Genomic DNA, 113,182 nt, shown 5'->3' with positions numbered 1-113,182 from the left:
GAGTTCTGCGGCACCACCCCAGGACCGAGCATCGCAGGTTGCCCCCGTCGCCCACCGGGCGATGGGGGACGCAGACTGGGGGTCGCCTTTTCTTTGGTGACTTTCTTTTGGCGAAGCAAAAGAAAGTTACTGCGCCGCCGGGCGCACACCCCGGCCCCCGCCCCAACAACAAGCACGCCGCAACCACGACAAGAACATGAAAGAAACCAAATCCACCTGCCCCTACTGCGGCGTAGGCTGCGGCGTGATCATCGAATCCGAAGGCCCGCAGATCACCGGCGTGCGCGGCGACCCCACCCACCCCGCCAACTTCGGCCGCCTGTGCACCAAGGGCTCCACGCTGCACCTCACCGCAGCCAGCCCCGTCACCCTGCAAACCCGCCTGCTCCACCCCCTGCACCGCACACAGCGCGGCCAACAAGCACTGCCCGTCACCTGGGATGCCGCGCTGGACATGGCGAGCCAGAAATTCGCCGACACCATCGAGCAGCACGGCCCCGACGCCGTCGGCTTCTACGTCAGCGGCCAGTTGCTCACCGAGGACTACTACGTCTTCAACAAGCTCGCCAAGGGCCTCATCGGCACCAACAACATCGACACCAACTCGCGCCTGTGCATGAGCAGCGCCGTGGCCGGCTACAAGGCCACGCTGGGGGCCGATGCGCCGCCCGCCTGCTACGAAGACGTGAAGCACGCGCAATGCCTGTTCTTCGTGGGCAGCAACGCGGCCTGGGCGCACCCCATCCTGTTTCGCCGCATCGAGGACGCGCGCGCGGCCAACCCGGGCATGAAGGTCATCGTGGCCGATCCGCGCCGCACCGACACCGCCGGCATGGCCGACCTGTTCCTGCCGATACAGCCGGGCAGCGACGTGATGCTGTTCAACGGCATGCTGCACCTCATGCTGCGCGAAGGCTGGGTGGATGCTGCCTACATCGGCGCGCACACCACGGGCTTCGAGGCGCTCCAGGCGCTGGTGGCCGATTGCACGCCCGAGCGCGTGAGCGCGGTGTGCGGCATTCCCGAGGCCGACCTGGCCACGGCCGCGCAGTGGTTCGCCACCTCCAAGGCCACCCTCAGCCTGTACTGCCAGGGCCTGAACCAGAGCACCAGCGGCACGGCCAAGAACGCCGCGCTGATCAACCTGCACCTGGCCACGGCGCAGATCGGCAAGCCGGGCGCGGGCCCGTTCTCGCTGACCGGGCAGCCCAATGCGATGGGCGGGCGCGAGGTGGGCGGCCTGGCCAACCTGCTGAGCGCGCACCGCGACCTGGCCAACCCCGCGCACCGCGCCGAGGTGGCGGCGATGTGGGGCGTGGCCGATGTGCCTTCGCGCCCCGGCAAGACGGCCGTGGAGATGTTCCAGGCTGCTGCCGACGGCGAGATCCGCACACTGTGGATCGCCTGCACCAACCCCGCCCAGAGCATGCCCGACCAGGCCACCGTGCGCCGTGCGCTGGAGCGCGCCGAGTTCGTCGTGGTGCAGGAGGCCTTTGCCACCACCGCCACCGCGCAGTACGCCGACCTGCTGCTGCCCGCCACCACCTGGGGCGAGAAGACCGGCACCGTGACCAACAGCGAACGCCGCATCTCGCGCGTGCGCACTGCGGTGCCGGCACCCGGCCAGACGCGCCACGACTGGGCCATTGCGGTGCATTTCGCGCACCAGCTGGAGGCGCGGCTGCGCCCCAGCGCACCCAGCCTGTTCCCCTACACCACCAGCGACGCCGATGCCGGGGCCGAGGCGGTGTGGAACGAACACCGCGAAACCACGCGCGGCCGCGACCTGGACATCACCGGCCTCTCCTGGCCCCTGCTCGAAGCGCAAGGCCCGCAGCAGTGGCCGCTGCCCGAGGGTGCTGCCAGCGGCAAGGTGCGCCTGTACGAAGACGGCATCTACCCCACGCCCGACGGCCGTGCGCGCTTTGCAGCCCATGCCTGGCAGCCCGTGGCCGAGCCGCGCGAGTCACGCTACCCCTTCGGCCTGACCACCGGCCGCCTGCGCGACCAGTGGCACGGCATGAGCCGCACCGGCACGCTGGGCCGGCTGTTCGGCCATGTGGCCGAGCCCTCGGTGCAGATGCACCCGGACGACATGGCGCAGCGCAAGCTGCACAGCGGCGACCTGGTGCATGTCACCAGCAAGCGCGGCTCCATCGTGGTGCCGGTGCTGGCCGATGCCAACCTGGGCCTGTCGCAGGCCTTCATGGCCATGCATTGGGGCAGCGAGTACCTCAGCGGCCAGTCGTCCACCGGCGAGCGGCTGTCGGGCGTGAACGCACTGACCACCTCCGCCTACTGCCCCACCTCCAAGCAGCCCGAGCTCAAGCACGCGGCCGTGAAGATCCTCAAGGCCGAGATGCCGTGGACCCTGCTGGCCATGGCCTGGCTGCCGGGCGACAAGGCCCTGGCCGCACGTGAATCGCTGTCGGCCTTGTTGGATGCCTTCCCGTTTGCCAGCTGCGTTCCCTTCAGCAACAACACCCCGCTGTCGGAGCCAGGCCGCGAGCGCACCGGCGTACTGCTGCGCGCCGCAGGCCACGAGGCGCCACCCGACGCCCTGATCGAGCGCATCGAGGCCCTGCTGGGCCTGGCCACCGCAGACACCCTGCGCTATGCCGACAGGAAACGCGGCCAGCGCCGCGCCGCGCGCCTGGCCCGGCGGGACGACAGCAGCAGCACGCTCGAAGCCATCGTGCTGGCCGGCGACACCAGCGCCCAGGGCTGGATCAAGACCCTGCTGCAGGAAGAACTGCCCGCGCAGAGCTACGGCCGCCTGCTGCTCGTGCCCAGTGCCAAGGCCCCGGTGGCGGTGCAGTCGCGCGGCAAGACGGTGTGCACCTGCTTCAACGTGACCGACGTGGCCATCACCGGCCAACTGGCGCACTGCCACGGCACCGACGACGAGCGCCTGGCCCAGCTGCAGGGCACGCTGCGCTGCGGCACCAACTGCGGCTCCTGCCTGCCCGAGCTCAAGCGCATGGTGCGCGCCACCGGGCCGCTCGCCAAAGCGGCCATCGCAATCGCCGCCATATAACCAAAAGTTCGCTGGGTTGCGAGAAAATACCCAGCCCCACTTCAAAGAGCCATTCACCCACCATGGGCATCAGCCAGTACATCAAGGAAATCGGCCGCGGCCCGCGCGGGGCCAAGCCGCTCACGCGCGAGCAGGCCACGGACCTGTTCGGCCAGGTGCTGGACGGCACGGTGACCGACCTGGAGATCGGCGCCTTCTGCCTGGCCATGCGCATCAAGGGCGAGACGGCCGAGGAGATGTGCGGATTTCTGGACGCCACGCATGCCCGCATGGCCCTGCTGCCCGCCAGCGACCGCCCGCTGGTGGTGCTGCCCAGCTACAACGGTGCACGCAAGCTGCCCGTGCTCACCCCGCTGCTGGCCCTGCTGCTGGCGCGCGAGGGCCTGCCGGTGCTGCTGCACGGCATGCGCACCGAGGCGCGGCGCATCCTCGCCTCCGATGTGCTCGAAGCGCTGGGCGTGCCCGCACTCACCGCACCGCGCAAGGTGGCCGATGGCGCGGTGGCGCACATCGCCACCGGCCTGCTGCACCCCGGGCTGGCCCGCCTGCTGGCCGTGCGCCAGACCGTGGGCCTGCGCAACGCGGGGCACAGCGCCGTCAAGCTCATGAACCCCTGCGCCGGAGCGGCCGTGGTGGTTACCAGCTACACGCACCCCGAATACTTCGAGATGCTGCAAAACACCTTCAGCGCCATGGGCATGAACGCTTTGCTCTCGCGCGGGCTCGAAGGCGAAGTGGCGGCCGACCCCCGCCGCACACCCCGTTACGACGCCTTCGTGGGCGGGGCGCACCATGTGCTGCAGGAGCAGGAGCCCGGCACCGCGAGCGAGGTGCCCGGCCTGCCGACCGAGATCGACTTGCCCACCACGGCCGACTACACCCGCCGTGTGCTCGCAGGCGAGTTGCCGACACCGCCTGCCCTCACGCGGCAGGTGGAACATATCTTGCACATCACCGGTCAAACAGCCACCGCCGCAATGCCGGAGACACAGCCATGAACCGCCCCACGAATCCATCCGCCCCCTCGCCCCAGCACGACCGCCCGCACCTGGGCACCGGCGGCTCCTGCACCCTGGTGGGTGCCGGCCCCGGTGATCCGGAGCTGCTCACGATCAAGGCGCTCAAGGCCATCCAGGCGGCCACCGTGCTGCTGGTGGACGACCTGGTCAGCGATGCCATCGTGGCCTACGCCTCGCCCACGGCGCGCATCGTGCATGTGGGCAAGCGCGGCGGCTGCAAGAGCACGCCGCAGGCCTTCATCGAAAAGCTGATGCTCATGGCCGTGAACGAGGGTGAGAACGTGGTGCGCCTGAAAGGTGGCGACCCGTTCATCTTCGGCCGCGGCGGCGAGGAGGTGGAGCACCTGCGCGCCGCAGGCGTGCCGGTTACGGTGGTCAACGGCATCACCGCCGGCCTGGCGGGGCTGACCTCGCTGGGCGCGCCCCTCACGCACCGGGAGCACGCGCACGGCGTGGTCTTCGTCACCGGCCATGCCAAGCCCGACGACGCCGGAACCGACTGGCGCCAGCTGGCCGCCACCGCACGCGACGCCAAGCTGACGCTGGTGATCTACATGGGCGTGAGCGGTGCCGCCACCATCGAGCAGGAGCTGCTCACCGGCCTGCCCGCCGCCACGCCCGTGGCCATCATCCAGCATGCCAGCCTGCCGCAGCAACGCCATGCCGTGACCACACTGGGCGAGCTGCACGCCACCATTGCCCGCGAGGGGCTGGCCAGCCCCTCGGTGATCGTGGTGGGCGACGTGGTGCAGGGCATTGCCGCAGCGGCCGTGCCGCAGCCGGCGAGCAAGCTGCGCTTCGCCTGATCGCGCCGCACCTTTTCACCCGCCCTTTCGCCCGCTCAGCAGGCCCTGCGATCCCATCGCCGGGCCTGTTTTTTTTGCCTGCGCGCAGCCTGTTGCGTGCACGCTCCAAGGGCAGGTCCACAGGCATGCATTGGCCCGGGTATTGCTAGTTGTGTACCGACAACCCGATGGCACACCACACAGGATCACACCATGGCAGCCTACCCCCTCTCCGCCCGCAGCAGCCACGGCAATCTGCCCGCGCCCACCACCCCAGCGCCGCGCGATGGCGAGATGTCGCTGGTCAACCTGGCCGCGCGCCAGCGCATGCTGTCGCAGCGCATGGTGCTGCAGACCGTGCTGGCCACGCGCGGCAGCGACCTGCACCTGAAGGCGGCTCGCGGCTCGCTGGCGCTGTTCAGTGAAAGCCATGCCAGGCTGGTGGACACGCCGCGCCACCTCGATGCGGCCATGGGCGAGCGCATCCGCACGACCTACCAGGGCCCTGCCGGTGTGGGCCCCACCATCGACGCCTTCATGCAGCAGGTGGAGCGCACGCTGGAGCTGGCCGAGCGGCAAAGCCCGCGCGTGGAAGAAGCCCTGGCGCGCCTGGTGGAGATCACCGACGGCGCGCTGGATGCGCTGAACACGGCCACCACCGCATTTGACCAGTTGGGCAAGGCCAGGTCCGAGACGCTGATGAAGGAGCTGGCGGGCATCGTCGCCTCCATCCAGACCGTGGCGCGCGAGGCCAAGGTGGTGAGCTTCAACGCCCAGGTGATGGCCGCGCGCGCAGGCCAGCATGGCCGCGAGTTTGCGGTGGTGGCCAACGTGCTCTCGGGCATCACCAACGAGATCGACGGGCTCTCGCTGCAGGCCGTGTCGCTGGCGGGGCGCAACCGCTGAACGTGGCGCCGCAGCCCTGCCGATTGCCGGTCAGGCGGCCAGCGGTGCAGGCACGGGTGCCGAGCGGGCCTGCTCGAAGCGTGCGGCCAGTTCCTTGCGCAGGGTCTTGCGCATCACGGCGGCATCCCAGCGGCGGCGCTCTTCGGCGGTGGAGGGCGACAGCGCAGGCACCGGCACGGGCTTGCGCGCCTCGTCCACCGCCACCATGGTGAAAAAGCAGCTGTTCACATGCCGCACCACCTGCGAGCGGATGTCCTCGGCCACCACCTTGATGCCGATCTCCATCGACGAGGAGCCGGTGTAGTTGACGCTGGCCAGAAAGGTCACGAGCTCGCCCACATGGATGGGCTGCAGGAACATCACCTGGTCCACGCTGAGCGTGACCACGTAGCAGGCCGAGTAGCGGCTGGCGCAGGAGTAGGCCACCTGGTCGAGCAGCTTGAGGACAGCGCCGCCATGGACGTTGCCGGAAAAGTTGGCCATGTCCGGGGACATGAGCACGGTCATGCTCAACTGGTGCGAGGGGATGTTCATGGACTCTGATTTTACGTGCGATGACGGTTACAACACCGTCTTCGGGCGCCCGCTACACTCGCGACACACAGCCACGGGCAACCATCCACGACCTGGGCGCAGAGGGGTAAAACATGCTCGAAATCGACAAACTCAATGAATTCACCGAAAGCCATGGCGCGCTGCGCACCGGGCGCGGGCTCGTGTCAGGGGTCATCGCCCTCACACTGGCGATCCTTTGCTTCCTGGGGGTGCTGGCCTTCCACTTCCCCGAGTACCTGACCACGCCGCAGTTGCGCAAGAGCTACGACGTGAATGTGATCCGTTACATCATGCTGGCGGCCATGGCCGTAGCGGGCGGCATCTCGCTGGTCAACATCCTGTTCAACCGCTCGCGCTGGCTGGCCACGTTCGCCTTCACCACCGTGGCGCTGGCGGCCTTCCTGGGTGGCCACAAGGTGGAGGTGAACCCGAACTTCCCCGACAACACGCCCTACATCGGCCTGGACTGGTTCATCCTCGATCTGCTGGGCAGCTCGCTGATCTTCATCTTCATCGAAAAGCTGTTCGCGCTGCGCAAGGACCAGCCCATCTTCCGCGCCGAGTGGCAGACCGACTTCCACCACTTCATCGTGAACCACATGGTGGTGGGCTTCGTGCTGCTGGCCACCAACCTGGTCGTGCACAAGTTCTTCGGCTGGGCCGCCAGCGACGGCATCCGCGGCTGGGTGCAGGGCCTGAACTTCTGGGTGGCGCTGTTCCTCATCGTGCTGGTGGCCGACCTGGTGCAGTACTGGACCCACCGCGCCTACCATGAGGTGCCCGTGCTGTGGCGCCTGCACGCCGTGCACCACAGCGTCAAAAGCATGGACTGGATGGCCGGCTCGCGCCAGCACATCCTGGAGCTGTTGATCACACGCACGCTGGTGCTGGCCCCGATCTACGTGTTCGGTTTTTCCAAGGAAGTGATCGACGCCTACATCGTCGTGGTGGGCTTCCAGGCCGTGTTCAACCACGCCAACGTGAGCGTGCGCCTGGGGCCGCTGCGCTACGTGCTGGTCACGCCCAACTTCCACCACTGGCACCACAGCCAGGATCAGGAGGCGCTGGACAAGAACTATGCGGCCCACTTCGCCTTCCTCGACCACCTGTTCGGCACCGCCGTGAAGAGCACCAAGCTGTGGCCCGAGCACTACGGCGTGCTGGGTGACTACGTGCCCAACGGCTTTGTGAAGCAGTTCAAGTTTCCGTTCACCTGGAAGGGCTGAGCAGCCGCCCAAAGGCGCGCCCGGTTGCGAATGAGGCGCAAAAGCAACGCGCCTGATCGAGGCCGTGCCTATTCCCATCATTCTTATTAAGAATGATTGTTATTTAAAAGTTACAATTGGAGCCATAAACCAGCCACGCCGTGCTCTTCTTGTTGTTGCGCAGCCAGCCAGTTGCCAGATTCAACAACTCGAGGATTGCTCCATGCCCATTTCCCGTAGGCAGCCCGTCTGCCGTCTGCACCCGCTGGCGCTGGCCGCCATCGCCACCATCCTGGCTGGCGCAGCCCATGCCCAGGATGCTGCCCCAGCCGCTGCATCCCCCACCGACCAGATCGTGGCCCCCAAGGCGCTGGACGGCGTCACTGTCTCGGGCTCGCGCGAGAGCGCCTCCACCCGCCTGCAGCTGACTGCACGCGAAACGCCCCAATCGACCACCACGGTGACCCGCGAGCAGATCGAGCGCCAGTCGCTGACCAGCATCGATTCGGTGCTGCGCAACGTGAACGGCATCGCCGTGAGCTTCTACGATACGCAGCGCCCGCTGTACTACGCGCGCGGTTTCCAGGTCACTGACTTCCAGATCGACGGCCTGCCCTCGTACAGCAGCAGCACCAACCAGGAGTTCGACACCGCGCTGTACGAGCGCATCGAGGTCGTGCGCGGCGCCAACGGCATCCTGACCGGCGTGGGCGTGCCCTCGGCCACGATCAACATGATCCGCAAGCGCCCGCAGCGCGAGTTCGCGGCCTCGGTCGCGCTCACCGCAGGCTCTTGGAACCTGTACCGTGGCGAGCTCGACATCAACGCCCCGCTGAACAGCGACGGCAGCGTGCGCAGCCGCCTGGTGGTCGCCCCGCAGAAGAAGGACAGCTTCCGCGACCGCTACTCCGAGGACAAGACTGCCCTGCTCGCCGCCATTGAGGCCGACCTGGGCCGCTCCACCGTGGTGGCCCTGGGCTACCAGCGGCAGTCCAACGACCCCAAGGCGCCGATCTGGGGCACCATTCCGCGCTTTGCCATCGATGGCTCGCCCATCGACCTGCCCACGTCCGTGAGCTTCTCGCCGCCCTGGACGCGCTGGGAGCGCACCTCGGGCACGTTGTACGCGACGCTGGAGCACCAGATCAACGATGACTGGAACCTCAAAGCGGCGCTGAACCACACCGAGGGCGATACCTTCAGCCTGCGCACCTACGGCTATGGCAGGACCACCTCGCTGGCGCCCTTCATCAACCCCGCAACGGGCGCCGGCACCACGCTGTACGCCGCCGTGGGCGGCGGCAGCGAAAAGCAGGAGACGGTGGATGCCTACCTGTCGGGCAAGTTCGAGCTCGGCGGCCGCAAGCACGACATGATGGTGGGCATGAGCTCCACGCGCATCGCCACGCGCACCGATGGCTACAGCTCGGTGGCCAACTGGAGCTATGTGGTCCCCAACATCTACACCTGGGACGGCAGTGCGCCCGCGCCCGTGTACTCCAAGACCGGCGCCTGGCGCACGCAGATCACGCAGCAGACGGGGCTGTTCGCCTCGGCGCGCTGGCGCCTGGCCGACCCGCTGTCGCTGCTCACCGGCGTGCGCCTGACCGACTGGCACCGCCACAGCGACAGCTACGGCACCACCGGCACCTATGCCGGCAAGAGCGCCATCCAGGACGAGAACCGCAAGGTCACCCCCTACATCGGCGCGGTGTACGACATCACGCCCACGCTGTCGGCCTACGCCAGCTACACGCGCATCTTCAACCCGCAGAACTACAAGGACCGCAACAACAACCCGCTCTCGCCCGTGATCGGCAGCAATGCCGAGGCCGGCCTCAAGGCCGAGCTGCTGGATCGCCGCATCCAGGCGCACTTCGCGGTGTTCCAGACCAAGCAGGACAACTACGGTGTGCGCGATGGCGCCATCACCACGCCGCTGCCCGATGGCACGCTGCCCTATGTGGCGGTCAACGGCACCAAGTCGACCGGCTTCGAACTGGAGTTCGCGGGCATGGTTACCAGGCAATGGCGCGTGAGCGCAGGCCTGACGCGCGCCAGGGTCACGCGCGCCCCCACGGACCTGATCTACGCCAACCTGCCCGACTACCTGCTGCAGCTGGGCACGGACTACCAGCTGTCGGGTGCGCTCGCCCCCCTGTCGGTGGGCGGCAACCTGGTGTGGCAAAGCTCGGTTGAAGGCTTCAACATCCCGCACCCCACCGGTACGGTGACGGTCAAGCAGTCGCCCACGGCAGTCCTGGGCCTGCGTGCCTCGTGGCAGTTCAACCCCAAGCTCAGCGCCACCCTGGCCGTCAACAATGTGACGAACAAGAAGTACTGGGCCAACCTGGACTATGGCAACTACAGCGACCCGCGCAACGTCAGCCTGACGATGCGCGCTGCATTTTGATTCGGTACATCCCCCTGAGGCGCTGCGCGCCTTCACCCCTTCTCTCGAATGGCTGCGCCACTCGGGAAGGGGGACACCGCCAGCGCGGCGGGGCGGCCCTTGCGCGGCGGTCCTGGCTTTTAGGCAGCGCGCTCTCAACGGGCCGCGGGAAACTGAGCCATACCGCCGCAAGATGCGGCAGTCCAGACCGACTGCGGCATCCCGTTGCTTGATGGCTGCACTGCGATGAACCCACCTTCCGCCCACCCCGCCGGCCGCTGGTATGCCAGCCACCATGCGTGGCTGGTGGTCTGGCTGCAGCGCAAGATGGGGTGCCCGCACGGTGCCGCCGATCTGGCGCAGGACACCTTCGTGCGCGTGCTCGCCGCGCGGGAGATCGAGCAGGTGGTCGAGCCCCGCGCCTTTCTGACCACGCTGGCCAAGCGGGTGCTGTTCAGCCACTGGCGCCGGCGCGAGCTGGAGCAGGCCTACCTGCAAGCGCTGGCCGAGTCGCCGCAGGCCACGGCACCGTCGCCGGAAGATCTGGCCGTGCTGCACGAGGCGCTGCAGGCCATCGACCAGCGCCTGAACGGCCTGCCTGCCAAGGTCAAACAGGCCTTTTTGCTGCACCGGCTCGATGGGCTGACGCATGTGCAGATCGCCTGCGAGATGGGGATCTCGGTGGCCAGTGTGGAGCGCTACATGAAGCAGGCCTACCTGCACTGCTGCAGGCAGGATACCGGCGTGGGCCAGCCATGAGCAGCGGCCCTTGCGGGTTGGCGCAAGATGCACTGGCCACCGCCGTGGACTGGCAGGTTCGGCTGACCTCCGGCAGCGCCAGCGCAGGCGAGCACGCAGATTTTGCGCGCTGGCTGTCGGCCGATGCGCGCCACCAGGCCGCATGGCAGCGTGTGCAGGGCGTGCTCGCAGAGCCCGTGGGGCAGATCCACCACATCGACCAGCGCCACCCAGGCCAGTTGCCGGCCGTGCGCCGCAGCCTGACCGCAGCGGCAGCGCCGGTCTCGCGCCAGCGCAGGGGCATTGTGGGCGGATCGGCCCTGATGCTGCTCGCCAGCGTGGGCGCCGGGACCCTCGCCCACCGCAGCCAGCCGCTGGGCGGGCTGCTGGCCGACCTGCACACCGGTACCGGCGAGACACGCCACACCCTGCTGCCCGATGGCAGCGGGCTGGACCTGAACGCCCGCAGCGCAGCCGATGTGCACTTTGACCACGGGCGCCGTCTGGTACGGCTACGCGCAGGCGAGTTGCTGGTGCAGGTGGCCCGCGATGCCCTGACCGATCGGTCATCGGGCCTGCCTGCACGCCCCTTCGTCGTTCAGACCCGGCATGGCACCGCCCAGGCCATGGGCACCCGCTACCTCGTGCGCCAGGAAGCGGATCGCAGCCTGGTGGTGGTGCTGGAGCACAGCGTGGCCCTGCAGACCGGCGATGGCGCGCAGCGCATCCTGCGCGAAGGCCAGGCTGCCTGGATGGATGGCCAGCGCATCGAGATGGCGCAGCAGCGCATGGCACACCAGGCCAGTTGGACCGAAGGCGTGCTGGATGTGCGCGATGAACCGCTGGGCGATGTGGTCGCCGCACTGGGCGCCTGGCGCAAGGGGTTGGTGCGCATCAGCCCGGCAGCGGCCCGGCTCCGGGTCTTTGGCGTTTTCCGCCTGAACGACACCGGGCAGGCGCTGCAGGCCCTGGTGGACACCCAGCCCATCACCGTCACCCACTACGGGCCGATGCTGACCTTGATCGACGTGCAGTAACCCGAAGCCGCCTGCCGCAAATTATTTTGCACCGCGTGAGGGGTTTTGCGGTGCCCGCTCGACAAGTACGGGGTAAGCCTTGTCCAACGTTCAGCACAGGAACACTATCCCATGTCCAGCCCCTCCTTTCGCCCCCGCCTGCTCGTGGCGGCCTTGACCGCTGCCTTCTGCGGCGCCAGCTTTGCGCAAACCCTTCCCACCCCCGGCGACACGCTGGTGGCCCAGGCCGGTGCCGTACAGAACTGGGACCTGCCCGCAGGCCCCCTGGACGACACCCTGGCCCGCATGGCCCGCCAGGGCGGCAAGATCCTCACCGCAGACCCGGCACTGCTGCGCGGCAAGACCGCCCCTGCCGTGCGCGGCAGCTTTGCGGTGGAGGAAGCGGTGCAGCGTGCGCTCGCAGGCTCGGGGCTGGCGCTGGTGCGCCTGGGCAACGACACCTTGACCGTGCGGCCGGTAGCGCCGCCGGCACCGGCACCGGCCGCCCAGGCACCCGCTGCGGCGGAGCGCAGCCTGGCGGCCGTGACGGTAGAGGGCTCGCGTGACCCCAACCAGCTGTACCAGCCCTTTGCAGGTGGCCAGGTCGCCAAGGGCGCACGCCTGGGGGCCCTGGGCAACACCTCCCTGCTCGATGCGCCCTTCGCCATCAGTGGTTACACCGAGCAGGCAGCGCGCGATACTCAAGCCCGGCGGCTGATCGACGTGCTGGCCGCGGACCCGGCCGTGCGTACCACCAACTCCGAGAGCAACGCGGTGGACGTGTTCTTCCTGCGCGGCCTGCCCATGCTGAGCCAGGACATCTCGTTCAACGAGACCTTCGCGGTGGTGGACACGCGGCGCATCGCGGTGGAGCAGTTCGAACGCATCGAAGTGCTCAAGGGCCCGAGCGCGCTGCTCAACGGCATCGGTCCGAACAGCACCACCACGGGCGGCACCATCAACCTCGTGCCCAAGCGCGGCACCGATGTGCCGCTGACCCGCCTGACCCTGTCCGCCTCATCCCACGGCCAGGCCGGCGCGCACCTGGACGCGGGGCGCCGCTTCGGCACCGACAACCAGTGGGGTGTGCGCGTCAACGCCGCCACGCGCGGCGGCGGATCCACCGGCGTGCCGAATGAAAAAGTGGGCATCGACCATCTGTCGGCCGCGCTGGATTTCGCGGGCGAGAAGCTGCGCGCCAGCTTGGACGTGGCACAGAACCAGCGCCAGTTCGACGGCTTTCCCCAGTTCCACCGCTTCAACGAAGGCTTTGCCCTGCCCGCACCGCCATCGACGGCGCAGGCCTTCAGCCAGCCCTGGGACCGCAGCGACACCAAGAGCTCTTCGGTGGTCTCGCGGGTGGAGTACGACATCACACCCGACTCCACCGTCTTCGGCGTGCTCGGCGGCGTGGACTACGAGGAATTGAACGTCAACGCGGGCAGCACCCGCATTACCACGGCCAGCGGCAACTTCACCGCCCAGCCCAGCATCTTCCAGACCAACTCGGCCCTGCGTTCGGGCGAGCTGGGCTGGCGCGTGCGCTTTGCCACCGGCCCGGTCAAGCACCGGGTGGTGGTCGGCTATTCGCGCTTCACGGGGGACGGCTCCAGCCTGAGCCAGACCATGGGCAGTGCGTTCACCAGCAACCTGTACAACCCGGTCTTCATCGCCCAGCCCGCATTGCCCACCGGCGGCCGCCTGGCGCGCTTTCAGGACACCGCCTCCGACAGCCTGGCCGTGGTGGACTCCATGCACCTGCTGGACGACCGCCTGCACCTGATCGCCGGCGTGCGCTACCAGAAGCTGGACATCGGTGAATTCGCGGGCGGCGTGGAGCAGCGCCGCTACGAGCAGACGGCCACCGCCCCGTCGCTGGCCGCAAGCTACAAGCTGGCACCGACCTTGTCGGTGTATGCCAACTATGCCGAAGGCCTGTCGCAAGGGCCCGTGGCGGGTGGCAGCACCGCCAATGCGGGCAAGGTGTTCCCCCCGTTCAAGGGCAAGCAGATCGAAGCCGGCGTGAAGTACGACGGCGGCTCCTTCGGTGCCAGCGCGTCCCTGTTCCAGATCCGGCAGCCGGTGTCCTTCGTCAACGGGGCGAACTTCCTCGTGGTCGACGGCGAGCAGCGCAACCGCGGCCTGGAGCTGTCGCTCTACGGCGAGGTGGCCAAGAACCTGCGCCTGAACGCCGGCCTGGCGCTGTCCGATGCCGTGCAATCGAAAACCCTGAACGGCGCCAACGACGGCAAGAAGGCCATCGGCATCCCCGACCACACGCTGGTGGTGCACGGCGAATGGGACATCGCCGCCCTGCCGGGCCTCACCGCGACCGGCCGCCTCACCAAGGTGTCGCGCCAGGTCGCCAGCGCCAACAACGCGCAGAGCATCCCGGGCTTTGACAGCTACGACCTGGGCCTGCGCTACAGCACCCGCCTTGCGGGGCGTCCCACGGTGTTCCGCCTGACCGTGGAAAACGTGGCGGACTCCTCCCATTGGCTCGCAGTGCGTACCGGCTTCCTGACGCGCAGCACGCCCAGAACTGCGCTGTTCTCGGTCAGCACCGATTTCTGACGCACCTGCGCGCCCTGGCGTCTTTTTGCACGGCCAAGCTTGCAAGCCCGCTTGCGACAGAGGTCTGGACAGGTGTTCCAGGAGCGCGCCATTGTCGCTCAGGCGCAGGACTACGGGGCGCCAAGCTGTTCTTCCAGCGTTTTCAATTGCTTGCGCAGCTCCTCGCTGCGGGCCTCGCACGCGGCTTTGCCCTGGCCGGCTGCGGCCGCCCGCTCCTGCGCGAACTGGGTGCCCGATGCCAGGGTGCTGCGCAGCGGACCCGCGCTGGCCGCGGCCTCCAGGGGTTGCGCTGCACATTCCTTCTGGTTGCGCTCCAGGGCCATGCGTGCCTGGGGAACGCCCTGGTTCTGCAGGTGGTTCTTGCGCTGCCATGTGGGGCCGAACGCCCCCTCCCTGGAGGTGGAGGGCGGGGGCGGGATCGGCGTGGCGCCCTCCAGGGCGGGGCGCACCTCGATCTTCTCGCCCTGGCCCGGGCAGGATGCGTCCTGGAAGGACACCTTGCCATCGGCATCCGTGCACTTGTTGATGGCCCAGGCCGGGGCCAGAAAGCCCAGCGCCAGGGTGCAGGCGGCGTAGCGGATCATGGTCATGAGCAGTCCTTGCAGGATGGATGGCCCATGTTAGTCCACTGAAACCGGGAAATCGGCTGTGCATGAGGGTCTGGCAGCGGGCGCATCGCCGCGTTGCAGGCTTTGCCAAGGCGGCCAGCCTTGGCCGCAGCCCGCGCCTTGCGCTGCACCCGCTGCCACCCCGGCGCACAGCCGATTTCCCGGTTTCAGTGGACTCGCCCCCCTACAATCCGCGGCATCCATGACCATCCCTTTCTTTGACGCCATCATCATCGGCGCCGGCGCAGCCGGCCTGTTCTGCGCCGGCCAGGCAGGCCAACGGGGCCTGAAGGTCCTGCTCATAGACCACGCCGAGAAGGTGGCCGAAAAGATCCGCATCTCGGGCGGCGGGCGCTGCAACTTCACCAACCGCGACCTGGACCCGGCTGCGCCGCACAAGCACTTCGTGGGGCAGAACCCGCAGTTCTGCCGCTCGGCGCTGTCGCGCTACACGCCGCAAGACTTCATTGCGCTGGTGCAAAAGCACGGCATTCCCCACCACGAAAAGCACAAGGGCCAGCTGTTTGCCGATCGCTCGGCCGAGGACATCATCGCCATGCTGCTGGCCGAATGCGCTGCGGGCGGCGTCATGCACTGGCAGCCCTGCGGTGTGAAGAAGATCGATTTCCAGACCGGCACCAACGGCCAGGGCGGCAGCTACCTGGTGGACACCGACCGGGGCCCGGTGCAGGCGCGCAGCCTGGTGGTGGCCACGGGCGGGCTGTCCATCCCCAAGATCGGCGCCACCGATTTCGGCTACCGGCTGGCGCGACAGTTCAACGTTCCGCTCATCGAACAACGCCCAGGCCTGGTGCCCATGACCTTCGACGGGGACGCCTGGGCGCCCTATGCGCAGCTCTCGGGCCTGGCGCTGCCGGTGCAGATCAGCACCGGCGCCAAGAAGGCGCGCATGGTGTTCGACGAGGACCTGCTGTTCACGCACCGGGGCCTGTCGGGCCCGGCGGTGCTGCAGATATCGAGCTACTGGCAGGAGGGCACGCCCCTGGCCATCAACCTCGCGCCCACGGTGGACCTGCCCGCTGCACTGGCGCAGGCCAAGCTGCGCTCGCGCAAGCTCATCGCCAATGAGCTGGCCACCCTGGTGCCGAGCCGCCTGGCCGATGCCTGGGCCCAGCGCGAGGCGGACTGGCAGCGCCCCATCGCCGAAGCCTCGGACAAGGCATTGGCGCGCCTGGCCGAGCAGTTGGCGCGCTGGGAGCTCACCCCCACGGGCACCGAGGGCTACAAGAAGGCCGAGGTGACGCTGGGCGGCGTGGACACGCGCGTGCTCTCGCAGCAGAGCATGGAATGCAAGACCCAGCCCGGCCTGTACTTCATCGGCGAGGTGGTGGATGTGACCGGCTGGCTGGGTGGCTACAACTTCCAGTGGGCCTGGGCCAGTGCCCACGCCTGCGCCGGGGCGCTCCCCGCCAGCACAGCTCAGTGATCGGCCACCTGGCCCCAGCGCGCATGCCCTAGCCAGTTGCGCAGCGCCACGGCGCCGCCGGGGGTGATCTCCAGGGCCCGGGTATCGCTGCGGCGCAGCAGCCAGCCCTGGTCCAGGCAGTGGCTGCAGATCATGGCGCCCAGGCGGCCCGCCACGTGCATGCGCCGCTCGCTCCAGTCCAGGCAGGGGCGGCAGTGCGGGCGCTTGCCGCTGCCCGCCGCGCCCTGGCTGGCCTCTCCATCCAGGCCCAGGCGCTGCAACACCGGTGCGGCCTGCGCCGTGACATGGCCGCCCGCATCGCCGTCGAAGGCCATGGCGCCCTCGTCCAGCAGGTGCTCGGTGATGGCCACGCCCAGGCGGCCGGCAATGTGGTCGTAGCAGGTGCGCGCGGTGCGCAGGGCCGCATCGCGCGGGCCGACCACCACCGGCCGGGGGGCGGCGGGTGCGGGTTGCTGCACGGCCAGCTGCATCAGGCCTTCGAGCACGCGCGCCACGTCGGCCGAGGCCAGGCGGTGGTAGCGGTGGCGACCCTGGCGCTCCAGCCGCAGCAGGCCGGCCTCGACCAGCAAGGCGAGGTGGCGGCTCGCCGTCTGGGCGGTGATATGGCCGGCATCGGCCAGCTCGCGCGCCGTGAGCGCGCGCCCGTCCATCAGCGCCACCAGCATGGCCGTGCGCGCGGGCTCGCCGACGAGCGCGGCGATGTGGGCGATCTGGTTGGTGTTCATGCCAACAGTGTGCACCGCGCGAGGGCTGGAACACTTCGCACGCCGACGAAGTGAGCCTGCCCCCGTGAATGGCTCAGGGAATGCTGACCAGCTCGCCAAAGCGCGAATCGCCCAGCGCGGGGCGGCTGGCGTGCTGCAGCACCCATTCCTGCAACTGCTCCACGGGCAACGGCCGGGTGAAGTGAAAGCCCTGCAGTTCCTCGCAGTCGAGCGCATCCAGCACCTGGGCGGTGGCCAGGTCCTCCACCCCTTCGGCGACGATCTTCAGGCCCAGCGTGTGCCCGAGCGCGATGATGGCGCGGGTGATGGCCATGTCGGCCGGGTTGGTGAGCATGTCGTGGATAAAGGACTTGTCCACCTTGAGCCGGTCGATGTCGAAGCGCTTGAGGTAGGCCAGGCTCGAATAGCCGGTACCGAAGTCGTCGATGGACAGCTGCACCCCCAGCGCCTTGAGCGCGGCCAGTTGGCGCTCGGCCGAGTTGGCATGGTCCATGAGCTGCGACTCGGTGATCTCCAGCTCCAGCCGATGGGCCGGCATGCCGCTCTTGGCCAGCAGCGCCTCGATGTCGGGCACGAGCTGCGGGTCGGCAAGCTGTGCCGCCGACAGGTTGACCGAGACCGATACCTGCGACAGCGGATGCGGCGCTCGGCCCAGCGGGCCCTCGTACTCCAGCGACTGCCAGGCCAGCCACTGCGCGCTGGCCTGCTGCAGCACCCAGGCGCCGATGGGGCGGATCATGCCGGTCTCTTCTGCGATGGGGATGAACTCGCTGGGCGGCACCATGCCCAGCACCGGGTTGTTCCAGCGCAGCAGCGCCTCCACACCCTGCAGGCGCCCTCCCCGGGCGCTCAGCCGCGGCTGGTAGTGCAGGCTGAACTCGCCGCGCCCCAGGGCCCGGCGCAGGTGCTGCTCCATGGACTGGCGGGCCAGCGCGCGCTGGTCGGTCTCGGCCGAGTAGAACAGGGCCATGTCGCGGCCTGTGGTCTTGGCCTCGTACATGGCCGCATCGGCGCGGCGCATGAGCTCGTCGATGTCGCCGCCGTCCTCGGGGTAGACCGCGATGCCCACGCTGCAGCTCACGTTGAGCTCGTGGCCCTCCACGGGGTGCGGCTGGCGGATCAGCGGGATCAGCCGGTTCTCGACCAGTTGCTGCACGTCCTCGGGCCCTGCCACGTCGCGCATGATGACCACGAACTCGTCACCGCCCAGGCGGCTCACGGTGTCGCGGCTGCGCACGGCCTGCGTCAGGCGCTGCGCCACCGAGCGCAGCAGGCCGTCGCCGATGTGGTGGCCCAGCGTGTCATTGATGGCCTTGAAGCGGTCCAGGTCGATGAACAGCACGGCCACGCGCTCGTTGCAAGCCTGGGCGTGCGCCAGCGCCAGCTGCAGGCGCTGCACGCACAGCGAGCGGTTGGGCAGCTCGGTGAGCACATCGTGGTGGGCCAGGAACTGGATGCGCTCCTCGTTGAGCTTGCGGTCGGTGATGTCGATGGCGATGCCGATGTGGTTGACCACCGCCCCCGCCTTGCCCTCGCGCACGGCCGAGACCATGAGCCAGGCCGGGTAGGTCTCGCCCGAGCGGCGGCGAAAGCGCACCTCGCCCTGCCAGGACTCCTTGTCCTGCATGGCGCGCGCGATCTGGGCCGACAGCGGCTCCTGCCCTGCGGTGTCCTCCTGCAGGAACCCCAGGCCCTCGCCGATCACCTCGTAGAAGTCGTAGTGCGTGCTGCGGCAGAAGGCCTTGTTCACGCTGATGATCTGCTGGTCGGCGTTCATGATGATGATGCCCTCGGACGAGGCCTCGAACACCTTGGCCCACAGCTCCAGGCGCTGCTCCATGACCTTGAGCACGTTGATCGGCGTGAAGGCCGTGAGCACCGCGTCGCGCCCCTGGAACACCAGGCGCCGCGCCGACAGCACGGCCCACGACGGTTCGGGCCCACCCTTCCAGCGCACCTCGAACTCGTCCACCGAGCCCTGGTCGGCCAGGCGCTGGAAGAAGCGCGCGCGCACGCCCGGCTCCAGCCCCGCCACCCAGGGGTCGACGGTGCGGCCGTTGAGCCACTGCCCGGCCGGCGCGTTGGAGTGCAGCACCTCGTGCTCGGGGATGGAGGTCACCATCAGCGGGATGGGGAAGGCCTCCACCAGCTCGCGCTGGGCCTCGGCCGCACGGGCGCTGGCGGCCAGCTCCTGCTGCAGCAGGCGCTCGCGGTCGAGCTGGGCCAGCATGCCATTGAAGGCGGTGACCAGGCGGCCGATTTCGTCGCTGCTGTTCCAGTGGGCGCGCAGCGTGTGGTCGCCGCTCTTCCTCACCTCGTCGGCCACGCGGGCCAGTTGCTGCAGCGGCTTGGCGATCTGGCGCGCCACCAGCGTCACCAGAGACAGGATGCAGCCCAGCAGCACCAGTGCCGTGCCCAGGTGCAGCCACATGCGCGAGTACAGGCTGTCCACGCGCTGGTGCAGCAGGCGATCGAGGTCGTTGATGCCCGAACCCCAGGCCGCCTGCAAGGCGCCCAGCAGCTTGGCCTCCTGCTCGGTCAGCTGCGCCATGGTCAGGCGCGATTCGCCGCTGGCGACAGCCTGCAGGTGCGACTGGAATTCGAGCAGCGTGGCGTTGAGCGCCTCGCGGTCATGTACCAGCGCGGTCCTCAGTTCAGGCGTGCCGGCGATGAAGGCCTGGTTGTAGTCCGACTCGATGCCCAGGGTGACAGCTTCGAGCCGCCCCACCAGCGTGAGCAGCTCGGACGACCACTGCGGCCCGCGCGCGGTGCGCGGGGAGTTCAAAAAGCTCACCGTGTCGTGCACGGCCTGCAGCAGCTCGGGAAAGCGCAACACCGACAGCGACATCTCGTAGTAGCTGTCGAGGTCGGGGTCCAGGATCAGGTTGGACTGGTTGCCCACGGTGGTGAGCAGCTCGCGCCCATCGCGCAGCAACTGGCTGCGCAGCCGTGTGAGGGCCTGCGGGTCGGCCTGCGCGGCGGCATCGGTGCCCAGGCGTTCCAGTGCATCCTTGAAGCGCTGGCCGGCCTCCTGGGTGTGCAAGGCCTCGTCGTGCTCGGCGCGCACCGTGTCCAGGCGCGCCAGCGTGTCGGCCACCGACAGGGCTGGCTGGCCGGGCTGCAAGAAGCGGCCGAGCAGGCCGTCGCGCACCACGGTGGCGTAGCTGGTGCCGACGATCTCCTTGCGCGTGAAATCGATGGCCTGGTTCTTCTCGTGGATCAGGATGCTGGAGACATAGATCACCGCCGTGAGGTCCAGCAGATAGATGAGCATGAGCTTGCGGCCCACACTGAGCCGGCCTAGCCAACCTGATACGCGGTGCATGATTGCCATGGGTGCCCAGTTTCCCGTTCCTGCAAGATGCGCCCGGCGTGGGCGCCGGACAGTAAGTCGTGCCCCGAACCGCTCAAACAGGCGGAATGGAAACACTCTGTAAGTACACATGCAATTTCCGCGCCACACGCACCACCTTGGGGCGCACGGAATGCACTTGCACATTTCCCGCATCCGACTGCTATAATGCTCGGCTTCGCTGGCATGCCCCGTCGGCCAATACTAGTTACAGACGGGGACAACCGCCACGCATGGTCTTGAGGCCCGATCTCCCCAAGACCCTCTGCGCGGCAAAAAAATTTGGAACACATTAGCTAATGACTACGATCCGCGTAAAAGAAAACGAACCCTTTGACGTTGCACTGCGCCGCTTCAAGCGCACCATTGAAAAGCTCGGCCTGCTGACCGACCTGCGCGCCCGCGAGTTCTACGAAAAGCCAACGGCCGAGCGCAAGCGCAAGAAGGCTGCCGCCGTCAAGCGCCACTACAAGCGCGTGCGCAGCATGCAGCTGCCCAAGAAGCTGTACTGATCGCTGGCCCTCACAGGCCGCATCAACCCGCGCTCGGGACGCCAGGCGCGGGTTTTTTGCTTTTTGCGCTCTCTTTTTTGCAGATTCAACGACAAGACCCCAGGAGAAATGCCATGTCCCTCAAGGACCAGATCACCGAAGACATGAAGACCGCCATGCGCGCCAAGGACAGCGAGCGCCTGGGCACCATCCGCCTGCTGCTGGCCGCGCTGAAGCAAAAGGAAGTTGACGAGCGCATCGAGCTCGACGATGTGGCCGTCATCGCCATCGTGGACAAGCTGATCAAGCAGCGCAAGGACTCCATCGCCGCGTTCGAGCAGGCTGCGCGCCAGGACCTGGCCGACAAGGAAAAGTCCGAGCTGGTGGTGCTGCAGGCCTACCTGCCCGCGCGCATGTCGGCAGAAGAGACCCTGGCCGCCGTCAAGGCCATCGTGGCCGAACTGGGCGCCTCGGGCCCTGGTGACATGGGCAAGGTGATGGGCGCGGTCAAGACGCGCCTGGCCGGCAAGGCCGACATGGGCCAGGTGTCGGCAGCGGTGAAGACCGCGCTGGCCGGCGGCTGATCGCCTCTAGTCCACTGAAACCGAGAAATCGGCTGTGCGTGAGGGTCTGGCAGGGCCGCAATCTAGGCGACGGGCGCAGCCGGGTTGCACACCCGGCGAGCACGGCAACGACGAGTGCGGCCCTGCCAGACCCTCACCCTTCGGGCCGGGGTGGCAGCGGGCGCATCGCCGCGTTGCGGGCTTTGCCAAGGCGGCCAGCCTTGGCCGCAGCCCGCGCCTTGCGCTGCATCCCGCTGCCACCCCGGCGCACAGCCGATTTCTCGGTTTCAGTGGACTAGCCGATCCCGGACCACTCCTTTTTGAAGTGGTCCTGCAGAAACTCCACGCACACGCGCACCTTGGCCGACAGGTGCAGCCGCGTGGGGTACACGGCCCAGACATTCGCGTCCTGGCGCCATTCGGGCAGCACCTGCACCAGGTGCCCGGCCTTCAGGTGGGGCTGCACGTCCCACAGCGAGCGCAGCGCAATGCCGCGCCCGTCCACGGCCCACTGCACCACCATCTCGCCGTTGTTGGCCGACAGCGGGCCACGCACCTTGACCATGTCCTCCACAGCGCCGCTGCGCAGGCGCCACACGCCAAAGGGATGGTCGCGCTCCTTGATCACCAGGCAGTCGTGGCTGGACAGCTCCGAGAGCGTGCGCGGCGTGCCGTGGCGTGCCAGGTAGGCCGGCGCGGCGCACAGCACGCGGTGGTTGTCGGCCAGGCGCCGCGCGATCAGGTGCGGGGCGATCTCGTCGCCCACGCGCACATCGAGATCGAAGCCCTCACCGGCCACGTCCACCAGCCGGTCGAACACCTCCAGGCGCACCTGCAGGCCCGGGTGCCGCTCCACCAGGCGCGACAGCGCGGGCGCGACGATGCGCCGGCCAAAGCCGAAGCTGCTGCTCACGCGCAGCAGGCCGCGCGGCTCGCGGCGCGTGACCGCCACCTCCTGAAGCAGTTGGTCAACGTCATCGAGGATGCGCTGCGCCCAGTGGAACACCCGCTCGCCCTCCTCCGTGACGGCCACGCGCCGCGTGGTGCGGTGCAGCAGTTTCACGGCCAGGTCTTCTTCCAGCAGGCGGATGCGCTTGCTCACGTAGGCGGGCGAGGCACCGAGCTCGGTGGCGGCGTCCGCAAAGCTCGATTTGCGCACGACCACGGTGAAGACACGCAGGTCCTCGGTCGATGGGCTTTTATGCACGATGTGTGAAGAATGGATGCACAGGCGGCCGATTGTATTTTGCGCGGCCCTGTCCAACAATGCAGGCCACGCACCCTTCACCCTCCAAGGAAGACATCTGATGAGCAGCAACAACACCCAGTACACGATCGCCGTGATCCCCGGCGACGGCATCGGCAAGGAAGTCATGCCCGAAGGCCTGCGCGCCGTGAAGGCCGCGGCCGAGCGCTTCGGCATCGCCCTCACCTGCCGCACCATCGATTGGGCCAGCTGCGACTACTACGCCGAGCACGGCCAGATGATGCCCGACGACTGGAAGGCGCAGCTCGCGGACGTGGACGCGATCTTCTTCGGCGCCGTGGGCTGGCCCGCCACGGTGCCCGACCATGTCTCGCTGTGGGGTTCGCTGCTCAAGTTCCGCCGCGAGTTCGACCAGTACATCAACCTGCGCCCCGTGCGCCTGTTCGAGGGCGTGCCCTGCCCGCTGGCGGGCAGGAAGCCCGGCGACATCGACTACTTCGTGGTGCGCGAGAACACCGAGGGCGAATACACGTCGCTCGGCGGCATCATGTACGAGGGCACGGACCGCGAGATCGTGATCCAGGAGTCGGTCTACTCGCGCAAGGGCACCGACCGCCTGCTGCGCTTCGCCTTCGATCTGGCGCAGAGCCGCCCGCGCAAGCACGTGACGCTGGCCACCAAGAGCAACGGCATCGCCATCAGCATGCCCTGGTGGGACAAGCGTGCCGACGAGGTGGCCAAGGACTACCCCGAGATCACGCTGGACAAGCAGCACATCGACATCCTGACCGCGCGCTTCGTGCTGCAGCCCGGCCGCTTTGACGTGGTGGCCGCGACCAACCTGTTCGGTGACATCCTCTCGGACCTGGGCCCCGCGACCACCGGCACCATCGGCCTGGCCCCTTCGGCCAACCTGAACCCCGAGCGCACGTTCCCCTCGCTGTTCGAGCCCGTGCATGGCTCGGCGCCCGACATCTACGGCAAGAACATCGCCAACCCCATCGCCATGATCTGGTCGGGTGCGCTGATGCTGGACTTTTTGACCAACGGCCAGGGCGCCGGCCGTGCCGCGCACGACGCCATCGTGGCGGCCATCGAGGCGGCCTTGAAGGAAGGCCCGCTCACCCCCGACCTGGGCGGCCAGGCCAGCACCACGGAGCTGGGCCAGGCCATCGCGGCACGCATCGCCAAGGCATGAGGCAGTGCGGGGCTTTCAGCCCCGCTTCCACCACAGATGGCCGAACTGGTTGACGAGCATGCCCAACAGCACTGCCGCAGTACCCGCCCACTGTGCGGCGGTCGGTTGCTCGCCCAGCACCAGCATGGCGGCCAGCAAGCCCACCACCGGGATCAGCAGCGAGAACGGCGCCACCCGCCCGGCCGGGTGGCGCTGCAGCAGCCGCGTCCACAGGCTGTAGGCCAGCAGGGTGGCCAGCAGCGCCAGGTAGAACACGGCGAACAGCGCGCGGCCGTTCAGGCCCGCGAGCTGCGCGGCCACCGAGGCCGGGCCGTCGAGCCACAGCGCCAGACCGAAGAACGGCACGATGGGCACGGTACTGCTCCAGACGATGAACGGGAACGGCGCGTAGTCGCCACCCGCGCGTGCCGCAAAGCGCACCACCAGGTTCGAGGTGGCCCACATGAAGGCCGCGCCCAACGTGAGCACGAAGCCCGCCAGGCTCATCTGCAGCGCACCCTCGCCATGGGCGCTGGCGATCACCAACAGCCCCCCGAACGCCACCGCCAGGCCCAGCCACTGCGCGGGCCGCGCGCGCTCGTGCAGCAGCGTGACCGCGAGGATCAGCGTGAAGAAAGCCTGGGTCTGCATGACCACCGAGGCCATGCCCGCCGTCATGCCCAGGCGCAGGCCCAGGAACAGCAGGCCGAACTGCCCCAGGCCCTGCGCCAGGCCATAGGCCACGACGAAGCGCCAGGGCAGTACCGGCCGGCGCACGAAGAGCAAAAAGGGCAGCGAGGCCGCGATGAAGCGCAGCGTGCCCAGCAGCATGGGGCTGAGCGTCTGCAGGCCCATTTTCATGACCACGAAGTTCGAGCCCCAGATGACGATGACGGCCAGCGCGCAGGCCAGGTCGCCATGCGACAACGCGCGGGCCGGTACTGCCCCCAATGCCGTCGCCGTGTTCATGCGCGGCTGCCTGCCAGCGCACCGGCGACGGGCCGCCCCTGCCGCTGGCGCGCCGCCACGAAGGCATCGAAGGCCTGGGCGCTGGTCTTGCGCGGCACGTAGCCCAGTTGCTCCTTGAGCGCGGTGTTGAGCAGCACCGGCCGGTAGCGCAGAAAATCGAGCTGCTCGGGGCCATAGCGGCTCACGCCCAGGCGCGAGCCCAGGAACAGGGCCGCCTGCAGCAACCAGGCCGGCAGGTCAAGCGTGCGCTTGCCCAGGCGCGCCGCGATCTGGTGGATGGTCAGGGCCCCGTCGCCCGCCAGGTTGTAGCAGCCCGGGGGCGCACCATCGAGCGCATGCAGCAGCGCGCCGGTCACGTCCTCGTCCCAGATGAAGACGAAGGGGCTGTCGCTGCCGCGAATGGCCAGGAGGCGCGGCTTTTCGAACAGTGCGGTGATCTGGTTGTCCACACGTTCACCCAGGATGGTGCCGATGCGAAAGACCGTCTGCGCCAAGCCCGGATGGCTCTGGCGCCATGCGCCCAGCATCTCTTCGACCAGGCGCTTGTGGTGCGCATAGGCAAAGCTCTCGTTGCCGCGCAGCGGGTGCGACTCGGTGAGCCAGGGCGCGTTATCGGCGTGGTAGCCATAGGCCGCGCCGCTGGAGGACACGAGCACATGCCGCACGCCCTGGGCCGCGCAGGCTTCGAGCACGTTGCGTGTGCCGTTCACGTCCACGTCGTACTCGAAGGCCCGGTTCGAGTCGCGGCCCGGCGTGACGATGGAGGCCAGGTGCACCACGGTGTCGATGGCATGGCGCTGCAGCGTGGCGGCCAGGGCCTTGTCGCGCACGTCCTGGGCCTGGTAGGTGACGCCCGGCTGGCGGCGCTCGGGCGGCACCTCGCGCACGTCGAGGGCCACCACGCTGCCGGTGTCCGGCCGCCGGGCCAGCGCCGCCACCACGCCCCGGCCCAGGAAGCCATCAGCCCCGGTGACGAGGACATTGCGGGCGCGCGGGGCCGGCGCGCTCATGCGCCCTCCCCTTGCAAGGCCACAGGCGCGCCCACGGGGTCCTTGCGGCCCCACCAGCTGGCCAGCGCCAGGCCGGCGATGATGTCCCAGAAGCCCCAGACACCCGCCACCACGGCCATGCCGCCCAGGCCACCGAAGAAGCTGAAGATCACCACCAGGCCCAGGCCCGCATTGCGGATGCCGACCTCGATGGCGACGGCGCGCCGGTCATAGTCCTGCAGGCCGGTGAAGCGCGCGCACAGGTAGCCGGTGCCGAAGGCCAGCGCATCGTGCAGGGCCACGGCCAGCAGCACCATGCCCACATAGTCGAGGAAAAAGCGCCAGTTGCCGGCGATGGCGCCCAGAATGAAGCCGATGAGCGCCAGGAAGCTGATGATGCGCACGGGCTTCTTCACGCGCAGCGTGAGGCGCGGCAGTTGGTGCGCGCACAAGAGGCCGAGCACGAAGGGCACGCCGATGATGGCGACGATGTGGCCCACCATCTCCAGCGGGTCGAGCGCGATGGTCTTGAGCAGCGGCGCGGCCGTGGGGTGCATGCCGCCCCAGAACGCGAAGTTCAGCGGCATGACCACGATGGCGATGGCGTTGGAAATCGCCGTCATGGACACCGACAGCGCAACGTTGCCGCGTGCGCGGTGCGTAAGGATATTGGACACGTTGCCCGGCGGGCAGCAGGCCACCAGGATCATGCCCAGCGCGATGCTCGGCCCCACGCCAAGCAGCAGCGTGAGCACATAGATCACTGCCGGCAGCACGATGAACTGCGCGGCAATGCCCACGGCCATGGCCCAGGGCATCTTGGCCACGCGGCGGAAGTCGTCCGCCCGCGTGTCGAGCGCGATGCCGAACATCAGAAAGGCCAGCACCGCATTGAGCAGCATCAGCGACGCGGGGTTGAAGTTCAGGCGGATCTCGTCGACGGGCAGCATGGTATTTGTCTCCTCTGTGGGCTCGGTGGCCCTTTTCTTGTGGTGCGGTCAGCCCAGGGCGGCTGCGGCGTTGCGCACGGCGGCGCGGTAGGTATCCTTGTGCACGTAGTAAGCCATGCGTTCGAGCTGCAGGTACTTGAAGCCACCCGACAGGTCCGGCGGCGGGCCCTGCACTGCGGCCGTGAAAGCCTTGGCGGCGGGCGTGCCGGCATCGAGCGCCTTGAAGTAGCGTGCCACCAGCTCGGCCTGCTCGTAGCGGCCCTGCCAGCCGATGCCGCTGGCCTCGATCATGCCCAGCACGGCCAGGCGGCGCCGGCCGGGAGCGAAGATGTTCAGGTGCAGGCGCGGTGCCATGCCCTGCCAGTTGAGCAGCTCGCGCGCGATGAAGGGGTAGTGCAGCGTATAGCCCGTGGCCGCCAGCACCATGTCGTAGTCCTGCTGGGTGCCGTCCTTGAAGTGCACGGTGGCGCCATCGAAGCGCGCGATGTCGGCCTTGACGTGGATGTCGCCATGGCCCAGGTGGTGCAGGATCAGCGAATTCACGATGGGATGCGACTCGTACATCTTGTAGGTGGGCTTGGGGAAGCCGAAGCGTGTGGGGTCGCCCGTGAACCATTTGAGCACCGTGCTGTCCACCTTCTGCTTGAGCCAGGGCGGCAGCGGCCGCTTGCCGCCCAGTGTGTCGGCGGGCTTGCCGAACACGTACTTGGGCACGAAGTAGTAGCCGCGCCGCACAGAGATGTCGACGCTCTCGGCGTAGTGCACGGCATCGACCGCGATGTCGCAGCCCGAGTTGCCCGCGCCCACGATGAGCACGCGCTTGCCCTTGAACTGCTCGGCATGCTTGTAGGCCGAGGTGTGCAGCAGCTCGCCGCTGAAATGCCCTTCGAAGCGCGGCATGCTCGGCTCGGCCAGCGTGCCGTTGGCGATCACCACGCCCTTGTACTCGGCCGCTTCGGTGCCCCCGTCCGCCGTGGCGATGGTCACGCGCCACAGCGTGTCCTCGCTGTCGCTGACCGGCTCCACCTTGAGCACGCGCACGCCGAAACGAAAGTGCCGGCGCAGGTCGAAATGCTCGGCAAAGTCGCTGAAGTAGCGGCACAGCTCGCGGTGGCTGGGGTAGTCGGCCACGCTGTCGGCCATTGGGAATTCGCTGAACTCGGTGGTGCGCTTGCTCGAGATCAGGTGGGCCGAGGCATACACCGTAGAGCGCGGGTTGGCGATGTTCCACAGCCCACCCACGTCGGTATACGCCTCGAAGCCCTGGAACGGGATGCCGAGCTTTTGCAGATTGCGCGCACCGGCCAGGCCCGAAGGGCCGGCACCGATGAGTGCAATCGAGCCGCGCGTGGCAGGGGTAGTGGTGTCTACGCAGGCCTGCAGGTCGGCAGATGCGTTGCGAAGGTCGTCTTGCATGAGGGGCTTGGCTCGCAGGTGAAATTCAGCGGGGTTCGGCAGGCGCGCCATCGCTGGCGCCGGGCAGCCCGGGGATGGCGGTGGCCCCCGCCTCGCCCACGCGCGGCTTGCGCGGCTGGCCGCGCAGCAGGCGGTCGTAGGTGGCGGCGGGCAGGCAGGCCAGCAGGCGCGAGAGCCAGCCGATGTGCCGCGGCAGCATGATGTGCTCACGCCCGCGCGCTACGCCCGCCAGCAGGGCCTTGGCAGCGGCATCGGGCTCCATGAGCCCTGGCATGGCGAAACGGTTGCCAGCGGTAAGTGCCGTGCGCAGGTAGCCCGGGCTCACCGTGTGTACGGACAGCCGCGTGCCCCGGCACTCGGCGCGCAGGCTTTCGAGGTAGCGGATCAGCCCGCCCTTGCTCGCGCAGTAGGCGCCATTGCCGGGCATGCCGCGCCAGCCGGCGATGCTGGCCACGCCGACCAGGGCGCAGCGCGGGCCCTGTACGGCATGCGCGCGCAGTGCTTGCACAAAGGGCTGGAAGGTGGTGGCAGGGCCGAGCAGGTTGATCTCCAGCATGCGGCGCATCACGGCCAGGTCACCGGCCTCCGCGGTGTCGAAGCCACCCGCTACACCCGCGTTGGCGATCACCAGGTCGGGCAGGCCGGCACGCGCCATCCAGTCGGCAGCGACCTGCGCCATGGCCGCGGCATCGGCCACATCGGGCGCGTACACCGCGCAGCGGCCGGGCGCGGTGGCGGCCAGCGCATCGAGCACCGGGCGCTGCAGGCCCACCAGCGCCACCTGTGTGCCCTGGGCCAGCAACTCACGCGCCAGTGCCTGGCCCAGGCCGCCACAAGCACCTGTGACGACGGCATTGCGAAAGGGTGCGGGGGTCAGGGACATGGGTGGGAGCGGTTGTTTACAGAACGCAGACGGATGTCTACGATGCGCCCACTGTAGGCCAGGCCTCACAAATCCCGGAATATTTTCTTATTTCGTCTCGAAATCAGAGATTCATGACCGAAAACACTGCTCCATCACCCGGCCTGCGCCTGTTCGACCTGCTCGAACTGCTGGTGCGCGAGGCCCGCCCACTCACACTGGCCGAGGCCGTGGCCGCCAGCGGCTGGCCCAAGCCCAGCGTGCACCGGCTGCTGGTGCAGCTGGAGGCCGGCGGCCTGCTGGCGCGCGAGCCCGACGGCCGGCGCTACGCACCCGCGCCGCGCTTGCTGCGCCTGGCCGAGGCCACGCTGGCTGGCAGCACGCAGCAGGGGGTGCGCCACGCCGTGCTGCGCCAGTTGGTGGCAGAGGTGGGCGAGAGCTGCAACTTCACGGCCCTGTCGGGCGCCGAGGTGGTGTACCTGGACCGCATCGAGTCGGCCTTTCCGCTGCAGATGAACCTGCGCCCCGGCACGCGCGTGCCCGTGCACTGCTCGGCCAGCGGCAAGCTGTTGCTGGCGCACATGGCCGCGGGCCAGCGCAACAAGCTGCTGGATGGGCTTGCGCTCACGCGCCACACCGCGACCACGCTGACCACGCGTGCCGCGCTCGATGCCGAGTTCAAGCGCATCCGCAAGGAGGACTACGCAGTGGACGCCGAGGAGTTCGTCGAAGGCCTGGTGTGCGTGGCCGTGCCGGTGCGCGGAGCGGACGGCAAAAGCATCCGCTGCGCCGTGGCGCTGCAGGCCCCGGTGGCGCGCATGTCGCTGGCGCAGGCGCTGGAGAAGTTGCCGCGGCTGCAGGTGGCGGCTGCAGCGCTGGCGCGCACCTGGAGCTGAAAGCTCAGCGCTTTGCGCGCGGCTTCTTGCGCATGCCGCCAGCCACCTGGCGCAGGCAGTCGATCAACTGCTCGGTGCTGGGCGTGGGCCGCTGGCCGCGCAGGGTGATCAGGCCCACAGGCGGCAGATCGATGGGCACGGCCAAGGGCAGCACCGCCACCTGCCCCTGCGCCGCAAAGTGCTGCGCCACCGAGCGCGCCATGAAGGCCACGGCACCACGCTGGTGGATGAAGCTCAGCTGCGTGAGGAAGGAGGCCGACTCCACAATGTCGGCCGGCGGGTGCAGGTCGTGCGCAAAGAACATCTGGTCCAGCTTGACGCGCAGCGAGGCCCAGGGCGGCGGCATCACGCAGGGCAGCGCGGCCAGGTCGGCCCACTGTGGTTTGCGCTTTCGCGCCAGCACATGGCCGGGCTGCACGACCACGGCCATGGGCTCGGCATACAGGGCCTCGGTCTCCAGGTCGGGCGAGGCGTAGCCGGGCTCCAGGCGGCCCACGAAGAGGTCGAGTTCGCCCAGGCGCAGCTTGGGCAGCAGGCGCGTGAGGTCGCCCTCCTCGACCAGCACCGTGGTGTGGATGGAGCGCGCCTTGAGCCGCTCTACGGCCTGGGCCAACAGCACCGGCGTGGCCACCACCATGGCGCCCACGCTGGTGCGGCCGCTGGCACCGCTGGCCTCGGCCGCGATCTCGGCGCGCGTGCGGTCGTAGCCGGCCAGCACCGAGCGCGCAAAACGCACCACACTCAGGCCTGCGGCCGTGGGCTCGGTGCCGCGCGTGGAGCGGTCGAATAGCGGCAGGCCGAACATGCGCTCGATCTCGGCCAGCGTCTTGGAGACAGCAGGCTGCGTGACCGACAGGAACTCGGCCGCACGGCCCAGGTGGCGGAACTGGTCCAGCGCCACCAGCATCTGCAGGTGGCGCAGCTTGAGGTTGGAGCGCAGGACGCGGTCGATGCGGGTCATGGGGTTTCTCCTGATTCATGTCTTGCAGGCTATGAAGAGAGTCCATAGTTTCATTGGATTGTTATGCATCGCCTGAGAACAATCGCGGCTCCCGATCAAAAAAATGGAGACAGACATGAACGACACCCCACGCCAGGACCGGCGGCAGCTCATCCTTGGCGCCCTCGGGGCCACTGCGCTCGCAGCCACGCATGGCAAGCTGTTCGCGCAGGCCTACCCCGAACGCCCCATCACCTTCATTTGCCCCTGGCCCGCAGGCGGCACGGCCGACCAGTCGATGCGCACCCTGTGCACCGTCGCCGGCCGCATCCTGGGCCAGGCCATCGCGGTGGAGAACCGCGCCGGCGCCTCGGGCATGATCGGCTCCAAGGCCCTGGCCGCGGCCAAGGCCGACGGCTACACCATCGGCCAGATCCCCATCTCGGTCACGCGCTTTGCGCAGTTGGGCACCTTGCAGGCCGACCCGCGCAAGGATTTCACCTACCTGGCACGCACCTCAGGCCAGACCTTCGGCATCGCCGTGCCGGCGGACTCGCGCTTCAAGACCCTGAAGGACTTCGTCGACCATGCCAAGGCCAACCCCGGCAAGGTGACGTACGCCCACGCCGGCGTGGGCGGCGCCACGCACGTGGGCATGGAGGAGTTCGCGGCAGTGGCCGGCATTCAGCTCAACCACGTGCCCTACAAGGGTGGCGCCGAGGCCCTGCAGGGCGTGTTGGGCGGCCATGTGGATGCACTGGCCGACTCGAGCTCCTGGGCGCCGCATGTGGAGGCCGGCAAGCTGCGCCTTTTGGCCACCTGGGGCGAACAGCGCACCGCGCGCTTCAAGGACACGCCCACCCTGCGCGAGCTCGGGTACGACGTGGTGGTGGATGCCCCCAACGGTATCGGCGCGCCCAAGGGCCTGGACCCGGCCGTGGCCGCCAAGCTGCGCGACGCCTTCCGCCAGGCCGTGGCCAGCCCCGAGTTCAAGGCGGTGGCCGACAAGCTCGATGCGCCGCTGTTGTACCTGGACGGCCCCGACTACGAAAAGTACGTGAATGCGGTCTACCTGAAGGAGACCGTGCTCATCGACAGGCTCAAGCTGCGCGAGCTGATGCGCAGCTGAGTCCCTGCATCCCCAGAAGCAAAAGGTCCCGATGACTACCCCTGCGGCCTCTACCGACCTGTCCAGCCCTTTGCTGCACCTGCATCCCAACGACAACGTGCTGGTGGCCAAGACGGCCCTGGCGCTGGGCCAGTCCATCCCCGAACTGGGTGTGCGCACACGCGCCCAGGTGCCTGCCGGCCACAAGATCGCCGCGCGCCGCATCGCTGAGGGCGAGCAAGTGCGCAAGTACGACACCGTGATCGGCGTGGCCACGCGCGACCTGGAGCCCGGCGACTACGTACACAGCCACAACCTCAGGATCGTGGACTACTACCGCGACCCGGCCTTCGGCGCCGACGTGCGGCCCGTAGACTACCTGCCCGAGGCCGGGCGCGCCAGCTTCCAGGGCTTCGTGCGCGCCGACGGCAGCGTGGGCACGCGCAACTTCATCGGCATCCTGTCGTCGGTGAACTGCTCGGCCACCGTCATCAAACGCATCGCCGCACACTTCACGCCCGAGCGGCTGGCGGCCTTCCCGCATGTCGACGGGGTGGCCGCCTTCGCGCAGACCAGCGGCTGCGGCATGTCCTCGCCGAGCGAGCATTTCGACGTGCTGCGCCGCACCCTGGCCGGCTATGCGCGCCACCCCAACCTGGCGGGCGTGCTCATCGTGGGCCTGGGCTGCGAGCGCAACCAGGTCGATGCGCTGGTGGATTCGCAGGGCCTGAAGGCCGGCCGGCTGATGCGCACCCTGGTGATGCAGGAGGTGGGCGGCACGCGCGCCACCATCGAGGCCGGCATTGCCGCCATCGAGGCCATGCTGCCCGAGGCGAACGCCGCACGGCGCCAGCCGGTGAGCGCGGCCCACCTCAAGATCGGGCTGGAATGCGGGGGCTCGGACGGCTTCTCGGGCATCACCGCCAACCCTGCCCTGGGTGCGGCCATGGACATCCTGGTGCGCCACGGCGGCACGGCCATCCTGTCGGAAACACCCGAGATCCATGGCGTGGAATTCATGCTCACGCGCCGCGCCGTGAGCCCCGCAGTGGGCCAGAAGCTGCTGGACCGCCTGGCCTGGTGGGAGCGCTATGCCGCCGGCCAGAACGCCCAGTTCAACGGCGTGGTGGGCCATGGCAACCAGGCCGGCGGACTGGCCAACATCTTCGAAAAATCGCTGGGCTCGGCCATGAAGGGCGGCACCACACCGCTCCAGGCGGTGTACGAATACGCAGAGCCCATCACCCAGAGCGGCTTCGTCTTCATGGACTCGCCCGGCTACGACCCCGTGGCCTGCACCGGCCAGATCGCCAGCGGCGCGCAGCTGATCTGCTTTACCACCGGGCGTGGTTCCATGTTCGGCAGCAAGCCGGCGCCCACCATCAAGCTGGCGAGCAACACGCCCATGTACACCCGGCTCGAGGAAGACATGGACATCAACTGCGGCGTGGTCATCGACGAGGGTGTGTCCGTGCCCGCGATGGGCCAGCGCATCTTCGAGCAGATCCTGCGCCATGCCAGCGGCGAGGCCACCAAGAGCGAGGCCCTGGGCCTGGGCGACCATGAGTTCGTCCCTTGGCACCTCGGCATCGTGAGCTGAACCCGCACCGACCACAACATAGACACCCATGCCCCTGACCTTCACCCGCACCGACCTGGTACGCAGTGCCAACTTCATCGCTGGCCAATGGACACCTGGCCCCGGCGCCACGCTGGCCGTGACCGACCCGGCCACCGGCGCTGTCATCGCCCACGTGCCCGACAGCGGCGCCCCCGAAGCCCTGGCTGCGCTGGACGCCGCACACGCGGCCTTCCCCGCCTGGAAGAAGGTCCCCGCCAAGCAGCGCGCCCAGATCATCAAACGCTGGAACGACCTCGTGCTGGCCCACCAGGACGACCTGGGCAGGCTCATCTCGCGCGAGCAGGGCAAGCCCCTGGCCGAGGGCAAGGGCGAGGTGGCCTATGCGGCCAGCTACATCGAATGGTTTGCCGAGGAGGCCACGCGCATGAACGGCGAAGTGATCCCCGCGCCGGTGCCGGGCCGGCGCATGTTTGCGCTGAAGGAACCTGTGGGCGTGGTGGCGGCCATCACGCCCTGGAACTTTCCGGCGGCGATGATCGCGCGCAAGATCGCCCCGGCCCTGGCTGCCGGCTGCACGGTGGTCTGCAAGCCGGCGGAGGACACGCCGCTGACCTCGCTGGCCCTGGTGCTGCTGGCGCACGAGGCGGGTGTGCCCGCTGGCGTGCTCAACATCGTGACCGCTTCACGCGAGAAGACGCCCGAGGTGGTGGACCTGTGGCTCGATGACGCCCGCGTGCGCAAGATCACCTTCACCGGATCGACGCCCGTGGGCAAGCACCTGGCGCGGCGCAGCGCCGACACGCTCAAGAAGCTGTCGCTGGAGTTGGGCGGCAACGCGCCCTTCATCGTCTTCGAGGATGCCGATGTGGATGCGGCCGTGGACGGATTCATGGCCGCCAAGTTCCGAAACGGCGGCCAGACCTGTGTCTGCCCGAACCGGGTGTTCGTGCACGACCGCGTCCACGACGAATTCGCCAGCAAGCTCAGCGCCCGCGTGGCCGCGCTCAAGGTGGGTCCTGCCAGCGACCTGGCCTCGCAGATCGGCCCCATGATCAATGACCGGGCCGTGGAAAAGATAGCGCGCCACGTGCAGGACGCAGTGGCGCGGGGGGCGAAAGTGCTGACCGGTGGCCAGCGCCTGCCCGGGCTGGGCCCCACCTACTACGCGCCCACGGTGCTGGTGGGCGCCGACGCCTCCATGGCCTGCTCCTGCGAGGAAACCTTCGGCCCCGTGGCACCGCTCACGCGCTTCGCCACCGAGGCCGAGGTGATCGCCGCAGCCAACGACACACCCTTTGGCCTGGCGGCGTATTTCTACAGCAACGACGTGCGGCGCATCTGGCGCGTGGCGGACGCGCTGGAGACCGGCATCGTGGGCATCAACGAAGGCGTGATCGCGGCCGAGGCGGCTCCGTTTGGTGGTGTCAAGGAGTCGGGTTACGGGCGCGAGGGATCGACCCACGGCCTGGACGACTACCTGCACACCAAGTACCTCTGCCAGGGACAACTCGACTGAAAGACCCCACCCATGCCCGCCCACAACCCCTTCAAGACCGCCCTTGCCGAGCGCCGCCCCCAGGTCGGCCTGTGGCTCTCCATGGCCGACCCCTACCTCGCCGAAGCGGCCGCCACCTGTGGCTACGACTGGCTGCTGGTCGACGGCGAGCACGCCCCCAACGACGTGCGCAGCACCCTGGCGGCGCTGCAGTCGGTGGCGCCCCACAGCGCCCAGCCCGTGGTGCGCGTGGTCGAGGGCAGCACGGCCCTCATCAAGCAGATGCTGGACATCGGTGCCCGCACCCTGCTCGTGCCCATGGTGGATACGGCCGAGCAGGCGCGCGCCATCGTCTCGGCCACGCGCTACCCGCCCCTGGGAATCCGCGGTGTGGGCAGCGCCGTGGGGCGTGCCTCCGAGTGGAGTGCGCGCAGCGACTACCTGAACGTGGCCGATGACGAGGTCTGCCTGCTGGTGCAGGCCGAGACGGTGGCGGCCCTGAACAACCTCACGGCCATCTGCGCGGTGGACGGCGTGCATGGCGTGTTCATCGGCCCGGCCGACCTGGCGGCATCCATGGGCCACCGCGGCAACCCTGGCCACCCGGAGGTGCAGGCGGCCATCGAGGGGGCGATGAGGACCATCATCGCCAGTGGCAAGGCGGCGGGGACGCTCACTTCGGACCCGGTGTTGGCGCAGCGCTATCTGGATCTGGGATGCACCTTTGTCGCCGTGGGCGTGGATGTGCTGATGTTTGTGAATGCGGCGCGCAAGTTGCGGGGGCAGTTTGGGGGGCGGGGCGCGGTTGCCGATGTGCCTGACAAGGCGAGCGCGGCCTATTGACCTCATGGGACGATGGCGGCTTCCTGCCCGTGTTGAGGGCGGAGGCCGGGTCTCGGCCCGGCGGCCGAGGTACTTGTTCTTTGCTTCGCCAAAGAAAAGTACCCAAAAGAAAGGCGACCCCGCTGCCCGTGTCCCCCTCGCACTGCGTACGAGGGGGCAGCCTGCGATGCTCGGTCCTGGGGTGTGCCGCAGAACTCGCTGCGTTCTTCGAACTCCGCTCAAACAGCTGCGGCGAGCCAGACAACGATGCGCGTGTCCTTCGGCACGCGCTCACCCCAGGCCCTGCGCTTCTCGGCACGGTCAGAAGGGGGTGGGAACGGGCTCCACTCGGGCCATTGCTTCGCTCGGCCTGTGGTCCTTCGCTGCGCTCGGCTAGCCAGAGCGAGCGCGCCCAACCTGTCGGCAGCGCGCATCGCGCACGTCACCGACCCAAGGCGCAGCTGCGAAGCAGCAGCCGTCTTTGTCCCCGCTCCCCACCCCTGCTGGCTGCGCCGAGAAGCGCAGGGCCTGGGGTGGGTGCGTGTGCCGAAGGACACACGCACTTCGTGCTCTAGCTTGCCGATGCTGTTTGAGCGGAGTTCGAAGAACGCAGCGAGTTCATCGGCACCACCCCAGGCCCGAGCATCGCAGGTTGCCCCCGTTCGCCCGACAGGGCGAACGGGGGACGCAGACTGGGGGTCGCCTTTTCTTGGCCCACCTTCTTTTGGCGACGCAAAAGAAGGTGGGTGCGCCGCCGGGCGCACACCCCGGCCTCAGCCTTTAAAACAGGCATGCAGCAACCACAGCACACGATCCGTGAAATCCGTCGCAGCGCACGCCATGTCTCGACAACACACGCCAGCAACCGCTGCCACAAAGGCACCCCAAGCCGTGAACAATTTCACCACCCCGCCCCCCCAGTGCAGCGCAGGGCCCTGGCTTCAATCGGACTGCGTGGAATGATCGCGCCCAGGTTCCAGAAACCACCGCCACCAACCCACCACGCTAATCCCCATGAAGCGCCGCCTCATCCTCGGAGCCACCGGCTCCCGTGGCCGCCACGTGCTCGAACAGGCGATCACCGCCGGCCACCAAGTCTGCGTGCTCGTACGCAACCCGGCCAAGCTACCCACCGAGACACGTGCACTGGTCACCTTACACCAGGCCGACCTCGGCCAGATCGCCACGGAGGACCTGGCGGCAATCGTCCGGGGACACGATGCACTCATCAACTGCGCCAGCATGGTCACCGAGGGTCAGGCCTTCGTGGACCTGGTGGCGCGCATCGTCGAAGCGTCGAATCGCTGCCCGCCTCCGAGCGGCCTATCTGCTGGTTTTTTGGGGGCGCTGCGGCGCTGGACATCGGCCAGACGGGCCGCAAGGGCGCTACCCTGCCCAAGGTGCGCGACACCTACTGGCCGCACCTGAAAAACTACGAACGCATCTGCGCGTCGCCCCTGGACTGGCGCATGCTGTGCCCCGGCCCCATGGTGGAGAAGGCCGCGCTCGGCATGGCCCGGATGCGGGTGGCCACGGAGCAGTTGCCGGTGCGCATTGCGGGCTTCGCCAACGCGCTGCCTGCCCCACTGCTCCTGCTGCTGTTCGCCTCCAAGGTGCCCGAGATAATCATCCCCTATGCCGACGCCGTAGCCCTGATGCTGGCCCACCTGGAGCCTGCCGGCACCCTGTCGCGCAACCGCGTGGGGATGGCGCTGCCAGTGGGCATGAGGGGCAGGAAGGACACCTGGGCGGCGCAGTCCCGCGCCACGGCCTGATGGCTCAGCTGCCCGCCACCTTCATCTTGTTCACGAGAATCGAACCCACGGTCTTGGCACCGTAGTTGTAGGTGTCCGCACCCACGGCCTCGATGCCCTGCAGCATGTCCTTCAAGTTGCCGGCGATGGTGATCTCATGCACCGGGTAGGCGATGCGGCCATTCTCGACCCAGAAGCCGCTGGCGCCGCGCGAATAATCGCCCGTCACGTAGTTCACGCCCTGGCCCATGAGTTCGATCACGAACAGGCCGGTGCCCAGCTTTTGCAGCATGGCGTCGAGGTCGTCGCCGGGCTGGGTCAGGCGTGAAGTCATGGTCAGGTTGTGCGAGCCGCCGGCGTTGCCGGTGGTCTTCATGCCCAGCTTGCGTGCCGAGTAAGTGGACAGGAAATAGCCCTCCAGGCGCCCGCCCTTGACGACCTGGCGCGGAGCCACGCGCACGCCTTCATCGTCGAACGGCGAACTGCCCTTGCCGCGCAGCACGAAGGGGTCTTCGCGCACGTCGATGTGCTTGGGCAGCACGCGCTTGCCCAGCGAGTCGAGCAAAAAGCTGCTCTTGCGGTACAGCGCGCCACCGCTCACGGCCTGCACCAGGCCGCCCAGCAGGCCGGCGGCCAGGGTGGACTCGAACAGCACGGGGCACTGCGTGGTGGGAATCTTGCGGCTGCCCAGGCGCGACAGCGCGCGCTCGGCGGCGTAGCGGCCCACGGCCTGCGGCGAGGCCAGCTCGGCCGCATCGCGCATGGAGCTGTACCAAGCGTCGCGCTGCATCTCGGCATTGCGGCCGGGCAGCGAGGCAATCGGCGCCACCGAGAAGCTGTGGCGCGACGACGCGTAGCCACCGCGGAAGCCGCGCGTGTGGGCGCTGAAGAAGTGGCTCTGCTGGGCCGACACGCCTGCGCCTTCGCTGTTGGTGATGCGGCGGCTGGCCTTCAGGGCGGCGGCCTCGCATTCCATGGCCATCTTCGCGGCCTGCTCGCTGTCGATGGACCAGGGGTGAAACAGGTCCAGGTCGCGGTGCGTGTCGATGGGCGCGATGTCGTCGGCATCGGGCAGGCCGGCCATGGGGTCTTCGGCCGTGAAGCGGGCGATGTCGTAGGCGGCCTGCGCCGTCTGCTCGATGGCCTTGCTGGAAAAATCGGAGGTGCTGGCATTGCCCCGGCGGTTGCCGATGTAGACGGTGATGCCCAGCGACTTGTCGCGGTTGCGCTCCACCGTTTCGAGCTCGCCCTTGCGCACGCTGACCGACAGGCCGCAGCCCTCGGAGGCCTCGGCGCCGGCGTCGGTGGCGCCGAGCTTTTTGGCATGCGCGAGGGCGCGGTCCACCAGTTCTTCGAAGAACGGACGGCTGTAGCTGAAGCCGTTGTCGGGGGTGCCGGATGCGGTGGCGGCCGGGGCGCTGGAGGCGCGCGGCGTGCGGATGGAGGGTTTATTCATAGCGGCAGCTATGATACTTGCCGCTGTGGCGCGCGCTGCGCCACCTCCCCATTTGCCCCCACCCATGTCACGCAAACCCAAAAAAGGCTACTTTGTGAAGGGCCAGTTCGTTGCCGAAGGCAGCGAAATGGACATTCAGCTCAAAGCCGAACTCAAAGGCACGCCCGATGCCAGCCGAACCGATCTCAAGCGCGAAAGCGATGCCCTGCAGGACCTGGGCAAGGAGCTTCTGACCCTGCGCGCCGACCTGTTCGAGAAGGTGGGCCTGCCCGAGAAGCTGGTGGATGCGCTGGCCGAGGCCAAGCGCATCACCAATTTCGAAGGCAAGCGCCGCCAGATGCAGTACGTGGGCAAGATCATGCGCAAGCTCGACCCAGAGCTGGTACAGGCTGCGCGCCAGGCGCTCGAAGAGCAGCACAAGGGCTCGGCCGACGTGAAACTCACGCTGCACCTGGCCGAGCAGTGGCGCGACCGCCTGATCGCCGACGACGAGGCCCTGGCCCCATGGATGGCCGAGCACCCCGACACCGACACGCAGCAATTGCGCGCCCTGATCCGCCAGGCGCGCAAGGATGCGCCGCCCGCCGACAAGGCCGCCGTGTCGCAGGGCCTGGCGCCGCGCAAGGGCCGCGCTTACCGCGACCTGTTCCGGCTGGTGCGCGAGCACATGGGCGACGTGCCTGAGAACGACGAAGACGGCGACGAGGACGGGGACCATGCCTGAAGCTGAGCACGGCGCCGTCCACGACCCTGTCCGGGTAGGCATTGTCTCCATCAGCGACCGCGCCAGCAGCGGCGTCTATGAAGACAAGGGCCTGCCGGCGCTGCAGGACTGGCTCACCCGCGCACTGCACAACCCCATCACCTTCGACGCGCGCCTGATCCCCGACGAGCAGGCAGGCATCAGCGCCGCGCTGATTGCTTTGGTGGACGCGGGCTGCAGCCTGGTGCTGACCACCGGCGGCACGGGCCCCGCGCTGCGCGACGTGACGCCCGAGGCCACGCTGGCCGTGGCGCACAAGGAAATGCCGGGCTTTGGCGAGCAGATGCGCCAGATCAGCCTGAAGTTCGTGCCCACGGCCATCCTCTCGCGCCAGGTGGCGGTGGTGCGCGGGCAGAGCCTGATCATCAACCTGCCCGGCCAGCCCAAGGCGATTGCCGAGACGCTGGAAGGCCTGCGCGCGGCCGATGGCGGCCAGATCGTGCCCGGCATCTTCGCAGCAGTGCCCTATTGCATCGACCTGATCGGCGGGCCCTACCTCGAAACCCGCGACGAGGTCTGCAAGGCCTTTCGGCCCAAGAGCGCGGTGCGCAGCCGCTGAATGCAGGCTTGGCGAGGTGCGCCGGGCTTGCATTTTGTAACCAGTGATGCGGCTCGTGACCCATGTGGGTGCGCCGGATCACACGAAAGTGCGTTGTGCTGCCCCTAGACTGGCCGCTACATTCACTTTCACCGACACATGATGAAGAAAAGACTTCTTCTGCAGCTCACCCTGGTTGGCCTGCTCGCTGCCTGCGGCGGTGGCGGCGGCAGCAGCGATGGGCCCACGCCAACGCCCCAGCGCCTGGTGGGCGAGATCTTCGGCACGCCCGAACAGGTGGCTACCTCGGACCTGGTGACCAATGCCGGCTACGGCGGCTATGGCGGCGCACTGGAGACCTCACGTGCGATACAGAAGGCCGGCAAGACCAACATGCTGGACTTTCTGTTCCTGTTCAACATCTCCGACAAAGGCGCCGCCCGCCTGGTGAGCGACGCCCCCGCCGTGCTGGAGGCCTACATCGCGAAGAACGCCGACCTGCTGCAGCCCGGCGTCTACGTGTACCTGCTGGATGAGATGTACCTCAAGGCGTCGCTGGTGGAGGACGACCCGGCGGAATACCAGGCGCAGCTCGACGACCTCAAGCGTGCCGCCGCGCTGGTGCGCCAGCGCCTGCCGCAGGTGAAGCTGGGGCTGTCGTTCAGCCCGCACGCCACCTTTGGCCACCCCAAGGTGATGCCCTTCATAGCGCCGGCCATCGCGCAGGTGGACTGGGTGGGCACAACCACCTACTGGCTGGGTGACAAGACCACCACCAGCGCGCTGCACGACTGGTCGCGCGCCCTGCCGGGCCTCGCACGGGCCGCCCAGCCCAAGGTGGAGACCTGGTACATCGCCCAGGCCTTCCGCGAGCCCGCGTGGGACAAGCAGGCTTTCCGCGAGTTCATGCAGACCGAGCTGCAGATCTCGGACAGCTACGACGCGATCATCTTCTTTGGCTGGCAGGAGACCTCGGAATTGTCCAGGCAGACCGCCGGGCGCTACTTCGAGGCCGAGACACGGGCTGTCTACAGCCGGTTTCTCAAGAAATGACCTGCCGGGTGGGAGAGAACCCTGGAAAGGGTTCTACTTGCCCACCAGCTCGTTGAGCTTGCCCGCCTCGAACTGCTCGGTGGTGGCCGCATCGCAGGGCACGCAGTCCCGGGTGGCCGGGGCCGCCGTCGAGAGCTTCTCGATGGCCTGCCACAGCAGCATGATCTGGTGCTCCTGCGAGGAGGCGTTGTCGATCAGGCCGCGCATGGCCTGCGACAGCGGGTCGTCCTCCTGCGTGATGCCGTAGGCCGTGAACTTGCGCGGCTGTGGCTCGGTCACGTCGGCGCTCTGGCCGGCCTTGGAGGGGATGATGCGCGCCGGGATGCCGACGGCCGTGGCCCCTGCGGGCACGGGCTTGATGACCACGGCGTTGCTGCCGATCTTGGCGCCATCGCCGACCTCGAAGCCACCGAGCACCTTGGCACCCGCACTCACCACCACATCCTTGCCCAGAGTGGGGTGGCGCTTGGCGCCCTTGTAGAGCGAGGTTCCGCCCAAGGTCACACCCTGGTAGATGGTGCAGCCGTCGCCGATCTCGGCGGTCTCGCCGACCACCACGCCCATGGCGTGGTCGAAGAACACGCGCTCGCCGATCTTGGCGCCCGGGTGGATCTCGATGCCCGTGAACCAGCGCGCAATGTGCGAGATGAAACGCCCCAGCCACTTGAAGCCATGGCCCCAGCACCAGTGTGCGGGCCGGTGCAGCCAGATGGCGTGCAGGCCGGGGTAGCAGGTGATCACCTCCCAGGTGCTGCGCGCAGCAGGGTCGCGGTCGAGGATGCACTGGATGTCGGAACGCAGGCGTGCAAACATGGCTATGGTTGTTTTTGGAATATGGAAATGCAGTCTAGCGCTTTGCCTGCGCCGTTTCGATCATGGCTTTAGCGACACCACGCAGGATGTGGATTTCCTCGGACCCCAGTTGCGCGCGGTTGAAAAGCTGGTTCAGGCGCGGCATGAGCTTCTTGGGCGCCTCGGGGTCCAGGAAGCCGATGTCCACCAGCGCACGCTCCCAGTGCGCCAGCATGCCGGCCACCTGGGCGGCATCGGCCAGCTCACGCTCCTGGGCGGCATCGGCCACCTCGCGGTCCGGCACGGGCACCGCCGCTGGCGCACCGAAGCCCCCCAGGGCCATGCGCCATTCGTAGGCGATCACCTGGATGGCCGCGCCCAGGTTGAGCGAGCCGAAGCCGGGATTGGTGGGAATCGACAGCGCCACATGGCAGCGGTACACGTCCTCGTTGGCCATGCCGAAGCGCTCGGAGCCGAACAGGAAGGCCACACCCGACTCCACAGCGGCGTCTGCCGCCCTAGGGGCGACCAACTGCGCAAAATGCTCGCGCGGCGAGCGGGTCGGCGGCCCGAAGTCCCTGGGCGTCATGGCCGTGGCGCACAGGTGGCTCATGCCGTCGAGCGCCTCGTCCAGCGTGGCGACGATGCGCGCGTTCTGCAGCACGTCGAGGGCGCCGCTGGCGCGCTGGATGGTCTCTTCACGCCGCAGCACGTTGGCCCAGCGTGGCTCGACCAGCACGAGGTCGTCGAACCCCATCGTCTTCAGGGCCCGCGCGGCGGCACCGACGTTGCCGGCATGGCTGGTGTTGATCAGGACGAAACGGGTTTTCATGGGGTCGAAAGGGCTCTGTGCGGACCTGGATAGGCCCTTGCATTGGGACGGAAACGGCAAAACAGGTAAAATCCAGCCCCTATTGTCGCCGCCCGCATCGCCTGGCTGCGTTCCACGCTCCTCTTTCGCAAGGCGCGCCCCCTGCCGGCGCCCTGCCAGAAACCACAATTTATGTCGTCCAACCTGCACCCCATGCTCAACGTGGCCATCAAGGCCGCACGCGCCGCCGGCGCCATCATCAACCGCGCGGCCCTTGACGTGGAGGCCGTGCGCATTTCGCAAAAGCAGGTGAACGACTTTGTGACCGAGGTGGACCACGCGGCCGAGAAGATCATCATCGAAACCCTGCTGACGGCCTACCCCGGCCACGGCATCCTGGCCGAAGAGTCGGGTTCGGAATACGGCGCCAAGGATTCGGAATTCGTCTGGATCATCGACCCGCTGGACGGCACCACCAACTTCATCCACGGCTTTCCCGTGTACTGCGTGAGCATCGCCTTGTCCGTCAAGGGCAAGATCGAGCAGGCCGTCATCTACGACCCCTCGCGCAACGACCTGTTCACCGCAACCAAGGGCCGTGGCGCGTACATGAACGACCGCCGCATCCGCGTGAGCAAGCGCACCCAGCTCAAGGACTGCCTGATCTCCACGGGCTTCCCCTTCCGCCCGGGCGACAACTTCAAGAGCTACATGAACATGATGGCCGACGTGATGCAGCGCACGGCCGGCCTGCGCCGCCCCGGCTCCGCAGCACTCGACCTGGCGTACGTGGCCGCCGGCTTCACCGATGGCTTCTTCGAAACCGGCCTGTCCATCTGGGACATCGCCGCCGGCTCGCTGCTGGTGACCGAGGCCGGCGGCCTGGTGGGCAACTTCACGGGCGAGGCCGAGTTCCTGGAGCAGCGCGAATGCCTGGCCGGCACCCCCCGCATCTACGGCCAGCTGGTGCCCATCCTGGGCAAGTACAGCAAGTTCGCCAGTGCCGGCGACAAGGCTGCCGTGCGCCAGGCGGCCGATGCCGGTGAGCCGGATGCGGCCCCAGCGGCGGACGCCGCTCCCGACGCACAGGACGGCGCAGCCAAGGACGAGAGCGCCCCGCTCTGATAGCCTGCAGGGTGGTCCATCGCCACCCTCCCCCAGCCCATCAACCCGGGTCGGGGTACTTCTGCGCGATGACGCGAAAATCCTCGGCGATGTCCACGAAGGCATCCACCATGTCGGGGTCGAAATGCGTGCCCCGGCCACGCACGATGGTGCTGCAGGCCTGGTCGTGCGAGAACGCAGGCTTGTAGACGCGCTTGCTGATCAGCGCGTCGTACACGTCGGCCACCGCCATGAGCCGGGCCGACACGGGGATGGCGTCGCCCGCCAACCCCTCGGGGTAGCCCGAGCCGTCCCACTTTTCCTGGTGGCTGTAGGCGATTTCCTTGGACACGCTGAGGAACGCCACGCGCATGCCCAGGCGCTTCTCGGCGTCCTCGATGGCGGCACGGCCCAGCGTGGTGTGGGTCTTCATGACTTCGAACTCTTCCACCGTGAGCTTGCCGGGCTTGAGCAGGATGCTGTCCGGGATACCGATCTTGCCGATGTCGTGCAGCGGCGCCGACTTGTACAACAGGTCGATCATGCGGTCATTGAGCGCGTGCTCGAAACGCGGGTGGTGGCGCAGCCGTTCGGCCAGCGCCTTCACGTACAGCTGGGTACGGCGGATGTGGTTGCCGGTCTCGTTGTCGCGAGTCTCGGCCAGCGAGGTCATGGCCATGATGGTCACGTCCTGGATGGCCTGTACCTCCAGCGTGCGCAGGGCCACCTCGCGCTCCAGGTAGGAGCTCTTGTCACGCAGGAAGTCGGCCGTGGCCTTGAGCGCCAGGTGCGTGTTCACGCGCGCCAGCAAAATGGGCGGGCTGATGGGCTTGGTGATGTAATCCACCGCGCCCAGGGCCAGGCCCATGCGCTCGTCATCCGGGTCGGAGCGGGCGGTAAGGAAGATCACCGGGATGTCGCGCGTAGCGGGCGAGGCCTTCAAGCGCCGGCAGACCTCGTAGCCGTCCACCTCGGGCATCATGATGTCCAGCAGGATGAGGTCGGGCCTGGTGTCCGACTGGGCGATCTTGAGTGCCTTTTCCCCATGGTTGGCCACCTTCACCAGGTAGTGCTCGCGCAGCAGGCTGCCCATCAGCGTGAGATTGTCGGGCGTATCGTCCACCACCAGTACTGTGGCGATCGGCTTGTCCACAAGGGTCGGCTGGTGCGAAGCGAAGGGCGCGTTGTCCATGGGCTTTCCTGCGAATTGGGACCGTTCAGGGGGCTATGGCGGAATCAGGGGGTGGCGGCTCGGGCACCACAGAGGCGATGGTATCCAGCGCCTGTTCGAAATCAAAGTTCCGAATGTGCACATCCACCGCCTTAAACACCGGGTCCAGGAATCCCTCCAACACCATTGCATTGTGTTGCAAAAACTCGGCGGCTGCCGGGTCGTCCTGTAACAGCAGCGTGCGCAGCTGGTGCAGCAGTTCGGCCGGGGGCCTGGTCGGCACCAGGCCGGCTGCATCGGCCAGTGCCGGCGCGCCTGCGGCCCACCGCTTGAGCGCATCGATCAGGGGCAGGAGCACCCCACCCAGCGCCGCGAGCAGGGGTGCGGTGGCCTCTGGTGGCGGCGGGCCCTTGCGCAGCAGGTCTTCGAGCTGGTAGGCGCGGTCTGCCACGGGCTGCGCACCTATGTTGGCGGCCACCGAGCGCAGCGTGTGCGCCAGGCGCTCGGCAAGACCCAGGTCCCCGTTGGCGAGCGCAACCTCCATCTCCGGCACGGCGCCAGCCTGCCCCTCGACAAACCGGCGCAGCATGTCGCCATAAAGGGCGGGTTTGCCCAGGGCGCGCTGCAGCCCCAGCGCCGTATCCAGCCCGGCCACCAGGGGCCAGTCCACAGGATGCGGGGGCCTGGGTGGCATGGCGCCAGCGTGGTGCGGCTGCGGGGGCAGGCCCTGGGGCACGCCCAGCCCGGGGCGCGGCTGTATCCAGCGCGCCAGGGCCTTCCAAAGGGCCGCAGGGTCGATGGGCTTGGCCACGTGGTCGTTCATGCCGGCATCAAAGCAGCGCTGGCGGTCGGCGTCCATGGCATTGGCTGTCATGGCCACGATGGGCAGGCGCGCAAAGCGCGGGTCCGCGCGCAGGTGGCGCGTGGCGGTCTCCCCATCCATCACCGGCATCTGCATGTCCATCAGCACCAGGTCGTAGCTGTCCTCGTGCAGCCGGTGGATGGCCACTTGCCCGTTGCCCGCCACGTCCACGTCGAAACCCGCGTCGCGCAGCAGTTCCACGGCCACCATCTGGTTGAGTTCGTTGTCCTCCACCAGCAGCACCCGCGCGCCCCGGATGGCCAGGGGCAGCTCCTCGGACACGGGCGGCGGCACATACTGGCGCTGCAGCGCCGGCAGGGCATGCTCCAGAGGCTGCATCAGCGTCTCCAGCAGCAGGGAGGCATTCACGGGCTTGATCAGCACCGTCTCGATGCCCTGCGCGCGCGCAGCGCGCATCACGTCCTCGCGCCCGTAGGCCGTGACCATCAGCATCTGCGGCACCTGGGGCATGCCCAGACTGCGGATGTGGCCCGCCAGCTCGACACCGTCCATGCCCGGCATGTGCCAGTCGAGCAGCAGCAGGCCGAAGAAGCGGTTCTTCGCCATGGACTCGCGCAGGATATCGAGCGCCTGCAAGCCGGAGTAGGCCTGCTCCACCTCGAAGCCCATGGCCTGCAGCATGTCCGACAGCACGGTGGCCGCCGTGTGGTTGTCGTCCACCACCAGCACCCGGCGGCCCACCAGGTCCGGCGGCGGCAACAGCACCCGGGCCGGGGCACCACGCTCCAGCGGCAGGCTGACCCAGAAGGTCGAGCCCTGGCCGAACTCGCTGATCACCCCGACTTCGCCGCCCATCAGCTCGGCCAGGCTCTTGCAGATGGCCAGGCCCAGGCCGGTGCCGCCATAGCGGCGCGTGGTCGAGGTATCGGCCTGCTGGAAACTGGCGAACAGCCGCCCCATCTGCTCGGGCGTGAGGCCGATGCCCGTGTCGCGCACCTCGAAGCGCAGGCTCACCCGCGTTTCGCTCTCTTCGAGCAGCCGCACGGCAATGCTGATCTCACCCTGGTCGGTGAACTTGATGGCGTTGTTGGCAAAGTTGATGAGGATCTGTCCCAGGCGCAGCGAATCGCCCAGCAGGTTGGGCGGCACGTTGGCGGCGACATCGCAGACCAGCTCCAGCCCCTTGGCGCCGGCCTTGTAGCCCACCACGTCGGTCACGCTCTCAAGCATGCGGTCCAGCACGAAGGGCTGCTTTTCGACCGTGAGCTTGCCCGCCTCGATCTTGGAGAAATCCAGGATGTCGTTGATCACGCCCAAAAGGTGCTGCCCGGCCTGCTGGATCTTGCTCACGTAGTCGTGCTGGCGCGCGTTCAGCCCCGACTTGAGCGCCAGGTGCGACATGCCGATGATGGCGTTCATCGGCGTGCGGATCTCGTGGCTCATGTTGGCCAGGAAATTGGACTTGAGCGCGGTGGACTCCTCGGCCAGCTCCTTGGCGCGGCGCAGGTCCTCTTCGGCGCGCTGGCGGTCGGTGATGTCCACGAAAGTGCCGATGGCGCCGCCCGGCGAGCCGTCGGCCCGCGCGAAGGCATGCAGCCAGAACAGGGTGTGGTGCACCTGCCCGTCGGCGTACGACAGGTCCACCTCCTTGTGCACCGAATGCAGGCCATTCATCGCCTGCAGGTTGTCGCCCTGGAAGCGCATGCGCTGCTCGGGCGGCAGGAAGTCGAGGTCGAGCACGGTCTTGCCCACCAACTGGTCTCGGCGCACGCCGAAGGCCTGTTCATATGCGCGGTTGAAGCCGATGTAGCGCCCGTCGGCCCCCTTGTAGAACAGGGGCACAGGAATCGCGTCGATCAGCGCCTGCTGGAAGCCCAGTTGCTCCTCCACCTGCTCCTCCAGCTGCTTCTGGTCGTGGATGTCCACGCTCACGCCCACCACGCGCACCGCACGGCCCGCGCCGTCGCGCAGGATGCGCGCAGCCATCAGGAACCAGCGCACCTCGCCGTCCGGGCGCACGATGCGCCAGGAATTGCGCAGGTCGGTATCGACCCCATCCAGGCTGGCCCTGAAATTCGCACTCGCTTCCTCGCGGTCATCCGGGTGCAGGCGGTCAAGCCAGTAGCCAAGGCCCGCAGGCTGCGTGCCCGCAGGCAGGCCCAGCATGGACACGAGCTTGTCGGACCAGACCACCGTATCGGCCACCAGATCGATGTCGAACACGCCCACCTTGCCGGCTTCCTGGGCGATCTCCAGCCGCTCATTGGCCTGCTGGATGGCAATCTCGCCCTTGCGGGCCTCGGTCACGTCCTCGATGACCCAGATGGAGGCAGAGCGGTAGCCCTCCATGTTGATGCTGCGCCCGGCCAGCCGGGCCTCGAAGCTGCTGCCATCCAGCCGGCGCAGCGTGGCACGCTCGCGCAAGGCCTGGCCCGAGGCGAGCCGTTGCGCGATGAGGGCCGCAAAGCTGTCCGATTGCACCTTGTCGCCGAACAGCGCCGTCACCTCGCCGCCCAGCAACTGCGAGGCCGTGCCCCGCATGAGCTCCACGAAGGCCGGGTTGAACTGGCGGAACTGCCCTTCGCAGACCAGCAGGATGGGTGGCGCATTGTCGAAGATGGCGGTCTGCTGCTCCAGCAGCTCGTTGAGCAGGCGCTCGCGCCGCTCCAGCTCGGACTGCGCGCGCATGCGCTCCGAGACATCCTCGTGCAGCCCGACGATGGCAATGCGCTTGCCGCGCCCATCGAACACGGGCGACAGCGTGGCCTCGTCGTGGTAGATGCTGGCGTCGCGGCGCCGGTTCACAAAGGTGCCGCGCCAGGACCGCCCCGACAGCAGGGTGGCCCACATGTCCTTGTAAGTCTGCGGCGGCGTCTGGTCGGTGGAAACGATGGACGGCTTCTTGCCGCGCACCTCGTCCAGGGCATAGCCGGTGTTGCGCTCGTACTGCGGATTGACCCAGTCGATGCGGCCCTCGCCATCGGTGATGACCACGGCCACGGGGCTGCTCTCCAGCGCCGCGCCGAGCACCCGGAAACGCTCCAGCGCGGCCGCCATGCGTGCGCGGCTGCGCAGCAGGTCCAGCAGCAGCAGCCCCAGCAAGGCCAGCAACACAAAGGCTGCTGCCCCCACCTGCCAGCGCAGCAGGGCGGGGACCAGGGCGCTCACATCGTCGAGCACCACCAGTTGCCACTGGCCTCCAGGGTCGTTCCATTCGATGCCCCGGCTCGCCACCGCATAGGTCACGCCATTGAGCAGCACCTCGCCGGCATCGGGCGCAAACGGCAGCGCGGAGGCCACGCCGTTCTCGAAGTGGCGCCCGAACTGGCGCGACGCACGGATCGCATCGATGCGGGCCTGCGTGAGCGGCGGCGCCACGGCAAACTGCCATTCGGGCCGGGTGGACGAGAACGCCACGCCCTGCGGGGACATGAGCAGCGCGGGGATGCCGGTGCTTGCCACCAGCGCATCGACCACCTCAAAGCCCACCTTGAACATCACCACGCCGATGATGGAGCTGGAGGGAGAGTCCGTCTCGTACAGGGGCGCCGCGTAGTACAGGCCGCGCTCCTGGCTGTTCACGCCAATGGCTGCATAGACGCTGATGGCCCCCTTCATGGCCTGCCGAAAATAGGGGCGAAACGCCAGGTTGGAGCCGGTCGCCTTCTCGCCTGCCGTCTCGTGCGCAACCACGGTGCCATCGGCCGACATCACATACACACCGCTGATCAGAAAGCGCCCGCGCGCCACCGCCAGCCGCGCCAGCGATCCCGGGTCATCCGGCGGTGTGTAGCCGCGCGCCATGTCCTTGAGCTGGGGCTCGCTCAGGCCCATGAGCGAGACGGCGCCGATCAGGCCGCCCCCGGTGGTCTGCGTGATCAGCGCATCGGCCGCCTGCTGCACGATGCGCGTGCGCTCCACCGCCCGCTCCTGGCCGCGCCAGTACACCACTGCCTGCACGACCAGCCAGGCCCCCAGCAGCGACAGCACCACCACCAGTGCCATGCCCCGCGTCCAGGCGGGATCGCGTTCGAGCACGCGATCCAGAAATCTGCCCTCTTTGTCGTTCCTCTTCACCTGTGCCATGCACAGCCCCCGGTGGGCGCAAGGCCCGTCCACGGATCACCTGCGTCAGCGCGTCGGGTCCAGCATTGCATCGATTTCCTCCACCGGCACAGGCCTGCCAAACAGATAGCCCTGGAACCCCTCGCAGCCATGCAGCCTGAGGAACCCCAGTTGCCCCGTCGTCTCCACCCCCTCGGCCACCACCTGCAAGTCCAGGCTCTTGGCCAGCGCCAAAATGGTGCGCACGATGGCCGCGTCGTTGGGGTCGCTCAGCACATCGCGCACAAAGCTCTGGTCGATCTTGATCTGGTCCAGCGGCAGCCGCTTGAGGTAGCTCAATGAGGAGTAGCCGGTGCCGAAGTCGTCCAGCGCGAACCCGACCCCTTCGCTCTTGAGCTGTTCCATGCGCACGATGGTGTCTTCGATGTCCCCCAGCAGCAGGCTTTCGGTGAGTTCGAGCTTGAGCAGTTGGGGTTTGGCCTGGCAGTCCTTCAAGGTACCGAGGACTTCGGCGACGAAGCCCGGTTGCCGGAACTGGCGGGCGCTGACGTTCACGGAGATGCTCAGGTGGGCGGTGGTGGGCGATTGGCTCCAGCGGTGCAGTTGCCTGCAGGCGGTCTCCAGCACGTATTGGCCCAGGGGGAGGATGAGGCCGGTCTGCTCTGCCAGGGGGATGAAGTCGCCGGGGCTGATCATGCCGCGCTGGGGGTGGCGCCAGCGCACCAGGGCTTCGGCTCCGACCAGGCGGGCCTGGTGGTCGACGACGGGCTGGTAGTGCACGAGGAGTTCGTTTCGGGCCAGGCCCTGGCGCAGGTCGGCTTCCAGGTTGGAGCGGGCGTTGACGGCGGCCTGCATGTCGGGGTCGAAGAAGCGCTGGGTGTTGCGCCCTGCGGCCTTGGCCTGGTACATGGCCAGGTCGGCGCGCTTCAAGAGTTCGTCGACCGACAGGCGTTCGTCGCCGAACAGGGTGATGCCGATGCTGGGGGTGCTGTAGTGCTGCTGGCCGCCGAGGGCAAAGGGCAGGTTCAGGCTGGCCAGGAGTTTTTCAGCGACGGTTTCGGCCTGGGCGGCGGCTTCGGCCAGTTCGGGGTTCAGGTTGTCCAGCATGACGACGAATTCGTCGCCGCCAAAGCGCGCAACGGTGTCGGCTTCGCGCACGCTGCCCACCAGGCGGGTGGCGACCTGGGACAGGAGTTGGTCGCCCATGTCGTGGCCCAGGGTGTCGTTCAGGTCCTTGAAGTTGTCCAGGTCGATGAACAAGAGGGCGCCCAGGTTCTTGCTGCGCTGGCAGGCGGCCAGGGAGCGTTGCAGGCGGTCGAGCAGCAGGCGCCGGTTGGGCAGGCCGGTGAGGGCGTCGTAGAACGCCAGGCGTTCGATCTCCTGCTCTGCGCGCTTGCGGTCGGTGATGTCCATGGTGAAGCCATGGGAGATCACCGAACCATCGGCCTCGCGGTGCGGGATGGCGTTCGTCATGTGCCAGCGGATGCTGCCGTCGGGCATGCGGACCCGGTACTCGCACTGCCAGGGCACGAGCTTGCGCACCGACTGCAGGGCCGAGCGCTGCAGGGCCTGCAGGTCCTCGGCCAGCACCCAGTTGGAGAGCACGCCATGGTCGGCTGTCACCTCGTGTGGCTCCACCCCCATGAAGTCGCGCACCGCATCGCTGATGTACTGCACGCTGGTGACGCCATCCAGGTGCAGGCGGTACTGGTAGATGAAGCCCGGGATGCGGCTGGCAATGCGCTGGATGAACAGCAGTTGCTCGCGCAGTTGCTCGGCGGCACGGCGCTCGTCGGTCACGTCCTGCACCACGCCCATGTCCACCCGCATGCCGTCCTTGGCAATGAGCCGGCGCACGCGCGAGCGCATCCAGCGGACCTCGCCATCGGGGCGCTTCCAGCGGTACTCGACATCGGCACCGGTGCCGCGCTCGCGCGCGGTCTCGAACACATGGCGGTCTTCGGCCAGGATGCCGCTGACGGCACGCTCGGGGCTCACCCATTCCTGCCGCTCCACGCCCGCAATGTCGCACAGGCCGGGGGACCACAGCAGCACCGTCTCGCCCGGGTCCTCGATGCGCCGCCAGTGCCCGGTCTGGGCCAGGCTTTCCATGGTGTTGAAGACGTCGGTCTGCTCGCGCAGCTCACGCCGCACATCCTGCAGCGCGTGCTCGGAAGCCGCCAGCGCAGCGCGCAGGCTCTCGGCCTCGCTCGCATCGCGCACCGTGACGACGATGGAGCCGTTGTCGAGCCGGCGCGCCGACACGTCCCAGGCCACCAGCAGCCGCCCCGGCTCGCGCGCCACCTGGCGGCATTCCAGCAGCATGCCGGTGCGCGCCACGGTCTGCAGTTGGTCCACCAGGTTGGTGCTGGCCAGCAGGTCGAAGACATCGACCGCATCGGCGCCGCTGGCGCGCACGCCCCCCATGCCCGGCATGCGCCGTGCGGCGGCATTGGCCGCGCGCAGCAGCAGCCTTCCATCCTGCGGACGGAATTCCATCAGCGCCACGGGCACGGCATCGAGCAGGGCTTGCAGGCGCGCCTGCGCCGAAGACTCCACGAAGTCTTCACTGGCACCCGCAAACAGATCGGTCAGGAGTTCGGCAGAAATCACAGTCGCTCTGAAACCTCTCGCAAACGGTGGGCCGCACATGGTCATGGCGGCGGCAGCCACCAATGTACACCGCAAAGTATGTCAAAACGTAACAACCACAGGTCGCATATTTTGTCAGGGTAATACCCGGTGGCGCCCGGACACATGTTCCCACGTTCTGTCGCCGGGGCACGCTTATTTCTGTGCAGGTCGCGCGCGCAATCACCGGCACCGGGCAGCGGCGGCACCGCCACCGGCGCTCTGCCACCCCCTTTCGCGCCGTGCCTGCGCCACTTCGTCGCACGCCAGTGGCAGTAGGGCTAGGCCATTCCTACAGTGCGGGCAGTGGAGGCACGGTGTCTCCATCCACCCTGGAGAACTGCACATGACGATGGCTTCACCCCCTTTGACCGCCCTCAACCTTCTACCCGCTGCGCGCGCCCTGGCACTGGCCGGCGCATGCCTGGCGCTGGGCAACGCATACGCGCTGGACCTGACCGTGGAGGTGAACAACACCAAGGCGGACAAGGGGCCGGTGCTGGCTGCGGTCTACGGCTCCGCCGACGGCTGGCTGAAGTTCAGCAAGGCGGTGCAGAGCGGCATGGCCCCGGCGTCGGGCGCCAAGACCGTGCTGGTGCTGCGCGACCTGCCCGCCGGCAGCTATGCGCTGTCGCTGTACCAGGACGAGAACGGCAACGGCAAGCTCGATACCAACCTGGTCGGCATGCCCCAGGAGCGCACCGGCTTCAGCCGAGACGCCCAGGGCAACATGGGCCCGCCTCGCTTCCAGGACGCAGCCATCGAGCTGCAGCAGGACACCACCATCACCATCCAGCTGCGGTGAACGGCACACCAGGAGCACGCACCATGGACCGACGCCTCTTTTGCCAGTCACTGGCCCTGGGAACCGCTGGCAGCGCGCTGGGCGCCCTGCCCTTTTCTGCCGCACACGCTGCTGGCGGGCCCGAGTCCGGCGCCACGCTGAGCGCCTTCAACGAGCGGCGCAGCGGCGCGCCCTGGACCCTGGGCTTCGAGGGCCTGCAGGCCGACCTCGCGCCCCAGCCCATGCAGCTGCGCGGCAAGCTGCCCAAGGACCTGCGCGGCACCCTGCTGCGCAACGGCCCTGCGCAACACAGCCTGGGCGATGTGCGCTACCAGCACTGGTTCGACGGCGACGGGATGATCCAGCAATACCGCTTCAGCGACCAGGGCGTGCGGCACCAGGCGCGCTTTTTGCGCACGCAGAAGTTTCTGGCGGAGAATGCGGCCGGCCGGCGCCTGTACCACAGCTTCGGCACCCAGGTGGCCGGGGGCAGCCCCATGGTGTCGGCCGATGCGGGCAACGTGGCCAACACCAGCGTGGTGCACCACGCGGGCGAAACCCTCGCCCTGTGGGAGGGCGGCTCGGCCACGCGGTTCGATGCCGACACCCTGGAAACCGGGGCCCTCAAGACCTGGACGCCGGAACACGCGGGCATGCCCTTCTCGGCGCACCCCAAGATCGGTGCCGACGGCACGCTGTGGAATTTTGGCGTGAGCAGTGCCCATGGCCTGCTCTCGATCTACCAGGTATCGGCCCAGGGGCAGGTGCGCACCGCCACGCTCCAGGTGCCGGACATGGCCATGGTGCACGACTTCGCGGTGACCGAGCAGCACCTGGTGTTCCTGCTGCCCCCGCTCGTCTTCGACCTGGACAGGGCCCACGCCGGCAGCACCTTCCTGGACAGCCATGTCTGGAAGCCACAGCTGGGCATGCGGGCGCTGGTGCTGCACAAGGACCGGCTCGACCAGCCGCAATGGATGGAGTTGCCCACCGGCTTCCTGTTCCACACCGGCAACGCCTGGGAGGACGGCAAGGGAGTCATCCACCTGGACTACATCCGTTCGGACGACGACTCGGCCATCAACCGGGGGTTTCGTGGGCTGATGCGCGGCGACTTCCAGGGCGAACCATCGCTTGCCGTGGCCCTGGTCGAACTCGACACGCGCACCGGCCGCGCGCGCCAGACGCTGCAGGCGCACCACGCCGAATTCCCGCGCATCGACCCGCGCTTCGTCGGCCGCCGGCACAGAGAGCTTTTCATGGCCGAGCGGGTCGCCGTGTCGAATCGCCCAGGCTTCGACTGCGTCGCGCGGCTGAATGTAGACACCGGCAAGGTGGACCGCTACCGCTACGGCACCGACGTGATGGTCGAGGAGCATGTGTTCATCCCCGCGAGCACGGCCGGCGCCAGGGAGGGCGATGGCTGGCTGGTGGGCACGGCGCTGGACCTGCTCCGCCGTCGCACGCTGCTCTCGGTGTTCGACGCCCGCCGGCTGGCGCAGGGCCCGCTGGCCCAGGGCAGCATGGACCGGGCGGTGCCCCTGGGGTTTCACGGCACCTTCATCCCGGCCTGATGGAGGGCCTGCCCGGCACCGCCATCTTGGCGGGCCGGTCTGCGCGATAGACTCGGAGCCCCCCGGAGAACCCGGGGCGCACCCCGTCTTGGATTCAGATGACAAACACCGATCTCTCCGCGCACACCCCGATGATGCAGCAGTACTTCTCGTTGAAGGCTGCGCACCCGGACACGCTCGTCTTCTACCGCATGGGCGACTTCTACGAGCTGTTCTATGCCGACGCGGAAAAGGCCGCCCGCCTGCTGGACATCACGCTGACCCAGCGCGGCCAGTCCGGGGGCCAGCCCGTCATCATGGCCGGCGTGCCCTTCCATGCGCTGGAGAACTACCTGGGCCGGCTGATCAAGATGGGCGAGTCGGTCGCTATCTGCGAGCAGGTGGGCGACGTGGCCACGTCCAAGGGACCGGTGGAGCGCAAGGTGGTGCGCGTGGTCACCCCCGGCACGCTGACCGATACCGAGCTGCTCTCGGACAAGGCCGAGTCCATGCTGCTGGCACTGCACCAGGGCCCGCGCGGGCGCGCCGGCCTGGCCTGGCTGAGCGTGACCCAGGGCCGGGTGTACCTGGCCGAATGCGCGCAGGACGAGGTGGGCGCCTGGCTGGCGCGCGTGGCGCCCAGCGAGGTGATCTACAGCGCCGGCGTGACCGAGCGCTTCGAGCAGCAGCTGCAGGTGCTGCGCCAGGGCGGCGCCTTCACCTGCCCCATGGGCCCCCGGCCCGACTGGCAGTTCGACGCCACACTGGGCGAGCGCAAGCTGCTCGAGCACCTGGGCGCGGCTAGCCTGCAGGCCTGGGGCGCGCAGGAACTGACCCAGGCGCATGCGGCGGCCGCCGGCCTGCTGGCCTATGCCGAGCACACCCAGGGCCGCACCCTGACCCACGTGCACAGCGTGCAGGTGCAGCGCGGCGACGACCTGATCGACCTGCCGGCCAGCACGCGGCGCAACCTGGAGATCACGCGCACGCTGCGCGGTGAGGATGCGCCCACCCTGTTCTCTCTGCTCGACACCTGCATGACCGGCATGGGCAGCCGCCTGCTCAAGACCTGGCTGCTGGAGCCTCCACGCGACCGCACGGCCGCGCGACAGCGCCTGGCCGCCACCACCGCCCTGCGTGGCGCGGGCGGAGCCGGTGGCGGCGCCGGCCCCTGGGCCACGCTGCGCGGCGAACTCAAGGGCGTGAGCGACGTGGAGCGCATCACCGCGCGCATCGCCCTGCGCCAGGTGCGCCCGCGCGAGCTGGTGGGGCTGTGCAAGACCCTGCACAAGGCGGCCCTGCTGGCGCGTGCCGGCCAGGCGGCCGAGCCCTATCTGGCGGAGATCTTCGAGCAGTTGCACCCGCCGCTGGACTGCCCCGAGCTGCTGCAGCGCGCCATCACCGAAGAGCCCGCAGCCCTGGTGCGCGACGGCGGCGTGATGGCCACGGGCTTCGACAGCGAGCTCGACGAGCTGCGCGCCATACAGACCAACTGCGACGACTTTTTGCTCGACCTGGAGACGCGCGAGAAGGCCCGCACCGGCATCGCCAACCTGCGCGTGCAGTTCAACAAGGTGCACGGCTTCTACATCGAGGTGACCAGCAGCAACCTGGACAAGGTGCCCGACGACTACCGCCGCCGCCAGACGCTGAAGAACGCCGAGCGTTTCATCACGCCCGAACTCAAGACCTTCGAAGACAAGGCGCTGTCGGCCAACGAACGCGCCCTGGCGCGCGAGAAATGGCTGTACGAGCAGGTGCTGGACCAGCTGCAGCCGCATGTGCCCGCCCTCACCCGCCTGGCCCAGGCGTTGGCCGCGCTCGACGTGCTGTGCGCGCTGGCCGAGCGCTCGCTCACCTTGAACTGGTGCGCCCCGCAGTTTGTGGCCGAGCCCTGCATCGAGATCGAGGACGGCCGCCACCCGGTGGTGGAGGCGCGGCTGGCCGAGGTCTCGGCCGGCAGCTTCATCGCCAACCACACGCGGCTGAACGCCAACACGCGCATGCAGGTCATCACCGGCCCCAACATGGGTGGCAAGTCGACCTACATGCGCCAGGTGGCGCTCATCGTGCTGCTGGCCAGCATGGGCAGCCACGTGCCGGCCAGCGCCTGCCGGCTGGGGCCCATCGATGCCATCCACACCCGCATCGGCGCGGCGGACGACCTGGCCAACGCGCAGTCGACCTTCATGCTGGAGATGACCGAGGCCGCGCAGATCCTGCATGCCGCCACGCCGCACAGCCTGGTGCTGATGGACGAGATCGGCCGCGGCACCAGCACCTTCGACGGCCTGGCCCTGGCCAGCGGCATCGCCACACACCTGCATGACAAGACGCGCGCCTTCACGCTGTTCGCCACGCACTATTTCGAGCTGACCGAGCTGCCCGCCAAGGCGCGGCATGCGGTGAACATGCACGTGAGCGCGGCCGAGGCGGGGGCGGACATCGTCTTTTTGCACGAGATCCAGCCCGGCCCGGCGAGCCGCAGCTACGGGATCCAGGTGGCCAAGCTCGCGGGCGTGCCCGGTGCGGTGCTGAACCACGCGCGCCATGCGCTGGCCGCACTGGAAGAACGCGCGGGCGAGGATGAACTGCAGGTGGACCTGTTCGCCGTGCCGGCCATGCCCGAGAGCGCGGGCGCGAGCCCCGTGGAGGCGCTGCTGGCCAGCATCCACCCCGACGCGCTGAGCCCGCGCGAGGCGCTCGACGCGCTCTACCAGCTCAAGAAGCTGGTGGGGTGACGGAGTCTCACTCCAGCTTCAATCCAATGTCCTTGATCAGTTGGCCCCAGCGCGCACGCTCGGCCTTGGCGTAGGCGTTCATCTCCTCGGGGGTGCCGGGCACGGCCTCCACGCCCAGGGTCTGGAAGCGGGCCTTCACCGGGGTGGAGTTCAGGGCCTGCTGCAGGGCGGCGTTCAGGCGCTGCACCTCGGCTGCGGGCATGGAGGCGTTGACCGACAGGCCCTGCCAGGCAAAGGCCTCGAAGTCCTTGAGGCCCTGCTCCATCAGCGTGGGCACCTCCGGCAGGGTGGCCATGCGTCTGGCGCTGGCCACCGCGATGGCGCGCAGGTTGCCGCCCGTGATGTTGGGCATGCCGCCCGCAGACTCGACGAACATGCAGGGCACCTGGCCGCCCATGATGTCCTGGATGGCGGGCGTGACACCCCGGTAGGGCACATGCGTCATCTTGAGGCCCGTGCGCTGGCGCAGCAGCTCCATGGCCAGGTGGTGCGGCGTGCCGGCGCCCGGCGATGCGAAGTTGACGCCTTCGGGTTGCGCCTTGGCCCAGGCGACGAACTCCTGGAAGTTGCGCACCGGCAGCTTGGGCGAGACCACCAGGATCAGCGGAAAACGCACCAGCATGCCCACCGAGGCCAGGTCCTTGTCCACGTTGTACGAGAGCTTGCTGTACAGCCAGGGGTTGGTGGCCAGTACCGCGTAATCGCCCGTGAGCAACAGGTTGCCGGGGGTGGACGAGCGCGCCACGTAGTCTGCCGCGATGTTGTGCGCGGCGCCGGGCTTGTTGACCACCACGATGGTCTGGCCGAGCGTCTTGCCCATCTGGTCGGCCACGGTGCGGGCGACGATATCGGTGCCGCCCCCGGGGGACATGCCCACCACCCATTCGAGAGGGCGGCGCTCCTGGGCGCCGGCGCCCGGGGACATGCTGGACATGGCCAGGGCGGCAGCGGTGCACAGTGCGGTGCGACGGGTCGGGTGGGTGCTTGGCATGGATTGTCTCCTCACAAGGTGATGGTTTGAAAAAGCGCAGGGACCGTGAAATTCATTTTTTAATTAACTAGCTAAATCACTAACTGAAGACCGCAGCACGGGCGCAAGGCGTGCCGCGCTCAGTACGGGCTGGCCGCGGCGGGCTGCGCCTGCGGCGCCGGGCGGTTGCCGAAATGGCCGGCCAGCTCGGTGGCGGCGCGCACCAGCAGCGTGGTGTCCACCCCCACGGCAACGAACAGCGCCCCGGCATCGAGGTAGGTCTGGGCCTGCGCCCGGTCCGCCATGAGGATGCCTGCGGCCTTGCCGGCGCGGCGCACGGTGGCAATGCCGTCCAGGATGGCGCGCTGCACCTCGGGGTGCCCAGGCTGACCGCGATGGCCCATGGATGCCGACAGGTCGGCCGGGCCAAAGAACACGCCGTCCACCCCATCGGTTGCGGCGATGGCCTGCAGGTTCTGCAAGGCCAGCGGTGTCTCGGCCTGCACCAGCAGGCACATCTGGCCGTTGGCACGGTTCAGGTAGTCTTCCACCTGGTTCCAGCGCGAGGCACGGGCCAGCGCCGCGCCCATGCCGCGGATGCCCTCGGGCGCATAGCGCATGGCGCGCACCATCAGCGCGGCCTGCTCGGGCGTATCGACCATGGGGATGAGCAGGGTCTGCGCGCCCACGTCCAGGTACTGCTTGACCAGGGCCACCTCGCCCTGCACCGGGCGCACCACGGGCTGCACGGGGTACGGGGCCACGGCGCGCAGTTGGTCGAGCACGCTGCGCACGTCGTTGGGTGCGTGCTCGCCATCGAGCAGCAGCCAGTCGAAGCCGCAGCCGGCCAGGGCCTCGGCGGCATTGGCGTCGGCCAGTCCGACCCACAGGCCGATCTGCGGCCGGCCCGCGCGCAGCGCGTTGCGAAAATGGTTCTCGGGGATCTGCTGCATGGTGTGCCCCTCACACGAATCGGAACGATACCGAACCCAAAGGCCCGTAGTCCCCATGGAAGTTGTCGCCCTGCACCGCGGCCACGGGCCGCGTGAAGGAGCCGGCCAGCACCACGTCGCCCGCGTTGAGCTGCTCGCCGTGCGGCGCGATCTTGTTGGCCAGCCAGGCCACGCCGGTGGCCGGGTGGTTGAGCACGGCGGCTGCCAGGCCCGTCTCTTCGATCACGCCGTTCTTGTGCAGCAGGGCGCCGACCCAGCGCAGGTCCACGTCCAGGGGTTTCACGGGCCGGCCGCCGAGCACGATGCCGGCGTTGGCCGCAAAGTCGGAGATGGTGTCAAACACCTTGCGCATGGCCCGGGTGTCGCGGTCGAACTGCTCGATGCGCGCGTCGATGATCTCGATGGCAGGCACCACGTAATCGGTGGCCGAGAGCACGTCGAACAGCGTGACGCCCGGCCCCTTCAGGGGCTTGCCCAGGATGAAGGCCAGCTCCACCTCCACGCGCGGGGCGATGAAACGCTCGAACGGGATGTCGCCGCCCGCGTCGAAGAACATGTCGTCCATCAGCGGCGCGTAGTCGGGCTCGGTGATCTGGCTGGCCTGCTGCATGGCGCGTGAGGTCAGGCCGATCTTGCGGCCCTTGATGGTGCGACCGTCGGCCTGCTCCAGCTTCACCCACTCGCGCTGGATGGCATAGCCGTCCTCGACGGTCATGCCGGGATGCTGGGTGGAAAAGTGGCGCAGCTGCGTGCGCTGCTTGCGCGCCTGGTAGAGCTGCTGCGCCAGGGAGGTGATGGTGTCGTTGGTTAGCATGGAGGGTCAGCCCTGTGCAGGCTTGTTGAACAGGGGATGCAGGGAGCTGTGCTTGGCGTCGAAGACTTCGGGGCCCTCGTCGATTTGCAGGGTGACACCGATGGGGCGCAAGGGCAGCAGCGGCGCGAAGTGCGCCTGGGCCACGGCCGACAGGGCCTGGCCCACGGCCTGGTGCGCGGCCGCGCTGCGGCCCCGGCCCATGCGCAGGTTGAGGTAGGCGAAGCCGTAGTCCGGTGCCACGCCGCCCGCGGGCTGCGCCTCGCCGTCATCGGCCACGGCATGGTGCGCGGCCGGGTAGGCCAGCACGCGGATGCCGCCCGTGGGGAATACCGGCCTGCCCACTTCGTCCACCTGCTGGCGCATGGCGCTTGCCAGGGCGCGGCACAGCGCGGTCATGTCGCTGCCGCCCTGTGACACGGGCCGGTCCAGGTCCGGGGTGTAGAGAATCACCAGGTGGGGCATGGCGCGCTCCTCACAGCCGGCTGGCCGATGGCTGCTGGCCAGATGCCACCGAGGCCTGGGGCCCTGGCACCGCCGCACCCGTCTGCGGCGTGACCGGGAACACGGCGTTGATCTGCCCCGTGCCCGAAGCGCCGAAGTACGGCGTGAGCACCTCGGCGCGGCCCGCGTAGTCCGACCAGCCGAGGGCACCGATCAGCATGGCCGTGTCGTGCATGAAGCCCTCGCCATGGCCCTTGGCCGCGTATTCGGGCAGCATGGCGCAGAAGGTGACCCAGTCGCCCGCCTCCCACATCTGGACCACGCGGTGGTCCAGCGTCTCCAGAAACGGGCTCCAGATCTTCGTGGCGAACTCGGGCGCCGTGCCGTTCTGCGCGAAGCGGTGGCTCAGGCTGCCGCTGGCCAGGATGGCCACGGTGCCCTCGTACTGCTCCTCGATGGCCTGGCGCATGGCCCAGCCCAGGCGCGCGCTGTCGTTGAGGTAATGCACCTGGCACAGGGCCGAGACCGAGACCACCTTGAAGTGCTGGTCCGCATTCATGTAGCGCATGGGCACCAGGGTGCCGTACTCGGGCGCCAGCGTGGTCGCGGGGTGGGCCAGCGTCTCCACGCCCTGCGCGCAGCAGGCCTTTGCCAGCAGTTGGCCGAGCTCGGGGTTGCCCGGGAATGCGTAGGGGAGGTTGCTGATGAAGTGCGGCAGCTCGTTGCTGGTGTACACGCCCTCGAAGCGCGGTGCGCAGTTGATGTGGTAATTGGCGTTCACCAGCCAGTGCGTGTCGAACACGACGATGGTGTCCACTCCCAGTTCGCGGCAGCGCCGGCCGATCTCCACATGGCCGTCGATGGCCGCTTGGCGAAAACCCTTGCGCGGGCCATCGAGCTCGCTCAGGTACATGGACGGCACGTGTGTGATCTTGGCCGCCAGTGCGAGTTTGCCCATGCTCAGACTCCCCAGTGTGGAATGTGGTGGCTGCCCAGCGAGACAGCGACGTTCTTGGGCTCCAGGAACACCTCATAGCTCCAGGTGCCGCCCTCGCGCCCCGTGCCGCTGCCCTTGGTGCCACCAAAGGGCTGGCGCAGGTCACGCACGTTCTGGCTGTTGACGAAGCACATGCCGGCCTCGATGCCTGCGGCCACGCGGTGGGCGCGGCCGATGTTCTCGGTCCACACGTAGCTCGACAGGCCGTACTCTGTGTCGTTGGCCAGGCGGATGGCCTCGGCCTCGTCCGCAAACGGGATCAGGCAGGCCACGGGGCCGAAGATCTCCTCCTGCGCGATCTTCATGCGGTTGTCCACGTCGGCGAACACGGTGGGCTGCACGAAGTTGCCCTTCTTCAAATGGGCCGGCAGGTCCGGCGCCTCCAGCCCGCCGCATAGCAGGGTGGCGCCTTCCTTGGGGCCCAGCTCGATGTAGCTGCGCACCTTGGCCAGGTGGGCCGGGCTGATCATGGGGCCGATGGTGGTCTTCTCGTCGAGCGGATCGCCCACCACGATGCGGCGGGCACGCGCCGCGAACTTCTCGGCGAAGTCGGCGTAGATCGACTTCTGCACCAGGATGCGCGAGCCCGCAGTGCAGCGCTCGCCGTTGTTGGAGAAGATCATGAAGATGGCGGCATCGAGCGCACGGTCCAGGTCCGCATCATCGAAGATGACGAAGGGGCTCTTGCCACCCAGCTCCATGCTGAACTTCTTGAGGCCGGCCGCCTGCACGATGCGGTTGCCCGTGGCGGTGGAGCCGGTGAACGAGATGGCGCGCACATCGGGGTGGACGCACAGCGGCTCGCCGGCCTCCTTGCCAAAGCCATGCACCACGTTGAGCACGCCGGCCGGGATGCCGGCTTCGAGCGCCAGCTCGCCCAGGCGTGCAGCGGTGAGCGGCGACAGCTCGCTCATCTTGAGCACCGCCGTGTTGCCGAAGGCCAGCGCTGGCGCCACCTTCCAGGTCGAGGTCATGAAGGGCACGTTCCACGGCGAGATCAGCGCGCACACGCCCACGGGGTGGAACAGCGTGTAATTCAGGTGTGTGGGCGTGGGGTAGGTGTGGCCGTCCACGCGGGTGCACATCTCTGCAAAGTAGTAGAAGTTGTCGGCGGCGCGCGGGATCAGCGCCTTGCCGGTTTGGGCGATGACCTGGCCGGTGTCGCGGGTCTCGGTGTTCGCGATCTGCGGTACCTCGGCAGCGATCAGGTCGCCGAGCTTGCGGACCAGCTTGGCGCGCTCGGGCGCGGGCAGGCCGGCCCAGGCGGGGAAGGCGTCTTTGGCGGCGGCCACGGCGGCGTTCACCTCGGCCGCGCCGCCGCTGGCCACCTCCGCCAGCACCTCCTGGGTGGCGGGGTTGACGGTCTCGAAGTAATCGCGGCCCGGCACGGCCTTGCCGGCGATCAGGTGTTCTATGCGCATGGGATCAGTCTCCAGAATGTCAGTTGCAGGGCTCAGAGCCCGAAAGCCTCATCGCCCACGATGGTGTTCACCAAACGACCGATGCCGTCGATCTCGGTCACCACCTCGTCGCCCACGTTGACGTTGACCACGCCCTCGGGCGTGCCCGTGAGGATCACGTCGCCCGCGCGCAGGGTCATGAAGCTGCTGAGGTAAGCGATCAGTTCGGGGATGTCGTTGACCATGTTGCCGGTGTGCCCCTGCTGGGTCACTTTGCCGTTGACCAGGGTGCGCAGAGTCAGGGCATGCGGATCGGGCACGTCCGCCGCGTCCACGAACCAGGGGCCGAGCACCGTGCAGGTGTCGCGGTTCTTCACGCGCAGGTTGGGGCGGTACCAGTTCTCAAGGTAGTCGCGGATGGCGTAGTCGTTGCACACGGTGTAGCCGGCCACATGCTGCAAGGCGTCGGCCCGCTGTACGTTGCGCGCCGTCTTGCCGATCACCACGGCCAGCTCGCACTCGTAGTGCATGAAGGCCACGCCCGCAGGGCGGCGGGCCTGGCCCTTGTGGCCGATCAGCGCGCCAGGGCCCTTGAGGAACACCAGGGGCTCGTCCTTGGCGGTGACGGTCAGTTCGCCCGACAGCTCCTTGAGGTGGTCGGCATAGTTCAGGCCCAGCGCGATGATGGTGCCCACCTCGAAGGGTGGCAGCCAGATCACGGCGTCCTCGGCCAGCATGCGGCCATCGGCCAAGCGGATCTGGTGCGCGCCGTGCGGCGTGGCCTCATGGATCGCGCCGGCATAGGCAACTTTCGCCCGCCTCATGGCGCGGCTCCTTCGGCAACGAAATGGTTGTCGAGCTGGCCCAGGCCGTCGATCTGGATACGGGTTCGCTGCCCGGCCCGCACGCGCGGCGCCCCGGCCGATGGGCCCAGCAGCAGCACGTCGCCGGGCGAGAGGGTCATGAAGGCGCTGACCTCGGCCAGCAGCCGCGCCACAGGGCGAATGCGCTCGCCCGTGGTGGCCTGGTGCACCAGTGCACCGTCGACGTGGACCCGCACCGCGAGCGCATCGGGGTCGTCGATCTCGCTGCGCGGCACCACGCGGGGGCCGATGGGGCAGAACCCGTCACGCGCCTTGAAGCGGACCGAGGGGCGGTAGAACGAATCGTGCGGCACACTGATGTCGCCCACGATGGTGTAGCCGGCCACATGCTGCATCGCCTGCCCCTCGGGCACGCCGCAGGCGGTGCGGCCGATCACGATGCCCAGGCAGGCACCGACCTCCAGCTCCGACGCATCCGCCGGGACCTCGATGGCATTGCCATGCCCGGCCAGCGTGTTGCGCGGCTTGATGTACAGGACCGGTGCGAGCGGTGCTGCATTGTAGGGCGGCTTGCTGGCGGCTGCCGCCATTGCAGCCAGGGCGGGTGCGTGGTTGAGCAGCACGCCATAGACCGCGCCGGACAGGCGAAAGGGCGCGACGTCGAACTCCATCCGGCACGGAGCGGCGTAAGGGGTCTGGTACATTGCTAACATGTGAGTAGTTTATTTACTAACATGCTAGTAAGTCAATCGCCCACCTGTTCCTTTTTCTCCGGGTTTGTACTGAGGGTTGCTGCAACTGCGGTGGCCCGCCCCACCGCTTTCAAGGATGATTCCGCCCCATGTCCATGGATTCCCCATCTGCGCAACTGGTCCATCGCAACCTGCCGCTCTTGTTCCTGCAGGCGCGCGAGAGCGTCTTTGCGCGCTTTCGGCCCATTCTTCACACGGTCGGACTGACCGAGCAGCAGTGGCGCGTGGTGCGCGCCCTGCTCGACCACGGGCCGCTGGAGCCGCGCCAGATCGGCGACATCTGCCGCCTGTCCAGCCCGAGCCTGGCCGGCATCCTGGCACGCATGGCGGACCTGGGCCTGGTGCTGCGCGAGCGGCTGGAGCATGACCAGCGCCGGGTGATGGTGTCGGTCACCCCGCAGGGCAAGGCATTGGCGGCGCAGCTCGCGCCCACCATCGAGGCGACCTACCGCGCGCTGGAGGAAGAGATGGGCGTGGAATTCATCGCGCAGCTGTACGCCACGCTCGATGCGGTGATCGCGCGGCTCGGCGAAGCGCCTGCGGGCGACGAGGGCTGAAGACCGCGCGCTATCGCTGGCAGTACGGGTGCCGCCCCGCCCCGAGGCGGCACCCGTGGGGGGATCAAAGATCCTGTGCCAGAGGCGCCAGCTGGCCCAGCATGAAGTTGATGAACGGCGGCACGCAGCCGATGTGGCTCGAAGGCACGGCGGTGCAGTCGGTCAGGGTCACGAGGTCGCCCGTGCCCTGGGCGCGCATGGCCTGCAGCGTGGTGACCGAGCTGCCATAGGGCACGGTGATGTCGTCGCGGCCGTGGTACAGGCGCACGGGCACCTGCGGCTTCCAGTCGTGCACGCTGCTCACGCGCGCCACGGCCTGCACGTCGTCGGCCAGGAAGTTGTCGATGAACTGGTTGTCGAAGGTCACATCGGCCTCATCGGGCAGCAGGGCTTTCAGCAGGGCACGGCGCACCTCGCGCTGCACGCTGCCGCCCAGGTAACGCAAAAAGCCGGGGTTGATCAGCGCGCCGAGCACAGGCTCGCGATCACGCACCACGTTCACCAGCCCGTCGAGCGTGGCCTGCACGTTGTAGGGCCCGGCCCCCACCACCACCATGCGCAGCGCCTGGCGCTCGGGCGCGGTGCCGGCCTGCAAGGTGCGGTGGGCCGCCATGGTGGCGTAGCCGCCTTCGGAGTAGCCGGTGAGGAAGAGCTGGCCGTTGTCGGCGGCATTGCCCTGGCCGCGCCAGGTGCGCGCAGCCGTCAGCATGTCCAGCGTGGCGGCCGCCGTGGGGCCCGAGAGCAGGTAAGGATGCGCCACGCCCTTGGAAACACCATAGCCCACATAGTCCGGCGCCACGACGATGTAGCCCAGGGAAGCCATCACCACCGCGACCTCGGACCCCACCGCGTTGTTGCTGGGGGCTTCCGCGCTCGTGAAGATGGTGCCGTGCTGGTAGCCCAGCACCGGGCTTTTGGCGCCCAGCGCCTTGACGGGCACGCTGACCAGGCCCGATGCGCGCACCTCACGGCCCTGGGCATCGGAGGTCAGGTACTCCAGCCGGTAGGAGGTGACGGAGTAGCGCGGCACGATGCCCTGCACCTTGGAGGCGTCCTTGGCGAGCGCCTCGGTGATCTGGGCCGGGGTGATGGTGTTCAACAGCGCAGCCGATTTGAGGTCGCCTGCCGCAGCGATCGGCGGCGGCACCGTGACGTCACCATCGCTTTTGTTGTCACCGCCACCGCAGGCGGTCAGCGCAATGGCCGCAGCCACCAGAATACTGCGCGGCAGGAGCGCAGGCCTTGCAAGGGTAGGAAAATGGAACAAGGTACCGCCTTCAGGTATGAGTTGTGAATGATGGTAAGCATGGCGGCGCGAATTCACGTCAGCCAACACGCCGTGGGGATGTCAGATTTTGTGTCCTGCGGGCAATGGCGTCGCCTGGGGGAAGTGCTTCGCGGCGGATTGGCCATAAAATCGGGGGTTGCCACTGCGCCGCCTGGCACTTTAGCTATTGTTTTTGAAACGCCCCGGCAGCGCCGATGCCCAGGCTGGTGCACACTGCAGGGCCTAAGAGCCTAGCCAAGCCCCTCGCTCCGTCGATTGGCGCCCCACAATGCCTTCCTTTTTGCCGACCTAAGCCTCCATGACGTATTGCGTCGCCATCAAACTCAATGCCGGGCTGGTTTTCCTGTCCGATTCCCGCACCAATGCGGGCCTGGACCAGATCAGCTCGTTTCGCAAGATGATGCTGTACGAGAAGGCGGGCGACCGCTTCATGGTGCTGCTGTCCGCGGGCAACCTGTCCATCTCGCAATCGGTGCGTGAAATCCTGCAGACCGAGCAGATCATCGACCGCGACGAGGAAGAACCCATCACCATCTGGAACGCCAAGAGCATGTTCGACGCCGCGCGCGTGCTGGGTGCCGCCGTGCGCCATGTGCACGAGCGCGATGGCGCAGCGCTCAAGCGCTCGGGTGTGGACTTCAACGTGTCCATGGTCTTCGGCGGCCAGATCAAGGGCGAGGGCATGCGCCTGTTCCAGGTGTATTCGGCCGGCAACTTCATCGAGGCCACGTCCGAGACGCCCTACTTCCAGGTCGGCGAGTCCAAATACGGCAAGCCCGTGCTGGACCGCGTGCTCACACCCGAAACCCCGCTGGACGAGGCCGCCAAATGCGCCCTGGTGTCCATGGACAGCACGCTCAAGTCCAACCTTTCGGTGGGCCTGCCGCTCGATCTGGTGGTGTACGAGGTGGACCGCTTCGCCACCGACAAGATCATCTGCATCGACGAGCACAACCCCTATTTCCGCATGCTGCACGACAACTGGGGGCAGAAGCTGCGTGAGGTGTTCGACAGCATCGAGGACCCGGCCTGGGGCGGTGGCGACACGACCGTGCCCATCATGGTGAACCCGTCGCGCAGCAAGGCGCTCAAGAAGATCACCAACCACTTGGACAAGCTCATCTGAGAAGGTGAGAACGAATCCGCCATACCCGCTCATGCTGCGAAAACACGCCCGCTCGTCGTTGCAAATGCGCGCCATAGCCCGAGCTATGGCTGTGCTTTGCGCCTAGATCGAACGCGTTTTCGCAACCTGCTCGGGCACGTCGGATCCATTCCCACCTTCTGCGTGCCGGGCGCGCCTGCCGCCGTGCCCCCCCTCCCGTTCCCCCCTCTATGCTCCCTATCGTCTTCTCGCACGCCAACAGTTTCCCTGCGGGCACCTACCGCCTTCTCTTCAAGCTCCTGCGCCAGCGCGGCTTCGACATCAGCGCGGTGGAGCGGTACGGACATGAGCCCGAGTACCCGGTCTCCAACAACTGGCCGCACCTGGTGCAGCACCTGGCGGATTTTGCGGGCCAGCAGGTGGAGCGCCTGGGGGAGCCGGTCTTTTTGGTGGGGCATTCGCTGGGCGGATTCCTGAGCGTGATGGCGGCGGCGCGCCACCCGCACCTGGTGCGGGGCGTGCTGCTGATCGACTCGCCGCTGATCGGTGGCTGGCGCGCCAATGCGCTGGACGTGGCCAAGCGCACCCAGGTGGTGGGCTCCATCTCGCCCGGCAAGGTCAGCCGCCAGCGGCGCTTTTCCTGGGCCAGCAGCGACGAAGCGCTGGAGCACTTTCGCCGCAAGAAGGCCTTTGCGCGCTGGCACCCCGAGGTGCTGCAGGACTACATCACCCACGGCCTGGCCGACCAGGACGGCAAGCGCGTGCTGGGTTTCGACCGCGCGGTGGAGACCGCCATCTACAACACCCTGCCCCACAACCTGGGCCGCTTGCTGAGCAGGCACCCTCTGCAGTGCCCCGCCGCGTTCATCGGCGGGCGCGATTCCGAAGAAATGAAGCAGGTGGGCATGGCCATGACGCTGCGCGTCACCGAAGGCCGCACCATGATGCTTGACGGCAGCCACCTCTTTCCCATGGAACAACCCCTGGCCACAGCCGCCGCCATCGAGGCCTCGCTGCTGAATCTGGCCGCCGTGGTCGCACACGGCTAAGCCGCTGTACCGGCCTCCTGCACAGCCGGGAGCCGGGACCTTTTTGCACATGGAGCGTCCCCTGAATGGGGTGCGTTCCTAATCCTTCCTGTCTATTCACGGGTGCGCGCAATTGACGCCACAATGGTGAACCGAAAAATAGAGGGGGAAAGCGCGCTGTTGGCGGATTCTCAGGACAAAAAAGCGGGGGATCTGTCGCAACAATCCCCTACACTGGGGTTTTGTAACAGCGTGTACACGTTTCATGCCTGCTTCCAATTCACTGACCGTCCGTCTGCCGGTGCTGATCTTCGCGCTGGTATCCGCCTACCTGATCTACACCTCGATAGGGCCCGGTAAAGGCGTCACCCTGGCCATCGCCATCGCCTCGGTGCTGATGTTCGCCGCCACCTGGGCCAGTGCCGCCCGTTTGCTGGGCGCTGCGGCTGCGCTGCACTTTCTGGTGATTTCCGTCTCCCTGGGCTGGTTTGCCGAGCAGATGGGCAGCACCCATGGCTGGTTCTTCGGCAGCTACACCTACACCGACGTGCTGGGCCTGCGCTTCGTAGGCGTGCCTGTGGTCATCCCGATGATGTGGTTCGCGCTGACCTATGCGGGCTATGTGATCAGCAACCTCATCGTCTGGCAGGCACCGGTGGACGGCGCGCCCGGGGTTGGCAATGCGCTGTTCCTGTCATTCCTGGCGGCCATGATCGTCACGGCCTTCGATCTGGGTGCCGACCCCTACCTGGTGTACGTGCTCAAGGCCTGGATCATGACCAAGACCGACGGCGCCTGGTTCGGCGAGACCGTGCAGGGCTTCTTCGGCTGGGTCTTCGTGAGCTTCTGCATTCTGTGCGCCTTCCGCTTTTCCACGCGCAAGATGCCGCTCAAGGCGGGCTCGGTCAACTTCCTGCCGCGCCACGCCACCGTGCCTCTGGGCATCTACAGCGCCGGCATCGTGTTCCAGGTCTTCCTGGGCCACCCGGTAGAGATCAAATCCATCGCTCCGTTTGCCATGGGCATACCGCTGCTGTGCGCCCTGGGTGGCCTGCAGCGCTGGCGCAACCAGTTGAAAGCCGCACGATGAACGACCACAGCACGCCCGCCATCTCGGATGCGGCCCTGGCCTCCATGCAGCGGCATGCGGACCCGCTGGCCGATGGCACCATCGACGACATCCTGGGCCCCTGGCCACCGGGCATCCCCGACAAAAATGCAACCCAGTGGGTACGTATCAGCGCCGTCAACGAATTGTTTGTCACCTGGACCACCAACGCCAGCATTGACGGCTGGCAGGCCCCCGCAGGCACGAACGAGGCGATAGCCGCCGCCCTGCAGGGTTACCTCGCCGCCGGCCAGGCGCTGCCCGACTGGGCGGACAAGGAGAAGATCAAGCGCGCAGAGAAGCTGTTCTTCGACCACGGCGCGCTGTCGTGCATCCTGCTGTTCTGCGCCAGCCTGCCCGAGTGCTATGTGATTCCCGATCTCTCCAGCGTGCTGCACACCGCCGGCCAGCTGGAGCAGCACACCGAGTACCGCATCCGCTCCACCGCCGCCATGATCTTCCCGGTGATGATGCATGGCGGCCTGACCAGCGACGACGGCGCAGGCGTGGCGCAGATCCTCAAGGTGCGCCTGATCCACGCCACCATCCGCAATCTGATCATGCGCGGTGCACCGCAGACGGCCGTGAAGGACCTGCTGGCGCAGGTGAACATCGTCGGCGCAGGCACGCTTGGCCAACTACCGGGCCTGCCGACCAAGCCCACGATGTACCAGGCGCTGTTCGCGCGCGGCTGGGACCTGGCCCACGACGGCCTGCCCTGCAACCAGGAAGAGCTGGCCTACACGCTGCTCACCTTCGGCTATGTGTTCCTGCGCAGCATGCGCCGCCTGGGCATCGGCCTGCCGCCAAACGACGAGGAGGCCTACCTGCACGCCTGGAACGTGGTCGGCCACATCCTGGGCATCGAGCGCGGGCTGATGGTCGAGACCATGGACCAGGGCAAGGAGCTGATGGCCCGCATGCAGGCCCGCGGCCGCGCCGAGCCGGTGACGCCCGATCCCCGCCCAGGCCTGGGCCAGGCACTCATGGCCACCATGGCCAACTCCATCCCCTGGGACATCGCCAAGCCCTTTCCGCAGCTGATGACCCGCTTTCTGTGCGGGCGCGCCACGGCGGGCGACCTGGGGCTCACGCAGAGCGTTCCCTGGTCGTCGGCATTGCTGTTCTGGGGCGTGCTGCTGGTGGCCCGGGTTATCGACTGGGTGCTGCGCCTGGTGTTGCCGCGCTTTTCCATCGTGCGCACGCTCACGCGCATCCTGGGCTACCACTTCATGAGCCGCGTGCTGATGAGCCAGACCCGGCCGTTGCAATTGCCCAGCGAGCTGCTCAACCAGGTGGACGGTGTGGTGCACAACTGGAGCGACGACCCCAATGCGCCCAAGTGGATCAACCGCATCGAGGACCGTTTCACCAAGCACGGCAGCTGGAGCGTGAACCTCTCCAACACCGCCGAGGACGCGGCATAGTGAACCGCTGCGGCCCCACCATGCCCGCCCCCCGGCAACCGCGTCCACGCGGGTGGCGGGCCGCTGGCGCGCGGTGGTGCCGCCTGGTGCTGGCATGGCTGGCCTTGCTGCTGCTGGCCCCGCTTGCGTTGAGCGCCCAGGCTGCGGCCCCTGCACTGGTGCTGCAGGAGGGCATCCCCAGCAGCGAGCTGTGGCCACACATGACCCTGCTCGTGGACCCCACCCGGCAGCTCACGGCGCAGGAGGTGCTGGCGCGCCTGCCGGAGTTCGAAGCGCCCCGGGGGGCCGCCGGCACGCTGGGCGTGCGCCAGGATGCGGTGTGGCTGCATGTTCCCCTGGCGGTGGCGCAGGCACCGGGCCATCCCTGGATCGTGAACATCGACTACCCCGTGCTGAACGAGGTGGACTTCTACCTGACGCAGGGCGGTGCGGTGGTGCAGAAGGCCTTGCTGGGCAACCTGCGCCCCTTCTCCGAACGGCCGCTGCGCGGGCGCACGCACTCGATGATGCTGGACCTTCAGCCGGGCCAGCCGTATGGGCTGCTGGTGCGGGTGCGCACCGGTGGCGCCATGATCCTGCCCATGTCCATCAGCAAGGCGCCGGTGCTGCTGCCGCTGGCCCTGCGCGAGCAGATGTTGCAGGGCCTGCTGGCCGGCCTGGCCCTGTGCCTGATGGTCTACAGCCTGACCCAGTGGGCCAGCCAGCGCGAGAAGCTGTTCCTTTTCTACGCCCTGCTGGTCATCGGCAGCGCAGGCTTTTCGCTCCAGTTCTTCGGCATCGGCAGCCAGTTCCTGTGGAGCGACAACCAATGGATGGAGGTCCACGCCGCCAGCGCTGCGGGGCTTTTAGCCCTGGGGGCCTCTTTCCTGTTCATGGGCTACGCCCTGGCGGGGGACAATCCGCAAAGCCGTTTCCTGCGGATCATGCAGGGGGGCGGCGCACTGTGCGGCCTAGTGGGCATCGCTTTCCTCGCCGACCTGATCGACACCCGGCAGGCCACGGCCTTCCTGAGCATCTTCGGCCCGCTACCCTCGCTCATCAGCCTGCCGCTGGCCCTGAAGAGGGTGCGCCAGGGAGACACCGTGAGCGCCACGCTGCTGGCCGCCTGGATCGCCTACTTCGTTGCGGCGGCTGTGATGGTGGGCCTGGTTCAAGGCTGGGCCCGACTGTCGTTCTGGACCCTGCACTCCTTCCAGATCGGCGCCACAGTGGACATGCTGCTCTTTCTGCGTGTGCTGGCACTGCGCTCGGAGGCCCTGCGCCAAGCCACCGACGATGCGTTGCGCGAGCGCGATGCCATGCGCGCCCTGGCTTACACCGACGCGCTCACCGGTCTGCCCAATCGGCGCGGCCTGCAACTGGCCTTGAACTCGGCCATCTCCCTGTGCGCCCCCAACCGGCTGGTGGCGGTGTATCTGCTGGACCTCGATGGCTTCAAGCCCATCAACGACATGCACGGCCATGATGTCGGCGACGATCTGCTGGTGGCCGTGGGCCACCGGCTGCAGGACCATGTGAGGCGCAAGACGGACGTTGTCGCGCGCCTGGGCGGCGACGAATTCATCATCATGGCGGCTGACTTGGTCCGCCCCGAGCAGGCCGAGGACCTGGGCAACGCACTGCTGCACTCCTTCCGGGAACCTTTCGTGATGAGCCACCTGCAGATGCACGTGGGCCTGACCATCGGCTATGCCCTGGCCCCCATCGACGCCGCCGAGCCCCGGGAGCTGATCCGCCTGGCCGACGCCGCCATGTACAAGGGCAAGCAAAGCGGCAAGCACTGCCTCGTCCGCAACGAAGCCAGCGTAGCGCTGCCGGCCTGACCCCATGCGCCAGCCAAGCCCCGCCCCCCTGCTCGGCACGCGTTGTGCACGCATCCCGCCTTCCGAAGGCATACTGGGCAACCATCGCCTACCAAACGGCCCTACAGGCCTGCCGCCACCGAGCTTGCGCCCTGCCCCCTGACCACCATGTCCAGCGCCTCGTCCCTTTGCATTGCCGATGCCTGGCACCGGCTGCCAGCGCCACCCCAATGGTGGAAGGCAGACCCTGGGCATCTGACCACCACTGCGAACCATCAATGAGTGTGCTGCACTGGTTCATGCGTTCGATGGCCCGCCGCGCTGCGATGGCCTGCGTGGCCGCGCTGTGTCTGCTCATGCTCCCGACACTGCCCGTGCACGCGGCCACCCCGCTCGTACTCGGCCCCGACACCCAGAGCCTGGACGCCTGGAAGGTGATCACAGTGCAAGCCGATGCCTCGCGTGAGCTCACGGTCCACGACATGCTGGGGAGGATCGACCGGTTCGATGAGCCGGCCCGCCGCGGCGGCGCGCTGGGCCTGCGACAGGAGGCCATGTGGCTGCATTTCCCCCTGGTCACGCCCGCCACCTTCTCTAACCAGTGGATCGTCAACATCGATTACAGCTCCCTGCTGGAGGTGGACTTTTACCTGGCCCGGGACGGCGAAGTGCTACAGCACTCCTTGCAGGGCTACCAACGCGCGCCTGGCAAGGAAGCCGGCGCCAGCCGGACTCCGGCCATGGCACTCGACTTGCAGCCGGGGCAGCGCTACGACGTCCTGATCCGCGTGCGCACCCTGGGGCCCATGACTCTTCCCATCACGGTCAGCGAAATGCCCCACCGGCTGAAATTGGCACTGCGCGAGCAGATGCTGCAAGGCCTGCTCAACGGACTCGCCTTCTGGCTGCTGCTGTACAGCCTGCTGCAGTGGGTAGGGCAGCGTGACCGCCTGTTCGCCTACTACGCGCTGGTGGTTTTCGGCAGCGCGACGTTCTCCCTGCAGTTCTTCGGCATCGGCGTGCAGTTCCTGTGGCCTGGCAATGCCTGGATGGAGGGGCACTCGGCCATCATCGCGGGGTTGCTGGCGCTGGCGGGCTCTTTCCTCTTCCTGGGCCATGCGCTGGCGAGCGACGCACCGCAAGGCCGGTATGCGCGCACCATGCAGGGCTGCGCCGTGATCACAACCCTTGTGTGCCTGGCCTTCCTCCTCGACCTGCTGAGTGTGCGGGCGGCGAACGTCTATATGACCCTGTTCGGCCTGCTGCCCACGGTGCTGAGCATTCCTGCTGCACTGCGCCAGACGCGCCGCGGCGACCCTGTGGGCGGTACGCTGCTAGTGGCCTGGACCGTGTATGCCGTCGGTGCCGGCACTATCGGTGCGCTGAGCCAAGGCCTGGTGCCCGCAAACTTCTGGACCCTGCATGCCTTCCAGTTCGGTGCCACGGTGGACATGCTGCTCTTCCTGCGCGTGCTGGGGCTGCGCTCGGAGGCATTGCGCAAGGCCACGCTCGAGGCGCTGCGCGAGCGCGATGCCATGCGCTCGCTGGCCCACACCGATCCGCTCACGGGCCTGCCCAACCGCCGTGGCATGCAGATCGCGCTGAAATCGGCGCTGGAACAGTGCACACCCCAGCGCATGGTGGCGGTGTTCCTGCTGGACCTGGACGGCTTCAAGCCCGTCAACGACACGCATGGCCATGATGTGGGCGACGACCTGCTGGTGGCGGTAGGCCAGCGGCTGCAGAACAACATGCGGCGCCAGACTGACATGGTGGCGCGCCCCGGTGGCGATGAATTCATCATCCTGGCCACCGAGCTCACCCGGCCCGAGCAGGCGCGGGAGATCGGCGAGGGCCTGCTGCAGGCCTTCAGGGAGCCGTTCACGCTGCGCAACCTGCGCGTGGGCGTGGGCCTGACCATCGGCTACGTGCTGGCCCCCTTCGACGGGAAGGACGTGCGCGAGCTCATCAGCAAGGCCGATGCCGCCATGTACAAGGGCAAGCAGACCGGCAAGCACTGCCTGCTGCGCGGTGACGGGCCCATGGCACTCGCATCCTGACCATGCAAGCCGTCTTACGCCACCGCACAACCCACCCGCTGCCTGCATTGCGCAGGTTCTGGCTGGTCGCGGCATGCTTGCTGCTGGGCCTGCTGGCGGGCGCCGGCAAGGCCCATTCGGCAGAGCCCCTGGTGCTGCACGACAGCAAGGCGTCCGTGGAGCTGTGGCCTGCAGTCCGAATGCTCTCGGACCCCACGCTCAAGCTGGGACTGGAAGAAGTGCTGGCGCGTGCGGGTGATTTCGTGGTGCCCCCATCCAAGGGCGCCACGCTGGGCGTGCGCTCGGACGCCATCTGGCTGCGCGCCCCGCTGCTGGTGCACCTCACTTCCGACGGGCGCTGGACACTGGACGTCAACCACCCGGACCTCAACCGCATCGACGTCTACGTGCTCAGCGCCGGCCATGTGACCAAGCACGTCGTGCTGGGCAGCCTGCAGCCGTATTCGGAGCGCCCCCTGCAAAGCCGCTCGCATGCGGTGGCGCTCGAATTTCTGCCCGGCCAGCAGTACGAACTGCTGATGCGCGTGGAAACACGGGCGGCCATGATCCTGCCGATCACGCTCAACAAATCGTCGGCCATGCTCGCCACGGCGGTGGACGAGCAGATGCTGCAGGGCGTGCTCACGGGCCTGGCGCTGTGCCTGCTGATCTACAGCCTGGCCCAATGGACCAGCCTGCGCGAGCCGCTGTTCATCTTCTACGCGCTGCTGATCACCGGCAGCCTGATGTTCTCGCTGCACCTGTTCGGCATCGGCCGGCAGTACCTGTGGAGCAACAGCCTGTGGTTTACCGAGCATGCGGCGGGGCTGTCGGCCCTGCTGGCGACCTGTGGCTCCTTCCTGTTCATCAGCCAGGCACTGGCCGGGGACCGGCCCAATAGCCGCTTCCTGCGCGCCATGCGCTGCGGCGCCGCGCTGTGCGTGCTGCTGGGCCTGGCCTACAGCCTGGACGTGCTGAGCACGCGCGCCATCGCCGCCATCGTGAGCATCCTGGGCCTGGTGCCCGCGCTCATGGGCATCCCGGGCGCGGTGCGCAAGGCCATCGCAGGCGACGGGGTGGGCACCAGCCTGCTGGCGGCCTGGCTGATCTATTTCGTGACCACGGCCGTCATGATCGGCGTCATCAACGGCTGGGTGCCGGTCAATTTCTGGACGCTGCACTCCTTCCAGTTCGGCGCCACCATCGACATGCTGCTGTTCATGCGCGTGCTGGGCCTGCGCACGCACGCCCTGCAGTTGGAGGCCCTGCATGCCAACCGCGAGCGCGATGCCATGCACTCGCTGGCCCACACCGACCCGCTCACCGGCCTGCCCAACCGCCGGGGGCTGAACATGGCCCTGGCCGCCGCCCTGCCCCGCTGCAGCAAGAGCGACTTGCTGGCCGTCTACATGATGGACCTCGATGGCTTCAAGCCCGTGAACGACCAGCATGGCCACGATATCGGCGACGAACTGCTGGTGGCCGTCACCCGCCGACTGCAGGGCCATGTGCGGCAAAGCGACGTGGTGGCGCGCCTGGGCGGCGACGAATTCGTGGTGATGGCCGGCCACATGTCCAGCACCCAGCAGGCACACGAACTGGGGCTCAAGCTGCTCGACGCCTTTCGCCTGCCCTTCTCGCTCGGGAGCATCCAGGTCCACGTGGGCCTGACCGTCGGCTATGCCATCGCCCCCGACGACAGCAGCGACGCCGCAGGCCTGCTCAAGCTCGCGGACGCGGCCATGTACAGCGGCAAGCAGAGCGGCAAGTTCTGCCTGCGGCGCAACACCGGCGACCTGGCCCTTTCATCCGCATAGGCGGCCGCACGGGGACAGGTGCTACCTGGGGAATCCATTGCTGGTCAAACGGTGTGGGTTCCGTTACACAGGAGTCCTCGCAACTTCCCAACGGATCCTGTGCCATGGCCCATCGCAAAAGTCCCGCCCGCATTGCCAAAGCTGCGCGTGTAGCGCAATTCCATGCCCTTGCCGCCTCGGCAGCCGATGCGGCGGGGGTCACCGGCGAGACCTCCGAAACCGCGATCGCACTGGAATCGCTGGCCCATCTGGAGCACATGCTCGTGGGCCGGGTGGTGCTGCCATCGAGCCCTAGCTACGACAAGGACCGCCAGGAGTCCAACCCCGCCTTCCAGTCGTTTCCCCAGATCATCGTCTACTGCGCGGTCGAGAACGACGTGCTCGAATGCCTGGCCGTGGCGCGCAGGTACAAGGTGCCGGTGGCCGTGCGCTGCGGCGGGCACAGCACGGCCGGTTACTCGGTCAACAATGGCATGGTGATCGACCTGAGCGATATCCAGGGCGTGGTGCTGGACCCGCCGAACCAGCGCGTGTACGTGCGGCCAGGCACCGACTTCGACCACTTCAACGGGGCCATGAACCACACCGGCTGGCACGTGCCCACCGGCGCCTGCGGCAGCGTCTGCGTGGGCGGCTTCGTGCAGGGTGGGGGCTACGGCTACACCTCGCGGCGCTACGGCATCCAGAGCGACCTGGTGGAGTCGCTGCGCGTGGCGCTGGCCGACGGCAGCATCGTGACGGCCAGCGAAAGTGAAAACCCGCTGCTGTACTGGTCCATGCGCGGAGGCACGGGCGGCAACTTCGGCGTGCTGCTGCAGGTCACCTACAGCATGGTTCCGCTGGACACGGTGTGGGCCTGGTCCATCGGCTGGGACATGTCCCAGGCCGCCAGCGTGCTGACCATGATGCAGCAGCGCTACATGCAAAGCGGCGCACCCGATGCGCTCGGCTACATGATGAACCTGGGCTACTACGGCGGCAAACCGGTGGCCATGGTGCAGGGCATGTTCTGCGGCACGCGCGAGGCCGGTCTGCAGGCGATTGCCCCGCTCATGGCCATCCCCAGCGCGCAGCTGCTGGTGGACAAGACCGGCACCTACCCGGACATGAACGTCTGGCTCGAAGACCACCCCTATTCGCTGCCCGATAACCTGCCCGATGGCATTGCCGAAAGCAAGGCTTCGGGCTACATCAGCCGCCCGCTCACGCCGGCGGACTGGCAGTCCATCATCGACTACTTCCTGACCTCGCCCAACCAGTGGTCGCTGGCCTACCTGGAGCCCTATGGCGGCGCCATCAACCGCTATCCCATCGAGGCCAGCGCCTTCATCCACCGCCGCGTGGATGCCGATCTGGTGGTGGACGTGTTCTGGCGCAACCCCACTGAGCGTGCGCAGACGGAGGCCTGGCTGGCCGGCTTCATGAAGCTGGTGCAGCCCTTCCTGAACGGGCACGTGTACCAGAACTACCCCGATGCCAGCCTGCAGGATTTCGAAGACGCCTATTTCGGCCCGGCCTACCCCACCTTGCAGCAGGCCAAGAAGCAGTACGACCCGACCAACTTCTTCAAATACCAGCAGAGCATTCGCCTGCCCGCTGAATAACGCCCGGGATGCCCTTACAGCGGGCATCTGCCCCCTGCAAGGGCGGGCTCATCACGTTTGCTGCAATGCGCGCTCAGCGTAGTGCAGCCGCCCCTTGCCGGCGCGCTTGGCCGCATACATGGCCTGGTCGGCGCGGTTCATGAGGGCATCGGTCTCGCCTTCGAGCGGGGGATGCATCGCTACGCCGATGCTGGCGCCGACGTACAGCGCGCGCTCTTCTACCCACATGGGTTCATGCAGCGCGTGGATGATGCGCTGGCCGATGGCGTCGGTCACGTCGCGCGTGACCTCGCGGTCCAGCATGACCAGGAACTCGTCGCCCCCCAGGCGGGCGATGGTGTCGCCCGCCCGCACCGTGGAGGAAAGCCGCTGGGCGACGGTGCGCAACACCTCGTCCCCTGCATGGTGGCCTTCCGTGTCGTTGACGCGCTTGAAACCATCGAGATCGATGAACAGCAGTGCCACCGAACCCGCGTTCTGGCGCACCTGGGCCAGCGACTGTTCGAGACGGCTGTGGAACGCTGCGCGGTTGTACAACCCGGTCAGTGAATCGTGGTTGGCCTGGTAGTGCTGCTGGCGTGCAATCTGGATCTTGGCCGAGACATCCTGTACCAGGGCCATGATGGAGGTCACGCGGCCTTCGGCATCGGTCAGCGCGGAGTTGAACCACTCACAGTGCACTTCGGAACCATCGTGGCGGACGAAGGAGGTTTCGGCGCGGTTCTGTGCCTCCTGGCCCTGTTGCAGCCGCTGCAGGGCCAGGTGCAGGCCTTCGTCGGACGTGTGGCCCAGCAGTTGCGTGAGCGACTGCCCCTCCAGGTGCGCGACCGGCAGCCAGCCCATCAGTTGCACCGCCCGCTGCGAGCAGTGCAGCAGGCGCAGGTCCTGGTCCATCTCCAGCACCGCCAGGGGGCTGTTCTCCATGTGCGACGACAGCCGCTGGTTGGCCGCACGCAGGGCATTCATGGTGACCTGCAGTTCATGCACGTCGAGCGCCGTGGTGATGAAGCCATCGATGACGCCGTTGCGGGCTGGCCAGGGCGTCAGGCAGATGGTGCGCCATTCGTCGAACCCGTAGGGGGTGCGCAGCAGGCGCTGGTACTGCACGCGTTCGCCGCCGAGCACGCGCTCTACAAAAGGCATGAAGCGGGCGCAGTCATGTTCGCCATACAGGTCGACCAGGGTCTTGCCCACGAGGCGCTCGGGCGTGCTGCCGAACCAGCGCGCATATTCCTCGTTCACATAGATCATCTGCAGGCTGCGGTCCACGGCGGCGAGGGTGGCGCCCGCGCTGCGCGTGATCAGATCGAGCAACTCCTCCTGGGACCAGTCCGTATGCCTGGTGAGTGGGGGCAGAATCTCTGGCTCGTCTGGCGTCATGTGGAGAAAGTCCCGGGGGCAAGGATCGTCTACTGGCAGGCCGAAAACAAGGGTCGCGCTGGCAGGTAGCGCAACCATAAGTTACAGCTTATCACTTTCGCAGCCCGCCCATGGCTGCGACATACCCTCAAGTCCGCTACTCGGCCCAGCGCACCCACCCCCCCCAGGCCGTGATCAACACCACCATGCCGAAGACGATGCGGTAGTAGGCAAACGGCACGAAGCTGTGGCTACTGATGTAGCGCAGCAGCCAGCGCACGCACAGCCAGGCGCTGAAGAACGAGAACACCAACCCGACGGCGAACATCGGGATGTCGGCTGCAGACAGCAGCGCACGCTCCTTGTACAGGCTGTACACACCGGCGCCGATCAGCGTGGGCATGGCCAGGAAGAACGAGAAATCGGTGGCCGCCTTGCGCGACAGCCCGAGCAGCATGCCACCGATGATGGTGGCGCCGCTGCGGCTGGTGCCCGGCACCATGGCCAGGCACTGCACCAGGCCCACCTTGAGGGCATCGAGCGGGCCCATGTCGTCCACCTCGTGGATGCGGGTGGCCCCCGGCGGGCGCTTTTCGGCCCAGAGGATGACGAAGCCCCCCAGGATGAAGGTGCTGGCCACCACCACCGGGATGAACAGGTGCGCCTTGATGGCCTTGCCCAGCAGCAGGCCCAGCACCACCGCCGGTAAAAAGCCGATGAGCACGTTGAGCACCAGGCGCTGCGCGCTGCGCTCGCGCGGCAGCGCCACCAGGGTGGAACGGATCTTCTGCCAGTAGACCAGGATGACCGCGAAGATGGCGCCGGTCTGGATGGCGATGTCGAAGACCTTGGCCTTGGCATCGTCGAAGCCAAGCAGGGAGCCTGCCAGGATCAGGTGGCCGGTGGAGGAGATGGGGAGAAATTCGGTCAGGCCTTCGACCACGCCCATGAGGGCGGCCTTGGCCAGCAAAACGAGGTCCACGCGTGCGTCCTTTTGGCCCACAGGGCCGGCAAAAGCTGCCGATTATCCCTGCCGACCGTCCCCGGCCGGCGCCAAAACACCTGCACCTTGCTCCGGTCCGCTGCATTTCGCTCCCTCGCCCGTGCATTTCATCGCAGGCCGGTGGCAGGCCCGCAAGGGGATCGGCACAGTACGCCCATTGCAGAAACCGGACCCCAGGAGCCCACCATGCAGATCACCCCCGTCATTGCCATCCACATGGCCGCCGCGCTGGCCGCCCTGGCCATCGGGCCCCTGGCCGTGTGGGCCCGTCGCACCCGCACCCAGCGCCAGCGCCTGCACCGCGCAGCCGGCTATGCCTGGGTCACGCTGATGGTGGCGGTCGCCCTGTCGGCCGTGTTCATCAGCGGCGACAAGGGCCCGCGCCTGGGCGGCTTCGGCCTGATCCACCTGCTGATCCCCGTCACCCTGGGCCTGATCGCCCTGTCGTTCCACTTCCTCGTGCGCGGCAACGTGGCGGCGCACCGCCGGATCATGCAGGGCACCTACATCGGCTCGTGCCTCGTGGCCGGTGCCTTCACCCTGCTGCCCAACCGCCTTCTCGGCCAGTGGCTCTGGAGCCAGCTGGGCATCGCCTGACCACCCACCCACCGCCCACTTTTCGTCCCCCTCACCGGAGCAACGCCATGATCATCGACCTTCTCATCCACCACCCCGAAGCCCTTGGCACCGTCCTGCAGAGGACCCCCACCTGGGTCTGGGGCCTGCTCGCCGGGCTCCTCGCCCTGGGCGGCAGCCAGCTCGTGGCCCGCACCGCCAGCCTGACCCGCGTGGCGGTGATGCCCGTGGCCATGACCCTGTTCTCGGTTTATGGGCTGGTGTCGGCCTTCGGCAGCTCCGGCCAGGTGCTGGGCGCCCTGGCCGCCTGGATGGCTGCTGCAGCCGTCGTGGCCACCCTCACCCTGGCGCTGTGGCCCACCCCTCCGACCGGCACCCGCTACCTGGCCGCCTCGCGCAGCTTCCACATTCCCGGCAGCCCGCTGCCCCTGCTGCTGATCCTGGGCATCTTTTTGACCAAGTACCTGGTCGGCATCGAAATGGCCATGCAGCCCGCCCTGGCGCACGACGCCACCTTCGACCTGGAGATCGCGGCGCTCTACGGCGTGTTCAACGGCCTGTTCATCGCCCGCTCGGCCCGCTTGTGGTGCTTGGCCAGGGCGCCCCGGGCGGTGGCCACCTCATCCGACCACGCTGCCGCCTGATTCGCACTTCAGCCCCCTTCCAAGGAGATCCACCATGTCCCGTCGCTACCCACTGTCCAACGACCCCATCGAAAACCTGGCCCGCAGGCGCGCCGGCGCCAAGTTCGGCTGGTTCATCCACGCCACCGTGTATGTGCTGGTCAACCTGCTGCTGGTATCGCTGTCGCTGTCCAGCGGCCGGCACTGGGCGGTGTTCCCCCTCGCCGGCTGGGGCATCGGCCTGCTGGTGCACGGCATGGTGGTGTTCTTCCTGGCCGGTGGCTCGGACTGGCACGAACGCATGGTGCAATCCGAGCGCGATCGCATCGCCCAGAACAACAACCGTCCCTGAACACGGGCCAAGGAGACAGCCATGCGCAACCCCATCCATCTGGCATTCGCAGGCCTGTTGGCCCTGTCGGCGGGTCTGGCACAGGCGGGCGTCGGCCTTCGGGAGATCGCCGGATTGCAAGGTGACGGCCCGGTGACGGTCTACTACCTCAGCAGTGCCGCCGATCAGCCACTGCAGCGTGGGCCATTCCACCTGCAGCTTGCCTGGCAGGGCGCGCCGGTGGAGGGCAACGGCCGGCTGGTCGTGGTCTCGCACGGTTCGGGGGGCAACCCCTGGGTGCATTCGGACCTCGCGCGCTCGCTGGTGGCTGCAGGCTTCGTGGTGGCCATGCCCGAACATGCAGGTGACAATGCCAAGGACCCGTCCAAGCCCGGGCCCGACAGCTGGAAGAAGCGCCCCGCCGAGGTCTCGCGCGCCATTGACGCCATCGCGAAGGATGCCGCACTGGCGCCCCTGCTCTCGCTCGACCGGGTCGGCATGTACGGCATGTCCGCCGGCGGCCACACGGCGCTGAGCCTGGCAGGCGGGCGCTGGTCCCCGGCCCGGTACAGGCAGCACTGCGAGGCGAACATCGCCGACGACTTTGCCACCTGCGTGGGGCTGCTCACCGAGCTCAAGGGCAATTTCCTCGACGGCGTGAAGAAGACCGTGGCACTGGGCGTGATCCGCCAGCGCTATGAAGACGCTACCTGGTACACACACGACGAGCCGCGCATCGCCGCCATCGTGGCCGGCGTGCCGCTCGCGGCAGACTTCGACATGGCGTCGCTGGCCAGGCCCAGGGTACCGCTGGCGCTGATCACTGCGGGCAAGGACCTGTGGCTGGTGCCGCGCTTTCACAGCGACCGGGTGACCGAGGCCTGCGCCGGGCACTGCACCGTGCTGGCCGCCCTGCCCGACGCCGGCCACGGCGCACTGCTCTCGCCGCAGCCTGCGCTTTCTCAAATGTCCGAGCTCGCCGTGCGCCTGCTGGGCGACCCGCCCGGCTTCGACCGCGGCCAGATGCGCGCGGTGGACAAGAAGATCGTGCGCTACTTCGAGCAACACCTGCAGGTGCCGGCACCCGTACAGGCCAAGGCCCCGTAGCGCACCGCGCTGCAGCCTAGAATCACCCCAACCATGACCGCCCCCCTGACCCCTGAAGCCATCGAGAAGCTCGCCCGCAAACGCGCAGGTGCCAAGCTCGGCTGGTACATGCATGCCGTCCTGTACGTGGTGGTCAACCTGATCGTGTTCTCCATGTCGCGCTACGGCTTCGGCAACCGGCCCTGGTCGGTGTACCCGCTGCTGGGCTGGGGGCTGGGGCTGGCGCTGCACGGTGTCTCGGTGTTCGTGCTGGGCACCGGCAGCGGCCTGCGCGAGCGCATGGTGCAGAAAGAGCGCGAGCGCCTGCTGCGCCAGCGCGACGGCAACTGACATGAAGCACCCCCTGAGGCGCTTCGCGCCTTCACCCCTCTCTCATATTGCTTCGCAATCTGGGAGGGGGACGCCCCCGGTGCGGCGGGGCGGCCCTTGCACGGGGGCACTGGCCTTGGCCGCGCCAGTTTCATGCGCCACGGGTGGCGCGAGGCGCAGTGGACCATTGACACACCCGCTGACAGCATGCTGCCCATGAAGATCGACTGGCTCGACAAGCTGCAGCGCCTGCTGCAGACCCTGGCCTTCTGCCTGGCGGTCTCCGGCATCCAGTACGCCTTCCGGCCCGACAAGCCCTACTACATACCGGCCACCTACTCGCTGGCCATCGGTACGCTGACCTGGGCGCTGGTCGACTTCGGCCGCCACCTGTTCGCCTCCAGCGAGGAGTACGGCTGGCCCAAGGGCATCGCGGGCTTTGCACTGCCCCTGGTGGGTATCGTGCTCGGCTACCTAGGCGGCACCGTGCTGGCGGACTGGTGGTGCGGCACCTCGTCTTGGGACAGTGCGGGGCGCGCGCAGTTGCGCATCTCCATCGGCATCACCGTGGTGGCGGGGACCGTCATCTGCTACTACTTCTACGTGAACGGCAAGAGCGCCTGGATGCAGGCGCGCATGACCGAGGTGCACAGTCAGGCCACCGAAGCCCAGCTCAAGCTGCTGGAGACACAGCTCGAACCCCACATGCTATTCAACACCCTGGCCAACCTGCGCATGCTGATCGGCACCGACCCAGTGCGCGCACAGGACATGCTGGACCGCATGATCGCCTACCTGCGGGCCACGCTGAGCGCATCGCGCAGCACGCAGCACCCGCTGGCCGACGAGTTCCAGCGCCTGGCCGACTACCTGGAGCTCATGGCCGTGCGCATGGGGCCGCGACTGGCCTACACGCTGGACCTGCCCGAGGCCTTGCGCGAGGTGCCCGTTCCCCCGCTGCTGCTGCAGCCGCTGGTGGAAAACGCCATCCGCCACGGGCTGGAGCCCGAAGTGGAAGGCGGCCACATCACCGTGCAGGCGCGCACACAGGCCGGCCCCAAGGGCCGGATGCTGCTGGTGCTGCAGGTGAGCGACACTGGCGCCGGGCTGGGCGCCGCGCGGCCCGCCGCATCCACGGCACCGGGCACCAGTTTCGGACTGACCCAGGTGCGCGAGCGCCTGGCCACGCTGCATGGCGAGGCCGGGCAGTTCGCGCTGGCCGCCCATGCGCCCCGGGGTACCAGCGCCACCATCACCTTTCCCTTGACTACGAGCCCGGCATGAACACCCCCACCGTGCGCGCCCTGATCGCCGAAGACGAGCCCCTGCTGGCCATGGCCCTGCAGCAGGAGCTGGCCCGCGCCTGGCCGGCGCTGCAGATCGCCGCCACCGTGGGCGATGGCCTCTCGGCCGTGCGCCAGGCGCTGGCGCTGCAGCCCGAGGTGCTGTTCTTCGACATCCGCATGCCGGGCCAGAGCGGGCTGGACGCGGCCGTGGAGCTGGCCGATGCCTGGCCTGCGGACAAGCCCTTCCCGGCCCTGGTGTTCGTGACGGCCTACGACCAGTACGCCGTGCAGGCCTTCGAGGCGCAGGCCGTGGACTACCTGCTCAAGCCGGTGCAGGCCGCGCGCCTGCAGAAGACCGTGCACAAACTGCAGCAGGCGCTGGCCTCCCAGGCCCCTGCGGCCAGCGCGCTCGAAGCCACCATGGCCCAGTTGCGCCACCTGCTGGCCGCGCCCGGGGTGGCCTCCGCCGCACCTGCCCCTGGGGCAGGGAGCCCCACAACACCCCTCACGCTGATCCAGGCCAGCAGCGGCAGCCAGATCCACATGGTGCCGGTGGCCGACGTGCTGTACTTCGAGGCCGCCGACAAATACGTGCGCGTGCTCACGGCGGAGCGCGAGTTCCTGATCCGCACGCCGCTCAAGGAGCTCACGGAGCAGCTCGACACCAGCGTGTTCTGGCAGATCCACCGCAGCACCCTGGTACGCGCCAGCGCCATCACCACGGTGACGCGCGACGAGGCCGGCAAGCTGCACCTGGCCCTCTCGGGCCGCCCCGAGAAGCTGGCCGTGAGCCGGCTCTACGCGCACCTCTTCAAGGCCATGTAAAGTCGGTGCCGAGCCGCGTGCACGCGCGCTCTGGTAAAATCGGCTCTGGGTGTACATGCCGCAGGGGCATGGCAGGTTCATGCGTCGGTCGGGCCGCCACGCGGCTTCACTGCGACTGGAAACCCATGCAACCCCACGCCATCCACTGGATTGCGGCGGCCCTCTTCGGCATTGCCCTGATCCACACCTTTGCCGCGCGCCTGTTCGAGCGGCTGTCCCACCGCTACCCCCGCCATGCCGGCCTGCTCCACCTGCTGGGCGAGGTGGAGGTGGTCTTCGGCTTCTGGGCCATAGTGCTCGTGGTCGCCATGGCCCTGATCTCGGGCGGTACCGGAGCACTCGCCTATGCCGAGTCGCGCAACTACACCGAGCCCCTGTTCGTCTTCGTGGTGATGGTGATCGCGGCCTCCAGCCCGGTGCTGCGCACCGTGATCGCAGCGATCGACGCCGTGGCACGGCGCATGCCTCTGCCCACGCCCCTGGCCACCGCCTGGCTGGGGCTGGCGGCCGTGCCGCTGCTGGGCTCGCTGGTCACCGAGCCGGCGGCCATGACCATTGCCGCGCTGATGCTGGCGCCGCAGATCTTTCGCCCGGCCGTGCCCGAGCGCGTGAAGTACTTTGCGCTGGGCGTGCTCTTCGTCAACGTGTCCATCGGCGGCACGCTCACGTCGTACGCCGCACCACCGGTGCTGATGGTGGCCACCACCTGGCAATGGGACAGCGCCTTCATGCTGGCCACCTTCGGCTGGAAGGCCGCCATCGCCGTGCTGGTCAACGCCACTGTCTGCGCTGCCGTGCTGCGTCGGCACCTGCTGGAGGCCCCTGCCGCCACCGCACCCTCCGTGCCGCCCGTCCCCATGGCGGTGGTGGCCGTGCACCTGGCCCTGCTGGCCGGCGTGGTGCTGTTCGCCCACCACCCGGTCGTGTTCCTGGCGCTGTTCCTGATGTTCCTGGGCTACACCCAGGCCTACGACAAGCACCAGAGCCCGCTCATCATCAAGGAAGCATTGCTCGTGGGCTTCTTTCTCGCCGGGCTGGTGGTGCTGGGCGGCATGCAGCAGTGGTGGCTGCAGCCCATCGTCTCGGGCCTGCAGCCCCTGGCCCTGTTCGCCGGGGCCCTGGGCCTCACGGCCATCACCGACAACGCGGCACTGACCTACCTGGGCTCGCTGATCGAGGGCATGTCCGACCCGGCCAAGTACATGCTGGTGGCGGGTGCCGTGGCAGGCGGTGGCCTCACCGTGATCGCCAACGCCCCCAACCCCGCCGGCGTGGCCCTGCTCAAGGGAGGTTTCGAAGACGGCAGCATCGGCGCGGGCGGGCTGCTGGTGGGGGCGCTGCTGCCAACCGCCGTTGCGGCGGCAGCCTTCCTGCTTCTTTAGGGCAATTGATCAATCGGCCTTGAGCTGCATGGCGGGCCGCGCCTGCACCAGTTCCAGCCAGGCCTGCACGTGCGGGTGCGCTGCCACCGGCGCACCGACGTAGACGCTGTAGCCGAGGACGGCGCCCACGATCAGGTCCACCAGCGAATAGTCGGCGCCCAGCATCCAGGCCTGTGCGGCCAGGCGGGCATCGAGCAGGGCGAGCAACTGGTCCAGGCCGCTGCGCGCTGCAGCCGCATGCACCTCGCTGCGCAAGGCCTCATCACCCTGCGTGGCCACATGCAGGCGCACCAGCAGGGTGCCGTAGGTCACATAGGCCCAGGTCGCCCAGGACAGGGCCTGCATGCGCTCGGGTGTGCCCTCCTTCGGCCACAGGCCGCGCTCCACACCGTACTGCCCGGCCAGCCAGAAATGGATGGCCAGGGTCTCGAACATGGGGTTGCCGTCCACCACCATGGTGGGCACCTTGCCATTGGGGTTGAGGGCCAGGAACTCGGGGCGGCGCTGGTCGCCGGCCTTCAGGTCCAGCGTGACGCGCTCGTGGGGAATGCCCAGTTCGACCAGTGCGCTGGCGATGGGGGTGGCGCTGGACATGGGGTGCCAGTAGAGGACGATGGACATGGGAGACTCCTTGAAGTGGTTGGTTGCCGGGTTCAATCCGTTTCGGCACTGCGCCGAGAACGTGGGTGCAATGTAGGATCGATTGCGGACAGATTCCGCCCTCGATTCGACGTACATTCATTTCCATGCTGTCCTCGTCTTCCCGCCTGCTGCGCGTGCTCTCTCTGCTGCAGACCCGCAGCCACTGGGCCGGTGCCGAACTGGCCGAGCGCCTGGAGATCCACCCACGCACCGTGCGCCGCGACATCGACCGGCTGCGCGAGCTGGGCTACCCCATCCACGCCAGCAGCGGCGTGGCCGGCGGCTATGCGTTCCGTGCAGGCCAGGCATTGCCGCCGCTGCTGCTCGACGACGAGGAGGCCCTGGCCGTGGCGATTGCCCTGCGCCTGGCCACGGCCGGCACCGTGGGCGGGGTGGAGGAAAGCTCGCTGCGCGCCATGGTCAAGCTCGAACAGGTCATGCCCGCGCGCCTGCGCAAGCGCATCGACGCGCTGCGCTCGGCCATCCTGCCCACCGAGCATGTGGGCCCGACCGTGCACGCCGCGGCGCTCTCGGTGCTGGCCACGGCCTGCCGCGACCAGCTGCGCGTGGATTTCGCCTACCTGGACGGCAAGGGCCAGGCCAGCCAGCGCAGCGTGGAGCCGCAGGGCCTGGTGCACAGCGGCCAGCGCTGGTACCTGGTGGCCTGGGACCCGGCGCGCAGCGACTGGCGCACCTTCCGCATCGACCGCATGGCCGGCGATGCGGTGGCGGGTGCCCACTTCGCCCCCCGCGCCGGCCCGGACGGGGGCGACCTGCGCGCCTACGTGTCACGCTCTGTAGCGCTGACGCAGTACCCGCAGCAGGCGCGCATCATCCTGCACCAGCCGCAGGCCACCATGGCACGGCGCATACCGCCGTCCGCCGGTGTGCTGGAGGCGCTGGACGACGCGCGCTGCGTGCTGGCCTGCGGCGCCCACCAGCAAAGCACGCTGGTGCACTGGCTGCTGGCGCTGGACGTGGAGTTCGAGGTGCTGGAGCCGGAGAGCCTGCGCGACCTGCTGCAGGCCGCCACCGAGCGCGTGGCGCGCGGCCTGGCGCGCGGGCGCACCTGAGCAGGAGCCCGTGTTTTCTGGGCATTTTTCACGCCCACGCCGCCCTTTTGCAGATGACCGGTCAGGGTTTGCAGTCCGCGCCCTGTGCGTCTGGCACCATGGTCTTTCCATTCACCGAACTGCCAACGAACCCATGGATTTCGATTCTGTCCTGCCCCTGCTCCAGCGCATCTATGCCTCGGCCAACATGGGCATCGACGACAACGGCCAGACGTTCCACCGCATTCCCGACACCGTGACGGCCCAAGAGCGCCAGCAGCTGGCCGATGCTGGCTGGGAGCCCAACGACCAGGTGCAGCTGCCGCACGACGCGGCCACGCAGCGCTTGCGCAGCCTGGCCGCGCAGGTGGACCTGCGGCGCGCGGCCGACGCCTTCGTGTCCTCTCTGGGATCAGGCGGGCTGCACTGGCAGGCCGTGCTGCCATCGGTGGCCCTGGGCCTGGCGATGCCGGTGCATGCAATGCAGCCCATGGGCCAGCAAGGAGATCGCTGCGCCATCTGCTTTCACACCACATCGGCCAAGGACCGCACCCTGCTGGCCTACTTCCGCGGCATCGAAGGCTCGGGCTGGAGCGACGAGGACGGCCCGCTGGGTGCCGTGCTGGCCCTTGAAGACGCACTGAAGCTACCGCAGGAGCTTTGGCCCCGCCCCACGCCGCGCGACGTCTGGCTGCTGCACCACCTGCTGGACCTGCTGCGCGCCCTGCACCCAGCCACCCGCTACAGCCAGGCACGCAAAAGCCTCCAGGAGACGAAACTGCTGCGGCCGCACAAGCCCCAGCGCTACGGATCACTGCTCGAAGCGCTGGCTTTCATGGGGGTGCTGGAGACGCCCGAACGCCCCGGCCTGTTCACCCGCTTCACCACGGCGCGCGAACGCGACCAGCGACCCAGCGTGCGCGTGGAAGTGCCCGCGCCGCTGGCCTGGTGGTCGGCGGGCGATGGCACCAACGGCGCCCTGCTGCAGCACCTGTTCGGCCACCTGGAGCGCCCTGAAGGGGAACCCGCTGCCCCACCCCCACCACCCCGTGCCAGGCCTGCGGCGCAACCCCCCGGTGTGGCCAGGGCGCCCCGCGCCCTGCCGGGCCCGCTGGCCGCAGGGGACGTGTATGCCGTGCGCTTTCGCGAAGACCTCTGGGGCGCCGCCTACTGCCACGAGGTGACGCCCGATGCGCGCGGCATCCTGCGCGGCCGCATGGAGTACCTGGACATCCTCTCGCCCATACCGCCCACCGCCGACGCCGTGGCCGGCCGGGGCTTTCGTGACCGCACGCACGACGGCAGCCGCTGGCAGACCTGGTGCGCCGGGCTGGACAAGACCACCGGCGTGAAACGCATCGCCGCGCAGGTGCCCGCGCCGCCCCATGCGCAGCCGACGCCAGACCGATTGCCCGTGGGCTCCGCCAAGGACCTCAGGCACCTGGCGGCGTGGAACTTTCCACAGCTGTGAACGTACGATACGCACCATGACCACCCTGCCCTACCCGGAACTCTTCGCCATGCTCGGGCGCCGCCTGGCCGCGCAGGACGCCGTGCCGCCGCAGGCCATCGACAAGGCCGAGGCCGGCCTGCAGGTCACCGTGCCGGACGCACTGCGCGATTTCTACCTGCAGGCCGGCAATGCGCGCGACTTCACCGCCGTGTACGACCAGTTCCTGGCACCGTCGGAATGGGGTGTGCAGGACGGCAGGCTGATCTTCGTGGAAGAAAACCAGGACGTGGTGCGATACGGCGTGGACTGCAGCGCCGATGCCCCGGCCGACCCGCCCGTATGGATAGCGACCACCGGCGCCACGCTGGAGTGGCATGCGGCCAGCGACACCTGCTCTGGCTTCATCGCCGCCATGCTGGCGTGGCAGGCCGCCTTTGGCGAAGCCCTGCCCTTCACGGGCTCGGGCCTGGCAACGCCCGCCGCAGCGGCGGCGCTCGCAGGCGGCGACTGGCACCACCTGGGCACGGTCAACGGGATGAGCGCCTACCTGCGGCCGGGCCAGGCCGTGTGCCAGGTGGAGTGGGACGACGGTGTGCGCCTTTTCGTGGGCACGCTGACGGATGAATCCTTCTGGGCGCTGGAGGACCTGCTCGGTGTGGAGCTGGAGGCCCACGACTGAAGCGCGCGCGCCCGCTTCAAGCAAGCAGGCAGGCCAGCACCCTGGCCAGCATGTCGTTCACGTCGCTGACCAGCACCGCACCAGGCAATTCCACGCCACCGTACAGCACGAAGACCGGCTTGCCCCACTTGAGGCCCATGGCCATCTCCGACAGGGTGCCCATGTTGCTGCCGATGGCCACCAGGCAGACGCCGGCGCGCGCGATGATGGCGTTGCGCATCTCCCCCATGCCGGTGGGCACCGCCACACTCAGCCACTCGTTGGCCTGGGAGTCATCGTCCTCGGGCAGGATGCCCACGGCAATTCCCCCGGCCTCGCTGGCCCCGCGCGATGCGGCGGCCATGACACCGCCGCGCCCGCCGCAGATCACCACCATGCCGGCGCCCGCCAGCGCATGCGCCACGGCATAGGCAGCGGCGCACTCTGCCTCGTTGGCATCGCCCGGCCCGATCACGGCCACCGGCTGGCGGTGGCGCGCGGGCCCCTGCTGTTTCAGGGCCAGGCGCTGCAGCGACTGCATGACCGGTGCCGACAGCACCTCAATGACCGGCACCGACCGCACCCCGCTCGCGCCTTCGCGTAAAGACATCACCCACTCCCATCACGACCACACACACGACCATCAGCACCAGCGACAAGGCCGCTGCCACCGCGAAATCCGACCCGCCATCGCTGACCTGTGCCAGCAGCATCAGCGGCAGGATGTTGAGCTGCGTGCCCACCAGCGCCAGCGCCGTGCCGTAGGTGCCCATGGCGATCGCGGCCACCATGCAGGCGTTGGACAGCACCGAGGGCAGCACCTCGGGCACCACCGTGTCCCAAAAGGCCCGCGCGCGCGACGCGCCCAGCGTGCGCGCGGCCTGCACCGGGCGCAGGTCAAGGTTGGCGAACACCGGGTACAGCGACAGGGCCACGCGCGGGATCAGGTAGTAGGCATAGGCCACGCCCAGGCCCGAGACGCTGTAGATCCAGCTGCCGATCACCGCCGGGTCGCCACCCAGCCCCGCCAGCAGTTGCGTGACGAAGCCCGCGCGCCCAAAGGCCAGGATGAAGCCGTAGGCGATCACCAGCCCCGAGAAGGCCAGCGGCAGGCCCAGCAGGGTCATCATCCACTGGCGCCGCGACGGGCTCTGGCGTGCCAGCTCGATGGCGATGCAGGCGCCCACCAGCGCCGACACCGCGCCCGCCGCCAGCCCCAGCGCCAGCGTGTTGCGCAGCGCCCCGATGAACAGCGGGTTGCCGAACAGGCGCGCGAAGGCGCTGCCACCATCGCCGAAGGCCTCGGGCAGCAGCGCCGCCAGCGGCACCGCGAAAAAGAGCGCCATGAAGGCCCATGCGGGCCAGGCACCAAAGCGTCGCATGCTGGCGATCCTATTTGTTGCCCAGTGCGGCCAGGGCCCACAGGCGGTCCACCTCGGCCTTGCGCTCGGAGGCCTTGACCACGTCGAGCGGGCGGATCTGCGGCGCGGCCGGCATCTTCGCGGCCACGTCGGCAGACAGCGGCGTGCCGGGCACAGCAGGGCGCACGAAGCCCTGCGCGAACAGCGTCTGCCCGGCCTCGCTCATGATGAAGTTGAGCCAGAGCTTGCCGGCATTGGGGTTGGGGCCGTTCTTCACCAGGCTGATGGCATAGGGCGCGGCCACGCTGGCCTCCTTGGGGATCACCACCTCGACCGCATCGCCCATACCGTCCACATGCTTGGCCTTGAGGCCATCGTTCTCGTAGCTGATCCAGACCGGGATCTCGCCCTTGAGGAACTTGGCGTAGGGCGTGGTGCCCTCCACGCGCAGCACATTGCCGGCGGCATGCAGCTTGCCCAGGTAGTCGGTGCCGGGCTGCACGTTGTCCACGCTGCCGCCGTTGGCGTAGGCCGCGGCAAAGGTCAGCACCTGGCCGATGCCGGTGGAGCGCGGGTCCAGGTAGACCACGGTGTTCTTGAACTCGGGCTTGAGCAGGTCGGCCCAGCCGGTGGGCACGTTCTTCACCAGCTTCTTGTTCACCAGGAAGGCGATGTTGAGCGTGTGGATGGTGAACCAGCGGCCCTCGGCCTCGCGGAACACGGGTGGCAGCTTGTCGAAGTTGACGGGCTTGAAGGGGGCGACCACGTCCTTCTTCGCCGCGTCCACGGCCGACGCGGCGAAGTAGTAGGCGGTGTCGGCCTGCGGGCGGCGGCGGGTCTTTTCCAGCGCCACCACGGTGGCGGCAGAACCGATGTCGTTGTAGGTCAGCTCGATCTCGGGGTAGCGCTTCTTGAAGTCGCGGAACAGCGACTTCCAGTTGGCCCACTCGGGGCCTGTGTCGAACGAGACGCACAGACCTTCCTTCTGCGCCTCGGCGTACAAGGCCTTCTCGCCCGCATAGAGCTCGGGGCCGTCGAAGGCGAAGGCGGTACGTGCGGCAAGCGTTGCGAATGACAGTACGGGCAATGCGCCGGCGGCCTGGATCAGTTGTCTGCGTTGCATGGTGGCTCCTCGGTGGGATGGGTTGGGTGAGGGAAGGAACTCAGTCGTCAAGAAGGCGGATGTGCTCGGGCGCGATGGCGATGGCTTGAGCCGCAGGTATGGGCGACTCGGCCAGGAAGGGCTTGGCCGCACCGGGCACCTCGAAGTCGTAGCGCGTGAGCGCCCCCAGGTAGCGCTGGGCACCGGTGCGCCCGGCCAGGCGGTTCAGGCTGCCTGGCGGCGGGTCGGGCTGGATATGCTCGGGGCGCACCAGCACATGCACCTGGGCGCCTGCAGCGCGGGTGCCCGTGTTGGCCGCCAGTTCGGCAAACCCCAGGTCGAGCCGCCCGGGCGATGCCACTTTGGCAGGCAGGATGGTCGAGAGGCCAACGAACTCGGCCACCGCGCGGCTGGCGGGCTGCTCGTAGATCTCGCGCGGGGTGGCGATCTGCAGCAGCCGGCCGTCCTTGAGCATGGCCACGCGGTCGGCCATCACCAGCGCTTCCTCCTGGTCGTGCGTGACCAGCAGCGTGGTGGCGCCAAAGCGCTGCTGGATGGCGCGGATCTCGTCGCGCAGGTGTCCGCGCACACTGGCATCGAGCGCCGACAGCGGCTCGTCGAGCAGCAGCGCCAGCGGGTCGATGGCCAGCGCACGGGCCAGTGCCACGCGCTGCTGCTGCCCGCCCGAGAGCTGGGCAACGCCGCGTTGCGCATAGCCGCCCAGGCCCACGATGTCGAGCAGCTCCTGCGCTCGCCGGTGGCGCTCGGCCACGCCCACCTTGCGCAGCTTGAGGCCGTAGGCCACGTTGTCGAGCACGCTGAGGTGCGGGAACAGGGCATAGCTCTGGAACACCATGCCCATGCGGCGCTCGTGCACCGGTGTGCGCGACATGTCCTTGCCATCGAAGGCAATGTGGCCGGTATGGCCGGTGGTGAGCCCCGACACCAGCTGGAGCAGCGTGGATTTGCCCGAGCCGCTGGGCCCGATCACCGCCACCAGTTCGCCGGTGCGCACCTGCAGCGACACCTCGTGCAGGCCGTGCGCACTGCCCGGGTAGTGGTAGCTGACGTTGTCGAGGACGAGGCTCATGGGCGCTGCTTTACCAAAGAGGAGGACAGGAGGGCCGATGCCCCGGCCAGCACCAGCAGGATCACCGTGGCAGCGCAGGCAAAACCCGTGGCGCCGTAGAAGGCCTGCAGCAGCACCACCGGGTAGGTGCGGTTCTGAAAGCTGGTGAGCAGGTTCGATACGCCGAACTCGCCGACCGAGATGGCGGCCACCATGACGAGCCCGCTGATCAGGCTCTGGCGCAGGCTGGGCAGCACGATGCCGGTGAACTGCTGCCAGCCCGAGGCGCCCAGGGTGGCTGCGGCCTGTTCGAGCCGGGAGAGGTCCAGGTGGCGCAGATCGGTCAGCAGCGTGTTGGTGAGGTAGGGCAGCGTGAGGATGGCGTGCGCCGCGATCAAGAGCGGCATGGAGCCGAGCCAGGGCGCAAGATCGGTGTTGAACACCACCATGTAGCCAAAAGCCAGGGTGATGGCCGGCACGGCCACGGGCATGGCGCTCACGATGCGCGCCGCCATACCGCCGCTGCGGCGCGCGCCGTGGTACAGCGCATAGGCCAGCGGCAGGGCCAGCACGGTGTTGATGGCGCAGGCGGCCATGGCCACCACCAGGCTGCTCACGAAGGCCTTGCGGAACGAGGTGTCTTGCCAGAGGTCGAGGTACCACTGGCCCGTGGTGCCCGTGGGCAGCAGCGTATTGGTCCAGTTGCCGCCCACGCTGCCGACCATGAGCAGTGCGATGGGCAGCAGCAGGTACAGGCCGTAGATGAGGGAAATGCCGCGGACCACGTTGTTGTCTCCAATGTCAGAATCACCGGCATACTTTCCGGATGCGCTACTGTCCGCCACAAGGCATGCCGCAGCACTGGCCAAATTCTAGGGAGAGACCGCCCCAAGATGGGTGAAACCTGGATGAGGACAGCTGAGCAATTGGAAAACGTTTTTCACACAGCTTTCACCAAACCCGGATATGAAACGCGACTGCCCGACCATCCAGGAACTGCTGGCCTTCGACGCCGTGGCCCGGCACCAGAGCATCACCCTGGCCTCGGGCGCGCTGTGCATCACGGCCAGCGCCGTGAGCAAGCAGGTGGCAGGGCTGGAAGCCTTTCTGGGCCGCCAACTGCTGCAGAAGAACGGCCGCGGGGTGGAGCTCACCCCACAAGGGCGGGTGTACTGGCAGAAGATCTCGGGCGGCCTGCGCGCCATCGAGGCGGCCACCTTCGAGGCCCGCTCGGGCGATGCGGGTGCGGGCCTGCTCACGCTGGCGAGTGTGCCCACCTTCCTCACCAAGTGGCTGATCCCGCGGCTGCCGGACTTCAGCCAGAAGAGCCGCCACGTGATGCTCAGCTTCAGCCGCCACCTGGAGCCCAGCGACGGCATACCGGCCGGGGTGGATGCTGCCATCCGCTACGGGCCTGACGGCTGGCCGGGCGTGGTGTCCGAGTACATCGCGGGACGCGAGTTCGTGCTCATCGTGGCGCGCAGCATGGTCGAGGGGCGCCACCGCATCGCCCAGCCCGCCGACATTCTGGGCCACACCCTGCTGCACCACGAGGGCGCCCCCACGGCCTGGCGACAATGGGCCGCGCAGCACGGCGTGCCCGAGGTGCAGACCCTCGCGGGCCCACGCTTCGCCCAGTATTCGGCGCTGATCCAGGCCGCACTCAACGGCCTGGGCATCGGTCTGGTGCCGGCCCTGCTGGTGCAAAAGGAGTTTGCCGAGGGCTCGCTGCTCGCCCCCTGCGGCAGCGCCATTCGCGTGGACCAGGGCCACTACCTGTGCTACCGACCCGACCGGCTGGACCTGCCGGCGTTTGCGGCATTCCGCGAATGGCTGCTGGCCGAAGGCGCGCAGTCGCGTGGCGGGGCTGCAGAATGACCGCACACCACCAGCCCACGGGCTTTACCTGGACGCCTTTGCTGCGCACCTTCTGCAACGAACTGGTCCAGGACGGCGGGGCACACACGGTACTGCTCTACGGCTCGCGCGCGAACGGCAGCGAGGACCAGGACAGCGACTGCGACATCGCCGCCTTCGCCCCGCGCGAGGACACGGCCCGCGATACGCGGGTGGTGGACGGCGTCTTTCTCGATGTATTCATCTACCCCGAATCGGTGTTGCTGCAGCAGCCCGCCACCGAGTTCCTGAAGCTGCGCCAGAGCGTGGTGCTGGTGCAGCGCGCACAGCAGGCCGACCGCTTTCTGCAAGGACTGCAAGCCCTGTTCGCCCAAGGACCACCCGCGCTGCCTGCCGATGAGGCCCGCGCCCGCAGATCCTGGGCCTGGAAGATGGTGGCGCGCATGGAGCGCGGCGATGCCGAAGGCCACTACCGCCGCGCCTGGCTGCTGACCTCGTTGCTGGAAGACTACTTCGCCTTGCGCGGCCTGTGGTACGAAGGCCCGAAGAAGGCGCTGCAGTGGCTGGGCGAGCACGATCCGACGGTCGCCATCGCCCTGAAATCGGCCTTGCAGCCCGGTGCATTGTCCGAGAGCATCCACCACGCAGTCTGGCTGGTGGCCGGCGATCCGCCCGTCACCTCCCCAGCGGCTCCCAGTTTCCCGCCACGTTCTTGAGCAGCGTGTTCACGGCTGCCAGGCGGCGGTTCTTCACATCGATCAGGCTGCGCTGCGACGACAGCACCGAGGCCTGGGCCGTGATCACGTTGAGGAAGCCCACGGTGCCCGCGCGGTACTGGTTGTTCACCACGTCGAGGGCGCGCTGGGCGGCGGCCAGGGCCTCGGTCTGCAGCTGCTGCTCCTGCGCCAGGGCGGTGGCGGCCGTGAGGTTGTCCTCCACCTCCTGCAGGGCGGTCAGCACCGTCTGGCGGTAGCTCGCAGCGGCCTGGTCATTGCTGGCGCGGGCCGATTCCACGGCGGCAGTGCGCGCACCGCCATCGAACAGCGAGACCGCCAGCGCCGGGCCCAGCGACCAGAAGAGGTTGGGCGCACTCAGCAGGTTGGACAGCTCCGAGCCCCGGTAACCGGCCGAGCCCGAGAGCGTGAGCGCCGGGAAGAAGGCCGCGCGCGCCACGCCGATCTGGGCATTGGCGGCGGCCACGCGGCGCTCGGCCGCAGCGATGTCGGGGCGGCGCTCCAGCAGCTGAGAGGGCAGTTGCGCGGGCACGGGCGGCGGGGCTGGCAGCTCGGCCGTGGCCGGCAGGCTGAAGGCGGCGGGCGCCTGCCCCACCAGCGCGGCCAGCGCATGTTCGAGCTGGGTGCGGCTGGTCTCGGATTCGAGCAGCTGCACCTGGGTGTTCTTGTACTGCGCCTCGGCCTGGGCCACGTCGGCCAGCGATGCCACGCCGGCAGCCTGGCGGTTGCGCGTGAGCTCCCAGCTGCGGTCATAGGCATCGAGCGTTTCGCGCAGCAGCCGCGCCTGGGCCTCGGCGGCGCGCAGCGAAAAATAGGTCTGCGCCACCGTGGCCTGCACCGACAGGCGCATGGCGGCCAGGTCGTCGGCGCTGGCCTGGGCGCTGGCGCGCGCGGAATCCACCGTGCCCGCAATGCGGCCCCACAGGTCCAGCTCCCAGCTGGCGTTGAGGCCCAGCGAATGGCTGGTGCTGATGCGCGCATTGCTGCTGCCGTCGGCCTGCAGCGTGCTGCCGCTGCGCGAGCGCGCGCTGCTGGCACTGGCGCCCAGGCTGGGCAGCAGGCTGGCGCTGCTGCTGGCCACGGCTGCCTGCGCGGACCGCAGGCGGGCCACGCTCAGCGCGATGTTCTGGTTGCCGGCGGCGGCCTGCTGCTGCAGCGCATCCAGCGTGGCATCGCCATACAGCGACCACCATGCTGTGGGCACGGCTTGGTCGCCACCGGGCTGGGCGGGCTGCCACAGGCCCTGGGCGGCGGCGCTGCTTTCCTTGTAGGCCGGCGGGATGTCCATGGCCGGGCGCTCGTAGGCCTGCTGGCTGGCGCAGGCACCGAGCAGGGCCAGCAGGGCCAGCGAGAGCGCCAGGCGTGCAGGAAACGGGGAAGAAGGGGTCGAAAGCATCAATCGTTTCCTTGAAGCGCCACGGTGGGGCCCGGCGCTGGACGCTGCCTGCGCCAGCGGCGCGCCGTGCGCAGCACGCGGGCGCGCAGGCGGTCCAGCGCCACGTAGACCACGGGCGTCGTGTAGAGCGTGAGCACCTGGCTGAAGAGCAGCCCGCCCACGATGGCGATACCCAGGGGCTGGCGCAGCTCGGCGCCATCGGCCCGACCCAGGGCCAGCGGCAGCGCGCCGAAGATAGCCGCCATGGTGGTCATGAGGATGGGGCGCAGGCGCAGGTTGCAGGCGCGGTAGATGGCCTGGGCGGCGCTCACATGGCCGCCGCGCTGGCGCACCAGCGCGAAGTCGATCATCATGATCGCGTTCTTCTTGACGATGCCGATGAGCAGGATCACACCGATCAATGCGATCAGCGAGAACTCGGTCTTGAACAGCATCAGCGCCAGCAGCGCCCCCACGCCGGCCGACGGCAGGGTGGACAGGATGGTGAGCGGATGCACCAGGTTCTCGTAGAGGATACCCAGCACCAGGTAGATGGTGATGATGGCCGCCAGGATCAGCAGGGGCTGCCCGGCCAGCGCGTCCTGGAAGGCCCCGGCCGTGCCGCCGAAGGTGCCGCGGATGCCCACCGGCACACCGAGCTCGGACACCGCGTTGTGCACCGCGTCGGTCGCCTGCGACAGTGAAATGCCCGGCGCCAGACTGAAGCTCACGGTACTGGCCGGTGTACCCCGGTCGTGGCTGACCGACAGCGGCGTGTTGGTCTGCGTGATGCGCGCAAAAGCCGTGAGCGGTATCTGCTGGCCCAGGTTGTTCACGAAGAAGAAGCTGCGCAGCGTCTCGGGGTCCTGCAGGTACTGGGGCGCGGCCTCCATCACCACGCGGTACTGGTTGAGCGGGTTGTAGATCACGCCCACCTGGCGCTGGCCGAAGGCGTCGTTGAGCGTGGCGTCGATGGTGGCCACCGTCAGGCCCATGCGGGTGGCGGCGTCGCGGTCGATCACCAGCGTGGTCTGCAGCCCGTAGTCCTGCACGTCGCTGTTCACGTCCTCCAGCTCGGGCAGTTGCGACAGGGCCTGGCGAATGCGCGGCTCCCAGGTGCGCAGCTCGGCGATGTCGTCGGCCTGCAGGGTGTAGTCGAACGAGGCGCTGCTCTGCCGCCCGCCAATGCGGATGTCGCGCTGGGGCGTCATGAACAGGCGCGCGCCGGGCTCATTCTTGAGCTGCTCGCGCAGGCGGTTGATCACCACCTCGGAGCTCTCCTGCCCCGGCCCGCGCTTGAGCGACATGAACATCATGGCCGCATTGCGCTGCCAGCCGCCTGTGAATCCGGTGACATGCTCCACGGCCGGGTCGGCCTGCACGATGGACAGGAAACGCTGCAGCCGCTGCTCCATGGCCTGGAACGAGGTGGCCTGGTCGGCCCGGATGAAGCCCGAGATGCGGCCCGTGTCCTGCTCGGGCATGAAGCCCTTGTCGATGGCGGTGTACAGGTAGACGTTGCTGGCCACCACGCCCGCCAGCACCAGCAGCACCACGGGCTGGTGGCGCAGGCACCAGGCCAGGCTGCGGCGATAGGCGCGCAGGCCGCGCTCCTGCAGCCGGTCGACCCAGCGCGAAAAGCGCGCCCAGCGGGACTGGCTGGGCGCCTTGGGCACGCGGTGCTGCTTGAGCAGCACGGCGCACATCATGGGCGTGGTGGTCAGCGAGACCACCAGCGACACCAGGATGGCGGCCGACATGACGATGGCGAACTCGCGAAAGAACCGGCCCACGATGCCGCCCATGAACAAAATGGGTACGAACACCGCGATCAGCGAGATGCTCATGGACACCACGGTGAAGCCGATCTCGCGCGCCCCGTCGAGCGAGGCCTGCAGCGCGGTCTTGCCACGCTCCATGTGGCGCATGATGTTCTCGAGCACCACGATAGCGTCGTCCACCACGAATCCGGTGGCCACGGTGAGCGCCATCAGCGACAGGTTGTCGAGCGTGTAGCCCGCCAGGTACATGATGCCGAAGGTGCCGGCCAGCGACACCGGCACCGCCACGCTGGGGATGAGCGTGGCGCGCGCATTGCGCAGAAACAAAAACACCACCATGATCACCAGCGCCACGGCGATCAGCAGGGCGCGCTCCACCTCCTTGACCGAGGCACGCAGCGTGGGCGTGCGGTCGGAGACGATCTCGATGTCGATGGCCGCGGGGATGGAGGCCTTGAGCGCCGGCAGCAGCGCACGCACGCGCTCCACGGCTTCGAGGATGTTGGCGCCCGGCTGCTTGTACGCCTGCAGCAGGATGGCCGGCTTGCCGTTGGCCACGCCGAAGTTGCGCACGTCCTGCACCGAGTCGGTGACCTGGGCCACGTCGGCCAGGCGGATGGCATTGCCGTCCTTCCAGCGCAGCACCAGGGGCGCGTAGTCGGCCGCCACGCGGGCCTGGTCGTTGGCGGTCACCTGCCAGTAGTGGTCCTCGCGCTCGACCGAGCCGAGCGGACGATTGGCATTGGTGCTGGTAATGGCCGCGCGCACCTGCTCCAGCGAGACGCCGTTGGCCGCCAGGCGCAACGGGTCGAGCTGCACGCGCACGGCGGGCAGCGCACCGCCGCTGATCGAGGCCTGGCCCACGCCCTCGACCTGCGAGAGCTTTTGCGCCATGACGGTGGAGGCCGCGTCGTACATCTGCCCGCGCGTGAGCGACTCGGACGTGAGCGCCAGGATCATGATGGGCGAATCGGCCGGGTTCACCTTGCGGTAGGTGGGGTTGCTGGGCATGCCCGTGGGCAGCAGCGTGCGCGATGCGTTGATGGCCGCCTGCACGTCGCGCGCGGCGCTGTCCACAGTGCGGCTCAGGTCGAACTGCAGCGTGATGGAGGTGCTGCCCAGCGTAGAGCGCGAGGTGATTTCATTGACGCCCGCGATAGCGCCCAGCGCGCGCTCCAGCGGCGTGGCCACGGTGGCGGCAATGGTGTCGGGGCTGGCCCCAGGCAGGCTGGCCGTGACCGAGATGGTGGGGTAGTCGACCTGCGGCAGCGGCGCCACGGGCAACAGAAAGTACGACACCGCCCCCGCCAGCGCCAGGCCGATGGTGAGCAGCATGGTGGCGATGGGCCGGTGGATGAAGGGGGTGGACAGGCTCACACCGCTCCCTCGGCATGTGCCGCCTTGGCTGCGCGCCGTGCGCGCCAGCGCTCGGCCGCGTTCTCGAAGGTCAGGTAGATCACCGGCGTGGTGAACAGCGTGAGCAGCTGGCTCACGATGAGGCCGCCGACCATGGTCACCCCGAGCGGATGGCGCAGCTCGCTGCCCACGCCCGTGCCCAGCATCAGCGGCAGCGCGCCCAGCAGGGCCGCCAGCGTGGTCATCAGGATCGGGCGAAAGCGCAGCAGGCAGGCCTGGTAGATGGCCTCGCGCGCGCCCATGCCCTGCTCGCGCTGGGCCTCCAGCGCGAAGTCGATCATCATGATCGCGTTCTTCTTGACGATGCCGATCAAGAGCACGATGCCGATGATGGCGATGATGTCCACATCGAGCCCCGTCACCAGCAGGGCCAGCAGCGCGCCCACGCCCGCCGACGGCAGGGTGGAGAGGATGGTGATCGGATGGATGGTGCTTTCGTACAGCACGCCGAGCACGATGTACATGGTGACCACCGCCGCCAAAATCAGCAGCAGCGTGTTCGACAGCGAGGCCTGAAAGGCCAGCGCCGCGCCCTGGAAGCTGGTCTCCACCGACAGCGGCAGCAGCCCCGCTTCCTTGGCGGCGGCCTGCTCGGCCTGGATGGCCTTGACCGCGTCGCCCAGCGCCACGCCGGGCGCGGTGTTGAAAGAAATGGTGGCCGCGGGCAACTGGCCCACGTGGTTCACGCCCAGGGCCATGGGCCGCTCTTCGATGCGCGCCACGGTGGACAGCGCCACCGGCTTGCCCGCCGTGGAGGTGACGTAGATGTTGGCCAGCGCCTCGGGGCCCACCTTGAACTGCGGCGCCACCTCCAGCACCACGCGGTACTGGTTGGACTGGGTGAAGATGGTGGAGATGAGGCGCTGGCCGAAGGCGTTGTACAGCGCCGTGTCGATGCCCGACACCGTGACCCCCAGGCGGCTGGCCTGGGCCCGGTCGATCTGCACATAAGCCTGCAGGCCCTGGCTCTGCAGGTCGCTGGCCACGTCTGCCAGTTGCGGCAGGCCGCGCATGCGGCGCACCAGGTCGGCGGTGCTGGCTTCAAGCTGCGCCGAATCGGGCGAGGAGATCAGCAACTGGTACTGCGTGCGCGCCACGCGGTCTTCGATGGTCAGGTCCTGCACCGGCTGGGCGTACAGGCGGATGCCGGGCAGGTCGGCCGTGTCGTCGGCCAGGCGGCGCACCACGGTGGACGCCTTGTCGCGCTCGCTATGGGGCTTCAGGTCGATCAGCAGGCGACCGGTATTGAGCGTGGTGTTGGCTCCATCTACCCCGATGAAGGAAGAGACGCTCTTGACCGCCGGATCGCGCAGGATGCGCTCGGCCAGTTGCTGCTGGCGCTCGGCCATGGCTGCGAACGAGATCGACTGGTCCGCCTCGGTCGTGGCCTGCAGCGTGCCCGTGTCCTGCACCGGGAAGAAGCCCTTGGGCACCACCATGTACAGCAGCACCGTGAGCGCCAGCGTGGCGATGAAGACGATCCAGGTGAGCCCCTGGTGGCCCAGCACCCAGTTCAGCGCGCGGCCATAGTGGGCGATGGTGCGGTCGAAGAAGCGGCCCGTGGCCTGGTACAGGCGGCCATGGCTTTCCTCGGGCGTGTGGCGCAACAGGCGCGCGCACAGCATGGGCGTGAGCGTGAGCGAGACCACGGCCGAGATCAGAATGGCCACGGCCATGGTGATCGCGAACTCGTGGAACAGCCGGCCCACCACGTCGCCCATGAAGAGCAGCGGGATCAGCACCGCGATCAGCGAGATGGTCAGCGAGATGATGGTGAAGCCGATTTGCTTGGCCCCCTTGAGCGCCGCCTGCAGCGGGTGCTCGCCCTCTTCCACGTAACGCGCGATGTTCTCGATCATCACGATGGCATCGTCCACCACGAAGCCGGTGGAGATGGTCAGCGCCATCAGCGTGAGGTTGTTGATGGAAAAGCCCGCCATGTACATGACGCCGAAGGTGCCCACCAGCGACAGCGGCACCGCCACGCTGGGGATGAGCGTGGCCGAGGCGCTGCGCAAAAACACGAAGATCACCGCCACCACCAGGCCGATGGCCAGGGCCAGCTCGACCTGCATGTCCTTGACCGAGGCGCGTATGGTGACCGTGCGGTCGGTGAGGATCTGCACGTCGAGCGAGGCCGGCAGCGTGCTCTGCAGCTGGGGCAGCAGGGCCTTGATGCGGTCCACCGTCTCGATCACGTTGGCGCCGGGCTGGCGCCGGATGTTGAGGATCACGCCTGCGCGCGCCCCCGTGTCGGGCGTGCCGGCCCAGGCGGCCAGCCGGGTGTTCTCGGCATCGTCCACCGTGGCGGCCACGTCGCTCAGGCGCACCGGCACGCCATTGCGCAATGCGATCACCAGGTTCTGGTACTCCGCCGCCGACTGCAACTGGTCATTGGCGTCGATGGTCGAAGCGCGTGCCGGGCCGTCGAAGCCGCCCTTGGCCTGCTTGACGTTGGACGAGGCGATCATGCTGCGCACGTCTTCGAGCGTCATGCCCACCGCCGCCAGCGCCACCGGATTGACCTGGATGCGCACGGCCGGGCGGCGCCCACCGGCGATGGCCACCAGGCCCACGCCCTTGACCTGCGAGAGCTTGGGTGCCAGGCGGTTTTCCACCAGGTCGTTGACGCGGATCACCGGCAGCGAGGGCGAGGTGATGGCCAGCGTGAGGATGGGTGCGTCCGCCGGGTTCACCTTGCTGTAGATGGGCGGCATGGGCAGGTCGTTCGGCAGCAGGTTGCTGCCGGCGTTGATGGCCGCCTGCACCTGTTGCTCGGCCACGTCCATGGCCATGTCGAGCGCAAAGCGCAGGGTGATGACCGAGGCCCCGCCCGAGCTGGTGGAGGACATCTGCGACAGGCCCGGCATCTGGCCGAACTGGCGCTCCAGCGGCGCGGTGACGTTGGAGGTCATCACGTCGGGGCTGGCGCCCGGGTACAGCGTGGTGACCTGGATGGTGGGGTAGTCCACCTCGGGCAGGGCCGAGATGGGCAGCAGCCGGTAGGCCAGCAGGCCTGCGATCAAGAGCGCCACCATCAGCAGCGAGGTGGCGATGGGGCGCAGGATGAAGATGCGCGAAAGGTTCATGGGGGCGGTGCCCGCTTCAGGGTGATCGGGGCCGCGTCAGCGCGAGGCCGCTGCGCCAGGGGCCGCCATGCCGGCCGCCTGCATCTTGCTGCGGATGAAGGCACGGCGCTCGTCGGGCGCCATGGCCTGCAGCTTCTGGCGCTCCTCGGGGCTCATCTTTTCAAGCAGGGCCCGCACCTCGGGCGACATGCCAGGACGGCGCTCGCCATCGGGGGCACCGCCTTCCGCACGCGGATTGCCTTCGCTGCGGGGGCCGTCTTCGGCCCCGGCTCCAGTGCTGGCCCGGGGCATTTCGCGTGGCGCACCCTCGGTGGCCCCGCGCGAACCCTCAGCGCCGCGGCCACCGGCAGGGCGCGATGCCGCAGGCGAAGGCGCGGCAGCAGCGGACGCAGCGGCAGCTGGCGCTGCGGCCTCGCTGCCCACCGTGCCGCTGGCCGCGCCTGCAGGCCCGGCGGCACCGGGCTGGTTGCGCTTGCTGCGCAAGAACGCGCGGCGCTCCTCCTGCGTCATCTTGGCCAGCCTGTCGCGCTCTTCCTGGGTCAGGTTGCGCATCGCTGCGCGGCGCGCGCCACCATCCTGCACAGCCTCGTCGGCGCGGGCGGCGGCGCCCGAATCGATCACGGCCACCTTGGCGCCTTCACGCAGGCGGTCGATGCCGTCGACCACCACCTGGTCGCCGTCCTTGAGTTCCCCTTCGACCGCCACGCGGTCGCCATCGGCCACGCCCACGCGGATGCGCCGCTGCGTCACCGTGCCGTCGGGCTGCACCAGGTAGACATAGTTGTTCTGGATGGCCGTGCCGGGCACCGTGAGCGCGTTTTCCAGCAGATTGACCTGCAGGCGCACATTCACGAACTGGTTGGGGAACAGCGTGCCGTCGTCGTTGGCGAAGCTGGCCTTGACCTTGATAGTGCCCGTGGTGGCGTCGATGGCGTTGTCCAGCGCGCCCAGGCGGCCACGCGCCAGGCGGCGCTTCTGCTCGCGATCCCACAGCTCCACGGGCAGCTCGGCGCCTTGGGCCAGGCGCTGGTTGATCTGCGCCAGGTGCGCCTCGGGTACGGAGAACACCGCGTCGATGGGCCGCACCAGGTTGATGGTGACGATGCCCGTGGCGTCCGAGGGGCCGACCACGTTGCCCCGGTCGGCCTGGCGCAGGCCCAGGCGCCCGGCGATGGGCGCGGTGATGCGCGTGTAGCTCAGCTGCAGCCTGGCTGCGTCCACCTGGGCCTGGTCGGCTGCCACGGTGCCTTCGAGCTGTCGCACCTGGGCGGCCTGGGTGTCCACCTGCTGGCTGGCGATGGAGTCCTTGGCCAGCAGGTCCTGGTAGCGCTTGAGGTCGAGCTGCGCGTTCTTGAGCAGGGCCTGGTCGCGTGCGAGATTGCCCTGCACCTGGCCCAGCGAGGCCTGGTAGCTGCGGGGGTCGATCTCGGCGAGCAACTGGCCGGCCTTGACCTCCTCGCCCTCCTTGAAGCGCAGGCTGGTCAGCTCGCCGCTGACCTTGGCCCGCACCACCGCCGTGGCACGTGCGCTCATGGTGCCGATGGCGTTGACCTGCACCCGCACGTCCTGGCGCCGCACCACCCCCACCGAGACGGGCTGGGTTTGCCCGCCCGCACTGAAACGTGCCGCCCCCCGACCCCCGGGACCGCCCGGACCGCCGCGCCCTGCAGGCGCATCGGCCTGGGCCGGCGCCGCCTGGCGCTGCTTCCACCACAGCCCGCCCCCCACGGCAGCGGCGATGAGCACCAGCAGCACGACCCACCACAGGGCGCGCCCCTGTTGGCGCAAGAGGGACCGCGGAGACACAGGCAGGAAACGGAGGGACGGCATGGTGGACGCAACAGGTGGAATCGTGGCTATGGTAGCCATGCGCCGAGACACTCCGGCGCGCAGGCAAAGGGATTTACCCTGCCTTTACCCTCGCTTTACGGCGTTTTCAAGGCCGAAACGCAATTCAGTTGCCCATGGCGCTGCGCGCCACCCGCATCGCATGAAACTGGCGCGGCCCAAGCCAGTGCCCCCGTGCAAGGGCCGCCCCGCCGCACCGGGGGCGTCCCCCTCCCGACTCGCGCAGCGAGACGAGAGAGGGGTGAAGGCGCGAAGCGACTCAGGGGGTGTTTCATTTCAGCGGTTGGTGGCCAGCAGCAGGCCGCCTGCGCCCATGAAAAAGCCACCCGTGGCCTTGTTCAGGCGCACCACGCCGCGCGAGGTGCGGATGAAGCGGCGGATCTGCCGGCCGCCGGCCGCATACACCGCCGTGGCGACGAACTCAGCCGCCAGGTACACGCTGCCCAGCACCAGGAACTGGCGCGCCGCCGGCTGCGCCGGATCGATGAACTGCGGAAAGATGGCCGCAAACAGAATGATGGCCTTGGGGTTGGTGATGCCCAGCAGGAACTCCTGCGTGATCAGCGACCACAGGCGCACCGGCGCCGCGCTCGCAGCCACGTCGGCCCCGTCCACGACCTCCAGGCCATTGAACTCGCGGCTGCGCCAGGCGCGCCAGCCCAGCCAGAACAGGTAGCAGGCGCCCACCCACTTCACGGCGGTGAAGGCGGCTTCGGACGCCAGCAGCATGGCCCCCAGGCCCACGGCCGACACGGTGAGAAAAATCGCAAACGCCGCCGCCCGCCCGAGGGTGCCCACCAGGGCCGCGCCCACACCGGCACGGATGCCGTTGTTGAGGCCGCAGAAATTGTTGGGGCCGGGCGTCAGCGCGATGGCCACAGCGACGGGGGCGAAGAGAAGGGCGTCCATGGGAATTTCCGGTGAAAACGGCCGCAATGGCGGCGCAGACCCCAGTTTAGGGCTTGGGAAACGATCCTGTTCGGCCAGGGTTACCGGTCAGGCAGCGTGATGGTGGCCTGCCAGGGCACACCCACCAGGGCATCGTAGTGGGCTACCACCACGGCCCGGTCCTGCTGCGTGGCCAGGGCGGCCAGCGCCTGCTGCAGGTACTGTACCGAAGGCTTGTCGAGCCCCGCCACGGGCTCGTCGATCAACGTCAGCGCCGCACCCGAGGCCAGGGCCCCGGCCGTCCACACCTTGCGCCGCGTGCCGGTGGACAGCATCAGGAAGCGCTTGTGCAGATGCTCCTGCAGCTCGAAGCCTTCGATGTGCCGGGCCAGCGCCGTCGCGTCGAACTGTGGGTAGCGGGCGGGCAGCGCAGCCAGCCAGTCCTGCGCCACCTGTTCGCTCAGCGCGTCCGAGCGCGGGTCGCCCTGGAACACCTGGGCGCGGTAGGCGGCAGGTGAGGCGTGCAAAGGCACGCCCTTGAGCACCAGTTGGCCGGCATCAGGGACTAGCTCGCCCGCCAACAGGCGCAGCAGGCTGGTCTTTCCACTGCTGTCGGCGCCGAGCACGAGCGTGGTGCCGGCCGGCAATCGGGCGTCCAGGCCCTGGAACAACGGGCATTCGGGGTAGGCAAAGCACAGGCCGTTGATGTGCAGGATGGCATCGGTGCTGGCAGCAGGCATGGAACGGAAGACCTTGGAGAAGCGAAGCCAGCCATTCTAGGAAATGCAGCCCCCTGCTGCGCGACAATGCACGGCCCACCCCTGCCCCCACCTCACGCCATGCCCCTGCGCTACCTGGATTTTGACTACAGCGAAGACTTCGAGGGCACCGGCACGTTCGATGCGATGGCTGCGGTAGCGCCAGCGCAGGTGGTGGCCCTGCATGCCGAAGTGGCACAGGTGCTGGCCTGGGCACATGCGCAGTTCCCTGGCATGAACGGCCCGACCGACGAGGGCGGTGAATGGGACTACGACCTGGCTTGCGTGCAGGAGGTGGCCACGCCCCTGGATCTGGCATTCGACGACGCCAGCGGCACCATTGCGGTGCAGGCGGGCACGCCCGGCCCGGCGCGCACCACCCTCACCCTGTCGATCAGCGGCAGCAGCATGTTCTGCAGCGCGCTGCGCGAGGCCTTCGGGCTCGACTGAGCCCGCGCGGTCTCCGGGGGCTCGCTGTGTAAAGACGCAGCTGTCAGCGCCGTTGACAACGGCAACAGGCTGTCAGCCTACATACAGCACCCGGGTAAACGCCTATCCTGCAATGGCAGCGGTGTGCAGGGGTTGCCTTGCACTGGCCACGCAAAGCCCAACGTCAGGCGCACTGCGCCTGGCGGAGCTGCACCCACCAGAGAGGCTCACTTCATGCTTGCGCAATCGTCTTCTTCCATGGCCCCGCCCTTCAACCCGATGACGGCGCCCTTGCCCCTTGCAGCGGCCAACGAGTCGCCTGCCAGCGCTGCACCCGCCACCAGCCAGTTGCTGCAGTCGCAGGGCATGCAGAGCACCCCCATGCAGGCCACGGCTGCGCCCTTCATGGCCAACACCCGGGTGCGCATGGAGTTGGAGATCGAACTCCACTACGAGATCGACCAGTACGGTGCCGACTTCGTGTTCAACATCCACGCCGCGCACACACCCAGCCAGGCCGTCAGCAACGAGCGCCTGGTCATCAACCAGAACATCCCGCAGCAGATCCACACCGACCCGGCCACCGGCAACCGCTACCTGCGCCTGCATGGCGAGCCTGGTCCGCTGAGCGTGGCGTACTCGGCCACTGTGGACATCACCCACCACCGCACCGACCCCATGCAACTGGCCGAAGTGCCCGTGCGGCGGCTGCCGCAGGAGGTGATGGGCTACATCTACCCCAGCCGCTACTGCCAGTCCGACCGGCTGCTGCGCCTGGCGCTCAACGAGTTCGGCGCCCTGTGGCAGGGCCACAGCCGGGTGCAGGCGATCCGCGACTGGGTGCAAAAGCATGTGGCGTTCACGTCCAACACTTCCAACTCCAACACCTCGGCGGTGGACACCCTGGTCGAGCAGGTGGGGGTTTGCCGCGACTTTGCCCACCTGATGATTTCGCTGTGCCGCGCGATCAATATCCCCGCACGCTTCACCACTGGCACCGACTACGGCGCCGACCCGAACCTGGGCCCGCCCGACTTCCATGCCTACGTGGAGGCCTACCTGGGCGACCGCTGGTACCTGTTCGACCCCTCGGGCACAGCCATCCCCATGGGGCTGATCCGCTTTGGCACCGGGCGCGATGCGGCCGACGTGGCGTTTGCCACCATCTTCGGCGGTGTGCGCGCACAACCGCCCGTGATACGCACCAAGGCCGTGGAGGATGCGGGCCGCGGTTTCGTGCTGCCGCACCACTGCCGCGAGGCGCTCTCCACTGACCACGGGGCGGCATTCGCGACCCGGTTCGCCGGCAATTGAGGCATCCAACACCACTCTGTCACCGGTGCTGAAAAGGCTTCATTTTCTGCATCCAGCCCGACCTATGGCCTAATACACGTTTTTCCACCATCTTTTCCAGAGAATTCCCATGGGCAACAAGATCGTCACCGAAGCAGACCGCAAGCGCACCCCCCGCCCTACGCCAGTGCCCGGCTACAACCTGGCCACCCCAGGTCGCGGCCAGCGCGTGAGCCTGGAGCGCGGCGTCGCCACGCGCAGCAAGAAGAACCCTGGCAAGCGCTCCAAGAAGGGCGGCTGATCGCCAGATCGCCACGGGCAGGCTGCGGCCGGCCCCTGCAACAAAGCCCTCGCGAGAGGGCTTTTTGCTTGGTGCGCCATGCAAACACGGGCATGGACCCGGTCACGCGGGCATCAGGGCAATGTCCTCGCGGGCCCTGTCCAGCAACCACTGGCGAAAGACCGGCAGGCTGGCCGCTGCCCGGCGCCCCGGCAGGCGGCAAAGGAAGTAGCCGCGCTGTAGGGTGATGGGCAGGTCGAACGGCGTGACCAGGCGACCGGCATCGAGTTCGGCCCGAACCAGGCAGCGCTGCACCAGCGCAACGCCCATGTCGGCCATGGCTGCCTGGACCAGGATGGACACCTGGTCGAACACCGTCGACAGCTCGGGCTCGGCCCCCGCAGCGCCGGCAGCCCGCAGCCACTGCGCCCAGTTGCCAGGCGAGGTGGAATGGGCCAGCAGCGGCTCGGCGGACAGGTCGGCCGGATGCTGCCAGCGCTGCCGGGCGGCACGCGCCGGGTGGCACACCGGCACCACCTCGCGGCCAATGACGTAGTCACACTCCCACCCGGGCCACTGCGCCGCACCCAGGCCCGTAAGGATGGCGGCATGCGGCGTGGGGCCCGAGAAATCCTCATCCTTGCGGTAGGGAACGAAGCGCACGCGCACATCCGGGTGCCGGGCTTGAAAGTCCGGCAGGCGCGGCACCAGCCACACGCTGGCCAGCGTGGGCACCACGGACAGCACCAGTTCCGTGGTGCGCGCGGGCCCCTCGCGCAGGGCCTCGCTGGCCGCCTCTATCGCTGCCAGCGGCTCGCGCACGGCAGCCAACAACTGTTCGCCTGATGCGGTCAGCAGCATCTGCTGCGAACTGCGCTTGAGCAGCACCTTGCCGTAATGGCCTTCGAGACGCGCCACCGCCCGGCTGATGGCGCCCTGGGTCACGCACAGCTCGTCCGCCGCGCGCGAAAAACTGCCTGTGCGCACCACGGTGACAAAGGCGTGCAACTCGGACATCGATGGCGAATGCAGGCGCATGGTGCAGCAAGGCTGGGGTGGTGTATGAGCAATGGTAATACAGGAATGCCGGAGTGTCGTTTGCGGGTGAGCGCTGTTCGCCAGAGACTGCCAGCACCCTTTGGCCACCGAGAGAACCCCCACCATGGCAAGCATCCGCCCCCCTTCCTCCCTCAGCCGCCGGGCCACCCTGCTGGCCCTGGCCCTGGCGCCGCTGGCTGGCGCGGTCCATGCGCAAGCCGCTTTCCCGGACCGGCCGATCAAGCTGATCGTGCCCTTCGCGCCCAGCGGCTCTACCGACCTGGCGGCGCGGCTGATTGCCGAATTCGCGGGGCGCGAGCTCGGCCAGCCCATCGTGGTGGAGAACAAGGCCGGCGCCGGGGGCTCGCTGGGCATGGAACAGGTGGCCAAGGCCCGTGCCGACGGCTACACCCTGGGCATGGCCACCATGAGCACGCACGGCTCCAACGCGGCCGCCTATGGCAGCCGCATGAAGTACGACCCGGTGAAGGATTTCGCCCCGGTCTCCAACGTGGCCACCGTCCCCAGCGTGTTCGCGGTGAACGCAGCTTTTCCCGCCCGGACCATGCAGGAGTTCATCGCCCTGGCCAAGGCCAACCCGGGCAAATACAACTTCGCATCCCCGGGCACGGGCTCGCTGGGGCATGCCAACGTGGAGCATTTCTCCAGCCTGGCCAAGATCCAGCTGCTGCACATTCCCTACAAGGGCGCGGGCATGGCGCTCAACGACGCCGTGGCAGGCCAGGTCGATGGCATCACCGACAACCTGCCCTCGGCGCTGCCGCACATCAAGGCGGGCCGCTTGCGGGCGCTGGCCGTGCTCTCCGAGACCCGCTCGCCCCTGCTGCCCGATGTGCCCACCTACGGCGACCTGGGCTTCAAGGAAATGGGTGCCGGTGGCTGGTTCGGCGTGGTGGCACCGGCCGGCACGCCCGCGCCCGTGGTCAACCGGCTCAACCAGGCGATCCATGCGGCCATGAAACACCCCGACTTCATCAAGAAGATGGACGAGGCCGGTGCCACGCTGATCCCCGGTACGCCCGCGCAGTTCGGCGTGCAGATCCGCCAGGCGCTGGACCGCTATGCGCGCGTGGCCAAGGTCGCCAAGCTGACGGCGGAATGATGCGCATGGACCTGCACCGCGACGTCCCTGCCTTCACCATGCATGTGCCGGTGGCGCCGGCCATCCCCCTGGTCTGCGACTCGCCGCACAGCGGCACCGCCTACCCTGCGGATTTTGGCCATGCCGTACCCCGCGCCCTGCTGCGCGCGGCCGAGGACACGCACGTGGAGGCGCTGTGGCAGGCCGCGCCCGAGGTGGGCGCCAGCTTGCTGGAAGCGCATTTCCCGCGCAGCTACGTCGATGCCAACCGCACGCTCGACGACCTGGACCCGGCCCTGCTCGACGCGCCCTGGCCCACGCCGCTGGCCCCGGGCGAGAAGACGCGCCTGGGCTATGGCCTCATC

At 68.3% G+C, this 113,182-nt stretch carries 95 protein-coding genes (1 of these 95 only partly in view); 54 read left to right on the top strand and 41 right to left on the bottom strand.

All coding sequences use genetic code 11. The features are described 5' to 3' along the window. Positions 1–196 precede the first annotated feature (196 nt). The 4 genes from ACSQ3Y_RS09810 (at position 197) to ACSQ3Y_RS09795 (ending at position 5,747) form a co-directional block, all read left to right on the top strand. Positions 197–3,037, top strand: a complete 2,841-nt coding sequence (locus tag ACSQ3Y_RS09810) for a nitrate reductase (RefSeq protein WP_436177137.1) — start codon at positions 197–199, stop codon at positions 3,035–3,037. A 62-nt stretch (positions 3,038–3,099) separates the two neighbouring features. After that, a complete protein-coding gene (gene ybiB, locus ACSQ3Y_RS09805; RefSeq protein ID WP_436177136.1) occupies positions 3,100–4,035 on the top strand; it encodes a DNA-binding protein YbiB in 936 nt (311 codons plus the stop codon). After that, the gene (cobA, locus tag ACSQ3Y_RS09800; RefSeq protein ID WP_436177135.1) at positions 4,032–4,862 is read left to right on the top strand and encodes a uroporphyrinogen-III C-methyltransferase; all 831 of its coding nucleotides are present in this window, start codon (positions 4,032–4,034) and stop codon (positions 4,860–4,862) included. The genes ybiB and cobA overlap by 4 nt, the downstream gene beginning before the upstream one ends. Positions 4,863–5,054: 192 nt before the next feature. Continuing rightward, positions 5,055–5,747 carry a type IV pili methyl-accepting chemotaxis transducer N-terminal domain-containing protein gene (locus ACSQ3Y_RS09795; protein ID WP_436177134.1) on the top strand — a complete coding sequence of 231 codons (693 nt, stop codon included), beginning with the start codon at positions 5,055–5,057 and terminating at the stop codon, positions 5,745–5,747. Between the two features lie 30 nt (positions 5,748–5,777). Here the strand turns inward: ACSQ3Y_RS09795 and ACSQ3Y_RS09790 are convergent, their stop codons facing one another. Then, on the bottom strand, positions 5,778–6,281 hold the full coding sequence (locus ACSQ3Y_RS09790) for an acyl-CoA thioesterase (RefSeq protein ID WP_436177133.1): 504 nt from the start codon (positions 6,279–6,281) through the stop codon (positions 5,778–5,780). Positions 6,282–6,394: 113 nt separating this feature from the next. On the opposite strand from ACSQ3Y_RS09790, the gene ACSQ3Y_RS09785 reads away from it, so the two are divergent. The 5 genes from ACSQ3Y_RS09785 to ACSQ3Y_RS09765 all read left to right on the top strand — a co-directional run bounded on the left by ACSQ3Y_RS09785 (position 6,395) and on the right by ACSQ3Y_RS09765 (position 14,227). Further along, positions 6,395–7,528, top strand: coding sequence for a sterol desaturase family protein (locus tag ACSQ3Y_RS09785; protein WP_057199662.1), 1,134 nt, complete (start codon positions 6,395–6,397; stop codon positions 7,526–7,528). Between the two features lie 202 nt (positions 7,529–7,730). After that, positions 7,731–9,920, top strand: a complete 2,190-nt coding sequence (locus ACSQ3Y_RS09780) for a TonB-dependent siderophore receptor (protein WP_436177132.1) — start codon at positions 7,731–7,733, stop codon at positions 9,918–9,920. A gap of 225 nt (positions 9,921–10,145) precedes the next feature. Continuing rightward, positions 10,146–10,658, top strand: a complete 513-nt coding sequence (locus ACSQ3Y_RS09775; RefSeq protein WP_057199660.1) for a sigma-70 family RNA polymerase sigma factor — start codon at positions 10,146–10,148, stop codon at positions 10,656–10,658. After that, positions 10,655–11,674: a FecR domain-containing protein gene (locus tag ACSQ3Y_RS09770; RefSeq protein ID WP_436177131.1), complete on the top strand. Its 1,020-nt coding sequence runs from the start codon at positions 10,655–10,657 to the stop codon at positions 11,672–11,674. Before ACSQ3Y_RS09775 ends, ACSQ3Y_RS09770 begins: the two co-directional genes overlap by 4 nt. 111 nt (positions 11,675–11,785) lie before the next feature. Beyond that, positions 11,786–14,227, top strand: a complete 2,442-nt coding sequence (locus ACSQ3Y_RS09765; RefSeq protein ID WP_436177130.1) for a TonB-dependent siderophore receptor — start codon at positions 11,786–11,788, stop codon at positions 14,225–14,227. A 110-nt stretch (positions 14,228–14,337) separates the two neighbouring features. On the opposite strand, the gene ACSQ3Y_RS09760 is transcribed toward ACSQ3Y_RS09765, so the two are convergent. Next, positions 14,338–14,817: a DUF4124 domain-containing protein gene (locus ACSQ3Y_RS09760; protein WP_436177129.1), complete on the bottom strand. Its 480-nt coding sequence runs from the start codon at positions 14,815–14,817 to the stop codon at positions 14,338–14,340. A gap of 220 nt (positions 14,818–15,037) precedes the next feature. Here ACSQ3Y_RS09760 and ACSQ3Y_RS09755 point away from each other — a divergent pair, with 220 nt between their 5' ends. Beyond that, a complete protein-coding gene (locus tag ACSQ3Y_RS09755) occupies positions 15,038–16,282 on the top strand; it encodes an NAD(P)/FAD-dependent oxidoreductase (protein ID WP_436177128.1) in 1,245 nt (414 codons plus the stop codon). On the opposite strand, the gene ACSQ3Y_RS09750 is transcribed toward ACSQ3Y_RS09755, so the two are convergent. Beyond that, positions 16,276–17,007, bottom strand: a complete 732-nt coding sequence (locus ACSQ3Y_RS09750; RefSeq protein ID WP_436177127.1) for an ArsR/SmtB family transcription factor — start codon at positions 17,005–17,007, stop codon at positions 16,276–16,278. The genes ACSQ3Y_RS09755 and ACSQ3Y_RS09750 overlap by 7 nt on opposite strands. A 73-nt stretch (positions 17,008–17,080) precedes the next feature. Then, entirely contained in the window at positions 17,081–20,341 is a 3,261-nt protein-coding gene (locus ACSQ3Y_RS09745) for an EAL domain-containing protein (protein ID WP_436177126.1), read from the bottom strand. Positions 20,342–20,658: 317 nt separating this feature from the next. On the opposite strand from ACSQ3Y_RS09745, the gene rpsU reads away from it, so the two are divergent. Together rpsU and ACSQ3Y_RS09735 are read left to right on the top strand one after the other, a co-directional pair. Then, entirely contained in the window at positions 20,659–20,871 is a 213-nt protein-coding gene (gene rpsU, locus ACSQ3Y_RS09740) for a 30S ribosomal protein S21 (protein WP_007833691.1), read from the top strand. 113 nt (positions 20,872–20,984) lie between these two features. Next, positions 20,985–21,434, top strand: coding sequence for a GatB/YqeY domain-containing protein (locus ACSQ3Y_RS09735; protein ID WP_057199652.1), 450 nt, complete (start codon positions 20,985–20,987; stop codon positions 21,432–21,434). Positions 21,435–21,708: 274 nt separating this feature from the next. On the opposite strand, the gene ACSQ3Y_RS09730 is transcribed toward ACSQ3Y_RS09735, so the two are convergent. Beyond that, complete coding sequence (locus ACSQ3Y_RS09730; protein ID WP_164470702.1) at positions 21,709–22,620, bottom strand: LysR substrate-binding domain-containing protein; 912 nt, start codon at positions 22,618–22,620, stop codon at positions 21,709–21,711. A gap of 100 nt (positions 22,621–22,720) precedes the next feature. Between ACSQ3Y_RS09730 and ACSQ3Y_RS09725 the strand changes: the two genes are divergently transcribed. Next, positions 22,721–23,818 (top strand): tartrate dehydrogenase, encoded by a 1,098-nt coding sequence (locus ACSQ3Y_RS09725; RefSeq protein WP_436177125.1) that lies wholly within the window; start codon positions 22,721–22,723, stop codon positions 23,816–23,818. Between the two features lie 15 nt (positions 23,819–23,833). On the opposite strand, the gene ACSQ3Y_RS09720 is transcribed toward ACSQ3Y_RS09725, so the two are convergent. Genes ACSQ3Y_RS09720 through ACSQ3Y_RS09700 form a run of 5 tightly spaced genes read right to left on the bottom strand, consistent with a single transcriptional unit; the run spans position 23,834 to position 29,004 of the window. Continuing rightward, positions 23,834–24,766 carry an EamA family transporter gene (locus ACSQ3Y_RS09720; protein ID WP_436177124.1) on the bottom strand — a complete coding sequence of 311 codons (933 nt, stop codon included), beginning with the start codon at positions 24,764–24,766 and terminating at the stop codon, positions 23,834–23,836. Beyond that, on the bottom strand, positions 24,763–25,776 hold the full coding sequence (locus ACSQ3Y_RS09715; protein WP_436177123.1) for an SDR family oxidoreductase: 1,014 nt from the start codon (positions 25,774–25,776) through the stop codon (positions 24,763–24,765). The genes ACSQ3Y_RS09720 and ACSQ3Y_RS09715 overlap by 4 nt, the downstream gene beginning before the upstream one ends. After that, positions 25,773–26,705 (bottom strand): bile acid:sodium symporter family protein, encoded by a 933-nt coding sequence (locus tag ACSQ3Y_RS09710; RefSeq protein ID WP_436177122.1) that lies wholly within the window; start codon positions 26,703–26,705, stop codon positions 25,773–25,775. The genes ACSQ3Y_RS09715 and ACSQ3Y_RS09710 overlap by 4 nt, the downstream gene beginning before the upstream one ends. A 48-nt stretch (positions 26,706–26,753) precedes the next feature. Then, positions 26,754–28,121, bottom strand: a complete 1,368-nt coding sequence (locus ACSQ3Y_RS09705; RefSeq protein WP_436177121.1) for a flavin-containing monooxygenase — start codon at positions 28,119–28,121, stop codon at positions 26,754–26,756. 25 nt (positions 28,122–28,146) lie between these two features. Continuing rightward, the gene (locus tag ACSQ3Y_RS09700) at positions 28,147–29,004 is read right to left on the bottom strand and encodes an SDR family oxidoreductase (protein ID WP_436177120.1); all 858 of its coding nucleotides are present in this window, start codon (positions 29,002–29,004) and stop codon (positions 28,147–28,149) included. Between the two features lie 113 nt (positions 29,005–29,117). On the opposite strand from ACSQ3Y_RS09700, the gene ACSQ3Y_RS09695 reads away from it, so the two are divergent. Next, the gene (locus ACSQ3Y_RS09695) at positions 29,118–29,879 is read left to right on the top strand and encodes an IclR family transcriptional regulator (RefSeq protein WP_057199646.1); all 762 of its coding nucleotides are present in this window, start codon (positions 29,118–29,120) and stop codon (positions 29,877–29,879) included. A gap of 4 nt (positions 29,880–29,883) precedes the next feature. Here ACSQ3Y_RS09695 and ACSQ3Y_RS09690 read toward each other — a convergent pair whose 3' ends face one another. Beyond that, a complete protein-coding gene (locus tag ACSQ3Y_RS09690; RefSeq protein WP_057199645.1) occupies positions 29,884–30,840 on the bottom strand; it encodes a LysR substrate-binding domain-containing protein in 957 nt (318 codons plus the stop codon). A 115-nt stretch (positions 30,841–30,955) separates the two neighbouring features. Between ACSQ3Y_RS09690 and ACSQ3Y_RS09685 the strand changes: the two genes are divergently transcribed. The 6 genes from ACSQ3Y_RS09685 to ACSQ3Y_RS09660 all read left to right on the top strand — a co-directional run bounded on the left by ACSQ3Y_RS09685 (position 30,956) and on the right by ACSQ3Y_RS09660 (position 37,601). After that, the gene (locus ACSQ3Y_RS09685; protein ID WP_436177119.1) at positions 30,956–31,948 is read left to right on the top strand and encodes a tripartite tricarboxylate transporter substrate binding protein; all 993 of its coding nucleotides are present in this window, start codon (positions 30,956–30,958) and stop codon (positions 31,946–31,948) included. 31 nt (positions 31,949–31,979) lie between these two features. Further along, positions 31,980–33,527 (top strand): UxaA family hydrolase, encoded by a 1,548-nt coding sequence (locus ACSQ3Y_RS09680; RefSeq protein ID WP_057199643.1) that lies wholly within the window; start codon positions 31,980–31,982, stop codon positions 33,525–33,527. 28 nt (positions 33,528–33,555) lie between these two features. Further along, positions 33,556–35,025, top strand: a complete 1,470-nt coding sequence (locus ACSQ3Y_RS09675; RefSeq protein ID WP_436177118.1) for an NAD-dependent succinate-semialdehyde dehydrogenase — start codon at positions 33,556–33,558, stop codon at positions 35,023–35,025. Positions 35,026–35,037: 12 nt separating this feature from the next. Further along, positions 35,038–35,847 carry an aldolase/citrate lyase family protein gene (locus ACSQ3Y_RS09670; protein WP_436177117.1) on the top strand — a complete coding sequence of 270 codons (810 nt, stop codon included), beginning with the start codon at positions 35,038–35,040 and terminating at the stop codon, positions 35,845–35,847. 993 nt (positions 35,848–36,840) lie between these two features. After that, on the top strand, positions 36,841–37,254 hold the full coding sequence (locus ACSQ3Y_RS09665) for an NAD(P)H-binding protein (protein WP_436177116.1): 414 nt from the start codon (positions 36,841–36,843) through the stop codon (positions 37,252–37,254). After that, positions 37,227–37,601, top strand: a complete 375-nt coding sequence (locus ACSQ3Y_RS09660) for a hypothetical protein (protein WP_436177115.1) — start codon at positions 37,227–37,229, stop codon at positions 37,599–37,601. The genes ACSQ3Y_RS09665 and ACSQ3Y_RS09660 overlap by 28 nt, the downstream gene beginning before the upstream one ends. Positions 37,602–37,605: 4 nt before the next feature. Here ACSQ3Y_RS09660 and pmbA read toward each other — a convergent pair whose 3' ends face one another. After that, the gene (gene pmbA / locus ACSQ3Y_RS09655; RefSeq protein ID WP_436177114.1) at positions 37,606–39,036 is read right to left on the bottom strand and encodes a metalloprotease PmbA; all 1,431 of its coding nucleotides are present in this window, start codon (positions 39,034–39,036) and stop codon (positions 37,606–37,608) included. A gap of 64 nt (positions 39,037–39,100) precedes the next feature. Between pmbA and yjgA the strand changes: the two genes are divergently transcribed. The 3 genes from yjgA (at position 39,101) to ACSQ3Y_RS09640 (ending at position 41,390) form a co-directional block, all read left to right on the top strand. After that, entirely contained in the window at positions 39,101–39,760 is a 660-nt protein-coding gene (yjgA, locus tag ACSQ3Y_RS09650; protein ID WP_057266039.1) for a ribosome biogenesis factor YjgA, read from the top strand. Beyond that, complete coding sequence (gene mog / locus ACSQ3Y_RS09645; protein ID WP_436177113.1) at positions 39,753–40,358, top strand: molybdopterin adenylyltransferase; 606 nt, start codon at positions 39,753–39,755, stop codon at positions 40,356–40,358. The genes yjgA and mog overlap by 8 nt, the downstream gene beginning before the upstream one ends. A 141-nt stretch (positions 40,359–40,499) precedes the next feature. Further along, positions 40,500–41,390 (top strand): hypothetical protein, encoded by an 891-nt coding sequence (locus tag ACSQ3Y_RS09640; protein WP_436177112.1) that lies wholly within the window; start codon positions 40,500–40,502, stop codon positions 41,388–41,390. 33 nt (positions 41,391–41,423) lie between these two features. Here the strand turns inward: ACSQ3Y_RS09640 and cysE are convergent, their stop codons facing one another. Then, positions 41,424–42,203, bottom strand: a complete 780-nt coding sequence (cysE, locus tag ACSQ3Y_RS09635) for a serine O-acetyltransferase (RefSeq protein ID WP_436177111.1) — start codon at positions 42,201–42,203, stop codon at positions 41,424–41,426. A gap of 34 nt (positions 42,204–42,237) precedes the next feature. Continuing rightward, entirely contained in the window at positions 42,238–43,014 is a 777-nt protein-coding gene (locus ACSQ3Y_RS09630; RefSeq protein WP_436177110.1) for an RNA methyltransferase, read from the bottom strand. Between the two features lie 171 nt (positions 43,015–43,185). On the opposite strand from ACSQ3Y_RS09630, the gene ACSQ3Y_RS09625 reads away from it, so the two are divergent. Continuing rightward, a complete protein-coding gene (locus tag ACSQ3Y_RS09625; RefSeq protein WP_057266048.1) occupies positions 43,186–44,118 on the top strand; it encodes an inositol monophosphatase family protein in 933 nt (310 codons plus the stop codon). Between the two features lie 40 nt (positions 44,119–44,158). Here the strand turns inward: ACSQ3Y_RS09625 and ACSQ3Y_RS09620 are convergent, their stop codons facing one another. The 3 genes from ACSQ3Y_RS09620 to ACSQ3Y_RS09610 are packed head-to-tail and all read right to left on the bottom strand — an operon-like array spanning position 44,159 to position 52,268. Continuing rightward, a complete protein-coding gene (locus ACSQ3Y_RS09620; RefSeq protein ID WP_057199633.1) occupies positions 44,159–45,289 on the bottom strand; it encodes a response regulator in 1,131 nt (376 codons plus the stop codon). A 25-nt stretch (positions 45,290–45,314) separates the two neighbouring features. After that, entirely contained in the window at positions 45,315–50,177 is a 4,863-nt protein-coding gene (locus ACSQ3Y_RS09615; RefSeq protein ID WP_436177109.1) for a PAS domain S-box protein, read from the bottom strand. Between the two features lie 45 nt (positions 50,178–50,222). Continuing rightward, a complete protein-coding gene (locus tag ACSQ3Y_RS09610; RefSeq protein ID WP_436180101.1) occupies positions 50,223–52,268 on the bottom strand; it encodes a putative bifunctional diguanylate cyclase/phosphodiesterase in 2,046 nt (681 codons plus the stop codon). Positions 52,269–53,133: 865 nt separating this feature from the next. Here ACSQ3Y_RS09610 and ACSQ3Y_RS09605 point away from each other — a divergent pair. From ACSQ3Y_RS09605 to mutS, 3 genes are all read left to right on the top strand, one after another. After that, positions 53,134–53,592 (top strand): DUF2141 domain-containing protein, encoded by a 459-nt coding sequence (locus ACSQ3Y_RS09605; protein WP_235514350.1) that lies wholly within the window; start codon positions 53,134–53,136, stop codon positions 53,590–53,592. 23 nt (positions 53,593–53,615) lie between these two features. Further along, entirely contained in the window at positions 53,616–55,145 is a 1,530-nt protein-coding gene (locus tag ACSQ3Y_RS09600) for a carotenoid oxygenase family protein (protein ID WP_436177108.1), read from the top strand. A 98-nt stretch (positions 55,146–55,243) separates the two neighbouring features. Then, positions 55,244–57,865, top strand: coding sequence for a DNA mismatch repair protein MutS (mutS, locus tag ACSQ3Y_RS09595; RefSeq protein ID WP_057266056.1), 2,622 nt, complete (start codon positions 55,244–55,246; stop codon positions 57,863–57,865). A 7-nt stretch (positions 57,866–57,872) separates the two neighbouring features. Here mutS and ACSQ3Y_RS09590 read toward each other — a convergent pair whose 3' ends face one another. The 8 genes from ACSQ3Y_RS09590 to ACSQ3Y_RS09555 form a co-directional block, all read right to left on the bottom strand. Continuing rightward, the gene (locus ACSQ3Y_RS09590) at positions 57,873–58,856 is read right to left on the bottom strand and encodes a Bug family tripartite tricarboxylate transporter substrate binding protein (protein ID WP_436177107.1); all 984 of its coding nucleotides are present in this window, start codon (positions 58,854–58,856) and stop codon (positions 57,873–57,875) included. 119 nt (positions 58,857–58,975) lie between these two features. Beyond that, positions 58,976–59,788 carry a 4-hydroxy-2-oxoheptanedioate aldolase gene (gene hpaI, locus ACSQ3Y_RS09585; protein ID WP_436177106.1) on the bottom strand — a complete coding sequence of 271 codons (813 nt, stop codon included), beginning with the start codon at positions 59,786–59,788 and terminating at the stop codon, positions 58,976–58,978. 10 nt (positions 59,789–59,798) lie between these two features. After that, positions 59,799–60,602 carry a 2-oxo-hept-4-ene-1,7-dioate hydratase gene (hpaH, locus tag ACSQ3Y_RS09580; protein ID WP_436177105.1) on the bottom strand — a complete coding sequence of 268 codons (804 nt, stop codon included), beginning with the start codon at positions 60,600–60,602 and terminating at the stop codon, positions 59,799–59,801. Between the two features lie 6 nt (positions 60,603–60,608). Further along, positions 60,609–61,064 carry a 5-carboxymethyl-2-hydroxymuconate Delta-isomerase gene (locus tag ACSQ3Y_RS09575; RefSeq protein ID WP_057266064.1) on the bottom strand — a complete coding sequence of 152 codons (456 nt, stop codon included), beginning with the start codon at positions 61,062–61,064 and terminating at the stop codon, positions 60,609–60,611. A 10-nt stretch (positions 61,065–61,074) separates the two neighbouring features. Next, positions 61,075–62,001, bottom strand: a complete 927-nt coding sequence (gene hpaD / locus ACSQ3Y_RS09570) for a 3,4-dihydroxyphenylacetate 2,3-dioxygenase (RefSeq protein ID WP_436177104.1) — start codon at positions 61,999–62,001, stop codon at positions 61,075–61,077. A gap of 2 nt (positions 62,002–62,003) precedes the next feature. Then, entirely contained in the window at positions 62,004–63,461 is a 1,458-nt protein-coding gene (hpaE, locus tag ACSQ3Y_RS09565; protein WP_436177103.1) for a 5-carboxymethyl-2-hydroxymuconate semialdehyde dehydrogenase, read from the bottom strand. Positions 63,462–63,493: 32 nt separating this feature from the next. Continuing rightward, positions 63,494–64,264, bottom strand: a complete 771-nt coding sequence (locus ACSQ3Y_RS09560; RefSeq protein ID WP_436177102.1) for a fumarylacetoacetate hydrolase family protein — start codon at positions 64,262–64,264, stop codon at positions 63,494–63,496. Next, a complete protein-coding gene (locus tag ACSQ3Y_RS09555; RefSeq protein ID WP_436177101.1) occupies positions 64,261–64,968 on the bottom strand; it encodes a fumarylacetoacetate hydrolase family protein in 708 nt (235 codons plus the stop codon). The genes ACSQ3Y_RS09560 and ACSQ3Y_RS09555 overlap by 4 nt, the downstream gene beginning before the upstream one ends. Before the next feature lie 143 nt (positions 64,969–65,111). Between ACSQ3Y_RS09555 and hpaR the strand changes: the two genes are divergently transcribed. Continuing rightward, the gene (hpaR, locus tag ACSQ3Y_RS09550) at positions 65,112–65,573 is read left to right on the top strand and encodes a homoprotocatechuate degradation operon regulator HpaR (protein WP_082604101.1); all 462 of its coding nucleotides are present in this window, start codon (positions 65,112–65,114) and stop codon (positions 65,571–65,573) included. Positions 65,574–65,637: 64 nt separating this feature from the next. Here hpaR and ACSQ3Y_RS09545 read toward each other — a convergent pair whose 3' ends face one another. After that, complete coding sequence (locus ACSQ3Y_RS09545) at positions 65,638–66,840, bottom strand: alpha/beta hydrolase family protein (RefSeq protein ID WP_436177100.1); 1,203 nt, start codon at positions 66,838–66,840, stop codon at positions 65,638–65,640. Between the two features lie 319 nt (positions 66,841–67,159). Here ACSQ3Y_RS09545 and ACSQ3Y_RS09540 point away from each other — a divergent pair, with 319 nt between their 5' ends. The 8 genes from ACSQ3Y_RS09540 (at position 67,160) to ACSQ3Y_RS09505 (ending at position 78,791) form a co-directional block, all read left to right on the top strand. Further along, the gene (locus ACSQ3Y_RS09540) at positions 67,160–67,987 is read left to right on the top strand and encodes a proteasome-type protease (RefSeq protein WP_057201192.1); all 828 of its coding nucleotides are present in this window, start codon (positions 67,160–67,162) and stop codon (positions 67,985–67,987) included. Between the two features lie 209 nt (positions 67,988–68,196). After that, the gene (locus ACSQ3Y_RS09535) at positions 68,197–69,015 is read left to right on the top strand and encodes an alpha/beta fold hydrolase (RefSeq protein WP_057201194.1); all 819 of its coding nucleotides are present in this window, start codon (positions 68,197–68,199) and stop codon (positions 69,013–69,015) included. 244 nt (positions 69,016–69,259) lie between these two features. Continuing rightward, a complete protein-coding gene (locus tag ACSQ3Y_RS09530) occupies positions 69,260–70,084 on the top strand; it encodes a carotenoid biosynthesis protein (protein WP_305745261.1) in 825 nt (274 codons plus the stop codon). Next, positions 70,081–71,529 (top strand): oxygenase MpaB family protein, encoded by a 1,449-nt coding sequence (locus ACSQ3Y_RS09525; protein ID WP_436177099.1) that lies wholly within the window; start codon positions 70,081–70,083, stop codon positions 71,527–71,529. The genes ACSQ3Y_RS09530 and ACSQ3Y_RS09525 overlap by 4 nt, the downstream gene beginning before the upstream one ends. A gap of 20 nt (positions 71,530–71,549) precedes the next feature. Then, positions 71,550–73,352: a diguanylate cyclase gene (locus ACSQ3Y_RS09520; RefSeq protein WP_057201373.1), complete on the top strand. Its 1,803-nt coding sequence runs from the start codon at positions 71,550–71,552 to the stop codon at positions 73,350–73,352. Positions 73,353–73,609: 257 nt separating this feature from the next. After that, positions 73,610–75,391 (top strand): diguanylate cyclase domain-containing protein, encoded by a 1,782-nt coding sequence (locus ACSQ3Y_RS09515; RefSeq protein WP_436177098.1) that lies wholly within the window; start codon positions 73,610–73,612, stop codon positions 75,389–75,391. A 2-nt stretch (positions 75,392–75,393) separates the two neighbouring features. Continuing rightward, positions 75,394–77,187, top strand: coding sequence for a diguanylate cyclase domain-containing protein (locus ACSQ3Y_RS09510; RefSeq protein ID WP_436177097.1), 1,794 nt, complete (start codon positions 75,394–75,396; stop codon positions 77,185–77,187). 104 nt (positions 77,188–77,291) lie between these two features. Continuing rightward, positions 77,292–78,791: an FAD-binding oxidoreductase gene (locus tag ACSQ3Y_RS09505; protein ID WP_057266080.1), complete on the top strand. Its 1,500-nt coding sequence runs from the start codon at positions 77,292–77,294 to the stop codon at positions 78,789–78,791. Positions 78,792–78,842: 51 nt separating this feature from the next. On the opposite strand, the gene ACSQ3Y_RS09500 is transcribed toward ACSQ3Y_RS09505, so the two are convergent. After that, on the bottom strand, positions 78,843–80,171 hold the full coding sequence (locus ACSQ3Y_RS09500) for a diguanylate cyclase domain-containing protein (protein WP_057201203.1): 1,329 nt from the start codon (positions 80,169–80,171) through the stop codon (positions 78,843–78,845). Positions 80,172–80,307: 136 nt separating this feature from the next. Then, the gene (locus ACSQ3Y_RS09495; RefSeq protein ID WP_436177096.1) at positions 80,308–81,132 is read right to left on the bottom strand and encodes an undecaprenyl-diphosphate phosphatase; all 825 of its coding nucleotides are present in this window, start codon (positions 81,130–81,132) and stop codon (positions 80,308–80,310) included. 207 nt (positions 81,133–81,339) lie between these two features. Between ACSQ3Y_RS09495 and ACSQ3Y_RS09490 the strand changes: the two genes are divergently transcribed. The 8 genes from ACSQ3Y_RS09490 to ACSQ3Y_RS09455 all read left to right on the top strand — a co-directional run bounded on the left by ACSQ3Y_RS09490 (position 81,340) and on the right by ACSQ3Y_RS09455 (position 87,592). Further along, positions 81,340–81,750, top strand: coding sequence for a DUF2306 domain-containing protein (locus ACSQ3Y_RS09490; RefSeq protein WP_436177095.1), 411 nt, complete (start codon positions 81,340–81,342; stop codon positions 81,748–81,750). Between the two features lie 47 nt (positions 81,751–81,797). Continuing rightward, positions 81,798–82,373, top strand: a complete 576-nt coding sequence (locus ACSQ3Y_RS09485) for a DUF6622 family protein (protein WP_436177094.1) — start codon at positions 81,798–81,800, stop codon at positions 82,371–82,373. Between the two features lie 34 nt (positions 82,374–82,407). Then, entirely contained in the window at positions 82,408–82,704 is a 297-nt protein-coding gene (locus ACSQ3Y_RS09480; RefSeq protein WP_436177093.1) for a 2TM domain-containing protein, read from the top strand. A 21-nt stretch (positions 82,705–82,725) separates the two neighbouring features. After that, positions 82,726–83,790, top strand: a complete 1,065-nt coding sequence (locus ACSQ3Y_RS09475; protein WP_436177092.1) for an alpha/beta hydrolase family protein — start codon at positions 82,726–82,728, stop codon at positions 83,788–83,790. Between the two features lie 33 nt (positions 83,791–83,823). After that, on the top strand, positions 83,824–84,120 hold the full coding sequence (locus ACSQ3Y_RS09470; protein ID WP_436177091.1) for a 2TM domain-containing protein: 297 nt from the start codon (positions 83,824–83,826) through the stop codon (positions 84,118–84,120). A 195-nt stretch (positions 84,121–84,315) separates the two neighbouring features. Beyond that, on the top strand, positions 84,316–85,383 hold the full coding sequence (locus ACSQ3Y_RS09465) for a sensor histidine kinase (RefSeq protein ID WP_436180100.1): 1,068 nt from the start codon (positions 84,316–84,318) through the stop codon (positions 85,381–85,383). Further along, a complete protein-coding gene (locus ACSQ3Y_RS09460) occupies positions 85,380–86,210 on the top strand; it encodes a LytR/AlgR family response regulator transcription factor (protein WP_436177090.1) in 831 nt (276 codons plus the stop codon). The genes ACSQ3Y_RS09465 and ACSQ3Y_RS09460 overlap by 4 nt, the downstream gene beginning before the upstream one ends. Positions 86,211–86,335: 125 nt before the next feature. Further along, positions 86,336–87,592, top strand: coding sequence for a putative Na+/H+ antiporter (locus tag ACSQ3Y_RS09455; RefSeq protein ID WP_436177089.1), 1,257 nt, complete (start codon positions 86,336–86,338; stop codon positions 87,590–87,592). Positions 87,593–87,601: 9 nt separating this feature from the next. On the opposite strand, the gene ACSQ3Y_RS09450 is transcribed toward ACSQ3Y_RS09455, so the two are convergent. Next, entirely contained in the window at positions 87,602–88,213 is a 612-nt protein-coding gene (locus tag ACSQ3Y_RS09450; protein ID WP_436177088.1) for a glutathione S-transferase family protein, read from the bottom strand. Positions 88,214–88,338: 125 nt separating this feature from the next. Between ACSQ3Y_RS09450 and ACSQ3Y_RS09445 the strand changes: the two genes are divergently transcribed. The 3 genes from ACSQ3Y_RS09445 (at position 88,339) to ACSQ3Y_RS09435 (ending at position 91,418) form a co-directional block, all read left to right on the top strand. Continuing rightward, on the top strand, positions 88,339–89,307 hold the full coding sequence (locus ACSQ3Y_RS09445; RefSeq protein ID WP_436177087.1) for a helix-turn-helix transcriptional regulator: 969 nt from the start codon (positions 88,339–88,341) through the stop codon (positions 89,305–89,307). A gap of 133 nt (positions 89,308–89,440) precedes the next feature. Further along, complete coding sequence (locus ACSQ3Y_RS09440) at positions 89,441–90,757, top strand: hypothetical protein (RefSeq protein WP_436177086.1); 1,317 nt, start codon at positions 89,441–89,443, stop codon at positions 90,755–90,757. A gap of 16 nt (positions 90,758–90,773) precedes the next feature. After that, positions 90,774–91,418, top strand: a complete 645-nt coding sequence (locus ACSQ3Y_RS09435) for an SMI1/KNR4 family protein (protein ID WP_436177085.1) — start codon at positions 90,774–90,776, stop codon at positions 91,416–91,418. A gap of 16 nt (positions 91,419–91,434) precedes the next feature. Here ACSQ3Y_RS09435 and ACSQ3Y_RS09430 read toward each other — a convergent pair whose 3' ends face one another. Genes ACSQ3Y_RS09430 through ACSQ3Y_RS09410 form a run of 5 tightly spaced genes read right to left on the bottom strand, consistent with a single transcriptional unit; the run spans position 91,435 to position 95,714 of the window. Beyond that, a complete protein-coding gene (locus tag ACSQ3Y_RS09430) occupies positions 91,435–92,007 on the bottom strand; it encodes a TIGR00725 family protein (RefSeq protein ID WP_436177084.1) in 573 nt (190 codons plus the stop codon). Further along, on the bottom strand, positions 91,958–92,779 hold the full coding sequence (locus tag ACSQ3Y_RS09425; RefSeq protein ID WP_436177083.1) for an ABC transporter permease: 822 nt from the start codon (positions 92,777–92,779) through the stop codon (positions 91,958–91,960). Before ACSQ3Y_RS09425 ends, ACSQ3Y_RS09430 begins: the two co-directional genes overlap by 50 nt. 10 nt (positions 92,780–92,789) lie before the next feature. Further along, complete coding sequence (locus ACSQ3Y_RS09420) at positions 92,790–93,881, bottom strand: extracellular solute-binding protein (protein WP_436177082.1); 1,092 nt, start codon at positions 93,879–93,881, stop codon at positions 92,790–92,792. Positions 93,882–93,921: 40 nt separating this feature from the next. Then, positions 93,922–94,950, bottom strand: a complete 1,029-nt coding sequence (locus ACSQ3Y_RS09415; protein WP_436177081.1) for an ABC transporter ATP-binding protein — start codon at positions 94,948–94,950, stop codon at positions 93,922–93,924. Further along, on the bottom strand, positions 94,947–95,714 hold the full coding sequence (locus ACSQ3Y_RS09410; RefSeq protein ID WP_436177080.1) for an ABC transporter permease: 768 nt from the start codon (positions 95,712–95,714) through the stop codon (positions 94,947–94,949). The genes ACSQ3Y_RS09415 and ACSQ3Y_RS09410 overlap by 4 nt, the downstream gene beginning before the upstream one ends. A 181-nt stretch (positions 95,715–95,895) precedes the next feature. Here ACSQ3Y_RS09410 and ACSQ3Y_RS09405 point away from each other — a divergent pair, with 181 nt between their 5' ends. After that, positions 95,896–96,807 carry a LysR substrate-binding domain-containing protein gene (locus tag ACSQ3Y_RS09405; protein ID WP_436177079.1) on the top strand — a complete coding sequence of 304 codons (912 nt, stop codon included), beginning with the start codon at positions 95,896–95,898 and terminating at the stop codon, positions 96,805–96,807. Continuing rightward, positions 96,804–97,502, top strand: a complete 699-nt coding sequence (locus tag ACSQ3Y_RS09400; protein WP_436177078.1) for a nucleotidyltransferase domain-containing protein — start codon at positions 96,804–96,806, stop codon at positions 97,500–97,502. Before ACSQ3Y_RS09405 ends, ACSQ3Y_RS09400 begins: the two co-directional genes overlap by 4 nt. Here ACSQ3Y_RS09400 and ACSQ3Y_RS09395 read toward each other — a convergent pair. The 6 genes from ACSQ3Y_RS09395 to ACSQ3Y_RS09370 form a co-directional block, all read right to left on the bottom strand. After that, positions 97,462–98,916, bottom strand: a complete 1,455-nt coding sequence (locus tag ACSQ3Y_RS09395; protein WP_436177077.1) for an efflux transporter outer membrane subunit — start codon at positions 98,914–98,916, stop codon at positions 97,462–97,464. The genes ACSQ3Y_RS09400 and ACSQ3Y_RS09395 overlap by 41 nt on opposite strands. Continuing rightward, positions 98,916–102,053 carry an efflux RND transporter permease subunit gene (locus ACSQ3Y_RS09390; RefSeq protein WP_436177076.1) on the bottom strand — a complete coding sequence of 1,046 codons (3,138 nt, stop codon included), beginning with the start codon at positions 102,051–102,053 and terminating at the stop codon, positions 98,916–98,918. The genes ACSQ3Y_RS09395 and ACSQ3Y_RS09390 overlap by 1 nt, the downstream gene beginning before the upstream one ends. Continuing rightward, positions 102,050–105,181 carry an MdtB/MuxB family multidrug efflux RND transporter permease subunit gene (locus tag ACSQ3Y_RS09385; RefSeq protein ID WP_436177075.1) on the bottom strand — a complete coding sequence of 1,044 codons (3,132 nt, stop codon included), beginning with the start codon at positions 105,179–105,181 and terminating at the stop codon, positions 102,050–102,052. The genes ACSQ3Y_RS09390 and ACSQ3Y_RS09385 overlap by 4 nt, the downstream gene beginning before the upstream one ends. Positions 105,182–105,217: 36 nt before the next feature. Further along, positions 105,218–107,011, bottom strand: a complete 1,794-nt coding sequence (locus ACSQ3Y_RS09380) for an MdtA/MuxA family multidrug efflux RND transporter periplasmic adaptor subunit (RefSeq protein ID WP_436177074.1) — start codon at positions 107,009–107,011, stop codon at positions 105,218–105,220. 294 nt (positions 107,012–107,305) lie between these two features. After that, positions 107,306–107,938, bottom strand: coding sequence for a LysE family translocator (locus ACSQ3Y_RS09375; RefSeq protein ID WP_436177073.1), 633 nt, complete (start codon positions 107,936–107,938; stop codon positions 107,306–107,308). 80 nt (positions 107,939–108,018) lie between these two features. Continuing rightward, positions 108,019–108,657, bottom strand: coding sequence for an ABC transporter ATP-binding protein (locus ACSQ3Y_RS09370; RefSeq protein WP_436177072.1), 639 nt, complete (start codon positions 108,655–108,657; stop codon positions 108,019–108,021). Positions 108,658–108,756: 99 nt separating this feature from the next. Here ACSQ3Y_RS09370 and ACSQ3Y_RS09365 point away from each other — a divergent pair, with 99 nt between their 5' ends. The 3 genes from ACSQ3Y_RS09365 (at position 108,757) to ACSQ3Y_RS09355 (ending at position 110,698) form a co-directional block, all read left to right on the top strand. Next, positions 108,757–109,125 carry a hypothetical protein gene (locus ACSQ3Y_RS09365; RefSeq protein WP_436177071.1) on the top strand — a complete coding sequence of 123 codons (369 nt, stop codon included), beginning with the start codon at positions 108,757–108,759 and terminating at the stop codon, positions 109,123–109,125. A 384-nt stretch (positions 109,126–109,509) separates the two neighbouring features. Further along, positions 109,510–110,418: a transglutaminase-like domain-containing protein gene (locus tag ACSQ3Y_RS09360; protein ID WP_179684444.1), complete on the top strand. Its 909-nt coding sequence runs from the start codon at positions 109,510–109,512 to the stop codon at positions 110,416–110,418. 109 nt (positions 110,419–110,527) lie between these two features. Further along, a complete protein-coding gene (locus tag ACSQ3Y_RS09355) occupies positions 110,528–110,698 on the top strand; it encodes a hypothetical protein (RefSeq protein WP_164470704.1) in 171 nt (56 codons plus the stop codon). A gap of 102 nt (positions 110,699–110,800) precedes the next feature. On the opposite strand, the gene ACSQ3Y_RS09350 is transcribed toward ACSQ3Y_RS09355, so the two are convergent. Continuing rightward, positions 110,801–111,715: a LysR substrate-binding domain-containing protein gene (locus ACSQ3Y_RS09350; RefSeq protein WP_057264556.1), complete on the bottom strand. Its 915-nt coding sequence runs from the start codon at positions 111,713–111,715 to the stop codon at positions 110,801–110,803. 124 nt (positions 111,716–111,839) lie between these two features. Between ACSQ3Y_RS09350 and ACSQ3Y_RS09345 the strand changes: the two genes are divergently transcribed. Both ACSQ3Y_RS09345 and ACSQ3Y_RS09340 read left to right on the top strand, forming a co-directional pair. Further along, positions 111,840–112,838 (top strand): tripartite tricarboxylate transporter substrate binding protein BugE, encoded by a 999-nt coding sequence (locus ACSQ3Y_RS09345; RefSeq protein ID WP_057201231.1) that lies wholly within the window; start codon positions 111,840–111,842, stop codon positions 112,836–112,838. Positions 112,839–112,843: 5 nt separating this feature from the next. Beyond that, positions 112,844–113,182, top strand: partial view of an N-formylglutamate amidohydrolase gene (locus tag ACSQ3Y_RS09340; protein ID WP_436177070.1) — the 5' end (the start) only. Its footprint extends 540 nt past the window's final position; only the first 339 of its 879 coding nucleotides appear in the window; it begins with the start codon at positions 112,844–112,846; its stop codon lies off the right edge, out of view.

Source organism: Acidovorax sp. LjRoot66 (assembly GCF_964253305.1).
Lineage (GTDB): Bacteria > Pseudomonadota > Gammaproteobacteria > Burkholderiales > Burkholderiaceae_C > Acidovorax.
This window is presented reverse-complemented; position numbering and strand designations above follow the sequence as displayed.

Excerpts from the sequence above, each read along its gene's own strand:
- ACSQ3Y_RS09745 (WP_436177126.1), bottom strand. The coding sequence starts at position 20,341 with ATGGCAATCATGCACCGCGTATCAGGTTGGCTAGGCCGGCTCAGTGTG.
- ACSQ3Y_RS09765 (WP_436177130.1), top strand. The coding sequence starts at position 11,786 with ATGTCCAGCCCCTCCTTTCGCCCCCGCCTGCTCGTGGCGGCCTTGACC.
- ACSQ3Y_RS09755 (WP_436177128.1), top strand. The coding sequence starts at position 15,038 with ATGACCATCCCTTTCTTTGACGCCATCATCATCGGCGCCGGCGCAGCC.
- ACSQ3Y_RS09685 (WP_436177119.1), top strand. The coding sequence starts at position 30,956 with ATGAACGACACCCCACGCCAGGACCGGCGGCAGCTCATCCTTGGCGCC.
- ACSQ3Y_RS09695 (WP_057199646.1), top strand. The coding sequence starts at position 29,118 with ATGACCGAAAACACTGCTCCATCACCCGGCCTGCGCCTGTTCGACCTG.
- ACSQ3Y_RS09530 (WP_305745261.1), top strand. The coding sequence starts at position 69,260 with ATGCCTGCTTCCAATTCACTGACCGTCCGTCTGCCGGTGCTGATCTTC.
- ACSQ3Y_RS09770 (WP_436177131.1), top strand. The coding sequence starts at position 10,655 with ATGAGCAGCGGCCCTTGCGGGTTGGCGCAAGATGCACTGGCCACCGCC.
- ACSQ3Y_RS09640 (WP_436177112.1), top strand. The coding sequence starts at position 40,500 with ATGAAGAAAAGACTTCTTCTGCAGCTCACCCTGGTTGGCCTGCTCGCT.
- ACSQ3Y_RS09675 (WP_436177118.1), top strand. The coding sequence starts at position 33,556 with ATGCCCCTGACCTTCACCCGCACCGACCTGGTACGCAGTGCCAACTTC.
- ACSQ3Y_RS09785 (WP_057199662.1), top strand. The coding sequence starts at position 6,395 with ATGCTCGAAATCGACAAACTCAATGAATTCACCGAAAGCCATGGCGCG.
- hpaI (WP_436177106.1), bottom strand. The coding sequence starts at position 59,788 with ATGCAGCAGATCCCCGAGAACCATTTTCGCAACGCGCTGCGCGCGGGC.
- ACSQ3Y_RS09790 (WP_436177133.1), bottom strand. The coding sequence starts at position 6,281 with ATGAACATCCCCTCGCACCAGTTGAGCATGACCGTGCTCATGTCCCCG.
- ACSQ3Y_RS09500 (WP_057201203.1), bottom strand. The coding sequence starts at position 80,171 with ATGACGCCAGACGAGCCAGAGATTCTGCCCCCACTCACCAGGCATACG.
- ACSQ3Y_RS09460 (WP_436177090.1), top strand. The coding sequence starts at position 85,380 with ATGAACACCCCCACCGTGCGCGCCCTGATCGCCGAAGACGAGCCCCTG.
- mog (WP_436177113.1), top strand. The coding sequence starts at position 39,753 with ATGCCTGAAGCTGAGCACGGCGCCGTCCACGACCCTGTCCGGGTAGGC.
- ACSQ3Y_RS09620 (WP_057199633.1), bottom strand. The coding sequence starts at position 45,289 with ATGGACAACGCGCCCTTCGCTTCGCACCAGCCGACCCTTGTGGACAAG.
- ACSQ3Y_RS09425 (WP_436177083.1), bottom strand. The coding sequence starts at position 92,779 with ATGCGACGCTTTGGTGCCTGGCCCGCATGGGCCTTCATGGCGCTCTTT.
- ACSQ3Y_RS09575 (WP_057266064.1), bottom strand. The coding sequence starts at position 61,064 with ATGCCCCACCTGGTGATTCTCTACACCCCGGACCTGGACCGGCCCGTG.
- ACSQ3Y_RS09615 (WP_436177109.1), bottom strand. The coding sequence starts at position 50,177 with ATGGCACAGGTGAAGAGGAACGACAAAGAGGGCAGATTTCTGGATCGC.
- ACSQ3Y_RS09345 (WP_057201231.1), top strand. The coding sequence starts at position 111,840 with ATGGCAAGCATCCGCCCCCCTTCCTCCCTCAGCCGCCGGGCCACCCTG.
- ACSQ3Y_RS09810 (WP_436177137.1), top strand. The coding sequence starts at position 197 with ATGAAAGAAACCAAATCCACCTGCCCCTACTGCGGCGTAGGCTGCGGC.
- ACSQ3Y_RS09365 (WP_436177071.1), top strand. The coding sequence starts at position 108,757 with ATGCCCCTGCGCTACCTGGATTTTGACTACAGCGAAGACTTCGAGGGC.
- ACSQ3Y_RS09355 (WP_164470704.1), top strand. The coding sequence starts at position 110,528 with ATGGGCAACAAGATCGTCACCGAAGCAGACCGCAAGCGCACCCCCCGC.
- ACSQ3Y_RS09630 (WP_436177110.1), bottom strand. The coding sequence starts at position 43,014 with ATGAAAACCCGTTTCGTCCTGATCAACACCAGCCATGCCGGCAACGTC.
- ACSQ3Y_RS09485 (WP_436177094.1), top strand. The coding sequence starts at position 81,798 with ATGATCATCGACCTTCTCATCCACCACCCCGAAGCCCTTGGCACCGTC.
- ACSQ3Y_RS09600 (WP_436177108.1), top strand. The coding sequence starts at position 53,616 with ATGGACCGACGCCTCTTTTGCCAGTCACTGGCCCTGGGAACCGCTGGC.
- ACSQ3Y_RS09510 (WP_436177097.1), top strand. The coding sequence starts at position 75,394 with ATGCAAGCCGTCTTACGCCACCGCACAACCCACCCGCTGCCTGCATTG.
- ACSQ3Y_RS09725 (WP_436177125.1), top strand. The coding sequence starts at position 22,721 with ATGAGCAGCAACAACACCCAGTACACGATCGCCGTGATCCCCGGCGAC.
- ACSQ3Y_RS09720 (WP_436177124.1), bottom strand. The coding sequence starts at position 24,766 with ATGAACACGGCGACGGCATTGGGGGCAGTACCGGCCCGCGCGTTGTCG.
- hpaD (WP_436177104.1), bottom strand. The coding sequence starts at position 62,001 with ATGGGCAAACTCGCACTGGCGGCCAAGATCACACACGTGCCGTCCATG.
- ACSQ3Y_RS09450 (WP_436177088.1), bottom strand. The coding sequence starts at position 88,213 with ATGTCCATCGTCCTCTACTGGCACCCCATGTCCAGCGCCACCCCCATC.
- ACSQ3Y_RS09480 (WP_436177093.1), top strand. The coding sequence starts at position 82,408 with ATGTCCCGTCGCTACCCACTGTCCAACGACCCCATCGAAAACCTGGCC.
- ACSQ3Y_RS09750 (WP_436177127.1), bottom strand. The coding sequence starts at position 17,007 with ATGAACACCAACCAGATCGCCCACATCGCCGCGCTCGTCGGCGAGCCC.
- ACSQ3Y_RS09435 (WP_436177085.1), top strand. The coding sequence starts at position 90,774 with ATGACCACCCTGCCCTACCCGGAACTCTTCGCCATGCTCGGGCGCCGC.
- ACSQ3Y_RS09610 (WP_436180101.1), bottom strand. The coding sequence starts at position 52,268 with ATGGAAAGCCTGGCCCAGACCGGGCACTGGCGGCGCATCGAGGACCCG.
- ACSQ3Y_RS09705 (WP_436177121.1), bottom strand. The coding sequence starts at position 28,121 with ATGCAAGACGACCTTCGCAACGCATCTGCCGACCTGCAGGCCTGCGTA.
- ACSQ3Y_RS09735 (WP_057199652.1), top strand. The coding sequence starts at position 20,985 with ATGTCCCTCAAGGACCAGATCACCGAAGACATGAAGACCGCCATGCGC.
- ACSQ3Y_RS09795 (WP_436177134.1), top strand. The coding sequence starts at position 5,055 with ATGGCAGCCTACCCCCTCTCCGCCCGCAGCAGCCACGGCAATCTGCCC.
- ACSQ3Y_RS09445 (WP_436177087.1), top strand. The coding sequence starts at position 88,339 with ATGCTGTCCTCGTCTTCCCGCCTGCTGCGCGTGCTCTCTCTGCTGCAG.
- ACSQ3Y_RS09490 (WP_436177095.1), top strand. The coding sequence starts at position 81,340 with ATGCAGATCACCCCCGTCATTGCCATCCACATGGCCGCCGCGCTGGCC.
- ybiB (WP_436177136.1), top strand. The coding sequence starts at position 3,100 with ATGGGCATCAGCCAGTACATCAAGGAAATCGGCCGCGGCCCGCGCGGG.
- pmbA (WP_436177114.1), bottom strand. The coding sequence starts at position 39,036 with ATGAATAAACCCTCCATCCGCACGCCGCGCGCCTCCAGCGCCCCGGCC.
- ACSQ3Y_RS09475 (WP_436177092.1), top strand. The coding sequence starts at position 82,726 with ATGCGCAACCCCATCCATCTGGCATTCGCAGGCCTGTTGGCCCTGTCG.
- ACSQ3Y_RS09680 (WP_057199643.1), top strand. The coding sequence starts at position 31,980 with ATGACTACCCCTGCGGCCTCTACCGACCTGTCCAGCCCTTTGCTGCAC.
- ACSQ3Y_RS09625 (WP_057266048.1), top strand. The coding sequence starts at position 43,186 with ATGTCGTCCAACCTGCACCCCATGCTCAACGTGGCCATCAAGGCCGCA.
- ACSQ3Y_RS09710 (WP_436177122.1), bottom strand. The coding sequence starts at position 26,705 with ATGCTGCCCGTCGACGAGATCCGCCTGAACTTCAACCCCGCGTCGCTG.
- ACSQ3Y_RS09605 (WP_235514350.1), top strand. The coding sequence starts at position 53,134 with ATGACGATGGCTTCACCCCCTTTGACCGCCCTCAACCTTCTACCCGCT.
- ACSQ3Y_RS09360 (WP_179684444.1), top strand. The coding sequence starts at position 109,510 with ATGGCCAACACCCGGGTGCGCATGGAGTTGGAGATCGAACTCCACTAC.
- rpsU (WP_007833691.1), top strand. The coding sequence starts at position 20,659 with ATGACTACGATCCGCGTAAAAGAAAACGAACCCTTTGACGTTGCACTG.
- hpaE (WP_436177103.1), bottom strand. The coding sequence starts at position 63,461 with ATGCGCATAGAACACCTGATCGCCGGCAAGGCCGTGCCGGGCCGCGAT.
- ACSQ3Y_RS09420 (WP_436177082.1), bottom strand. The coding sequence starts at position 93,881 with ATGCAACGCAGACAACTGATCCAGGCCGCCGGCGCATTGCCCGTACTG.
- hpaR (WP_082604101.1), top strand. The coding sequence starts at position 65,112 with ATGGATTCCCCATCTGCGCAACTGGTCCATCGCAACCTGCCGCTCTTG.
- cobA (WP_436177135.1), top strand. The coding sequence starts at position 4,032 with ATGAACCGCCCCACGAATCCATCCGCCCCCTCGCCCCAGCACGACCGC.
- ACSQ3Y_RS09440 (WP_436177086.1), top strand. The coding sequence starts at position 89,441 with ATGGATTTCGATTCTGTCCTGCCCCTGCTCCAGCGCATCTATGCCTCG.
- ACSQ3Y_RS09400 (WP_436177078.1), top strand. The coding sequence starts at position 96,804 with ATGACCGCACACCACCAGCCCACGGGCTTTACCTGGACGCCTTTGCTG.
- ACSQ3Y_RS09430 (WP_436177084.1), bottom strand. The coding sequence starts at position 92,007 with ATGTCTTTACGCGAAGGCGCGAGCGGGGTGCGGTCGGTGCCGGTCATT.
- ACSQ3Y_RS09415 (WP_436177081.1), bottom strand. The coding sequence starts at position 94,950 with ATGAGCCTCGTCCTCGACAACGTCAGCTACCACTACCCGGGCAGTGCG.
- ACSQ3Y_RS09780 (WP_436177132.1), top strand. The coding sequence starts at position 7,731 with ATGCCCATTTCCCGTAGGCAGCCCGTCTGCCGTCTGCACCCGCTGGCG.
- ACSQ3Y_RS09370 (WP_436177072.1), bottom strand. The coding sequence starts at position 108,657 with ATGCCTGCTGCCAGCACCGATGCCATCCTGCACATCAACGGCCTGTGC.
- ACSQ3Y_RS09455 (WP_436177089.1), top strand. The coding sequence starts at position 86,336 with ATGCAACCCCACGCCATCCACTGGATTGCGGCGGCCCTCTTCGGCATT.
- ACSQ3Y_RS09375 (WP_436177073.1), bottom strand. The coding sequence starts at position 107,938 with ATGGACGCCCTTCTCTTCGCCCCCGTCGCTGTGGCCATCGCGCTGACG.
- ACSQ3Y_RS09775 (WP_057199660.1), top strand. The coding sequence starts at position 10,146 with ATGAACCCACCTTCCGCCCACCCCGCCGGCCGCTGGTATGCCAGCCAC.
- mutS (WP_057266056.1), top strand. The coding sequence starts at position 55,244 with ATGACAAACACCGATCTCTCCGCGCACACCCCGATGATGCAGCAGTAC.
- ACSQ3Y_RS09405 (WP_436177079.1), top strand. The coding sequence starts at position 95,896 with ATGAAACGCGACTGCCCGACCATCCAGGAACTGCTGGCCTTCGACGCC.
- ACSQ3Y_RS09520 (WP_057201373.1), top strand. The coding sequence starts at position 71,550 with ATGCCCGCCCCCCGGCAACCGCGTCCACGCGGGTGGCGGGCCGCTGGC.
- yjgA (WP_057266039.1), top strand. The coding sequence starts at position 39,101 with ATGTCACGCAAACCCAAAAAAGGCTACTTTGTGAAGGGCCAGTTCGTT.
- ACSQ3Y_RS09760 (WP_436177129.1), bottom strand. The coding sequence starts at position 14,817 with ATGACCATGATCCGCTACGCCGCCTGCACCCTGGCGCTGGGCTTTCTG.
- hpaH (WP_436177105.1), bottom strand. The coding sequence starts at position 60,602 with ATGCTAACCAACGACACCATCACCTCCCTGGCGCAGCAGCTCTACCAG.
- ACSQ3Y_RS09470 (WP_436177091.1), top strand. The coding sequence starts at position 83,824 with ATGACCGCCCCCCTGACCCCTGAAGCCATCGAGAAGCTCGCCCGCAAA.
- ACSQ3Y_RS09670 (WP_436177117.1), top strand. The coding sequence starts at position 35,038 with ATGCCCGCCCACAACCCCTTCAAGACCGCCCTTGCCGAGCGCCGCCCC.
- ACSQ3Y_RS09525 (WP_436177099.1), top strand. The coding sequence starts at position 70,081 with ATGAACGACCACAGCACGCCCGCCATCTCGGATGCGGCCCTGGCCTCC.
- ACSQ3Y_RS09385 (WP_436177075.1), bottom strand. The coding sequence starts at position 105,181 with ATGAACCTTTCGCGCATCTTCATCCTGCGCCCCATCGCCACCTCGCTG.
- ACSQ3Y_RS09665 (WP_436177116.1), top strand. The coding sequence starts at position 36,841 with ATGAAGCGCCGCCTCATCCTCGGAGCCACCGGCTCCCGTGGCCGCCAC.
- ACSQ3Y_RS09715 (WP_436177123.1), bottom strand. The coding sequence starts at position 25,776 with ATGAGCGCGCCGGCCCCGCGCGCCCGCAATGTCCTCGTCACCGGGGCT.
- ACSQ3Y_RS09395 (WP_436177077.1), bottom strand. The coding sequence starts at position 98,916 with ATGCTTTCGACCCCTTCTTCCCCGTTTCCTGCACGCCTGGCGCTCTCG.
- ACSQ3Y_RS09560 (WP_436177102.1), bottom strand. The coding sequence starts at position 64,264 with ATGAGGCGGGCGAAAGTTGCCTATGCCGGCGCGATCCATGAGGCCACG.
- ACSQ3Y_RS09350 (WP_057264556.1), bottom strand. The coding sequence starts at position 111,715 with ATGCGCCTGCATTCGCCATCGATGTCCGAGTTGCACGCCTTTGTCACC.
- ACSQ3Y_RS09465 (WP_436180100.1), top strand. The coding sequence starts at position 84,316 with ATGAAGATCGACTGGCTCGACAAGCTGCAGCGCCTGCTGCAGACCCTG.
- ACSQ3Y_RS09540 (WP_057201192.1), top strand. The coding sequence starts at position 67,160 with ATGACGTATTGCGTCGCCATCAAACTCAATGCCGGGCTGGTTTTCCTG.
- ACSQ3Y_RS09590 (WP_436177107.1), bottom strand. The coding sequence starts at position 58,856 with ATGCCAAGCACCCACCCGACCCGTCGCACCGCACTGTGCACCGCTGCC.
- ACSQ3Y_RS09535 (WP_057201194.1), top strand. The coding sequence starts at position 68,197 with ATGCTCCCTATCGTCTTCTCGCACGCCAACAGTTTCCCTGCGGGCACC.
- ACSQ3Y_RS09690 (WP_057199645.1), bottom strand. The coding sequence starts at position 30,840 with ATGACCCGCATCGACCGCGTCCTGCGCTCCAACCTCAAGCTGCGCCAC.
- ACSQ3Y_RS09555 (WP_436177101.1), bottom strand. The coding sequence starts at position 64,968 with ATGTACCAGACCCCTTACGCCGCTCCGTGCCGGATGGAGTTCGACGTC.
- cysE (WP_436177111.1), bottom strand. The coding sequence starts at position 42,203 with ATGTTTGCACGCCTGCGTTCCGACATCCAGTGCATCCTCGACCGCGAC.
- ACSQ3Y_RS09505 (WP_057266080.1), top strand. The coding sequence starts at position 77,292 with ATGGCCCATCGCAAAAGTCCCGCCCGCATTGCCAAAGCTGCGCGTGTA.
- ACSQ3Y_RS09700 (WP_436177120.1), bottom strand. The coding sequence starts at position 29,004 with ATGTCCCTGACCCCCGCACCCTTTCGCAATGCCGTCGTCACAGGTGCT.
- ACSQ3Y_RS09380 (WP_436177074.1), bottom strand. The coding sequence starts at position 107,011 with ATGCCGTCCCTCCGTTTCCTGCCTGTGTCTCCGCGGTCCCTCTTGCGC.
- ACSQ3Y_RS09515 (WP_436177098.1), top strand. The coding sequence starts at position 73,610 with ATGAGTGTGCTGCACTGGTTCATGCGTTCGATGGCCCGCCGCGCTGCG.